Origin of the sequence: Pantoea sp. GCM10028869 (assembly GCF_042666835.1) — a bacterium.
Classification (GTDB): Bacteria; Pseudomonadota; Gammaproteobacteria; order Enterobacterales; family Enterobacteriaceae; genus Pantoea; species Pantoea leporis.
Window position 1 is genome coordinate 57672 of sequence record NZ_JBHTGO010000003.1, and the last position, 113420, is coordinate 171091.

109 protein-coding genes and 1 tRNA gene (2 of these 110 cut by a window edge) are annotated in these 113420 nt (G+C 56.7%); 58 read left to right on the forward strand and 52 right to left on the reverse strand.

Annotated elements, in window-relative coordinates; all coding sequences use genetic code 11:
- The 5 genes in view from tssF to ACFQW4_RS08135 are tightly spaced (at most 36 nt apart) and all read left to right on the forward strand, a layout consistent with a single transcriptional unit that may run on beyond the window.
- Window positions 1–573, forward strand: partial view of a type VI secretion system baseplate subunit TssF gene (gene tssF / locus ACFQW4_RS08115; RefSeq protein ID WP_350260805.1) — the 3' end only. It extends 1182 nt beyond the left edge of the window; the window shows 573 of its 1755 coding nt (coding positions 1183–1755); its start codon lies beyond the left edge, outside the window; the stop codon is at window positions 571–573.
- Complete coding sequence (gene tssG, locus ACFQW4_RS08120; protein ID WP_350260804.1) at window positions 537–1604, forward strand: type VI secretion system baseplate subunit TssG; 1068 nt, start codon at window positions 537–539, stop codon at window positions 1602–1604. The genes tssF and tssG overlap by 37 nt, the downstream gene beginning before the upstream one ends.
- Entirely contained in the window at window positions 1582–2118 is a 537-nt protein-coding gene (tssJ, locus tag ACFQW4_RS08125) for a type VI secretion system lipoprotein TssJ (RefSeq protein WP_350260803.1), read from the forward strand. The genes tssG and tssJ overlap by 23 nt, the downstream gene beginning before the upstream one ends.
- On the forward strand, window positions 2115–2570 hold the full coding sequence (tssE, locus tag ACFQW4_RS08130; RefSeq protein WP_101764085.1) for a type VI secretion system baseplate subunit TssE: 456 nt from the start codon (window positions 2115–2117) through the stop codon (window positions 2568–2570). Before tssJ ends, tssE begins: the two co-directional genes overlap by 4 nt.
- 36 nt (window positions 2571–2606) lie before the next feature.
- Complete coding sequence (locus ACFQW4_RS08135) at window positions 2607–3956, forward strand: VasL domain-containing protein (RefSeq protein WP_377724783.1); 1350 nt, start codon at window positions 2607–2609, stop codon at window positions 3954–3956.
- Between the two features lie 117 nt (window positions 3957–4073).
- On the opposite strand, the gene ACFQW4_RS08140 is transcribed toward ACFQW4_RS08135, so the two are convergent.
- Window positions 4074–4161 (reverse strand) — tRNA-Ser (locus ACFQW4_RS08140).
- A 244-nt stretch (window positions 4162–4405) separates the two neighbouring features.
- Between ACFQW4_RS08140 and phoA the strand changes: the two genes are divergently transcribed.
- Window positions 4406–5812 carry an alkaline phosphatase gene (gene phoA, locus ACFQW4_RS08145; protein WP_110866367.1) on the forward strand — a complete coding sequence of 469 codons (1407 nt, stop codon included), beginning with the start codon at window positions 4406–4408 and terminating at the stop codon, window positions 5810–5812.
- 38 nt (window positions 5813–5850) lie between these two features.
- Here the strand turns inward: phoA and gap are convergent, their stop codons facing one another.
- From gap to ACFQW4_RS08160, 3 genes are all read right to left on the reverse strand, one after another.
- Window positions 5851–6861 carry a type I glyceraldehyde-3-phosphate dehydrogenase gene (gene gap / locus ACFQW4_RS08150; protein ID WP_377724785.1) on the reverse strand — a complete coding sequence of 337 codons (1011 nt, stop codon included), beginning with the start codon at window positions 6859–6861 and terminating at the stop codon, window positions 5851–5853.
- 78 nt (window positions 6862–6939) lie between these two features.
- Window positions 6940–7920: a GlxA family transcriptional regulator gene (locus ACFQW4_RS08155; RefSeq protein WP_377724787.1), complete on the reverse strand. Its 981-nt coding sequence runs from the start codon at window positions 7918–7920 to the stop codon at window positions 6940–6942.
- Window positions 7921–8050: 130 nt separating this feature from the next.
- The gene (locus tag ACFQW4_RS08160) at window positions 8051–9286 is read right to left on the reverse strand and encodes an acyl-CoA dehydrogenase family protein (protein ID WP_377724789.1); all 1236 of its coding nucleotides are present in this window, start codon (window positions 9284–9286) and stop codon (window positions 8051–8053) included.
- A gap of 299 nt (window positions 9287–9585) precedes the next feature.
- Here ACFQW4_RS08160 and ACFQW4_RS08165 point away from each other — a divergent pair, with 299 nt between their 5' ends.
- From ACFQW4_RS08165 to ACFQW4_RS08195, 7 genes are all read left to right on the forward strand, one after another.
- Window positions 9586–11196 (forward strand): ABC transporter substrate-binding protein, encoded by a 1611-nt coding sequence (locus tag ACFQW4_RS08165; RefSeq protein ID WP_377724791.1) that lies wholly within the window; start codon window positions 9586–9588, stop codon window positions 11194–11196.
- A complete protein-coding gene (locus ACFQW4_RS08170) occupies window positions 11193–12215 on the forward strand; it encodes an ABC transporter permease (protein ID WP_377724793.1) in 1023 nt (340 codons plus the stop codon). The genes ACFQW4_RS08165 and ACFQW4_RS08170 overlap by 4 nt, the downstream gene beginning before the upstream one ends.
- Window positions 12212–13069, forward strand: a complete 858-nt coding sequence (locus tag ACFQW4_RS08175; protein ID WP_377724795.1) for an ABC transporter permease — start codon at window positions 12212–12214, stop codon at window positions 13067–13069. Before ACFQW4_RS08170 ends, ACFQW4_RS08175 begins: the two co-directional genes overlap by 4 nt.
- Complete coding sequence (locus ACFQW4_RS08180; RefSeq protein ID WP_377724797.1) at window positions 13069–14691, forward strand: dipeptide ABC transporter ATP-binding protein; 1623 nt, start codon at window positions 13069–13071, stop codon at window positions 14689–14691. The genes ACFQW4_RS08175 and ACFQW4_RS08180 overlap by 1 nt, the downstream gene beginning before the upstream one ends.
- 19 nt (window positions 14692–14710) lie before the next feature.
- A complete protein-coding gene (locus ACFQW4_RS08185) occupies window positions 14711–14890 on the forward strand; it encodes a hypothetical protein (RefSeq protein ID WP_377724799.1) in 180 nt (59 codons plus the stop codon).
- On the forward strand, window positions 14872–16089 hold the full coding sequence (locus tag ACFQW4_RS08190; RefSeq protein WP_377724801.1) for an NtaA/DmoA family FMN-dependent monooxygenase: 1218 nt from the start codon (window positions 14872–14874) through the stop codon (window positions 16087–16089). The genes ACFQW4_RS08185 and ACFQW4_RS08190 overlap by 19 nt, the downstream gene beginning before the upstream one ends.
- Window positions 16090–16410: 321 nt before the next feature.
- On the forward strand, window positions 16411–16689 hold the full coding sequence (locus tag ACFQW4_RS08195) for a hypothetical protein (RefSeq protein WP_101764090.1): 279 nt from the start codon (window positions 16411–16413) through the stop codon (window positions 16687–16689).
- A 43-nt stretch (window positions 16690–16732) separates the two neighbouring features.
- Here the strand turns inward: ACFQW4_RS08195 and ACFQW4_RS08200 are convergent, their stop codons facing one another.
- Window positions 16733–16942 (reverse strand): CsbD family protein, encoded by a 210-nt coding sequence (locus tag ACFQW4_RS08200; protein WP_007892931.1) that lies wholly within the window; start codon window positions 16940–16942, stop codon window positions 16733–16735.
- A gap of 308 nt (window positions 16943–17250) precedes the next feature.
- Here ACFQW4_RS08200 and ACFQW4_RS08205 point away from each other — a divergent pair, with 308 nt between their 5' ends.
- Window positions 17251–17868, forward strand: coding sequence for a TetR/AcrR family transcriptional regulator (locus ACFQW4_RS08205; protein WP_377724803.1), 618 nt, complete (start codon window positions 17251–17253; stop codon window positions 17866–17868).
- 61 nt (window positions 17869–17929) lie between these two features.
- The gene (locus ACFQW4_RS08210; protein WP_101764092.1) at window positions 17930–18133 is read left to right on the forward strand and encodes a hypothetical protein; all 204 of its coding nucleotides are present in this window, start codon (window positions 17930–17932) and stop codon (window positions 18131–18133) included.
- A gap of 74 nt (window positions 18134–18207) precedes the next feature.
- Here ACFQW4_RS08210 and ACFQW4_RS08215 read toward each other — a convergent pair whose 3' ends face one another.
- From ACFQW4_RS08215 to ACFQW4_RS08230, 4 genes are read right to left on the reverse strand one after another with little or no spacing between them, the layout of a single operon-like run.
- Window positions 18208–19521 carry an MFS transporter gene (locus ACFQW4_RS08215; protein WP_222233300.1) on the reverse strand — a complete coding sequence of 438 codons (1314 nt, stop codon included), beginning with the start codon at window positions 19519–19521 and terminating at the stop codon, window positions 18208–18210.
- Window positions 19514–20149 carry a DUF4286 family protein gene (locus tag ACFQW4_RS08220; RefSeq protein WP_222182649.1) on the reverse strand — a complete coding sequence of 212 codons (636 nt, stop codon included), beginning with the start codon at window positions 20147–20149 and terminating at the stop codon, window positions 19514–19516. The genes ACFQW4_RS08215 and ACFQW4_RS08220 overlap by 8 nt, the downstream gene beginning before the upstream one ends.
- A gap of 2 nt (window positions 20150–20151) precedes the next feature.
- Window positions 20152–21492 (reverse strand): amidase, encoded by a 1341-nt coding sequence (locus ACFQW4_RS08225; protein ID WP_377724806.1) that lies wholly within the window; start codon window positions 21490–21492, stop codon window positions 20152–20154.
- Between the two features lie 8 nt (window positions 21493–21500).
- A complete protein-coding gene (locus tag ACFQW4_RS08230; protein WP_377724808.1) occupies window positions 21501–22181 on the reverse strand; it encodes a DUF2848 domain-containing protein in 681 nt (226 codons plus the stop codon).
- 115 nt (window positions 22182–22296) lie between these two features.
- On the opposite strand from ACFQW4_RS08230, the gene ACFQW4_RS08235 reads away from it, so the two are divergent.
- Window positions 22297–22971: a GntR family transcriptional regulator gene (locus ACFQW4_RS08235; RefSeq protein ID WP_110866359.1), complete on the forward strand. Its 675-nt coding sequence runs from the start codon at window positions 22297–22299 to the stop codon at window positions 22969–22971.
- Here ACFQW4_RS08235 and ACFQW4_RS08240 read toward each other — a convergent pair.
- Together ACFQW4_RS08240 and ACFQW4_RS08245 are read right to left on the reverse strand one after the other, a co-directional pair.
- Complete coding sequence (locus tag ACFQW4_RS08240) at window positions 22968–23354, reverse strand: cupin domain-containing protein (RefSeq protein WP_167391207.1); 387 nt, start codon at window positions 23352–23354, stop codon at window positions 22968–22970. The genes ACFQW4_RS08235 and ACFQW4_RS08240 overlap by 4 nt on opposite strands.
- A 20-nt stretch (window positions 23355–23374) precedes the next feature.
- Window positions 23375–23650, reverse strand: a complete 276-nt coding sequence (locus ACFQW4_RS08245) for a hypothetical protein (protein ID WP_377725391.1) — start codon at window positions 23648–23650, stop codon at window positions 23375–23377.
- Here ACFQW4_RS08245 and ACFQW4_RS08250 point away from each other — a divergent pair.
- Genes ACFQW4_RS08250 through ACFQW4_RS08260 form a run of 3 tightly spaced genes read left to right on the forward strand, consistent with a single transcriptional unit; the run spans window position 23568 to window position 26934 of the window.
- A complete protein-coding gene (locus tag ACFQW4_RS08250) occupies window positions 23568–24806 on the forward strand; it encodes an MFS transporter (protein WP_377724811.1) in 1239 nt (412 codons plus the stop codon). The genes ACFQW4_RS08245 and ACFQW4_RS08250 overlap by 83 nt on opposite strands.
- A 16-nt stretch (window positions 24807–24822) precedes the next feature.
- On the forward strand, window positions 24823–25896 hold the full coding sequence (locus ACFQW4_RS08255) for a sugar phosphate isomerase/epimerase family protein (RefSeq protein ID WP_377724813.1): 1074 nt from the start codon (window positions 24823–24825) through the stop codon (window positions 25894–25896).
- Window positions 25897–25953: 57 nt separating this feature from the next.
- On the forward strand, window positions 25954–26934 hold the full coding sequence (locus tag ACFQW4_RS08260; protein ID WP_222182639.1) for a LacI family DNA-binding transcriptional regulator: 981 nt from the start codon (window positions 25954–25956) through the stop codon (window positions 26932–26934).
- Window positions 26935–27010: 76 nt separating this feature from the next.
- Here the strand turns inward: ACFQW4_RS08260 and ACFQW4_RS08265 are convergent, their stop codons facing one another.
- Window positions 27011–27943 carry a ribokinase gene (locus ACFQW4_RS08265; protein ID WP_377725349.1) on the reverse strand — a complete coding sequence of 311 codons (933 nt, stop codon included), beginning with the start codon at window positions 27941–27943 and terminating at the stop codon, window positions 27011–27013.
- A gap of 11 nt (window positions 27944–27954) precedes the next feature.
- On the reverse strand, window positions 27955–28836 hold the full coding sequence (locus tag ACFQW4_RS08270; protein WP_377724815.1) for an SIS domain-containing protein: 882 nt from the start codon (window positions 28834–28836) through the stop codon (window positions 27955–27957).
- 323 nt (window positions 28837–29159) lie between these two features.
- Between ACFQW4_RS08270 and ACFQW4_RS08275 the strand changes: the two genes are divergently transcribed.
- On the forward strand, window positions 29160–30113 hold the full coding sequence (locus tag ACFQW4_RS08275) for a sugar phosphate isomerase/epimerase (RefSeq protein WP_192411660.1): 954 nt from the start codon (window positions 29160–29162) through the stop codon (window positions 30111–30113).
- A gap of 62 nt (window positions 30114–30175) precedes the next feature.
- Window positions 30176–31411 (forward strand): MFS transporter, encoded by a 1236-nt coding sequence (locus ACFQW4_RS08280; RefSeq protein ID WP_110866351.1) that lies wholly within the window; start codon window positions 30176–30178, stop codon window positions 31409–31411.
- 67 nt (window positions 31412–31478) lie between these two features.
- Here the strand turns inward: ACFQW4_RS08280 and ychF are convergent, their stop codons facing one another.
- Entirely contained in the window at window positions 31479–32570 is a 1092-nt protein-coding gene (ychF, locus tag ACFQW4_RS08285) for a redox-regulated ATPase YchF (protein WP_008107633.1), read from the reverse strand.
- Window positions 32571–32681: 111 nt separating this feature from the next.
- Complete coding sequence (gene pth, locus ACFQW4_RS08290; RefSeq protein WP_377724818.1) at window positions 32682–33269, reverse strand: aminoacyl-tRNA hydrolase; 588 nt, start codon at window positions 33267–33269, stop codon at window positions 32682–32684.
- A 257-nt stretch (window positions 33270–33526) separates the two neighbouring features.
- Between pth and ychH the strand changes: the two genes are divergently transcribed.
- Window positions 33527–33802 (forward strand): stress-induced protein YchH, encoded by a 276-nt coding sequence (gene ychH, locus ACFQW4_RS08295; RefSeq protein ID WP_061723496.1) that lies wholly within the window; start codon window positions 33527–33529, stop codon window positions 33800–33802.
- Here ychH and ACFQW4_RS08300 read toward each other — a convergent pair.
- The 4 genes from ACFQW4_RS08300 to lolB form a co-directional block, all read right to left on the reverse strand.
- A complete protein-coding gene (locus tag ACFQW4_RS08300) occupies window positions 33799–34974 on the reverse strand; it encodes a GGDEF domain-containing protein (RefSeq protein WP_377724821.1) in 1176 nt (391 codons plus the stop codon). The genes ychH and ACFQW4_RS08300 overlap by 4 nt on opposite strands.
- A gap of 227 nt (window positions 34975–35201) precedes the next feature.
- Window positions 35202–36149, reverse strand: coding sequence for a ribose-phosphate diphosphokinase (gene prs / locus ACFQW4_RS08305; protein WP_006118899.1), 948 nt, complete (start codon window positions 36147–36149; stop codon window positions 35202–35204).
- A 124-nt stretch (window positions 36150–36273) separates the two neighbouring features.
- Complete coding sequence (gene ispE, locus ACFQW4_RS08310; protein WP_137385973.1) at window positions 36274–37143, reverse strand: 4-(cytidine 5'-diphospho)-2-C-methyl-D-erythritol kinase; 870 nt, start codon at window positions 37141–37143, stop codon at window positions 36274–36276.
- The gene (gene lolB / locus ACFQW4_RS08315) at window positions 37140–37763 is read right to left on the reverse strand and encodes a lipoprotein insertase outer membrane protein LolB (RefSeq protein WP_377725351.1); all 624 of its coding nucleotides are present in this window, start codon (window positions 37761–37763) and stop codon (window positions 37140–37142) included. Before lolB ends, ispE begins: the two co-directional genes overlap by 4 nt.
- Before the next feature lie 216 nt (window positions 37764–37979).
- Here lolB and hemA point away from each other — a divergent pair, with 216 nt between their 5' ends.
- Genes hemA through kdsA form a run of 6 tightly spaced genes read left to right on the forward strand, consistent with a single transcriptional unit; the run spans window position 37980 to window position 43292 of the window.
- A complete protein-coding gene (gene hemA / locus ACFQW4_RS08320) occupies window positions 37980–39236 on the forward strand; it encodes a glutamyl-tRNA reductase (RefSeq protein WP_061718543.1) in 1257 nt (418 codons plus the stop codon).
- Between the two features lie 41 nt (window positions 39237–39277).
- Window positions 39278–40360 (forward strand): peptide chain release factor 1, encoded by a 1083-nt coding sequence (gene prfA, locus ACFQW4_RS08325; protein WP_101764110.1) that lies wholly within the window; start codon window positions 39278–39280, stop codon window positions 40358–40360.
- Window positions 40360–41190 carry a peptide chain release factor N(5)-glutamine methyltransferase gene (gene prmC / locus ACFQW4_RS08330; RefSeq protein ID WP_377724824.1) on the forward strand — a complete coding sequence of 277 codons (831 nt, stop codon included), beginning with the start codon at window positions 40360–40362 and terminating at the stop codon, window positions 41188–41190. Before prfA ends, prmC begins: the two co-directional genes overlap by 1 nt.
- 12 nt (window positions 41191–41202) lie before the next feature.
- Window positions 41203–41601: a SirB2 family protein gene (locus ACFQW4_RS08335; RefSeq protein ID WP_101764112.1), complete on the forward strand. Its 399-nt coding sequence runs from the start codon at window positions 41203–41205 to the stop codon at window positions 41599–41601.
- Window positions 41598–42407, forward strand: coding sequence for an invasion regulator SirB1 (gene sirB1, locus ACFQW4_RS08340; protein ID WP_101764113.1), 810 nt, complete (start codon window positions 41598–41600; stop codon window positions 42405–42407). The genes ACFQW4_RS08335 and sirB1 overlap by 4 nt, the downstream gene beginning before the upstream one ends.
- Window positions 42408–42437: 30 nt before the next feature.
- The gene (gene kdsA, locus ACFQW4_RS08345; RefSeq protein WP_101764114.1) at window positions 42438–43292 is read left to right on the forward strand and encodes a 3-deoxy-8-phosphooctulonate synthase; all 855 of its coding nucleotides are present in this window, start codon (window positions 42438–42440) and stop codon (window positions 43290–43292) included.
- A gap of 119 nt (window positions 43293–43411) precedes the next feature.
- On the opposite strand, the gene chaA is transcribed toward kdsA, so the two are convergent.
- Window positions 43412–44497, reverse strand: a complete 1086-nt coding sequence (gene chaA, locus ACFQW4_RS08350; protein ID WP_110866345.1) for a sodium-potassium/proton antiporter ChaA — start codon at window positions 44495–44497, stop codon at window positions 43412–43414.
- Between the two features lie 367 nt (window positions 44498–44864).
- Here chaA and chaB point away from each other — a divergent pair, with 367 nt between their 5' ends.
- Together chaB and ACFQW4_RS08360 are read left to right on the forward strand one after the other, a co-directional pair.
- The gene (gene chaB, locus ACFQW4_RS08355; RefSeq protein WP_101764116.1) at window positions 44865–45095 is read left to right on the forward strand and encodes a putative cation transport regulator ChaB; all 231 of its coding nucleotides are present in this window, start codon (window positions 44865–44867) and stop codon (window positions 45093–45095) included.
- 237 nt (window positions 45096–45332) lie between these two features.
- Window positions 45333–46004 (forward strand): gamma-glutamylcyclotransferase, encoded by a 672-nt coding sequence (locus tag ACFQW4_RS08360; RefSeq protein ID WP_168197458.1) that lies wholly within the window; start codon window positions 45333–45335, stop codon window positions 46002–46004.
- Between the two features lie 6 nt (window positions 46005–46010).
- Here ACFQW4_RS08360 and ACFQW4_RS08365 read toward each other — a convergent pair whose 3' ends face one another.
- The 8 genes from ACFQW4_RS08365 to ACFQW4_RS08400 form a co-directional block, all read right to left on the reverse strand.
- On the reverse strand, window positions 46011–47429 hold the full coding sequence (locus ACFQW4_RS08365) for a serine/threonine-protein kinase (protein ID WP_217546373.1): 1419 nt from the start codon (window positions 47427–47429) through the stop codon (window positions 46011–46013).
- Window positions 47430–47495: 66 nt separating this feature from the next.
- A complete protein-coding gene (locus ACFQW4_RS08370) occupies window positions 47496–48446 on the reverse strand; it encodes a hypothetical protein (protein WP_110866342.1) in 951 nt (316 codons plus the stop codon).
- A gap of 13 nt (window positions 48447–48459) precedes the next feature.
- Window positions 48460–49236, reverse strand: a complete 777-nt coding sequence (locus ACFQW4_RS08375; protein WP_137385968.1) for a PP2C family serine/threonine-protein phosphatase — start codon at window positions 49234–49236, stop codon at window positions 48460–48462.
- Window positions 49233–50345, reverse strand: a complete 1113-nt coding sequence (tagH, locus tag ACFQW4_RS08380) for a type VI secretion system-associated FHA domain protein TagH (protein ID WP_137385967.1) — start codon at window positions 50343–50345, stop codon at window positions 49233–49235. Before tagH ends, ACFQW4_RS08375 begins: the two co-directional genes overlap by 4 nt.
- A 33-nt stretch (window positions 50346–50378) precedes the next feature.
- Window positions 50379–51077, reverse strand: a complete 699-nt coding sequence (gene tagF / locus ACFQW4_RS08385; RefSeq protein WP_110866339.1) for a type VI secretion system-associated protein TagF — start codon at window positions 51075–51077, stop codon at window positions 50379–50381.
- Window positions 51078–51090: 13 nt separating this feature from the next.
- Window positions 51091–53205 carry a type VI secretion system membrane subunit TssM gene (tssM, locus tag ACFQW4_RS08390; RefSeq protein WP_217547510.1) on the reverse strand — a complete coding sequence of 705 codons (2115 nt, stop codon included), beginning with the start codon at window positions 53203–53205 and terminating at the stop codon, window positions 51091–51093.
- Window positions 53205–54419 (reverse strand): type IVB secretion system protein IcmH/DotU, encoded by a 1215-nt coding sequence (gene icmH / locus ACFQW4_RS08395; protein WP_101764124.1) that lies wholly within the window; start codon window positions 54417–54419, stop codon window positions 53205–53207. Before icmH ends, tssM begins: the two co-directional genes overlap by 1 nt.
- Window positions 54420–54503: 84 nt before the next feature.
- Window positions 54504–54998, reverse strand: a complete 495-nt coding sequence (locus tag ACFQW4_RS08400) for an SH3 domain-containing protein (RefSeq protein WP_192234148.1) — start codon at window positions 54996–54998, stop codon at window positions 54504–54506.
- A 484-nt stretch (window positions 54999–55482) separates the two neighbouring features.
- Here ACFQW4_RS08400 and ACFQW4_RS08405 point away from each other — a divergent pair, with 484 nt between their 5' ends.
- The 10 genes from ACFQW4_RS08405 (at window position 55483) to ACFQW4_RS08450 (ending at window position 71183) form a co-directional block, all read left to right on the forward strand.
- Window positions 55483–56703 (forward strand): nitrate regulatory protein, encoded by a 1221-nt coding sequence (locus ACFQW4_RS08405; protein WP_101764125.1) that lies wholly within the window; start codon window positions 55483–55485, stop codon window positions 56701–56703.
- Window positions 56704–56967: 264 nt separating this feature from the next.
- Window positions 56968–58221, forward strand: a complete 1254-nt coding sequence (locus ACFQW4_RS08410) for a CmpA/NrtA family ABC transporter substrate-binding protein (RefSeq protein WP_110866338.1) — start codon at window positions 56968–56970, stop codon at window positions 58219–58221.
- Window positions 58222–58232: 11 nt separating this feature from the next.
- Window positions 58233–59105, forward strand: coding sequence for a nitrate ABC transporter permease (ntrB, locus tag ACFQW4_RS08415; protein WP_101764127.1), 873 nt, complete (start codon window positions 58233–58235; stop codon window positions 59103–59105).
- A 10-nt stretch (window positions 59106–59115) separates the two neighbouring features.
- The gene (locus ACFQW4_RS08420) at window positions 59116–59904 is read left to right on the forward strand and encodes an ABC transporter ATP-binding protein (RefSeq protein ID WP_377725355.1); all 789 of its coding nucleotides are present in this window, start codon (window positions 59116–59118) and stop codon (window positions 59902–59904) included.
- A 10-nt stretch (window positions 59905–59914) separates the two neighbouring features.
- Window positions 59915–63982: a nitrite reductase large subunit NirB gene (gene nirB / locus ACFQW4_RS08425; RefSeq protein ID WP_377724833.1), complete on the forward strand. Its 4068-nt coding sequence runs from the start codon at window positions 59915–59917 to the stop codon at window positions 63980–63982.
- Window positions 63979–66582: a molybdopterin-dependent oxidoreductase gene (locus tag ACFQW4_RS08430; protein WP_377724835.1), complete on the forward strand. Its 2604-nt coding sequence runs from the start codon at window positions 63979–63981 to the stop codon at window positions 66580–66582. Before nirB ends, ACFQW4_RS08430 begins: the two co-directional genes overlap by 4 nt.
- Before the next feature lie 11 nt (window positions 66583–66593).
- Window positions 66594–67457, forward strand: coding sequence for a uroporphyrinogen-III C-methyltransferase (gene cobA / locus ACFQW4_RS08435; protein ID WP_101764131.1), 864 nt, complete (start codon window positions 66594–66596; stop codon window positions 67455–67457).
- Between the two features lie 87 nt (window positions 67458–67544).
- Window positions 67545–68696 (forward strand): flagellar biosynthesis protein FlhB, encoded by a 1152-nt coding sequence (flhB, locus tag ACFQW4_RS08440; RefSeq protein ID WP_101764132.1) that lies wholly within the window; start codon window positions 67545–67547, stop codon window positions 68694–68696.
- Window positions 68689–70776 (forward strand): flagellar biosynthesis protein FlhA, encoded by a 2088-nt coding sequence (flhA, locus tag ACFQW4_RS08445; RefSeq protein WP_101764133.1) that lies wholly within the window; start codon window positions 68689–68691, stop codon window positions 70774–70776. The genes flhB and flhA overlap by 8 nt, the downstream gene beginning before the upstream one ends.
- On the forward strand, window positions 70776–71183 hold the full coding sequence (locus ACFQW4_RS08450; RefSeq protein WP_110866332.1) for a flagellar protein FlhE: 408 nt from the start codon (window positions 70776–70778) through the stop codon (window positions 71181–71183). Before flhA ends, ACFQW4_RS08450 begins: the two co-directional genes overlap by 1 nt.
- 45 nt (window positions 71184–71228) lie before the next feature.
- Here the strand turns inward: ACFQW4_RS08450 and ACFQW4_RS08455 are convergent, their stop codons facing one another.
- From ACFQW4_RS08455 to galB, 8 genes are all read right to left on the reverse strand, one after another.
- Entirely contained in the window at window positions 71229–72542 is a 1314-nt protein-coding gene (locus ACFQW4_RS08455) for a cytochrome c (protein ID WP_277973699.1), read from the reverse strand.
- Window positions 72543–72552: 10 nt separating this feature from the next.
- A complete protein-coding gene (locus ACFQW4_RS08460) occupies window positions 72553–74154 on the reverse strand; it encodes a GMC family oxidoreductase (RefSeq protein ID WP_192411670.1) in 1602 nt (533 codons plus the stop codon).
- A complete protein-coding gene (locus ACFQW4_RS08465) occupies window positions 74147–74674 on the reverse strand; it encodes a sugar dehydrogenase complex small subunit (protein WP_377724839.1) in 528 nt (175 codons plus the stop codon). The genes ACFQW4_RS08460 and ACFQW4_RS08465 overlap by 8 nt, the downstream gene beginning before the upstream one ends.
- Window positions 74675–74689: 15 nt before the next feature.
- Window positions 74690–75145, reverse strand: a complete 456-nt coding sequence (locus tag ACFQW4_RS08470) for a heme-binding protein (protein WP_101764138.1) — start codon at window positions 75143–75145, stop codon at window positions 74690–74692.
- A 116-nt stretch (window positions 75146–75261) separates the two neighbouring features.
- Entirely contained in the window at window positions 75262–76146 is an 885-nt protein-coding gene (locus ACFQW4_RS08475; RefSeq protein WP_377724841.1) for a DUF1932 domain-containing protein, read from the reverse strand.
- Window positions 76146–77237: a 4-oxalomesaconate tautomerase gene (locus ACFQW4_RS08480; protein ID WP_377724843.1), complete on the reverse strand. Its 1092-nt coding sequence runs from the start codon at window positions 77235–77237 to the stop codon at window positions 76146–76148. The genes ACFQW4_RS08475 and ACFQW4_RS08480 overlap by 1 nt, the downstream gene beginning before the upstream one ends.
- A 3-nt stretch (window positions 77238–77240) precedes the next feature.
- Window positions 77241–77954, reverse strand: a complete 714-nt coding sequence (locus tag ACFQW4_RS08485) for a 4-carboxy-4-hydroxy-2-oxoadipate aldolase/oxaloacetate decarboxylase (RefSeq protein WP_377724846.1) — start codon at window positions 77952–77954, stop codon at window positions 77241–77243.
- Entirely contained in the window at window positions 77951–78691 is a 741-nt protein-coding gene (gene galB / locus ACFQW4_RS08490; protein ID WP_101764142.1) for a 4-oxalmesaconate hydratase, read from the reverse strand. Before galB ends, ACFQW4_RS08485 begins: the two co-directional genes overlap by 4 nt.
- A gap of 130 nt (window positions 78692–78821) precedes the next feature.
- Here galB and ACFQW4_RS08495 point away from each other — a divergent pair, with 130 nt between their 5' ends.
- Window positions 78822–80048, forward strand: a complete 1227-nt coding sequence (locus ACFQW4_RS08495; protein ID WP_377724848.1) for a LysR family transcriptional regulator — start codon at window positions 78822–78824, stop codon at window positions 80046–80048.
- Here ACFQW4_RS08495 and aroQ read toward each other — a convergent pair whose 3' ends face one another.
- From aroQ to ACFQW4_RS08525, 6 genes are all read right to left on the reverse strand, one after another.
- Entirely contained in the window at window positions 80049–80480 is a 432-nt protein-coding gene (gene aroQ / locus ACFQW4_RS08500) for a type II 3-dehydroquinate dehydratase (RefSeq protein ID WP_110866322.1), read from the reverse strand.
- A complete protein-coding gene (locus tag ACFQW4_RS08505) occupies window positions 80477–81316 on the reverse strand; it encodes an amidohydrolase (protein WP_101764145.1) in 840 nt (279 codons plus the stop codon). Before ACFQW4_RS08505 ends, aroQ begins: the two co-directional genes overlap by 4 nt.
- Window positions 81316–82575: a gallate dioxygenase gene (locus ACFQW4_RS08510; RefSeq protein WP_192411680.1), complete on the reverse strand. Its 1260-nt coding sequence runs from the start codon at window positions 82573–82575 to the stop codon at window positions 81316–81318. The genes ACFQW4_RS08505 and ACFQW4_RS08510 overlap by 1 nt, the downstream gene beginning before the upstream one ends.
- Before the next feature lie 18 nt (window positions 82576–82593).
- A complete protein-coding gene (locus tag ACFQW4_RS08515; RefSeq protein WP_377724851.1) occupies window positions 82594–83973 on the reverse strand; it encodes an MFS transporter in 1380 nt (459 codons plus the stop codon).
- A 403-nt stretch (window positions 83974–84376) separates the two neighbouring features.
- Window positions 84377–86107 carry an arginine--tRNA ligase gene (argS, locus tag ACFQW4_RS08520; protein ID WP_377724853.1) on the reverse strand — a complete coding sequence of 577 codons (1731 nt, stop codon included), beginning with the start codon at window positions 86105–86107 and terminating at the stop codon, window positions 84377–84379.
- Between the two features lie 170 nt (window positions 86108–86277).
- Entirely contained in the window at window positions 86278–86400 is a 123-nt protein-coding gene (locus ACFQW4_RS08525; protein ID WP_007889544.1) for a hypothetical protein, read from the reverse strand.
- A gap of 311 nt (window positions 86401–86711) precedes the next feature.
- Here ACFQW4_RS08525 and ACFQW4_RS08530 point away from each other — a divergent pair, with 311 nt between their 5' ends.
- Window positions 86712–87272, forward strand: a complete 561-nt coding sequence (locus ACFQW4_RS08530) for a VOC family protein (RefSeq protein ID WP_222233321.1) — start codon at window positions 86712–86714, stop codon at window positions 87270–87272.
- On the opposite strand, the gene ACFQW4_RS08535 is transcribed toward ACFQW4_RS08530, so the two are convergent.
- The gene (locus ACFQW4_RS08535) at window positions 87269–88408 is read right to left on the reverse strand and encodes a MalY/PatB family protein (protein ID WP_377724854.1); all 1140 of its coding nucleotides are present in this window, start codon (window positions 88406–88408) and stop codon (window positions 87269–87271) included. The genes ACFQW4_RS08530 and ACFQW4_RS08535 overlap by 4 nt on opposite strands.
- 85 nt (window positions 88409–88493) lie before the next feature.
- Between ACFQW4_RS08535 and cutC the strand changes: the two genes are divergently transcribed.
- The 3 genes from cutC (at window position 88494) to ACFQW4_RS08550 (ending at window position 91076) form a co-directional block, all read left to right on the forward strand.
- Window positions 88494–89246, forward strand: coding sequence for a copper homeostasis protein CutC (gene cutC, locus ACFQW4_RS08540; protein ID WP_101764150.1), 753 nt, complete (start codon window positions 88494–88496; stop codon window positions 89244–89246).
- Window positions 89247–89414: 168 nt separating this feature from the next.
- Entirely contained in the window at window positions 89415–90272 is an 858-nt protein-coding gene (locus tag ACFQW4_RS08545; RefSeq protein WP_377724856.1) for a hypothetical protein, read from the forward strand.
- Between the two features lie 183 nt (window positions 90273–90455).
- On the forward strand, window positions 90456–91076 hold the full coding sequence (locus ACFQW4_RS08550) for a LysE family translocator (protein ID WP_192234118.1): 621 nt from the start codon (window positions 90456–90458) through the stop codon (window positions 91074–91076).
- A 3-nt stretch (window positions 91077–91079) separates the two neighbouring features.
- On the opposite strand, the gene cmoB is transcribed toward ACFQW4_RS08550, so the two are convergent.
- From cmoB to ACFQW4_RS08565, 3 genes are all read right to left on the reverse strand, one after another.
- Window positions 91080–92048, reverse strand: coding sequence for a tRNA 5-methoxyuridine(34)/uridine 5-oxyacetic acid(34) synthase CmoB (gene cmoB / locus ACFQW4_RS08555; protein WP_110866314.1), 969 nt, complete (start codon window positions 92046–92048; stop codon window positions 91080–91082).
- Complete coding sequence (gene cmoA / locus ACFQW4_RS08560; protein ID WP_097097065.1) at window positions 92045–92773, reverse strand: carboxy-S-adenosyl-L-methionine synthase CmoA; 729 nt, start codon at window positions 92771–92773, stop codon at window positions 92045–92047. Before cmoA ends, cmoB begins: the two co-directional genes overlap by 4 nt.
- Window positions 92774–92852: 79 nt before the next feature.
- Window positions 92853–93674, reverse strand: coding sequence for a DUF72 domain-containing protein (locus tag ACFQW4_RS08565; RefSeq protein ID WP_377724859.1), 822 nt, complete (start codon window positions 93672–93674; stop codon window positions 92853–92855).
- Window positions 93675–93905: 231 nt separating this feature from the next.
- Between ACFQW4_RS08565 and aspS the strand changes: the two genes are divergently transcribed.
- From aspS to ruvB, 6 genes are all read left to right on the forward strand, one after another.
- Window positions 93906–95687: an aspartate--tRNA ligase gene (gene aspS / locus ACFQW4_RS08570; RefSeq protein ID WP_377724861.1), complete on the forward strand. Its 1782-nt coding sequence runs from the start codon at window positions 93906–93908 to the stop codon at window positions 95685–95687.
- Window positions 95687–96118, forward strand: a complete 432-nt coding sequence (gene nudB, locus ACFQW4_RS08575; RefSeq protein WP_008110490.1) for a dihydroneopterin triphosphate diphosphatase — start codon at window positions 95687–95689, stop codon at window positions 96116–96118. The genes aspS and nudB overlap by 1 nt, the downstream gene beginning before the upstream one ends.
- 241 nt (window positions 96119–96359) lie before the next feature.
- Complete coding sequence (locus ACFQW4_RS08580) at window positions 96360–97103, forward strand: YebC/PmpR family DNA-binding transcriptional regulator (protein WP_007889557.1); 744 nt, start codon at window positions 96360–96362, stop codon at window positions 97101–97103.
- 37 nt (window positions 97104–97140) lie between these two features.
- Complete coding sequence (gene ruvC, locus ACFQW4_RS08585; RefSeq protein WP_008110486.1) at window positions 97141–97668, forward strand: crossover junction endodeoxyribonuclease RuvC; 528 nt, start codon at window positions 97141–97143, stop codon at window positions 97666–97668.
- Between the two features lie 92 nt (window positions 97669–97760).
- Window positions 97761–98375, forward strand: a complete 615-nt coding sequence (ruvA, locus tag ACFQW4_RS08590; protein WP_007889559.1) for a Holliday junction branch migration protein RuvA — start codon at window positions 97761–97763, stop codon at window positions 98373–98375.
- Between the two features lie 8 nt (window positions 98376–98383).
- Window positions 98384–99388: a Holliday junction branch migration DNA helicase RuvB gene (gene ruvB, locus ACFQW4_RS08595; protein ID WP_007889560.1), complete on the forward strand. Its 1005-nt coding sequence runs from the start codon at window positions 98384–98386 to the stop codon at window positions 99386–99388.
- 7 nt (window positions 99389–99395) lie between these two features.
- Here the strand turns inward: ruvB and znuB are convergent, their stop codons facing one another.
- The gene (znuB, locus tag ACFQW4_RS08600; RefSeq protein ID WP_101764158.1) at window positions 99396–100181 is read right to left on the reverse strand and encodes a zinc ABC transporter permease subunit ZnuB; all 786 of its coding nucleotides are present in this window, start codon (window positions 100179–100181) and stop codon (window positions 99396–99398) included.
- On the reverse strand, window positions 100178–100933 hold the full coding sequence (gene znuC / locus ACFQW4_RS08605) for a zinc ABC transporter ATP-binding protein ZnuC (RefSeq protein ID WP_277973687.1): 756 nt from the start codon (window positions 100931–100933) through the stop codon (window positions 100178–100180). Before znuC ends, znuB begins: the two co-directional genes overlap by 4 nt.
- Before the next feature lie 77 nt (window positions 100934–101010).
- Between znuC and znuA the strand changes: the two genes are divergently transcribed.
- From znuA to lpxM, 3 genes are all read left to right on the forward strand, one after another.
- Window positions 101011–101982, forward strand: a complete 972-nt coding sequence (gene znuA, locus ACFQW4_RS08610; RefSeq protein ID WP_137385939.1) for a zinc ABC transporter substrate-binding protein ZnuA — start codon at window positions 101011–101013, stop codon at window positions 101980–101982.
- Window positions 101983–101995: 13 nt separating this feature from the next.
- Window positions 101996–103324, forward strand: coding sequence for a murein DD-endopeptidase MepM (gene mepM, locus ACFQW4_RS08615; RefSeq protein WP_110866308.1), 1329 nt, complete (start codon window positions 101996–101998; stop codon window positions 103322–103324).
- Between the two features lie 125 nt (window positions 103325–103449).
- Window positions 103450–104427, forward strand: a complete 978-nt coding sequence (gene lpxM / locus ACFQW4_RS08620; RefSeq protein ID WP_336767674.1) for a lauroyl-Kdo(2)-lipid IV(A) myristoyltransferase — start codon at window positions 103450–103452, stop codon at window positions 104425–104427.
- Window positions 104428–104451: 24 nt separating this feature from the next.
- Here lpxM and ACFQW4_RS08625 read toward each other — a convergent pair whose 3' ends face one another.
- The 3 genes from ACFQW4_RS08625 to ACFQW4_RS08635 all read right to left on the reverse strand — a co-directional run bounded on the left by ACFQW4_RS08625 (window position 104452) and on the right by ACFQW4_RS08635 (window position 108178).
- Window positions 104452–105687 (reverse strand): MFS transporter, encoded by a 1236-nt coding sequence (locus ACFQW4_RS08625; protein ID WP_377724867.1) that lies wholly within the window; start codon window positions 105685–105687, stop codon window positions 104452–104454.
- Window positions 105688–105773: 86 nt separating this feature from the next.
- A complete protein-coding gene (pyk, locus tag ACFQW4_RS08630; protein ID WP_101764163.1) occupies window positions 105774–107216 on the reverse strand; it encodes a pyruvate kinase in 1443 nt (480 codons plus the stop codon).
- Window positions 107217–107323: 107 nt separating this feature from the next.
- Entirely contained in the window at window positions 107324–108178 is an 855-nt protein-coding gene (locus ACFQW4_RS08635) for a MurR/RpiR family transcriptional regulator (RefSeq protein ID WP_101764164.1), read from the reverse strand.
- A gap of 372 nt (window positions 108179–108550) precedes the next feature.
- Between ACFQW4_RS08635 and zwf the strand changes: the two genes are divergently transcribed.
- On the forward strand, window positions 108551–110026 hold the full coding sequence (zwf, locus tag ACFQW4_RS08640) for a glucose-6-phosphate dehydrogenase (RefSeq protein WP_064738913.1): 1476 nt from the start codon (window positions 108551–108553) through the stop codon (window positions 110024–110026).
- Window positions 110027–110213: 187 nt separating this feature from the next.
- Complete coding sequence (locus ACFQW4_RS08645; RefSeq protein ID WP_008110463.1) at window positions 110214–110855, forward strand: bifunctional 4-hydroxy-2-oxoglutarate aldolase/2-dehydro-3-deoxy-phosphogluconate aldolase; 642 nt, start codon at window positions 110214–110216, stop codon at window positions 110853–110855.
- A 43-nt stretch (window positions 110856–110898) separates the two neighbouring features.
- Here ACFQW4_RS08645 and purT read toward each other — a convergent pair whose 3' ends face one another.
- Window positions 110899–112077: a formate-dependent phosphoribosylglycinamide formyltransferase gene (gene purT, locus ACFQW4_RS08650; RefSeq protein ID WP_312463971.1), complete on the reverse strand. Its 1179-nt coding sequence runs from the start codon at window positions 112075–112077 to the stop codon at window positions 110899–110901.
- A gap of 161 nt (window positions 112078–112238) precedes the next feature.
- On the opposite strand from purT, the gene ACFQW4_RS08655 reads away from it, so the two are divergent.
- A complete protein-coding gene (locus ACFQW4_RS08655; RefSeq protein WP_377724871.1) occupies window positions 112239–112880 on the forward strand; it encodes a tellurite resistance TerB family protein in 642 nt (213 codons plus the stop codon).
- Window positions 112881–113019: 139 nt separating this feature from the next.
- On the forward strand, window positions 113020–113420 hold the 5' portion of the coding sequence (locus ACFQW4_RS08660) for a prolyl oligopeptidase family serine peptidase (RefSeq protein WP_377724873.1). It continues 1663 nt past the right edge of the window; the window shows 401 of its 2064 coding nt (coding positions 1–401); it begins with the start codon at window positions 113020–113022; the stop codon falls past the right edge of the window.

Sequence of the window (113420 nt, forward strand, 5' to 3'; positions counted from 1 at the left end):
GATAATCACAGCCTGCCGGAGAACGAAAGCCTGTCGGTGAGCGTCACCGGCACCAACGGCCAGCTGCCGCGTCGCGCGCTGCAGAGCACGCTGCTGGATACCGCCGTCAGCAGCACCGACGTGGCGATGCAGGTGCGCAACCTGTGCGCGCCAACGCTGCCGTGCTATCCGCCCAATCGTGATCGCTTTCACTGGCGCGTGCTGAGCCATCTCGGCTCGAGTTTTCTGTGGATGATGGATAACGCCGAGGTGCTGCGCGGCACGCTGGCGCTGTACGACTGGACACACAGCGAAATGAACCGCCGCCGTCTGGACGCCATCCTGCACGTCTGCCACAAAGAGACCGAACGCTTTGAGCAGGGTTATCTTCTACGCGGCGTGCAGATTGAAATCACCCTCGACAGCAGCGGCTTTGCCGGCAGCGGCGATATCTGCCTGTTTGGCGAAATGCTCAGCCGCTTCTTCGCGTTGTATACCGACATTCACCTGTTTAACCGTCTGATTTTAATCCTGCAGCCAACCGGAGAGCGCCTCGAATGGGAAGAGAAGCACAATCGCCGCATCTCCGGCTGACGCCACGACTGGAGCAGGAGCTGACGCGGCTGAACTTTTACCGTTTCTGTCAGCTGATAGAGCATCAGCATAAAGATAAGCCGCCGCTCGGCAGCACCAGCAAACCGCAGAACGACGCGGTGCGGCTACTGCCGCATCCCGGCATGGGGTTTCCGGCGGGTGAATTGAAGGCGTTTGAGTACAGTGAAACAGATGCCGTCGCGCCGCCGGTGGTGCGTACCACTTTTTTAGGTTTATACGGCGTGGATTCGCCGCTGCCGGGCAGCTACATAGATGATATTACCCAGCGCGATGAAGGGCATGAAGCGCTGCAGGGCTTTCTCGATATTTTTAACCACCGCATCCTGACGCAGTTTTATCGCATCTGGCGCAAATACTCGTATCCGGCGACCTTCGAAGCGGGCGGTGGCGACAGCACTTCGCAGTCGCTGCTCGGGCTGGTGGGATTGGGCATTCCCGGCACCGGCAAGCATATCGCCACGCCGGTTTCACGCTTTCTGGCGCTGCTCGGCGTCATGCGTCAGCCGGGCAGAACGGAAGAGGGCATTCGCGCGCTGGTGCGTTTGCTTGCGCCTAACACCTCGGTGACCGTGCAGCCACATTGCCTACGTCCGGTGCCGGTTAGTCATCCGCTGGAATGCGAGTTTGTACTGGACGGCAACGCACCGCTCGGCGATGAGGCGATGGATGCCAACAGCCAGCTGCTGATTGAGCTGCAAACCGCTTGCCCGAACGAAGCCGAACACTGGCTGCCGGACGGGCAGTTGTATCAGGATTTTCTGGTGATGCTGCGGGTGTATCTCGGCTGGCGCTATCGCGCGCGTATTCGATTGTGTCTTGATACCCAACTGCTGGCGCCGCCGGTTCTGGGCGATGCGCCGTTCTGGCTCGGCATGACCGGTGTGCTGGGCGCGGACGAGGCGTGCAGCGACATCCCCCAAACCTTTACCACTGAACTGGGCTGCTATGCAGGCATGCGCCCGGTCAAACCCTGCGAGGAGCAGCGACGTGTCAGTTACCACTTTGATTAAATTTATGATGTGCAGCGCACTGTTGCTGCTTGGCGGCTGCGGTTTGCAGCAGAAAGTCACCGATGGATCCGTCGCGGCGTTTGACGCGATTTTCTACAAGCAGATTAAAACCCTGCATCTGGATTTCAGCGCGCGTGAAAGCCTCAACAGCGACAGCCGCGAGCATAATCCGCTGTCGCAGCCGGTGATGGTGCGCGTGTTCCAGCTCAGCGAGCGCAAAGCTTTTGAAGGCGCGGTATATCAGCAACTGACCGGCGATGCGGCGGACGTGCTCAAAGCCGAACTCCTCGCCGACCGCGATGTGGTGCTGACGCCGGGCGGCGACGTTTCGCTGAATATGCCGATGGAAAAAGAAGCTAAATTTGTCGCGGTAGTCGCGTTGTTCCAGCAGCCGGATATGGCGAAAAACAGCTGGCGGCTGGTGCTGGAGCGCAACGATTTAGACCCGGATAAAGCGCGCGTGATTGAATTAAGCAGCAACAGCCTGCGCCTGATCACCGAGGCAAAACCATGAGTGGCGGCAATCATCAACCTTCGCTGTATGAGCTGCTAAAAGGCAGCTTCGCGGGTGGGCTGGAGCTGGACCGTGTGAAGGAACAGGATCAGGTGATCCTCTCCGTGCTCGATAACATGCAGCGCATCCTCAATACTCGCGCCGGATCGCTGTCGCATATCCCCGATTATGGCCTGCCCGATATGACGCGCATCCTGCAGGGCATGCCCGGCACCGCGCATCAGCTGCTGTATACGCTCTCTGAGGTGCTGCTGAAATACGAGCCGCGCCTGAAGCGCATTGACGTGGTGTTACTGGAACAGAGCATACCCGGCGAACTGCGTTATGCGATTGATGCTGAGCTAAATGAGATCGGATTAGTGCGCTTCGGCACCGAATTTATGCCGGAAGGGCGCGTGATGATCCGTCACATGAAACAGCAGCAATATCTGGATGCCAGGGCATCTGTTTAATTTTTTCGCCTGATTAGGGCTTTTCGGAACACAGCAATGACTTCATCTCAACCTCGCTTCGTCAAAACCGGCGGCGATCCACGCGCGTTCGCTGAATATGCCGCGCTGCGCCAGGAAATGCTGAAACTCACGCATCCGGCGCGTCCGGATGTCGATTGGCCGAACGTCTCCACGCTCTGTTTAACGCTGTTCGAAAAAAACGGTGTCGAGCTGCAAAGCGCGGTCTGGTACACGCTATCGCGCGCGAACACGGCAGGAACGGCAGGTATGACGGAAGGCCTGGCGGTGCTAGTAGCATTGATTACCCGCGATTGGCCGACGTTATGGCCGCAACCGGCACATTCACGTATCGAACTGCTGGCGGGACTGAGTCGTCGGTTGCAGCAATTCCTGCGTACTCAAACGATAACCGAAGCAGACTTGACGGCGCTGAGCCAGGCGGCGCGCTTGCTCAGCGAGGTTGGCGATCATCTGCAACGTCTTGAACTGCGTCAGCTTAGTCAGATTGATCCGCTGCTGGACCGCATTCGCAGTGCGGTGGTGATGCTGGAACACTGCGATGTTTCAACATCTGATGCTGTGACTAAGCTGCCTGAAGTCGTTCCGATTGAGAAGCCCGCACTGACGTTAGCAAGTGCAGAAGTCAGTGGCTGGGTGTACGTTCCATCTCCGGGTGCGCCGGCACCCGATTTGCGGCGGCTGCGCCGTCGGGCGTTTATCAGTGGCGTGGGCGCGACGCTGCTGAGCGTGTTACTCATCGCCGCTACAGGCTATTTGGTTGTGCAAAAAACTGAGCAGGAATCTCCGTTGCAGCAGGCATTACTGGCTTCAATATCACCACTTCCTGCGCCTCTCACACCGGAAATGATGGCTGAGCTGCAAGCGAATCCCGCCGAATGGCTAAACGAAGCGGCATGGCTGGAGCAAACGCAGCAGCAATTGAACCGGCTACAAAACGTATCGCCGGACTGGAATCTGCAGCTCGGTAATGCGCTGGTAATGCAGGCCAGCCTGTTGTGGCCTGATTCGGATGCGGTTAAAACGATGAGCGCACGCTGGAACAAGCAGCTTAACGCGGCAGCAATGCCAGCAGATAAAATGCAGGGATGGCAACAGGGCATGGAGCAGCTCAACGCGTTGTCGCAGCGCCTGAATGGACTTGACGAGAAGCGCGGCAAATATCTGACGGTGAGCGAACTGAAAACAGCGGTCTACAATATGACGCAGGCGTTCAACGTAACGGTGCCACTGGAAGAGGAACTGCGCGTGTTGCAGCAATCGGACGATGACGCTACACAGAATCAGTTAACACAAGCGGAAATGCACCTGAAGCAGCTTATCGCCAGTTACCAAACGATAGCTACATCGCCAAAAGAGCAGGACTAGCAAAATCCGCAGCCAACCGGTATTCGCAGCTATCAAACTCTGCGGGGGTTTGAATCCCCCTTGCAGAAAACAGGCAAAAAAAAGCCTGAACTTTCGTTCAGGCTCTTCTTTAGAATGTGGCGGTGAGAGGGGGATTCGAACCCCCGATACGTTGCCGTATACACACTTTCCAGGCGTGCTCCTTCAGCCACTCGGACACCTCACCACATTTTTTTGTCAACCGCGCTGGGTCAACGGGGCGCTACTATAGGGAGATCGCTGAAAAGGGTCAAGCGCTATTTTCTCCTTTTGTTCTATTCGCTTAAGCTCTGAGCGTATTGCCGTTAGCCTGTTCATCATGGCGATTCTGTCATCAAATCATTCCCTCTCTGTCACAAAAATGTCACCGCACTGTCGCAGACTTGTCCGCGGAAACATTTGGTTATATCTATGGAAAAGGATGCTTATAAATGAAACAGATACCTCTCTTTACGGTTACGCTGCTGGCTTCTCTGATCGCGACATCAGCAGTGGCAGACGATGCACACTATTCCCGCGCTGCTACCGGCGATGTCACCGAGCACGGCGGTGCGCGTCGTCTCACTGGCGACCAGACCGAAGCGCTAAGAGCGTCATTAAGCAATAGCACCGCGAAAAACGTGATTCTGCTGATTGGTGACGGCATGGGAGATTCGGAAATCACCGCCGCGCGTAATCAGGCGCGGGGTGCAGGCGGTTTCTTCCCCGGCCTTGATGCGTTGCCGCTCACCGGTCAATACACGCACTATTCACTGGATAAGAAAACCCACAAGCCGAATTACGTGACGGATTCCGCCGCGTCGGCCACCGCGTGGGCCACCGGCACCAAATCCTATAACGGTGCGATTGGCGTCGACGTGAACGGCAAAGATCAGGTCACGATTCTTGAGCTGGCGAAAGCCGCCGGTAAAGCCACCGGCAACGTTTCCACTGCTGAACTGCAGGATGCCACGCCAGCAGCGTTGATCGCCCACGTCACTTCGCGCAAATGCTACGGCCCGGAGAAAACCAGCGAATTGTGCCCGACTAACGCGCTGGAGCAGGGCGGTAAAGGATCGATTACCGAGCAGATGCTAAAAACCCGTGCGGACGTCACGCTGGGCGGCGGCGCAAAATCCTTCGGCGAAACCGCCAAAGCTGGCGAGTATCAGGGTAAAACCCTGCGCGAACAGGCACAGGCGCTGGGTTATCAGTGGGTTGATAATCTCGATGGCATGAACGCCATTCAGCAGGCCGACCAGAGTAAACCGGTGCTTGGCCTGTTTGCCGACGGCAATATGCCGGTGCGCTGGCAGGGACCGAAAGCCAGCTATCACGGCAACATTGATAAGCCGGTGGTGACCTGTGAAGTGAATAAAGAGCGTCCCGCTTCGGTACCGACGCTGGCGCAGATGACCAAAAAAGCCATCGATCTGCTAAGCACTAATGAGAAAGGCTTCTTCCTGCAGGTGGAAGGCGCGTCAATTGATAAGCAGGATCATGCGGCCAATCCATGCGGTCAAATTGGTGAAACCGTCGATCTGGATGAAGCGGTGCAGCAGGCGCTGGCCTTTGCGCGCGAACATGGCGACACGCTGGTGGTGGTGACCGCCGACCACGCGCACAGCAGCCAGATCGTGGAGAATGGCACCAAAGCGCCGGGTCTGACGCAGGCGGTGAATACCAAAGATGGCGCGGTGATGACCATCAGCTACGGCAATTCAGAAGAGGATTCGCAGGAACACACCGGTACGCAGGTGCGCATTGCGGCGTACGGCCCGCATGCGGCTAACGTAGTGGGCTTGACCGATCAGACCGATCTGTTCTTTACCCTGAAGGATGCGATGGGGTTGAAGTAGCCAGGATAACGGTCGCCATTAACGGCGACCGTTATACCTTACAATCCGCGTTTTGCCATCAACCGCGCTAAATCCACCAGACGATTGGAGAAGCCCCATTCGTTATCGTACCAGGCAAGGATCTTCACCAGATTGCCGCCAATCACCAGCGTAGAGAGACCATCAATAATCGATGAACGGGCATCGCCCTGATAATCGCTTGATACCAGCGGCTCGTCGCTGTATCCAAGAATCCCCTTCAGCGGACCTCCTGCCGCCGCGGCTTTAAACGCGTCATTCACCTCTTCTGCGGTCACGTCGCGTTTCAGCGTCACGGTCAAATCCACAATCGACACCACCGGCACCGGCACGCGCAGGGAATAGCCGGTCAATCGACCCTCCAGCTCCGGAATCACCCGACCTAACGCCTTCGCCGCCCCGCTTGAGTAAGGCACAATCGACAACGCCGCCGCCCGCGCACCGCGCAGATCTTTCTCCGGCTGATCGTGCAGCACCTGGCTGTTGGTATAAGCATGCGTGGTGTTCATTAAACCGTGCTCAATACCAAACGCCTGGTGCAGCACCGCCGCCGCTGGCGCTAGGCCGTTGGTGGTGCAGCTGCCGTTACTCACCACAAAGTGCTGCTGCGGATCGTAACGTTGATCGTTCACGCCCAGCACAATTGTCAGGTCATCGTTCTTGCCCGGCGCGGAGATAATCACGCGTTTCGCGCCACCGCTGGTGATGTGCACTGCGGCTTTGTCGCGTTCGGTGAAGAAGCCGGTGGCTTCAATCACGATATCCACGCCGACATCGCGCCAGCGAATATTCGCCGGATCGCGCTCCCTGAACACGCGCACCGCTTTGCCATCAATGCGTAATTCGCCTTCACCGGCTTCCACTTCCGCCGGTAGCCTGCCGAGCAGGGAGTCGTGTTTCAACAGATGCGCGAGGGTTTTACTGTCGGTGAGGTCGTTAATGGCGACGATTTCAATATCATCGCTGCCCAGCGCTGCACGAAAAACGTTACGTCCGATACGGCCAAAGCCGTTAATGCCGATCTTAGTCATGATTGACTCCTTTTCCGAAGATGCTGGAGTCACTCTAAGCCGATGGTGTGATGGCGTAAACGCCAAAAAAGGATCACTTTACGCCAATTTCCGACAGTGGAAGCGCTGGCGATATTCGCCCGGCGTGAGATGCAGCTGACGCTCAAAGCTGCGGCGTAAATTGATGCTGCTGCCAAAACCGGTCTGTTGCGCGATGCGATCCAGCGTGTCGTTGCTTTGTTCCAGTTGTTCACGCGCGGCGGCGAGGCGCGCTTCGGCCACATAGCGCGCGGGCGGCGCGCCGGTTTCACGGGTGAACACGCGGGTAAAGTTGCGCGGGCTCATGGCGACGCGCTCCGCCAGTTTCTCGACAGAGAGATCTTCGGCGAGGTTGGCGCGGATCCAGTGCTGCAGTTCACCGATCGGGCCAATGCCGCTCGGCGTTTGCAGATGAAAACGGCTGAACTGCATCTGTCCGCCGGGACGGCGCAGATACATCACCATGTCCTGCGCAATATCACGCGCCACGCTAAAGCCGAAATCCTCTTCCACCAGCGCTAATGTCAGGTCAAAGCCCGAGCTGACGCCGCCGGAGGTCCAGATCGGTCCGTCCTGAATAAACAGCGGACCGCCTTCCACCTGAATCGCTGGATAGCGCGATCGCAAGGTATCGAGCAAGCGCCAGTGCGTGGTGGCGCGGCGACCTGCCAGCAAGCCGGATTCCGCCAGCAGCATCGCGCCGCCACATACCGACACCACGCGGCGCGCCTGCGGAGCCGCCAGCTTGATGAAATCGACCACCATATTGCCTTCTTCCGCGCTGTCGCCGTGTCCGGTGATCATGATGGTGTCCCACGCAGTGCGCGGATCGAGATCGGCCAGCTTGAGATCGGCTAATAGATTGAGGCCGGATTGGCCGTGGATCACCTGATGCGATTGGGTAGTGGCGAGGCTGACGCGATAGCGCTGCTGATCGACGCCAACCGGCAGATGCTGATTGGCGCGCATCAGGATATCGGCGATACCTGCCGCTTCAAACAGCATGCCGCCGTCGGGCACAATAATCAGAAAGGTTTTCATGGCGTGAAATAGATATTTTGACGGAATAAGCCAGAGTGTCTCATGGCGGCAATATCATGCACAATCCGTAGCGGCGCAATTTAATGCGCAATAAATTGCGCCGTTACGGGAGGGTGCAATCATCCATCGACTAAACGGATGATTTATCCGCTATGCCGATGCGCCACTGCTCGGGTGGCAACGTGCCGTTCACCGCGAAATCACCGACGATGCGATCCTTGTAGATGCGCGGATTGTGCGAGGAAAGCGTGCGCACATTGCGCCAGAAGCGGTCCAGCGCCAGCGGTTTCAGCGTGGCCGACGCGCCCAGCGCATCAAACAGCGTCGAGCTGGCATTGAGCAGCAGATCGCTCACCACATTCAGCGACTGCGACACTTCCAACTCGGCGATCGCCACCGCATGGTTCTCCACCTCCTGATCGCCACTAAAGTGGGCGTCATACGCTCGCTGCACCGCGCTGGCGGCGTGCAGCACAATCGCGCCGCTGCTGTAGGCTGCGCCGCGCAGGCGTCCAACCACTTGCAAAATCTGCGCATCCTGCGCGGCACGCGGCGCATTGCCGTTGCTGTAAGTGCGGGTGCGCGATGCCACCTGCTGCGCCACTTCACCGCTCTGCGCGCGGCCAATGCCAGCCAGCGTCGCCAGATGAATCAGCTGATAAAACGCCGGTGAATACCTGAAATGAATCTCTTCGTTGATGTCATCGGCGGCGATCGCCACGTTGGCAAAAATCGCCGTGCCGCTGGCGGTCAGGGTTTGGCCGAAACCGTTCCAGTCGTCGAGCACCGTCACGCCCTCGGCGGTACGGGAAACCGTCACCGATACGCCTTTGCCGTTTTCATCGGTGATGCCGATATCAATCCAGTCAGAATAGAGCGAGCCGGTGGTGTAAAACTTGCGGCCATTAAGCCGCCAGGATTCGCCGCTGCGTGCAATGCGCGTGGAGAATTCAGATTGGCGCGCATCGCCGGTTTCACTCCACGCCGGCCCAACGATTTCACCGCGTCCAAGGCGCGTTAGCCACTTATCCGGAAACGGGCTGCTGCCGCTGTTCAGCACGTTCTCCACAAAGCCGAGATGACCGCGAATCGATTGCACCAGATTGGAATCCGCCTCGCCGAGCTCAATCAGCAGCGCGAACAGCTCAGGCAGCGTCGCGCCGAGTCCGCCATGGCTCTCCGGCACGCGCAGTGCGGTGAAACCGCTCTGTTTCAGCCACGCAATTTGTTCCAGCGGCAGTTGACGCTGCAGCTCTCGCTCAATCGCGCCCGCGCGTATGTTCCTGAACACAGGACGGAAACGCTCCGCCAGCTGTTCATAACGGGATGACGGGCCAGCTCCCCAACCTGATTCGATGTGCGACATGACGCTTCTCTCCAGCATAGAAATTTTCATTACTATGTCATCGCCATCGGGCGCGATTTAATGCTTTTTCTGCGTAAGCTATTTCGCCAAATAACTAAACTCAGCTTATTTCACTATATGGAACAGATGATTCATTTCTGCATATTGACTGCCACTATTGTTATTTGCCGCGCTTTATATCTGTGTTCTATTCAAATGCGACTCCGAAAATTACCCATTAATTTCCAGAAAATATAATTTCAAGCGGAATAGATCCACGCGAAATCTGTTATTAGCGTTTGACCGGGAAATAGTGAGAAATGAAATATCAGGTTCTTCAGCGCTTATTCATACCGATATGGGCGACGATAAGTGGTGCGTTGCCCTTTAGCGTCAGCGCGCAGACCGTGCCGCCCCATTATAGCGACGGCACGCTGGTTTATCTGCACGAGCAGGAGCCGCCATGCTTGTGGGGCGGCTGGGTGCAGCAAGCTTATTTATCGCGTCAGGTTTTTGATTATCTGGTGAGTTATGACAACGGAAAAATTCGTCCGTGGCTGGCTGCCAACTGGAGTGAATCCGCCGATCGTAAAACCATTACTTTCCATCTACGCCACGACGTTAAATTTACCGATGGCGATCTGTTTAATGCCGATGCGGTTATTGCGAATTATCCGGCGTGGCAAAAAGGCATAGGCTGGCACGGTTTTACTTATATGACCGGATTTACCAAGGTCGATGATTATACCGTAGCGCTACATTTATCTGAGCCGAATCCTGAAATCTATAACGTGCTGGCAAATGGTCATTATGGATTTCAATCACCCGATTCACTGGCGCATAACAGCAGCGAGCAGAAGTGCTTACGACCGGTCGGCACCGGACCGTGGAAAGTGGCGCGCTGGGTGCGCGGCGATGGCATCAGTTTTGTGCGCAATGACGACTATCGCTGGGCGCCGCCAAACGCGCACCACAAAGGGCCGGCATATATCAAGCATCTGGAGTGGAAGTTCGTGCCGGATGCCACCACGCGCTGGGGCGCGCTGGTGAGCGGCGGCGCGGATGTGATTTATCAGCCGCCGTCCGCGCAGTGGCAGGCGCTGCAGCGTCACTATCAAACGCTCTCTTATGTCGCCACCGGACGGCCGCAGGCGTTCTCCTTTAATGTGCAGCGCGGTCCGTTTACCGATCAGCGGGTGCGACAGGCGTTTGCTTACGCACTGGACCGCAAGCAGATCGTCAAAACCGTGTTCAAAGGTGCGATACCGTATGAGGGCAACGGCTCGCTGAGTAAAAGCACGCCGCTCTATCTCAATGTCGACGATCGCTATTCACTCAATATCGCCAAAGCCAACCAGCTGCTGGATGACGCCGGCTGGACCGGGCGCGATGCCGCCGGCTATCGCACCAAAGACGGCAAAACGCTGGATGCGCGCTTACCGTTTATTCAGGCGATTATCGACCAGGAGGGCGCGCTGATGCTGCAGGCGGTGCAGGATCAGGTCAAACGCGTTGGCATCAAGCTGGATCTGATCCCGCTAACGCAAACCGAAGGCTTTGCCGGCGCACGTTCGCGTCCGGCAGATAAAGAAATCAGCTTTGGTTACTGGGTTTGGCCGTCGCCCAACATCCTCGACATCGTCTACAACCATGCGCTTAACGGCGCGTTCAACGGCAACAACACCAGCTTTTTCAATAATCCCGAAGTTGAAGCGCAAATCCTTGATGCGCAGCGTGAGCCGAATGCGCAACGGCGCCAGCAAAAGTTCGACCTGCTGCAAAAGTGGTTTGACGATCAGGCGATTGCCATCGGCGGCTACAACTTCACCTACAACGTTGCCATTGCCAACAACATTCGCGGGCTTTGGCAGGATCAGGGCAACGGATTGCTGAACTTTAACGATGCTTACTTCGTGCAGGAGCAGCCATGAGTGAATTAACGTCACCGTCGCCGCAAAACAGCACCGCCGATGTGGCCAGCGTTGCCGTGACACGCAGCCGCACGGCGTCGCTGCTGCGGCGGATTTCACTGCGCATCGCCTCCGCGCTGTTCGTGCTGTGGGGCACCATCACCGTGACGTTTTTGGTGCTGTCGGTGCTGCCGGGCGATCGCGCCACCATCCTGCTGAATATCACTTCCGGGCAGGTGATTGAACGCACGCCAGCGGAGCTGGCACCGATCAACGCGCAGTACGGTTTCGATAAGCCGATTGTCGAGCAGTATCTGCACTATTTCTGGCGGCTGCTGCACGCCGATTTTGGTTTCTCCTTTGAGTTGCAGCGGCCGGTGGTGCACATCATCGCCGAGCAGCTGCTGCCGACCTTTACTCTGGCGATTGCCGCGCTGCTGCTGGCGTGGATTATTGCCATTCCGTGGACGCTGCTCACCGCCGGACGTAACCGTCGGCTGGCGGCATTCGGTTCGGCAGTGGAAACCATCATGGCCGGATTGCCGCAGTACTGGATTGGCATTCTGCTGCTGATCGTCTTCGCCATCGGCTTGCGCTGGTTCCCGGTGGTCGGCGGCACCAGCCTGCTCGGCACCGTGCTGCCCGCCATCACGCTGGCGATTCCGCTGGCGGGCTTTATGGGTCACGCCATTCGCGGCGAATTTGAACGCAGCATGCAGCAGCCGTTTGTGCTGTCGGCGCGGGCGCGCGGCATGAGTCTGGCGGGCGTGCGGCTGCGCCATGTATTACGCCACGCCCTGATTCCGGCCATCACGCTGAGCGGCTGGGCAATTGGCAATTTGCTCTCTGGCGCGGTGCTGGTGGAAGCGGTGTTTGCCCGGCCGGGCCTCGGCAATGTGCTGGTCAATGCGGTGAGCAACAAGGATTTTGCGCTGGTCTCCGGCATCGTGATTCTCATCAGTTTCCTCTACATCGTCATTAACCTGGTGGTTGACCTGATTTACCTGATCGTCGATCCCCGCCTGCGAGGTCGCCCATGACAACTCATCTCACGGATTACGCCGGACCGCGCATTACGCGCGTGAGCTGGCAATTGCCGCTCTCAGTGCTGCTTTCCGCCATTGTGGCGCTGTTCTTTATTGTCGCGGCCATCGCGCCTGGTGTGCTGGCGACGCACGATCCCTTCAGCACCGATCTCTATCGCGCGCTGCAAGCCCCTTCGTGGGCCAACTGGCTCGGCACCGATGACATTGGCCGCGATCTCTATAGCCGCATTATCTGGGGCACGCGTCAGTCGCTGCTGATTGGCATCGGCGCGATGGTGATTGCGCTGTTGGGTGCGGTGGTGCTCGGCTTTAGCGCCGCACTCGGACCGCGTTGGCTGGCGGAGCCGGTTAATCGTCTGCTGGAGATCTTGCTGGCGTTTCCCACCTTGCTGCTGGCGCTGCTGTTTGTCGCGCTGCTGGGTCCCTCCGCCAGCAGTTTGCTGATCTCGGTCGGCATTGGCACCGCGCCCGGCTATGCGCGATTGGTGCGTGCCCAGGCATTGCAGGTCAAACAATCCGGTTATGTCGAAGCGGCGCGTGCGCTCGGGCATCCGTGGCCGCGGCTGTTTACCCAGCACATCGCGCCCAACGTGTTTCGGCCGCTGTTCTCGCTGGTGGCGTTAGGCATCGGGCAATCGGTGGTGTGGGCATCCGGTCTGTCGTTTCTTGGATTAGGCGTGGTGCCGCCGTCGCCGGAGTGGGGCGCGCTGCTTGAAGCCGGAAAAATTAACGTCACCGTCGCCTGGTGGCTGGAAGTCTTGCCGGGCATTGCCATTGTGCTGGTGGCGCTGTCGTTTACGCAGATTGGCCGCTACATCCAGCAGCGAGCGGAAGGAGAGAAGCGCTAATGAGCAACAATGTGATTGATGTGCGCAGTCTGAATATCTGGGCCAGCAGCGAAAGCGGGCAACCGCGCCATATTGTGAAGAACGTCAGCTTCTCGCTGCAACGCGGGCAATGTCTGGCGCTGGTGGGTGAATCGGGATCGGGAAAAAGCGTCACCGCCCGTTCGCTGGTGGGATTAGCCGGAGACGGATTGCACGTGCAGGCTGACACGCTGAGCCTGCACGGTGAGACGCTGCAGCAGCGTAGCGACAGCTGGTGGCGCAAAGTGCGCGGCAGCAAAGTGGGTTTCATTTTGCAGGACGCGCTGGTGTCGCTGGATCCGCTGCGCCCGGTGGGCAAAGAGATCGCCGAAGCGCTGGCGCTGCATGGCTGGGGCAACGCCGCCAGCCGCCAGCAGAAAGTACAGGCCTTGCTGGAAGAGGTCGGCGTGCCGCAGGCGGCTTATCGCGCCAGCCAGCGGCCGGGAGAGCTGTCGGGCGGTTTGCGCCAGCGCGCATTGATCGCCTCGGCGATTGCGCTGCATCCGGATGTGCTGATCGCCGATGAGCCCACCACCGCGCTGGATGTCACGGTACAGGCGCAGGTGCTGGAAGTGCTGCGCCAGATGCTGGATCGCGGCACCAGCGTGATTTTAATTAGCCACGATCTGGCGGTGGTGGCAAAAATCGCCGATCAAATTCTGGTGATGCAGGGCGGATCGATTGTGGAGGCGGGCTCGGCGCAGCAGGTTCTGCAACAGCCGCAGCATGCGTATACCCAAGGTTTGATAAACGCGATTCCCAGCGAACACACCAAAGGACAACGCCTTTCCGGCAGCGCACCCAGCGTGCCAATCCCAACTGTAACGCCCTCGGATGAAGTGCTGCTGGAAGCGCGGCATATCATGAAGCGTTTTCGCGGGCACCGCGCCGTCGATGACGTTTCCTTTACCCTGAAGCGCGGCGAGACGCTGGGAATTGTCGGCGAGTCGGGTTCCGGTAAAACCACCTTGTCGCGCATCGCGCTGGCGCTGGAATCACCGGACAGCGGCGAGGTGCTGTTTGCCGGCCAGCCGTGGAGCCATGCGTCCGCCGCCGATCAGCGTGCCATTCGTCGCCAGATTGCCGTGGTATATCAGGATCCGCTCTCTTCGTTCGATCCGCGCTGGCGCGTGGCCGACATCCTGCTGGATGCGATTGCACTCGATCGGCATGCGCCGACGCAAACGCCGCGCGAGCGGGCGATTAGCCTGCTGCAAGCGGTTGGGCTCGGCGCGGAGCATCTCAACCAATGGCCGGCGCGCATGTCGGGCGGCCAGAGGCAGCGTGTGGCGATTGCCCGCGCGATTGCGACCCATCCCAAAGTGATTGTGCTCGACGAAGCGGTCTCGGCGCTGGACGTCACCATTCAGGCGCAGATTCTCGATCTGCTCAGCGATCTGCAGGCGCAGCTCGGCGTCAGCTATCTGTTTATCTCGCACGATCTTGGCGTGATCCATCACATGAGCGATCGCGTGCTGGTGATGCAGAACGGCCAGGCGGTCGAGCAGGGCGCCGCCGATGAGGTGTTCTACCGCCCGCGCCATCCCTATACCCAGACATTACTTGCCTCGCTGCCACGCCTGGCCGCGCTGGAAACTGCCTAACTTTGCTACTGGAGCGAACATGTCACGCGAACTGATTTATAACGGATTTTTGCATCTCACGCCGAATCATCACAGCCACGGTTACTGGCGCACGCCGGAAGGTCAGGTGCAGTACAACTACAACCAGCTTGAAGCCTATGTGCAGACGGTGAAACCCTGGAAAAAGGGCTGTTTGATACCTTGTTCATCGCCGATGTAGTGGGCGTGTATGACATCGAATATGGCGACGGCAAAACCACCATGCGCGCCGGCACCCAGTTCCCCGAGCCCGATCCGATCACCATTCTTTCGGCGCTGGGTTTAGCGACTGAAAATCTCGGTCTGGTGGTGACCAGCAACGTGATTCAGACTCATCCGTTCTCGTTTGCGCGCCAAATCTCCTCGCTGGATGAATTTACCCGCGGTCGCATCGGCTGGAATATCGTGACTTCGTATCTCTCCAACGGCTTCCGCAACTACGGTTATCAGGACATTGTGCCGCACGATGAGCGCTACGAATGGGCGCAGGAGTATCTCGATGTGGCATATAAGCTGTGGGAACTGTCGTGGGAAGAGGGCGCAGTGCTGCACGATCCCGCTACTAACCGCTTTTTCGATGCTGACAAGATCCACAAAATCAACCACGTCGGTAAGCGCTATCGGGTGGAAGGGCCGCACATTGTTGAGCCGTCACCGCAGCGCAGCCCGGTGTTCTTCCAGGCCGGCAACTCGGATGCCGGACGCCGCTTTGCCGCGCGTAACGCCGAAGTGACGTTCCTGCCATCGCAAACGCCAGACACCGCGCGCAAAGATATCGCCATCCTTAATCAGGATGTGGTCGATTACGGTCGCCAGCCGGAGGATTTGAAGAAGCTGGTGATGCTTTCCACCGTGATTGGATCGACCGAGGAAGAGGCGAAGCGTAAGCAGCAATATCTGTTCGATAACATTGATATCAATGCATTGCAGGGCTTCTACAGCGGCGGTTCGGGCATCGATCTGGCGAATATCGATCCCGATACGCCGCTGACCGAACTGAGCCGGCGCGAGGAGTTCAGCCAGCACATGCGCTCGAAATTCCGTATCGCGGTCGATGCCGATTATGGGCAAGGCCGCGTGCTGACCTGGCGCGAATACCTGATTCAACATGCGCTGCTACCGGGCCGTTTCGCCGGTACGCCAGAACAGATCGCCGACCGGGTGCAGCAGTTTTCTGATGCTGGCGTTGATGGTTTTAACGTGGTGCCGGTCACCACGCTCGGCTGGTGGGATGAGTGGGTTGAACACGTGGTGCCGGTGCTGCAAAAACGCGGCCTGGCGCAAACGGCGTACAAGCCAGGCACGCTGCGCGAGAAGATTTTCCGCAAGGAGAGCAAGCTGCCGGCGACGCATCCGCAACGGACGTTGACGCTGAGTTAATGCGGTTGCGCAATAAATTGCGTCGCTACGGAATCAGTGCACGTATTGGTAGCGGCGTGATTTATCGCGCAATAAATATTAATGAATCCTCATAGACCCAATACTTTTCAGGCCATTATCTTCACAATTCCTTCCGCTAACACCGCGATCCCGGAGTGGCTGACAGGCCGCAAACTCGACGTTTAACGCATAGCCTGCAATGTCGAAGCATTTTCGATTGCATCGACATTTTTTTGTATTTGACGTTTTTTTCTCAGTGGGTATGCTCAGCCACGTCAGGATCCCCCGGCCAGGGTTGGTTGAGACGATTACAGAGAGCCCATGAAAAACAGTAATGACAAACAGTTATGCGACATCGCGATTGGTGATGCGGTGATGGAATTATTTAACCAGGATGCGCCGGTTTCGCGTACCACGCTGCTCGCGCAATTAGAGAAGATGATACATGCGGGTGTGACGGCGGAAGAGGTACGGATCGCCAGACTGGCTTTAGAGCTGGTGACGAACAGCAGCACAGCCGACAAGGTTGAACAATCGGAAGAGAACGTGATGAGCTTTAGAGCGAAAAACGTCTCGGCAGATGACTCAACACAGCACTGATCGCTGTATGCCGGACAAAGTTGTCCGGCATAACGGCGCGGCGTTACCAGCGGTACTTATTCGAATCTTCCCACTCTTTAACTTCTTTCTCCGCACGGTCTTTTTCATAACCGTAGCGTTCCTGGATTTTGCCGACCAGCTGATCGCGTTTTCCTTCAACCACGGTCATGTCATCATCGGTCAGGTCGCCCCATTTTTCCTTCACTTTCCCTTTGAACTGCTTCCAGTTGCCGCTAATACGATCTTCGTTCATGTTGATCTCCCTATTTCGTGGTGACTGTGTGCTGCCCTTCGCTGGCCTGATGCCAGCGGGTGAATTAATCCTGGCACAGGATTTGCGCTTTGCTTGCCTGAGCTGTGAGCTGACTCATAAATTTGCGATTGTGTGAGCCAGCGTGGAGAAAAAAAACCGTTAATAGCCAAAAGTTATTCACTAACTCTTTGCTCTGTAAGGCATTATGTTCGCCCGGCTATACAGGCAAGGGTGGGTTGCGATATAGTAATCGTTGATAAGACATTTCCGTCAACTTTTGGAAACCCGCATTCCCTGATGCCATCCGTATGAGTAAAACGCAACCCACCGACATGAAAAGCAGAGAACGTGGCCGCCCCAGAGAGTTCGATATCGAACAGGCTCTGGACAAAGCCATGATTGTTTTTCGTCAGAAAGGGTTTCATGCGGCTTCACTTAACGATCTGGGCGAAGCGATGGGGTTGACAGCGGGCAGCATCTACAAGGCTTTTAAAGATAAGCGCAGTTTGTTTCTGCTGGTGTTTGAACGCTATCTTTCGGTGCGCAATGCCGATCTGCGCCAGCGTCTGACACAGTTCACCCGCGGCCGCGAAAAGCTCGGCGAGCTGCTGCAGTTTTACCTTGATTCCGCGCGGGCGGTGGAAGGTCGCACCGGCTGTTTAGTGGTGGGCAGCGCGGTAGAGCTGCAGGTGCTGGATGACGATCTTTCGCAACTGGTGAGTGAAGCGGTCATTCGTAATAAAAACTTTCTCGCCTCGCTGCTCAAACTGGGCCAGCAAGATGGCTCAGTGACGCCCAATCTGGATGTGGACACCGCCGCGGGATTGATCCTCTGCATCGCCTTTGGCATGCGCGTTGTGGGCAAGATCACCGATGTAAAAGATGAACCAGAAACCATCAAGTTAGTTATGAAGCTGCTGGACTAAAATTTGTCTAATTAGGAGTCGGATACTTCCTAAATAAGCGAAGCGTAAAGACGGAGGGCAAGTGAAAGACGAAGATTCAGATATTACGGAAGAGATTCGCGCATTGGTGGGCAGGGTAGTGACACGTATCCTGCGTCCTGATGAAGCGCTTACCGTTCAGGAACTCATAGGCGCGTTGTATCGCCTAAGTTTGCGCTCCACCGACAGCAAAACCAAAGTCGCCTGCGAGAAAGCCATTCGTATCCTGGCGAAAAAACTGCATTAATAGGGTCGCGCGTGCCGCGCCTTGTTGTTCTCCTCTGCTGAAGTCTGGCAATCCCTCGCCAAACACCTCTCTGATTAAAGCGGGCGATGCGCGGTCTCTTTCGCCTTCCACAGCGCAAACAGCGTGATCAGCAACGCCAGGCTGACATACAGCGATACCCACAGCGTGCTGCCCATCTCTTTATACAAGGTCGTGATGATCAGGGGCGCAAAGCCACCGCCAATGATTCCTGCCAGCGTGTAAGCCAGTGACGATCCGGCGTAGCGCACGTGGCTGGGGAACTGCTCGGTGACAAACGCCGCCTGCGGCCCGTACATCACCGCATGAATCAGCAAGCCGCCAATGACCGCCAGCACAATCAGCACCGGCTGCGAGCTATCCAGCAGCACAAAGAACACAAACGACCAAACGATTGCCAGCAGCGCACCGGCAATGTAGACCGGACGACGGCCGAGCTTGTCGGAGAGCGCACCAAACATCGGCACCGTAATCGCATTGCCAATTGCGCCGAGCATAGTGGCCATTAACGCCAGCGGACGCGGCAGTTGCAGCACGGTGGTGACGTAGGTGAGGGTAAACACCACCACCAACGCGTACAACACGTCGGAGCCGATACGTGAACCGCCAGCGATCAGTAGCTCACGCGGATAGCGAACAAACACCTCTTTCAGTGGCGTATGCGTGGTTTTCTCCGCCTGCTGCATCGCGACAAAGGTTGGCGTCTCTTCTACGCCGCGACGCAGCCATAAGCCAAACATCACCAGTAGCAGACTCAGCAGGAACGGAATGCGCCATCCCCACTCCTGAAACTGCTCGCCGCTCAACGCAACCGTTACCAGCGTAATAAATCCGGTGCCAATCAAGGTACCGCACGAGGGACCTACCTGCGCAAACGAGGCGTTACGGCCACGCTTGTTGGCATCGCCATGCTCCATCGACAGCAACACTGCACCGGCCCATTCGCCGCCTAATGCAATACCCTGAATAAAGCGCAAGGCCACCAACAGCACCGGACTCCAGATGCCCCACACCGCATAGCCAGGCAGCAGGCCCATCAGTGCGGTGGTGACGCCCATAATCACCAGGGTGGTGATCAATACTGCTTTACGCCCGGCGACATCGCCGAGATGACCAAAGATAAAGCCGCCCACCGGACGGGAAATGTAGCCGACCGCATAGGTGGAAAACGCCAGAATGGTACCGACCAGCGGATCAAAGCTGGGGAAAAAGACGTGGTTAAACACCAGCGCCGCCATGATGTTGTAGACCGTGAAGTCATACCACTCCAGCGCGGTACCGATGGAGCTAGCCGCCGCGAGGCGACCGGTTTTGCTGTGGCTGGCGCGCGCGCCTGACGCGTGCGGCAACGTTGAATCGGTATTAGCCATGAGCCATCTCCTGTTGGGTTAACTGCCAGCTGAGGGAGTAGAGCTGTACGTCCGCGTTGAGTGCCTGCGCGGCATCGGCGGCGAGGGTTTTACACACCTGGGCGTCGCGGCAGGTCAGCAGCAGCATCGGATGCATTGGTCGCGTTGCGCTGGTTTCCCGTGGCAGCGGCGAGCTCAGCGTGGTGTCAGGCGTCAGCAAACGTGAGGCGATATAGCCGGGCGTTTGCTGCACGCTGCTTTGCCAGCTGCCCAGCGATGCAACATCTGTACCCGCTTTTAAGGTCAGCACCGCCAGATGGCTACCGGTGCCTTGTCCATGCTGATGCGATATGGCGCAGACGCGGCGCATCGGATTGACCATTTTGCTGAGGTTCTTCACCGACCATTCGGTCTGGCGCGTGAAGGCGGCGTGATAATCCGCGCTGGTGAAGGCTTCCAGCGATACGGTTTCATACAGGCCGAGGTATTTGCGTTCGGCATCCACCGCCTGATAACGCGTGCCGCTAAGAAAGCCGCTGATGGCCACGCGCTCTTCAACGTGTTCGTGGTCGTACCATTGGTTGAAATCCGCTTCATCTGCAGCATCGATATTGGTGGCGACAAACAGCATGCCGTGGGGTTGAGTCATGATCAGCTACTCCGTTTCAGGGTGGTTTCAATCGCGGCAGCCCAGCTGAGTAACGCAGCATCGTTGCCATGGGTGGAAGAGAGCATCAGGCCAACCGGCGCAGCGCCGGGCTGATGACAAGGCAGAGAAATCGAACAGCCATCCAGCATGTTGATCACGCTGGTGTTGCGCAGCATCAGCAGGTTGACCTGCATGTAGCGCGCGGGATCGTCGAGCTCAGTCAGCGTCGGCGCGATCAACGGCACCGTCGGCATCAGGATGCCGTCGAAGGGCGCAACCGCCTGCTCGACGCGTTGTTTCCAGTCGGCGCGCAGTTGGTAAAGTTCGGCGGCATCCTCTTCGTTCAGTAAGCTGCCGCGATTAATGCGCGTCAGAACCTGCGGATCGTAGGCTTCTGGCTGGGATTGGGCGTAATGCTGATGCCATTGCCAGGCTTCCCACGCGGTAATGCCGCCACGCGCGTTAATGGAGTCCAGTTCTGCCAGCTCTTGCAGCGGCAGCTCGGTGATTTTCACGCCCTGCGCGCGCAGCACATCAAGCGCATGCAGCCAGGCGGCGCTGACGTGTTCGTCAAGGCCAGCCAGCACGCGCGTCTGCGGGATAACGAAATGCGCTTCTGACAGATTCCGCTCATCGATTGTGAGGGGCCGATCGGCGATCACGCTATCGAGCAACCAGCAGCTGCGCACGTCGTGAGCGATCACACCGATGCTGTCGAGCGATGCCGCCAGCGGCAGCGTTCCGCGTTGATCGATGCGGCTGGCGCTCGGTTTGAAGCCGGTTAAGCCGCACAGCGCCGCCGGAATGCGCACCGAACCGCCGGTATCGGTGCCAACCGCCGCCAGACACATGCCGTCGCTCACCGCGACTGCCGCACCGGAAGAGGAACCGCCCGGAATGCGCTGCTGCGCGCGCTGCCACGGATTGGCAGGTGTGCCGTAATGCGGATTGACGCCGAGGCCAGTGAAGGCGAACTCGCTCATATTGGTTTTGCCAACGATGACGGCACCGGCCTGCTGCAGCCGATCCACCATGCTGGCGTTCGCCGTGGCTGGGCTGGCGCTACTGAGCAAGCGGGAGCCGGCGGTGGTGACTTCTCCGGCGACATCAAACAGATCTTTAATGCTGATGGGCAGACCATCAATCGCGCTGCGCGGCTGTTGCTGCTGCCAGCGCGCGCCGGCTTGTGCGGCCTGCTGCGCAGCAGCGGTATATACCTTGGTGTAGACGCGTTTGCCTTCTCCGCTTTCCGCTGCAATGGCACGCAGCGCATCCTGGGTCGGGGTTTCAGGGCTGATTTGCCCGGCGAGCAGCTGCTGGCTCGCTTGCCATAACGTTGTCATAGATAACCTCAGGCTATAACCGGTAGCGAGCCAGTGATGTAGGTGTGTTCCAGCGTGCGGTTCAGCACCGGATCGTGCAGCGCCATACGGAATTCACTGGCAGGACGAATCCCGCCGATGGCGCTGAGCGTGCCGCACGACATGGCGAAACCTTCCTCAACCTGGCCCGCGGCAAAATAGCGGCTTAGCAGATCAAGTGGCATCAGCAGCGAGGAGAGGGCGCCTTGCTGATAAGTCACCCAATCACCGTTGACGTTGATCCAGGCGCGCAGCTCCAGTTGATCCCAGTGCGCTTTGACGTCCGCCATGCGCCACGCGTGACCGGCCACCGGTTTGATGCACGCCTGTTTAGATAGCGCCACGCTGAACGTTTCCAGATGACGATCGGTATGATCAGAAATCAGCGAAACCCAATATTCGCCGCGATGGAAAAACACGAAGGGTTCAGCTTCACCGGACGTCTGATCGCCGACCACCTCCAGCTGCGTTTCCTGAGTTAATTGATTGGTTGCGACGCGATAAAACAGCGGCACTGCACCAGGAGCGGGCACGCCCAGCGCTTCCAGCTCCCTGATATGGTGCAGCACCGCTTCCTGATCGCGTCCTACCCAGCCCGCGATAACAAGTTGATTAATCTCAACATCCAGTACTGCCGCATCGGCGTAATCTGTTGTAAACCGTAATTGCATGGGATCGATCTCCAGGTGAGAAATGCGTGTGAAATTTCACTGTGATTTCAATCTAGCCATTTTCATGCCAGGTTTTTGTGTAATATGTCTCAGTTACCTAATAAGGATTTGCGTGATGAGTAATGTGATGGCTGAAAATGTGAGCTCGCCGACGACCCCGAAAAGCATTTCGCTTAACGAGCGCGCCTATCTGGCGTTCAAGCACCGGCTGATCACGCTGCGCTACAAACCGGGCGACTATCTCAATATCGCGCAGGTGATGGATGATCTTGAGATGGGCAGAACGCCGGTGAATCAGGCGGTGCATCGACTGGAGACGGAAGGGCTGTTGCAGATCATCCCGCGCAAGGGCGTGATGGTGTCGCCGCTGTCAATTGATGATGCGCTGGAGTTAATTGAGGTGCGTCTGGTGAATGAGGCGCTTTGCTTGCGGCTGGCTTCGCAGCGGGTCAATGCGGCGCAGATCATCTATCTGCGGGAGATGAATCAGCGCATTGCCAATGCCAGCGCCTCACGCGATCGCGAACAGATGATGCTGCTGGACCGCGAATTTCATCAGGTACTGGCGGACATCGCCGCCAACGGTCGGCTGGCCGATATTCTCAGCATTATCCACGCGCAGGCGCAGCGCTTCTGGGCCACCACGCTTTCCAGCGCTGCGCACATGAACGAAGTCATCGCCGAACACGAAGCGATCATTGCGGCGCTGGAGCAGGGAAATGCCGAGCTAGCGGAAGAGGCGGCGCGGGTGCATATCTATTCGTTTAAACAGGCGCTGCTGAATAATTAATATTCGGCTTCTTCACCCGGCAGCGGAATAGAGAGTTCCATGCCCTCAACCCCGGCGTAGAAAATAATCAGCTCGGCACGCTGATCCGTGGTGAAACCACGATGGGCAATGTCGATGGATTCATTAAAGGCTTCGCCAGCGTTAAACGTTTTAGTCTCGCCGCTGGCTTTGTCTTCGATAGTCAGCGATCCCGATAAAATATACGCGGTATTCGGCATAGGATGCGTATGCCACGGCAGCTCGGAATGTGCAGGAATGGTCATCTTCATCACCGTGATCTCGGGCTTACCGGCTGGATAGTGTTCAATATGCTGGCCATTCCAGGCTTGCCCGCTTTGCAGTAGCGTTTCTGCACTGTTTTCATGTTCGTTATCGGCGCTCATCCCATTCCCCTGAATCGTCATTAACAATCTCTCCCGCACAGGATAGTGCAAATCAGCAAGGCTGCGCGTGCAATCACTGTCAGCCTAAACCGCTCGGTGATGCTCGGGTCACTTGTAAAAGAATTGTGATCGGTCACCAGGATCTGCTTAAAGTAATCGATTACTTTGTTTCTCAGTGGAATGTAATCGATTTCTTTTTGGCGCGAGGTCAGCATGGTTTCGACAACTACAGGTTCTGAGATCGCGGCGAGGCAGCAGCGTCTGCTGATTCCCCGCTTGTCATTAATGATGTTCATGCAGTTTTTCATTTGGGGAAGCTGGTCCGTTACGCTCGGGCTGGTGATGACGCAGCACAACATGTCATTGCTGATTGGTGATGCTTTCTCAGCAGGGCCGATCGCCTCAATTCTGTCGCCGTTTGTGCTGGGCATGTTGGTTGACCGCTTCTTTCCTTCGCAGAAAGTCATGGCGGTGATGAACCTGGCGGGCGCGGTGATTTTATGGTTTGTCCCGGGCGCGCTGGTGGCCGAAAACGGCGCGCTGCTGATTGGCTTGCTGTTTGGTTATACGCTGTGTTTTATGCCGACGCTGGCGCTCTCTAACAACATTGCCTTTCACAGCCTGGCCAGCAGTGACAAAAGTTTTCCGGTGGTGCGGGTGTTCGGCACCATTGGCTGGATTGTGGCGGGCATCTTTATTGGTGTTACCGGCATCGCCTCCAGTACCGCGATTTTCACCCTGGCCGCAATCTGCTCGTTGGCGTTGGCAATTTACAGTCTGACGCTGCCGCATACGCCTGCACCGGCGAAAGGCATGCCGCTAAAAGTGCGCGATCTGTTCTGCGCGGATGCCTTTGCGCTGCTGAAAATCCGTCACTTCTTCGTCTTTGCTCTCTGCGCCACCTTGATCTCCATCCCGCTCGGCACCTATTACGCCTACACCGCGTCCTGGCTGGCGGATGCGGGCGTGAGTAACGTCAGTACCGCGATGTCATTTGGTCAGATGTCGGAAATCTTCTTTATGCTGGTGATCCCGCTGCTGTTCCGCCGCCTTGGCGTCAAATACATGTTGCTGGTCGGCATGGTGGCGTGGTTTGTGCGCTACGCGCTGTTTGCCTTGGGCATGAACGATGAAAGCCGCGCACTGATTTACATGGGCATTCTGCTGCACGGTGTCTGTTACGACTTCTTTTTTGTGGTGGGCTTTATTTACACCGACCGCATCGCCGGCGAGAAAGTGAAAGGGCAGGCGCAGAGCATGGTGGTGATGTTCACCTACGGTATTGGCATGCTGCTGGGCTCGCAGATCTCGGGCGCGCTGTATAACCGCCTGATTGCCGGACAGGGCACGGCGCAAAACTGGGCAACATTCTGGTGGATCCCCGCGATTGCCGCGGCGGCGATCGCCGTTCTTTTCCTCTTCAGCTTTAAATACCGGGATGAAGCGGTTTGATTGACGGGAGGTGTAGGTGAAAACGTTAAAAGGACCGGGAATTTTTCTCGCGCAGTTTATTGGGCAGCAGCCACCGTTTAATTCGCTGGCAGGGCTGGCGCAATGGGCCTCTGCGCTCGGTTACAAGGCGCTACAGATGCCCTGTAATCACCCTCTAATTTTTGATCTGCCGTGCGCCGCAACCAGTCAAACCTATTGCGATGAAGTGACGGGTTTGCTGGCGAACTACGGCTTGCAGATCAGTGAATTATCGACGCACCTGGAGGGCCAGCTGATTGCCGTCCATCCGGCGCACGATCGCGCCTTCGACGGCTTCGCACCCGCCGCTTTGCGTGGCGACAAAGAAAAGCGCACCGCGTGGGCGATTCAGACGGTGAAGCTGGCAGCGGCCGCGTCAGCCAACCTGGGATTGCAGGCCCACGCGACGTTCTCCGGTTCGCTGGCCTGGCCGTATCTCTATCCGTGGCCGCCACACAATCCTCAGCTATTGAGTGAAGCTTTCTCAGAGCTAGCGCGGCGCTGGCTGCCGGTGCTGGACGAGTTTGAGCGCTACGGCATTGATGTCTGCTACGAGATCCATCCCGGTGAGGATTTGCATGATGGCGTGACGTTTGAACGCTTCCTGGCGTTAGTGAACAATCATGCGCGCTGCAACATCTTGTTCGATCCCAGCCACTTGCACTTGCAGCATATCGATTATCTGCAGTTCATCGATATCTACCATCAGCGCATTAAGGCCTTTCACGTTAAAGATGCCGAATATCTGCCGAACGGACGCAGCGGCGTGTATGGCGGTTATCAGCGCTGGATAGATCGTGCTGGTCGCTTCCGCTCACCCGGTGACGGACAGATCGATTTCCCGGCCATTTTCAGCAAGCTGGCGCAATACGATTATGCCGGTTGGGCGGTGCTGGAGTGGGAGTGTTGCCTGAAAGAGGCGGAAACCGGCGCGCGCGAGGGCGCCGACTTCATTCGTCGCCACATCATTCCGGTGGCCGAACGGGCATTTGATGACTTTGCCGCACAACCGCAGCAGGCAGCCAGCATCCGCGCCCAGTTGGGGTTAAATGCGGCAAAGTCGCATGATTAAGGCGGGCGCGAAATTATGCTAGCCTCCGTAGTATCTGACTGAGCAAGAGTTGTAAGCATGTCCATCCAAAAAATCGCCCGCTTAGCGGGCGTTTCTGTGGCAACAGTTTCACGGGTGCTGAATAACAGCGATACGGTAAAAGCGCTGAATCGTGAGAAAGTCCTGCACGCTATTAAAGCGAGTAATTACCAGCCAAATTTATTAGCGCGTCAGTTGCGAACTGCACGTAGCTCAATGATTCTCGTGATGGTGTCGGATATCTCCAATCCCTTTTGTGCCGAGTTGGTAAAAGGCATTGAGGAGCAGGCGGAGAAAAACAGTTATCGCATTCTGTTGTGCAATTCTGGCTCAGACATCGAGCGCTCCCGCTCCAGTTTGCAATTGCTGGCCGGGAAAATGGTGGATGGCATTATCACCATGGATGCGTTCAGTAAGTTGCCAGAACTGGCGCAGCTGATTGGCGAAACGCCGTGGGTGCAATGCGCGGAATACGCCGATGCCGGTGATGTCTCCTGCGTGGGCATTGATGATGTGCAGGCATCAAAGCACGTCGTGGCGTTTCTGGCGGGCAGGGGACGACAGCGTATTGCCTTAATCAACCACGATCTCAGCTATAAATATGCGCAGCTGCGGCAAGCGGGTTATCAGCAGCAACTTATCCATGAAGCGCGCAGCTGGCAGGCCATCACGTACGCCACCGAGCTGAGTTTTAATGCCGGCAAACAGGCGATGGAAGCCTTGCTGAGAGCGCCCGAGCGTCCAGATGCCGTGTTTGCCGTGTCGGATACCTTAGCGGCGGGCGCGCTGTCAGCCATTCATGCCGCCGGGCTGCGCGTGCCGCAGGATATAGCGGTGACGGGGTTTGATGGATCCGACCTCGCCGAAATGGTCACGCCGCCGCTGAGCACGCTGGCGCAGCCGTCGCGCGATATGGGGCGCAAGGCGTTTACCTTGCTGCTGAATAAGATCGATCAACCTGATTCACCGGCTCAACGCATTATGATGGACTGGCACTTTGTGGTGCGCGCCAGTACTTAATCGGCGTTTACGAAGGCTGCGAAGTATATGGTCTGATGTTGTAAAGGTGCCGTTCAGAGCTTCAGGTCCGTATTTTTCAACCAAACAGGCGCTGGCGATTTTGCGTCAGCGCGTGCGCCACATCAGGCAGCATCGGGAAAGAACTCTGACCGCCATATTTCTGGATTGAGCAGGAACTGATTTCAGCCGCGAAAGGAATCGCTTCTTCCAGATCGATGTTGTTCACCAGGCAATAAGCGATGCCGCCAATAAAGGAATCCCCTGCGCCGGTGGTATCCACCACATCCGGACAGAACACGGCGGGATAATGTCTGGCAGCTGCATCACCGGATAACACCGCGCCTTTCTCGCCCAGCGTGATAATCACCCGACCATTTACCTTCTGCTGTAGCGCTGCTGCACAGATCATCGCTTCCTTAACCGACGTGACGGCGGTTTTGCTCATAAAGCTGGCTTCGGTCTCATTCACCACCAGTAAATCGACCTGACTCAGCGCCTGCGGAGAGATTTCGCGCGCCGGCGCGTTGTTCAGCAAAATCTGGCAATCGTGGCGGCGTGCCACGCTGATGGCTCGTTCAACCACACGATCGGGAATTTCCGACTGCAGGATTAACAGAGGCCGATCGCTAAATAACCCATCGTGAATATCGGGTTCGCTAATAAGGTAGTTTGCGCCCTTAATAATGGTGCTGCAGTAATCACCGGATTCCAGAATCTGCACGATGCCAATGCCGGAGGTTTTTCCGCGCTGGCTAATGTTATCTACCGATACCCCATTTTCATTCAGCGATTTTATGAGTTCGCTGCCATAAATATCATTGCCCACACAGCCCACCATATTGACGTTCAGTCCCAGCTTGGCGCACTGAACCGCCTGGTTTGCCCCTTTTCCGCCCGGCATCAGCATTAATTCGTTGCCGGTAAACGTCTCCCCAATTTCCGGCAGGCGATCCTGCTGGACAAGAATGTCGTAGTTAAGACTGCCAATAACAACAATATTATGTTTCATCATTTCGGCCCTTAATTGGCGGTGCGCTTGGACGCAACCGCATTTCTGGTGTTGTGTAAACTGGTCTGACTTTTTTCGCTGGTCTTGCTGGCGATAAGGGTAAAGATGGCATCCAGAATATTCAGATGCACAATGCGCGTGGTGGCGTTCTCTCCGGTAATCGGATTGTTTTTAACCGACGAGATAATCGAGTGCCGGGCAATTAAACTCAGTGGGCTGTTGGGATAATTGGTCAGGCAGATGGTTTCTGCGCCGTTCTCATTCGCCGCTTTTACCATCTGAATAATGTCCGTGGTTTGGCCGGAGTGAGAAATCGCCAGCAGGATATCGCCGGGTTGCATCAATGAGGCGGTCATCAGCTGCTTGTGGCTATCACTAAACACCGACGAGAAGATGCCGATCTTCAGCAGCTTATGATTGAAGTCATCACAGATAGAACCTGAGCCACCGCACCCGGCAATAACTATGCGTGCGCTTTCTGGTTTATTAATAAACAGATACGCCACTGCTTTTATCACGGCACTGTTAATCACGCTCAGGGAATCCTGCAGTGCCAGCACCGAATTTAAAAAGGTGCTTTCAATCACCTGCTCGACATATTTTTCTGAATCGGGGATTACCGGAATATCGATGATATCTTCCTGCGTGCTGACTTGCCGGGCAATACTGATTTTCAGATCGTGAAAACCGGTAAAGCCTAGTTTCTTCGATACTTTAGTAATGCTCGATACGCTAACATTCAGATAATTCGCAATATCAGTGATGCACATTTTAGATAATGACTGTGGATTGTCGTCAATAAAACGTGCAATTGAACGTTCCTTTTTTCCCAGCTCAGGCGCAAGGGTGCGAGCCAGCAGGAATATCTCATTGCCTTTAAGTCGATTATGCATTTTGCGCGCTCATTAAAAATGTTGTCGCTAAGCTAGCATGGCAGTTAGGGGAAAAGTGTTAACTGGATCACACGCTGTAAAACGTTTTACTGATGCATTTTACTGGCAGTAAAACAAAACTATCCTTATTGCGATTGTTATTTCATTAACAGTAAAATAGCTATTTAAGCTATTGTATTACAATGATTTTACTCGCAGTAAAACTTTTACTATTATAAATCTACCGTTTATTTTATTAGCGGTAGTATTTAGCTGATCGCATTTACCTGATGAATATTCTCATTTATAAGAACATGGAAATCCCATTAAAGGTAATTTAAAAAATGAAATTCTCATCACGTATAAATTCATTTCGCTCCAGAGCCGATCTGTTTGCGGCGAAGAACAATATGGATACTTGCGATCTTATTACGCGTATGGGTAGCGTTGCGGGCTTAACGCATATCGAGCTGAATTATCCGGAACACTTTATTGGTCAGGATAAAGCGCTGATTAAACAGACCATCGCCGATAACAATTTGCAGGTGGGCGGCATCGCACTGCGTTATAACAAAGAGTTCATCGAGGGTGAATTCACCAATCCTGATGCCGCACTGCGTAAAAAAGCGATCGAAATTACCCTCGAAGCCGCAGAGATGTGCAAATACCTCGGCGGCAATACCGTCACGCTGTGGTTTGGCTATGATGGTTACGATTATCCGTTCCAGCAGGATTATTTCCGCGCCTATGAGTGGCTGGTCAACGCATTACAGACCGTGACCCAGGCACACGCGGATATGCAATTCAGTTTTGAATATAAGCCGTATGAACCGCGCACCTTCTCCTTTATTGGTGATGTCTCTTCAACGCTGATGCTGATTGATGATGTAGGCTCCGACAATCTTGGTATTACCCTCGATTTCTGTCACATGATCATGAAGAAAGAGAATCCCGCTTTCTCACTGTTCCAGTCGGCACGCAAAAACCGTCTGGTGGGCTTCCACCTGAATGATGGTTATGGCCATTTTGATGATGGATTGATGCTGGGTTCCGTGCACCTGATGCAGACGCTGGAATACATCTATTACGCAAAACGCGTTAACTTCAGCGGCCTGATCTATTTCGATACCTTCCCAAGCCGTGAAGATCCGGTTGCCGAATGCGCGCAAAACATTCGCATGTATAAAGCGCTCTCCAGCTTTATTGATCGCCTGAGCATTGATGAAATCGATCAGCTGATTAAAAGCCAGGATGCGCTGAAAGTGCAGGGCATGCTGATGAAAATCATCGCTGAATAAAAACAAAATCAAAACTTACCTCTATTAACTACCACCAGTCAGTGTCTGACACGGGGGAAACTATGTTCGACAAAATAGGTTTGCCTAAAAACTTGCTTTGGGGCTATATCGGCCTCGCGATATTCATGATCGGCGATGGTGTAGAACAAGCGTGGATTGCCATCTGGCTGGTGGATAAAGGGCTGTCTGTCGCGCAAGCCTCTTATCTGATCACCGCATACGGTGTCACCGTGACGCTGGCGGCCTGGGTGACCGGCGTACTGGTGCAAACCCTCGGCCCGCGCAAAGTGATGCTGTATGGGTTGATCACCTTTGTTATCGGCAGTATCGGGTTTATCGGCGTTGGCCTCAAGACCATGCACATGGCCTGGATGCTGCCGTTTTATGCCATTCGCGGCATCGGTTATCCACTGTTTGCCTACTCGTTTCTCATCTGGATTAACTACAGCACGCCGGTGGAGCGCCGTTCTACCGCAGTGGGTTGGTTCTGGTTTACCTTCTCGCTGGGTTTGAGCGTCATCGGTCCGTTCTTCTCCTCGCTGGCATTGCCGGTGATGGGCGAAATTCATGTGCTGTGGGTCGGCATGGTATTTGTGGTCGTCGGCTCCGTGTTAGGCATTTGGGTGAACCGCGACGTGGTACCGGCATCTGAAATTCATCCTTTCAGCGCGGCGGAGTTAATTAAAGGCATCACCATTCTGCAGCGTCCGGTGATTGCGATGGGATTGGTGGTGAAATCGGTAAACGGCATCGCCCAATATGGCCTGGCGACCTTCCTGCCGCTCTATCTGATCAGTTTCGGCTACAGCAAAACCGAATGGCTGCATATGTGGTCGGCGGTGTTCCTGGTGGCGATTTTCGCCAACCTGTTCTTTGGCTTCTTCGGCGATAAGTTTGGCTGGCGTACCACCATCATGTGGGTCGGTGGATTTGGCTATGCGGCGGTGCTGATTTTGGTCTGGGCCGTGCCGCAGCTGCTGGGTCACAACTTCTATGTGATGGCATTGGTGCTGTGCCTGTGCGGTATTACCATGGCCGGTTATGTGCCGCTGTCGGCGCTGTTCCCACTGCTGGCCCCGGACAGCAAAGGCGCGGCCATGTCGGTGCTGAATCTGGGCGCAGGTTTGGGCGCCTTTATCGCACCTGCCATCACCGCGCTGTTCTACTCATCGCTGGGTGCGGGCGGGGTGCTGGGAATTTATGCCGGGCTTTATGTTCTGAGCGGTGTATTGACGCCATTCCTGAAAACGCCTGAAGAGTTGGATGCGCGGGTGGCGATGACGGACAAAGCGGCCTGAAAGAAGTGAGATTTTGATAATAAAAAAGCCCAGTTAATTAACTGGGCTTTTTATTGCGATTAAGAGATTAGACGTTGAACAAGAAGTTCATCACGTCGCCATCTTTTACAATGTACTCTTTACCTTCTGAGCGCATTTTACCGGCTTCTTTTGCACCTTGTTCGCCTTTGAAGGCAACGAAATCTTCAAACGCGATGGTCTGAGCGCGGATAAAGCCTTTCTCGAAGTCAGTGTGGATTTTACCCGCCGCCTGTGGCGCGGTGGCGCCAACAGGAATGGTCCATGCACGCACTTCTTTCACGCCTGCGGTGAAGTAGGTTTGCAGGTTGAGCAGCGCATAACCGGCGCGGATCACGCGGTTCAGGCCCGGCTCTTCCAGACCCAGTTCAGCCATGAACTCGTCGCGCTCGTCATCTTCCAGCTCAGCGATATCAGATTCAACCGCAGCACACACCGGCACCACCACCGAACCTTCGGCTTCGGCAATTGCACGTACCTGATCGAGGTACGGATTGTTTTCGAAACCGTCTTCGTTGACGTTGGCGATGTACATGGTTGGCTTCAGCGTCAGGAAGCTGAGGTAGCGGATGGCCGCTTTCTCGTCAGCATCCAGATTCAGTGCGCGCAGCATGCCCGCTTCTGACAGATGCGGCAGGCACTTCTCCAGCGCAGCCAGCTCGGCTTTCGCATCTTTGTCGCCGCCTTTGGCTTTCTTCTGGCAACGCTGAATCGCACGTTCGCAGGTGTCGAGATCCGACAGCGCCAGCTCGGTGTTGATGACGTCAATATCTTCCGCTGGATTAACTTTGCCCGCAACGTGGATGATGTTGTCGTTTTCGAAGCAGCGCACCACGTGGCCGATGGCTTCGGTTTCACGGATGTTGGTCAGGAACTGGTTGCCCAGGCCTTCACCTTTGGACGCGCCTTTCACCAGACCGGCGATATCGACGAATTCCATGGTGGTTGGCACGACGCGCTGTGGCTTAACAATCTCGCTCAGCTGATCGAGGCGCAGATCGGGCATTGGCACCACACCGGTGTTTGGCTCGATGGTGCAGAACGGAAAGTTGGCTGCTTCGATACCCGCTTTAGTCAGCGCGTTGAACAGGGTGGATTTACCGACGTTCGGCAGGCCCACAATACCGCATTTAAATCCCATGGTCTGATTACCTTTCTCACTGAGTGCGCAGCGCTGTTTAACAGCGCCGACAGATTCAAAAAATTTCGCGCATTATACACAGAATTGCCTTCTGCGGCGCGGGAATTGGCCTTAGCCCGCCTTGAACGCGTGCAGGCGGTTCATCGCCTTAATCTTGTCTTCTTTCAGCCACAGCTCGGTGCAGCGCACCGCTTCGTCTACCGCATCATCAATCAGCTTTTGTTCGCTGGCTGGCGGCTTGCCGAGCACGAAACCGGTCACTTTATTGCGGTCGCCAGGATGGCCGATACCGACGCGTAAACGGTGAAAATTATTGTTGTTGCCCAGCTTGCTGATGATGTCTTTCAGGCCGTTATGGCCGCCGTGGCCGCCACCTTGCTTGAATTTCGCCACGCCCGGCGGCAAATCCAGCTCATCGTGCGCCACCAAAATCTCTTCTGGCGCAATGCGATAAAAGGTCGCCATCGCCGCCACCGCTTTGCCGCTGAGATTCATAAAAGTGGTGGGCACCAGCAGGCGCACATCTTCTCCCGCCAGCAACAGGCGCGCGGTGTAGCCATAAAATTTTGGCTCGTCTTTTAACGACTGATTGTTGCGGCTCGCCAGTAAATCGACATACCAGGCGCCCGCGTTATGGCGCGTTGCGGCGTATTCAGCGCCGGGATTGGCCAGCCCCACAATCAGTTTAATGCTGCTCACGATGTTTATCCTGTCTTGCTGCGGAAAGGGCGATAGTTTACTGCCTGGCGGCACGGATGACAAAGGCCACGCGCCACAGATAATGTCTCTGCGTGACTAATCATTTTCTATCGAAATCAAGGCGCTGGCGGTAAAGATTTGTCAAAGGTTGTGAAGGATATGTGATCCTGTACGCAACTTAAGCGGCAGGTATTGCCTAAGCTTATGGCTAGTTAACCATACGTGCTGTTTTGCTTTTATAAGGATGGAGGTGGATCATGAAACGTCAAAATTGCCGCTTTGTAGGTAATGGTTTGATGTGTTTGGGTTTACTGACGATGGTGTTGGGCGTTGGCTATTCCATTATCAATCAGCTTCCTTCACTCAACCTGCCGCAATTCCTCGCGCACGGTGCGATGTTCAGCATCTTCGTTGGCGCTTTACTGTGGCTGGTGGGCGCGCGCGTCAGCGGACGTGAGCGCGTGGAAGATCGCTATTACTGGTTGCGTCATTACGGCGATAAGCGTTGCCGTCGCAATCACTCATCACATTAAGTAAGTACGGTTTGCTGCAGCGGCGGTAACTGCGCGAGATAACGTTCGATGCGGTTACGGCCGCTGGCTTTTGCGCGGTACAACGCTTCATCGGCCAGCGCCAGCAGCGGCGGGAAAGGTTCGCCAGGCTGCAGCGCGGTGGCATAACCGATGCTGACGGTATAGCGCACGTCGTTAGGTTGCGACAGCTGTGTCGCCAAACGGATACGTTCACATACCCGCTGCGCCTGCTCGGCATCGCCGGGAATGATCGCCGCAAACTCCTCGCCACCCAAACGGGCAAAATGGCCACTCTCCGGCATCAACGCCTGCACCACCTGACAAAAATCGATTAATACTTGATCGCCTCGTTGATGGCCGAAACGGTCATTGATGCTTTTAAAATGGTCCAGATCGAACAGCACCGCGCTGTAGACAAAGTGTTGTGATTGTCGCGCGCTGCGTAAAATCATTTTATCGGCCTGCTCGAATAGCGCGCGGCGGTTCCACACGCTGGTGAGCGGATCGTGCATTGATGCCAGCTTGTGGGCGATTTGCGTGCGCTCGTTGACCATCGCCAGAATGGTGAAACTCAGACCAATAACAAACAGGATCGATTCAAGAATCACATACACCGAGAAGCTGGAACCGCCAACCGCACCGCGCACCGGCGTCGCCACCGCATCATCCAGAAAGATCCGCGCCACGTGAAACAGCAAATGGATCCACAGCAGGATTTGCGCCGGCCAGAAGGTGACGGTTAACGATGCGCGCACGCGCCACAGTAAGCGGATTAGCGCGCCGGTAAAGATGATGCACAGCAGGCAAACCACCAGCACGCGCTTCGGCTGGCTGGAGTAAAATTCGGGGAACAGGCACAGAATCGCCCACAATAAGCCGCCGCCTAACCAGCTGAGGCCAATCGCGTTACCGCAGAAGATGCGGAAGGCATTGAGCAGATTGCCATAAGCCAGCAACAGCATGACGTTGCCGACCGCGACCGGTAAAAAATGGAATCCCGCACTGCGTAAGCTGCTGAAGAACACCGCCGCCAGGGTTAAAACCAGCGCCAGCGTGGTGCAGCCCAATACGCGATCGTACTGCGCGCCAACCCAGGCAAAAACCAAAATGATACTCAAAAACCCCAGCACAAAGAGCTCGCAAACAAACAGCGTGTAGAGGTCGAGAGTCATAGTGGTCGGAGCTCGGGGAAAAAGTGGGAAGAAAATAGCATTAAACATTGGACCGCTAAAGGGCGGCAATGCGAGTCACCAGAAAAGAGTGGATGGCAGCGAGAATAGCGAGATTTAACGAAATTTATCGCGCAAATATCAATGGGGAAAGTGGCTTAATCGGTGAGTCAGATTGAGGGCAGGGTGCAAAGAAAAACCGGGCACGAGGCCCGGTTTCACGCGATGAATTAATGCTCAAACATCGCGGAGATTGATTCTTCGTTGCTGATACGACGAATCGCTTCGGCCAACATGCCAGACAGCGTCAGAGTACGCACGTTTGGCAGAGATTTCATCTCTTCAGACAGCGGAATGGTATCGCAGACAATCACCTGGTCAATCACCGACTTACGCAGGTTTTCCACCGCGTTGCCGGAGAAGATTGGGTGAGTGGCGTAAGCGAAGACACGTTTCGCGCCGCGCTCTTTCAACGCTTCAGCCGCTTTGCACAGCGTACCGCCGGTGTCGATCATATCGTCGACCAGTACACAGTCACGACCCGCAACGTCACCAATAATGTGCATCACCTGAGAAACGTTCGCGCGCGGGCGGCGTTTGTCGATGATAGCCATATCGGTATCGTTGAGCAGTTTGGCGATGGCGCGGGCACGCACTACGCCACCGATGTCTGGGGAAACTACAATGGGATTTTCCAGGCCAATTTGCAGCATATCTTCCAGCAGGATTGGGCTGCCGAAGACGTTATCCACCGGGACATCAAAGAAGCCCTGAATCTGTTCAGCATGCAGGTCAACGGTGAGAACACGGTCAACGCCCACGCTAGAAAGGAAATCGGCAACCACTTTGGCAGTGATCGGTACACGAGCAGAACGCACACGGCGGTCCTGACGCGCATAGCCAAAGTAAGGAATGACAGCAGTAATACGACCAGCAGAAGCCCGACGCAAGGCGTCGACCATCACAACCAGCTCCATCAGATTATCGTTGGTGGGGGCACAGGTGGACTGGATGATGAAAATATCACCACCGCGTACATTTTCGTTAATCTGTACACTTACTTCACCATCACTGAAACGGCCAACAGCGGCGTCTCCGAGGCTAGTGTAAAGGCGGTTGGCAATACGTTGTGCTAGTTCCGGGGTGGCGTTACCAGCAAATAGCTTCATATCAGGCACGAGAAGAACCTCAGGCTTGGCGTCCAGAGAATGAACGGCTCTAGAGTAACCGGCGAATACCAAAGAGCATGTTCATACGGGTGTGTTAATGCGCAACATGCAGTGTCTGGAACGGGTGACACTGTCACGTAGACGCTTTTAGCCCAGAAAGTGTGCGCTGCAACGGCGAGAGGTTAAGCCCGCGCGCCACAAATCCGCAAATCCATTTCGGGGCAAGCTCCAGCACCTGACGTGCGTCGGATTCGGTGTCAAATTCAGCAAACACACAAGCTCCGGTCCCAGTCAGGCGCGACGGCGCGTATTCTAGCAGCCAGGAAAGCAGCTCATCAACCTTACGAAAACGTTTTCTTGCCACAGCCTCACAATCATTGTGAAAAGGACGCTGTAACAGTTCATCTAATGTGCGGATTGGTGAATCGCGCGTCAGTTCGGGATCGCGGAACAGATCAGGCGTCGCGATGCTCACGCCTGGATGCGCCACCAGATACCATTTTTCTGCCGGTTCAGCCGGCTGCAATAGTTCGCCCACGCCTTCTGCAAAGGCCGCGTGACCTCCAATAAACACTGGCACATCCGCGCCCAGTTTGATGCCAATCGTCGACAGCTCGGTAACGCTTAATCCGGTTTGCCACAGATGATTCAGCGCCACTAACACCGTTGCCGCATCTGAAGAGCCGCCGCCAAGCCCGCCGCCCATCGGCAAAACCTTCTCCAGCGCGATGCTGGCACCGGCCTGCGCGGGCAAGGTGCCACGCGCAGCGGCAACGGTTTTTAACGCCTGCGCAGCACGCACAATCAGGTTCTCGTCATCCGGCACGCCAGTCAGCGGCGTCAGCAGCGTTATCTTGCCGCTGCTATCCGGTGTGATTTCCAGCGTGTCACCGTAATCGAGGAACTGAAACAGCGTTTGCAGATTGTGGTAGCCGTCAGCACGACGGCCAGTGATATACAGGAACAGATTCAGTTTTGCTGGCGCGGGCCACGTGGTGATCATTGAGTGGTCCAGCTATCCATGCGTAATTTAATGCGCTGACCGCCTTCAGACAGCTCCAGATTCGCCGGCAGCGGCGGATTCACTTTGCTATCGTAATCAGAAATGTTCACTTTCCACTGCTGACCGTTGCGGCTGTAGTTGAGGCTTTGCAGCTGGTAATTGTTATTCAGCTGATAATCGCTGGCATCGCCCGGCAAGCCCATCATCCACTGACGCAGATTGGCGAGCGGGATATCCATGCCGGTAAGCTGTGAAATCATCTTCTCGGCATCGTTACTCACGTAGCGCTTGCCTTTGTTATCCACGATCTGCACCACGGAACCTTGCGCATCCAACTGCAATTCGGTGCTGCCGAGCGGATTGGTCAGCAGCAGGCGATAGCGATCCGCAGCGGTTTGCTGCCAGTTAAAGCGTGCATACACTTTTTGCTTATCCGACAGGTAAGCGAACGCACCGCGCGCCTGATACTGGCTGATTTTCGCCACGGCTTGCTGATGCTGCTGCCATTGCGGTGATGTGGTGCTTGGGCCCGGACCTTGTGGTTTGTTAATGGTACATGCAGCCAGTAACACGCTGGCAAGGGGTAAAAGGCGCAGTAACTTGCGCGGGGGCAAATGCATCACGTGGTCATCTCCTCAGACACGTTTTTACTTCGTAACCGGTAACGCTAACCATACGCATGTAAGCCGTCAATGCTGTTATGGCAATAATTGCGCACGATCAGTTTAATCTTATTACTGTCATAGGCTTTGTATGGCTTTTCTTGACCTGTGGCATCTTGTAGAATGCGCTGCACAAAACCCTGACAACACTTGGGATATCCCAACCCGAATCACATGACGCTGCTTGCACTCGGAATCAACCACAAAACTGCACCTGTTGCGCTACGCGAACGCGTTGCGTTTACACCAGACACGCTGGAACTGGCGCTGAATAGCCTGCTGTCCCAGCCGATGGTGCAGAGCGGTGTGGTCCTTTCGACCTGCAACCGTACGGAACTCTACCTCAGTGTAGAGCAGCAAGCCGACCTGCAGGAGAAGCTGGTGCGTTGGCTGTGTGACTATCACGATCTGCGTGAAGAGGATGTGCGCAACAGCCTCTACTGGCATCAGGATAACGCGGCGGTCAGCCATCTGATGCGCGTGGCCAGCGGGCTGGATTCATTGGTGTTGGGTGAACCACAGATTTTAGGTCAGGTTAAAAAAGCTTTTGTTGATTCGTCACGCGACCACGCGCTGAGCAGTGAACTGGAGCGCATGTTCCAGAAAACCTTCTCGGTGGCCAAGCGTGTGCGCACCGAAACCGAGATTGGCGCCAGCGCCGTATCGGTCGCCTTCGCTGCCTGTTCACTGGCGCGTCAAATTTTTGAATCGCTCAGCACCGTTAACGTGCTGCTGGTCGGCGCTGGTGAAACCATCGAGTTAGTGGCGCGTCATCTGCGCGAACACTCCGTCAAGAAGCTGATGATCGCCAACCGCACCCGCGAACGCGCACAGCTGCTGGCCGATGAAGTCGGGGCAGAAGTGATTGGCCTCGGCGATATCGAAACCCGTCTGGCCGATGCCGACATCATTATCTCTTCCACCGCCAGCCCGCTGCCGATTATCGGTAAAGGGATGGTGGAGCGCGCGCTGAAAGCGCGTCGCAATCAGCCGATGCTGCTGGTGGATATCGCCGTACCGCGCGATGTCGAGCCGGAAGTGGGCAAGCTGGCGAACGCCTATCTCTACAGCGTTGATGATCTGCAAGCGATCATCGAGCAGAACATGGCGCAGCGCAAAGCCGCCGCCGTGCAGGCTGAAAGCATTGTGGTGCAGGAGAGCGGCGAATTTATGGCCTGGCTGCGTGCGCAAAGCGCGGTTGAAACCATCCGTGAATACCGTTCGCAGGCCGATCAGGTGCGCGCCGAGTTACAGGAACGCGCGCTGGCCGCGCTGCAGCAGGGCGCTGACGCCGAAAAAGTGCTGCAGGAACTGGCACACAAGCTGACTAACCGATTAATTCATGCACCAACCAAATCACTGCAGCAGGCCGCGCGCGACGGCGACAGCGAACGCCTGCAGATCTTACGTGACAGCCTCGGTTTAGAGTAATCTGGTCAGTCACGACCTATCACTGGGATACCCGCTATTACATGAAGAGCTCTATTGTTGCCAAGCTGGAAGCGCTCCAGGAACGCCACGAGGAAGTGGAAGCGTTGCTGGGCGATGCCGGCGTGATTGCCGATCAGGATCGTTTCCGTGCGTTATCACGCGAATATGCCCAGCTTAGCGACGTCACCCGTTGTTTCCGCGAATGGCAGCAGGTGCAGGAAGACGTTGAAACTGCCGAAATGATGCTGGAAGACCCGGAAATGCGCGAGATGGCGCAGGAAGAATTAAAGCTGTCACGCGAGAAGCGTGAAGCGCTGGAACAACAGCTGCAAGTGCTGCTGCTGCCGAAAGATCCCGACGATGAACGTTCGTGCTTTGTCGAAGTGCGCGCCGGTACCGGCGGTGATGAAGCGGCGATTTTTGCCGGCGATCTGTTCCGTATGTACAGCCGTTACGCCGAAGCGCGTCGCTGGCAGGTTGAGATCATCAGCGCCAACGAAGGTGAGCACGGCGGCTATAAAGAAGTGATCGCCCGCATCATCGGCGATGGCGCGTATGGCCGCTTTAAGTTTGAATCGGGCGGCCATCGCGTACAGCGCGTGCCAGAAACCGAATCGCAGGGCCGTATTCACACCTCGGCTTGTACCGTTGCGGTCATGCCGGAACTGCCCGAAGCGGAAATGCCGGAAATCAACGCCGGCGATTTGAAAATCGACACCTTCCGTTCTTCCGGTGCCGGTGGTCAGCACGTTAACACCACCGATTCCGCGATTCGTATCACCCACTTGCCAACTGGCATTGTGGTGGAGTGTCAGGACGAACGTTCACAGCACAAAAACAAAGCCAAAGCGTTGGCGGTGTTGGGTGCGCGTATTCACGCGGCGGAAACGGCAAAGCGTAATGCCGCTGAAGCTTCGACGCGTCGTAACCTGCTCGGCAGCGGCGACCGTTCGGATCGTAACCGCACCTACAACTTCCCGCAGGGCCGCGTCACCGATCACCGCATCAACCTCACGGTTTACCGTCTCGATGAGGTGATGGAAGGCAAGCTGGATGCGCTGATAGAGCCGATTGTGCAGGAGTATCAAGCCGATCAGCTGGCCGCGCTGGCTGGACAGGATTAATGATCATCCGTCGCTGGCTACAGCAGGCTGTGGTAGCGCTCTGTGGCGGCGACAGCCCGAAGCGCGATGCGGAAATATTGCTGGGTTTTGTGACGGGCAAAGCGCGCAGTTGGCTGATTGCCTTTGACGATGCGGAACTGGACGCGCAGCAGCTGGAACAACTGAATGCGCTGCTGGCGCGCCGCGTCAACGGCGAGCCGATTGCGCATCTGGTCGGCGAGCGTGAATTCTGGTCGCTGCCGTTGCGCGTCAGTGATGCCACGCTGATCCCGCGTCCGGACACCGAAGTGCTGGTGGAGCAAGCGCTGGCGCATCTGCCTGCCGCCGCGACTTCACTGCTGGATTTAGGCACCGGCACCGGCGCGATTGCGCTGGCGCTGGCCAGCGAGCGGCCAGGCTGCCAGGTTATCGGCTGCGATCGCATCGCGGCGGCGGTGGAACTGGCGCAGGATAATGCGCAGCGTCTGCACATTGATAACGCCCGCTTCATCCTCAGCAACTGGTTTAACGATCTTCCCGCCCAACGTTTTGATCTGATTGTCAGTAATCCCCCCTATATTGATGCCGCCGATGAACATCTGCAGCAGGGCGACGTGCGCTTTGAACCGCGCAGCGCGTTAGTGGCGGACGATCAGGGTTTGGCCGATTTACGTTTTATCATTCACACCGCACCGCGCTGGCTGCACGCTGGCGGCTGGCTGTTGCTGGAACATGGCTGGCAGCAAGGTGATGCCGTGCGCGCCATCATGACGCAGCACGGTTATCAGGCGGTGAGCACCGTTGACGATTACGGCGGTAATCCGCGCGTCACACTAGGACAATTTTTTTAATAAGGAATAACGATGGCGAGCTGGTATCCCCTGATTAAACATTTTCACTTGCTGACCGTCGCGCTGACGATTTGTCTGTTTTTGCTGCGCTTCTACTGGCAAACCACCGGCTCAGCGATGCTGCAACGCCGCTGGGTGCGCATTGCGCCGCACGTAAACGACACCTTTTTGCTGTTAAGCGGTGCGCTGCTGGTGATGATTACGCATTTTTATCCTTTCACACCACAAGGAAGCTGGCTGACGGAGAAGCTGTTAGCGGTTATTATCTACATCGCCTTAGGTTCCGTGGCATTGAGCCGTCGCCCACGTAAAATGGGGACACGTTGGATCGCCTTCCTGATTGCAATCGTAGCGTTGCTGTTTGTGATTAAGCTGGCGATGACCAAAATGCCGTTATTGGGGATTGTATGACCTCGCCAGAGCAACTCGATTACAGTAAAACACCGTTGAGTGAAGCGGTGATTGGTGCCACATGCGCCATACGCAATGATTTTTCCGCGCCTTCTGTGCAACAACAGTTGGCGGCGCTGGTAGATGAAGCCCGTGAGTTTGTCAGTAGCGAACAGGACGCCGATTTGCAGCTGGGTAAGCTGCTGGAGCTGTTCTATCGTCAGTGGGGATTTGGCGGCGCCAGCGGCGTCTACAATCTCTCCGACGCGCTGTGGATCGACAAAGTCTTGAAGAGCCGTCAGGGCACGGCGGTGTCGCTGGGCGTGATCCTGCTGCACATCGCCGATGAGCTGGAATTGCCGCTGATGCCGGTGATTTTCCCGACACAGCTGATTCTGCGTGCCGACTGGTTAGATGGCGAAATGTGGCTGATCAACCCGTTCAACGGCGAAACGCTGGATACGCATACGCTGGAAGTGTGGCTGAAAGGCAACATCAGCCCAACCGCCAAGCTGTATAACGACGATCTCGACGAAGCCAAGACCATCAACGTGATGCGCAAGATGCTCGACACCTTGAAATCCGCGCTGATGGAAGAGAAGCAGATGGAGCTGGCGCTGAACGTCAGCAAAGTGCTGCTGCAGATCGATCCTGACGATCCTTACGAGATTCGCGACCGTGGTTTGATTTACGCGCAATTAGAGTGTGAACACATCGCGCTGAATGATTTGACCTATTTCGTTGAACAGTGTCCTGAAGATCCGGTCAGCGAGATGATTAAAGTGCAGATTCACGCAATTGAACAGAAACAGGTAACGCTGCACTAAGCGTTACCCGATAAAAGGAAAGGAAAGGGCATGACACAGAAAGTAGTGAATATCGGCGATATCAAGGTCGCAAACGATCTGCCATTCGTTCTCTTCGGCGGCATGAACGTGCTGGAATCGCGCGATCTCGCCATGCGCATCTGCGAACACTACGTTGAGGTCACCGACAAACTCGGGATCCCTTACGTATTCAAAGCCTCTTTTGATAAAGCGAACCGCTCTTCAATCAAATCTTATCGTGGTCCTGGCCTGGAAGAGGGTATGAAGATTTTCCAGGAGCTGAAGCAGGCTTTCGGCGTGAAAATCATCACCGATGTGCATGAAGCATCGCAGGCGCAGCCGGTGGCTGACGTGGTTGATGTGATTCAGCTGCCGGCTTTCCTCGCTCGTCAGACCGATTTGGTGGAAGCGATGGCGAAAACCGGCGCGGTAATCAACGTCAAGAAGCCCCAGTTTGTTAGCCCAGGCCAGATGGGTAACATCTACGACAAATTCGTCGAAGGCGGCAACGATCAGGTTATCCTGTGCGATCGCGGCAGCAACTTCGGCTATGACAACCTGGTTGTCGATATGCTCGGCTTCAACGTGATGAAGAACGTTACCCAAAATAGCCCAGTGATCTTCGACGTTACTCACGCGCTGCAAACGCGCGATCCGTTCGGCGCTGCGTCTGGCGGTCGTCGTGCGCAGGTCGCCGAGCTGGCGCGTGCCGGCATGGCGGTTGGCATTGCGGGCCTGTTCATCGAAGCGCACCCAGAGCCAAACAGCGCCAAATGCGACGGTCCATCCGCGCTGCCGCTGGATAAGCTGGAACCCTTCCTGGTGCAGATGAAAGCAATCGACGATCTGGTGAAGAGCTTCCCAGAGCTGGATACCAGCAACTGATTGTTTTGAAATGTGAAAAAGGCGCCGATGGCGCCTTTTTTATTGGCTGGTCGCCATAAATGGCGATCCTACAACATGCACGATTTCCGTAAAGTTGGCATTTATGCCGACCGCTAGTCTCACAGCATAATCGTCAACAAATAGCCGGCAAACAGTGCCAGATGCGCGGCACCGTTCAACACGTTGGTGCGGCCCGTTGAGAACGAGATGTGGCAAAGGATCAGCACGGCGCTCATGATCACCATCTGCGGTGGCTCAAGGCCGAACACCAATTGCTGGTCGGTCAGGGTAGCGATGATGGTCACTGCAGGCACCGTCAGTGAAATGGTCGCCAGCACCGAACCGAAGAACAGATTCATAGCACGCTGAACTTGATTCATCAGTACCGCTTTGATTGCACCTAAACCTTCCGGCGACAGGATCAACAGCGCCACCAGGAAGCCGGTGAACTGCGCCGGGGCGTTCAGTTCTGTCAGCAGACTTTCCAGCGGATTGGCGTTCATCTTGGTCACGGTAATCACCGCAATCAGATGCACGATCAGCCATGCGGTGTGCCACAACGAGCTGTGCGCAGAAGGCTTACCGTGGTGCGGATCGTCGCCATCATCTTCATGCTCATAAACGAACAGGCTTTGGTGGGTTTTGGTTTGAATCAGCAGGAATACGCCGTACATGGCCGCAGAAATCGCCGCGATGATCAGCGCCTGCGTAGTCGTGAAGTTACCGCCAGGTAACGCATTGGGGAACACCAGTACCAGAATCGCCAGCGGGAAAATGGCGATCATGTACTGTTTTACGCCCGCCAGATTAACGTACTGCGTGGCAAACTTGCGTCCGCCCAGCAGCAGGGCAAAGCCGACTAAACCGGCGGTCACAATCATGATGATCGAGTAGAGCGTGTCGCGCATTAGCGCGGGCGCGGCATCGCCGGTGGCCATCAGCGCGGAGATCAGACTCACTTCAAGTATGACGACGGAAAGACTGAGAATCAGCGAGCCATAAGGTTCGCCTAAACGGTGTGCCAGAACGTCGGCGTGACGCACCACGCTGAAGGCGCTAAACAGAATGGCAACTAATGCCAACAGGTTGATGCCGATAACCGGCAGAAGCGCTGTCTGGTTGCCGAAGAAGCTCAGCACCGCCAGCGCAGCAACGGGGAAAATCAGTGAGTACTCGGTATGGCGGGTTTTCTCATGTCCAGGCATTTACCATCCTCTCCGGAAAAAGTACAAAGCAGGCAATCATTGCCTGATAAATATAATGAGTTTTCTGACGTAACGCAGTGTAACTTTTCATCAGCTGTGCTGCTGTGACTTTACGCGATTTTACCAAAAGCGTTTATTATGCATAACACGGCAAAAGAGTGTGTTATCGCTGGATTAACGCCTGTATTCATTATGTTGCATGAGTCGCTCACCCAATTAAAGATGAGATTGGTCTGGTTAATCGTCGTATAGGGTGAAGTTTATAGAGGTTTAAACCTGTTTTACGCCATCTTTCAGTGAAAGTACCAGTTTGCGTTTTAACCCAGATGATCCAGACTTAAACTCTGAGTATAAATCCGGAGGAAATATGCCTTATTCATCAAACAAAGAACTGCCAGACAGCGTGCGTCATGTCCTGCCGGCTCACGCACAAACCATCTATCAAAAGGCCTTTAACAGCGCCTGGGACCAATACAAAGATCCCGACGACCGGCGTGGCGATGAGTCGCGCGAAGAGGTGGCACACAAAGTCGCCTGGGCAGCAGTCAAGCATGAGTACTCAAAAGGTGACGATGACAAGTGGCACCCTAAAAACTAGTTTGTTTTGCGGGCCGGTGCGGCCCGCCTCGCACTTTTCCCTTCGCCATTCAAGTTCCTCATCAGGCAGCCGATGCTATTTACACAGAATTTCCCTTTTGTGATCGGGGTCAATCTTGAATGTTTTGTTAAAAATGAATTAATGTCTTCTCTTAAGACGATGCAATGAGCGTCGCCTGTAGACATCAGTTTTGAGGAACCACACCGGCAAGATGTCAGCGTAGTAGAGGAGACCACAGTGTTAACGCGGGAATTTTTGTTAAAAGCAGATTGTAAAACATCGTTTGGCGATATTGATGAAGCGCTGTTCTGGAGCTGTGAAAAGCGTGCGGCATCGCTGTCCGCGACGCTGGCCTGTCGTCCTGACCAAAGCCCGGTGTGGATTTTTGGCTACGGCTCGCTGATGTGGAATCCCATTTTTGAAGCGGCCGAAGTGGCACCGGGTCGTTTAGAGGGCTGGCACCGTGCGTTTTGCCTGCGTCTGATTGCCGGTCGCGGCACCGTAACCGCGCCTGGCCGCATGCTGGCGCTGAAAGAGGGCGGTTCCACCAGCGGACTGGCGTTCCGCTTACCGGAATCGCGTTTGCATGATGAGCTGGAGCTGCTGTGGAAGCGTGAAATGATCACCGGCTGCTATCTGCCAACCTGGTGTGAACTGGAGCTGGAGGATGGACGCAACGTTACCGCGCTGGTGTTTATCATGGATCCGCGTCATCCGCTTTATGAAACCGATTCCTGCCGCAGCACCATTGCGCCGTTGATTGCTCAGGCCAGCGGTCCGCTCGGCACCAACGCACAATACCTCTACGCGCTGGAGCAGGAGCTAGGCAAACGTGGCATGCAGGAAGCGGCATTGACGCGCCTGGCAGCAGATGTCAGAGCGCTGCAGAGTCATTCGGCAGCGCGCTGATACGGATTACTGCGCCGGATTAATCAGCCAGGTTCCCGGCTTATCGATGGTCAGCGATTGGCTATGCACCTGGTTGCCGTTACGCACCTCAATGCGATAGTTCCCCGCCGCCAGATTCAGTGAAGCGAATCCGCTGGAGGAGGGCTTCACATCGCGGGCTTCGCCATTCAGCATCACATTCTCACCCGCCTGCAAACGCAGATAAACCGTCGCCACCGTCGGTGCGCTGCTCGCTACACTGTTGCCTGCTGCGGCAGCAGGCGCAGCGGGCGCGGTGCTGGCGGCAACCGGCGGTGCTTCGCTGTGATGATTCGCTTTCCAAACCACCACCACAACCGCCAGCACCGCAATCGCAGCGGCCACCACTAAACCTGGCGACAAACGACGCACGTTGCGCGGCGTCAAAGGTTCAACGGCGGCAGCGGCATGATTGACGGCCAACACTTGCGGTTCCGGCGTTGCAACACTCGGCTCCACCGGCACAACCGGCTCAGCCACGAGCGGAATAGTGGTGGAGAGCGCTTCGACATCGCTGACCGGCAGATCGATCAAGCTGGCAAAGGCATCAATGCTTTGCGGACGATCTGCTGGCTTCATGGCTAACGCGCAGTCAATAGCGTGCAGCAGCGGCAGCGAATAGCCTTCCGGCTTGCGCTCCACCAGCGGCTGATAGTTATCCTCAATGCAGCGCACCACGCTCACCGGCGGTGCATGGCCGGTGATCAGGTTGTGCAGCACTGCGCCAAGCGCATAGATATCGGTCCACGGACCTTGCTCTATTTCGCCTTCTTCGCTGTACTGCTCAATCGGCGCAAAGCCGGGCTTCAGCATGATCTCGGTTTCATCCGAGAGGTTGCCGATCTCTTTGCGCGCCGAGCCAAAATCAAGCAGCACCGGCAGCTGGTTTTCCTGAATCTGGATGTTATCCAGCGAGATATCGCGATGCAGATAACCGGCGGCGTGGATAGTATCAATGGCGCCAAACAGCGGCGGTAGCAGACGACGGATCCAGTTCTCGTCAATGCTGTCCGGACTGGTGATCTGCCACTCTTTCAGCGTCATGCCGCTGTAATAAAGCGTGCCCATGTAGGCGGTGCCGTTCTCTTCCCAGAAGCGCAACACGTGTAGCAAGCCGGGATGATTGAAGCGTGCCAGCAGGCGCGCCTCCTGAATAAAGCTATTACGACCGGCGGTAAACAGCTTATGGAAACGCTCTCCGCGCAGTTCCAGCGACATATCCGCCGCACGCACCGCCAACGAGACGGGCATGTACTCTTTGATCGCGATGGTGCGTTCCAGCTGATGGTCCCAGGCACGATAAACAATGCCGAAGCCGCCGCCGCCAATCACTTCCTTGATTTCAAATTCATTAAACCGGTAGCCCGCAGGGAGGGCGTTAGGTGTATGGTTTTCGTTTGCCGACATAGTGAACTCTCTGAACACGTCCTGTAGCGCCCCGTCATCACGATGACGGCAGGCAACGACCGCTAATTAATTAATGTTACGCCAGGCACCAATCGCCGGATCGGCGAGATCCGCATGCAGGGTGTCAATCAGTAACACAGTCACTTTTTGCTGTGGCATAAATTGCGGCGACCAAACGCCGCGTAACGTCTCAACCCGCTTTTTCAGCACATCGCTGCCCTGATCGGCAGTTTTGTCCATCTTCACCAGTAGTGTGCCGCTAAAACGCCACACATGCTGTTGTGCATCAAACGGCAGCACTAACCAGCTATCATCGGCATCCGGACGCGTAACAATCATGCGCTGGTTATTCACCGAGACCACTTCCAGCGGCGGACCGCTCATTTTCAAATCTGCAATCGGGTAGCCCTGATAGAAGTTCAGCGCCAGATTATGGGTTTTGCCAGCGCTCATCAGCGTCATTTCGCTCGGGCCTTCCAGCCAGCCTTCGGTGGAGCAGTGCTGATTCGGGTTATCCGGGATAAACAGCGATTCGCCTTTGTCATCCCACCAGGTACGGAAATGGCAGCCGCCCGGCAAGGCAAAGTGCTGCAGCGGCGTGCTATCCGCCGGGCGTGACAAATCGAGCGGCGCGGCGTTGCTGGTGGTGGCGCTGGCGGTGGCATCGTTCAGCACGATCGGGCGCCAGTTCTGTAATTTGGCTGCGCTGCCGTTAGCCAGCACGCTGCCCTCTTTATTGGTCATCTGCCACGGCAGTTCATCCAGCAGGCCGCACTGATTCGCCAGCAGCGTACCGACGCGCGGCAGGAAGCTGGTTAGGATGCTGGAGTCAGTGCTTTTGCCCGAAACGATGCGCAGCGGCAGCGTCTCTTTGCACCAGTCGTTGGGCGCTTTGCTCGCCACGTCATCAATGTAGACTTCTAATGACAGGCTCGGGGAATACACCACGCGGTAATCTTCTGCCTGCGCATTTACGGCCAGCAACAGGGTTGCGAAGCCCGTCAACCACACTTTCATAAGCATCCTTGGATCAATAACGTGACGGCAGAAAACGTGCCGCATCAGCCTGGGAATAAAGCAGCGTCGCTTCCTGCGGTTCGCCAATCCAGACGGCTAGAGCGCTGAGATTGTCGCTTTTAACACTGCGGTTAACGGCTTGTTCCATCAAAGTCAGCCACTCTTCGCAGGCATTCACCATGCGCAGGGCCAGTTCCATTTCGTGGGTGGTGAGATTGAGCCAGAATCCATCGCTGCAAACCAGAAACGCATCGCCATCGGCCAGCGTAATCACCTCGCTAAAAGTGGCCGGACGGGCAGGCTCAACACCGAGCGCATTATAGAGTAAATTACTGTTAATGCCGGTATTTTCATAGCCCGCCTCGCGTAACTGCTGGGCCAGACTGTGGTCACGCGTCACCTGATTTAGCACCCCATGACGGAAGTGATAAACCCGGCTGTCGCCAGCGTGCGCCCACCATGCGCGCTGTTTTTCGCGGTCGATAAACAGCGCGGCGAGCGTGGTGCTCATACGTGAAAAATTCGGATTGTTTCCCTGTGCCTCAATCAGCACCTGCTGGCAGTGTTCAATGGCGGCGCGCGTGCTTTCAGGGGTGAACGTCGCGCTGTGCTGCAGCTGCGTTAGCAGCGTATCGCGCACCAGCTGCGCGGCGATATCACCGCCAGGCAAACCGGCGACGCCGTCACACACCAGAAAACAGGCTTTATGATCGTCCAGCTCGGCGCCGGTACGATCCTGATTTTCGTCGCGCATGCCTTGCTGGCAGCGGCTGGCAAACATCATCTTCATGCGTCTTCGGTCCGCGTTTGAGAATCTTTGTATTGATTCACTTCCATATCATAGGCATGCAGGAAGGCTTCGCCGAACAGCGTATGGAAGTCATCCTCAATTTCGCCAGCGGTACGTTGATAGTGGCGTGAGAAGTAATCCCACAGCGCCGCTTTGCGTCCGGTGCTGAACGCCATTTTGGGCAGCACGCCATCTTTGCGTGCTTCTTCTTCTAAGCGCTGCGGGTTAAATGATTGCAGCATGGCGGCAATAATGGCGCGGATACCGGCAATCATGCCGAGCTGATGCGCCTGCAAATCCACCAGCGCATCGCGCACCGCCGGTTCCGGCGGCATAAAGCCCGGCATCTGGCTTTGATACATCTGCATCAATACGGTTTTACCGGACGGCAGAATTTTGAACGGGTTATTCGCCTCATTGAGGATCATCGTCATGTCGGCTTTCACGCCGCGCTTGAGGATCGAGCGCGAGGAGAGCAGGGCGACGGTACCTTGCGAAAACAGGCTCAGCATGCGACCGGTTACGCGCATCTGCTCTTCGGTGATGGTGGTTTGATGGCCGTTGTTCAGCCCCATCCCTTCCAGCAGCGCGGCAATCAGTTTGTCCTGAGAGACGCCCGGCAACGTGGCGGGCAGCGTCGGCGCATCGCTTTGCGGATCAATCGCCAGACGCGGATCGTTGCGGCGCTCCTGACGCGCAACCGGCTCGGGAATCACCTCCGACTCCTGCATCATACCGAGCGGGTCGTCGCTGCTGTCGGCAAAGAACGCCAGCGGATCGTCCTGGCGGGCTTTCAGGTTGTTAGGATCGCGGACTTCGAGCCCATACTCACCGATTTGCAGCGTGTCGCCATCCTGCAACGCCACTTGCGAGCCGCGTTGCAACGCGACGCCGTTCAATACCACCGACGTGACGCTGCCCTGATTGGTCAGGCGGCACTCGCCCTCCGGCGAAAGATGCACCAGCGCCTGCAGACGCGATATGGCGCGCGATTCGTCAGGCAGCACCAGATCGTTATCCTGACTGCGGCCGATGGTGCCGCCGGGCGGTTTAAAGGCTACCGTCTTGGCGGGCACATCCGTATTGCACTGCACAATGGTAAATTGCATGAGTCATCCCGTTAACAAGGCAAACGCCACGGCCTATTCAAACATCGGTGGATAGAGGCCGTTGCGGCCCGGCTGTGCACCAGACGCCGGGTTAAACAATAATGAAAAAAGTTGCGCAGTCAGCGGGCCACTGTGTTTATGGGTGGCATGGCTAAAACCGTCACTGCGATTACTCCACCAGTAGCTCATGTGCTGCTGCGGATCGAATCTGTCAGCCACTTCACGCCAGCTCAGCGTGCAGGGTAAATCATCAAAACCAATCACATCCATGATGTCGCTGCGCTGCGTATCCGGCACCAGCAGCGGTGACAGGCGCTGCATCTGCTGCTCCAGCGCATCGGGATTGAGCCGATCGCGCACCGCGTGCAGCAGCAGCGCGCCCAGTTCCTGGAACCAGTCACCGGACATCGCCAGCTGCGCGCTGTGCCAGTGGCTCAGCGGGAAGCTGCGCAGCGCCAGTAGCGGCCAGCTGCGGCCCACGCGATCGCAAGACGGCAGCAGGCAGCCCATCTGCACCTGCTGACGCAGCGGCGAAAGCGGTAACACAAAATTCCACACCGGCGCACGTAAAAACTGTGCGGTGCTGGCATCGGCTTGCTGATGCCAGTGCAGTAATCCTTGCTGAAACCAGTGGCTCCACGGCGTCACGGTATTTTCGCTCAGACGCTGGCGCAAAAAATCGCCGGTGGCCGGTAACTTGCCGTACCAGCCCGGCGCAGTGTGTGTCGGCATGATTACCTCACCATTACTCACTGTGTCTGGTCAATCGCTGCGAAACAACGTGCGGTGCAATCGCCAGCGTGTTGCTGCTGTCACCGGCATTTTTCAGATTCTCCGCAAGCTTGCGCATCATCAACGCATTGTCACGCGCATACGGCGAAGACTGAATTTGCTGATCCAGCAGCTGGCTCAGATGCCAGTCGAGCTGCTGCAAATCGCGCGCGCTGACATCATCCGGCAGCGTGCGCTGCAGGTTTTGCATCAGCCAGCCACGCAGAAACTCGCCGTCATAATTGCGCGGCTGATAGAGCATCTGATAGGCCCGCAGCGCATTGCGACTGTACTCGTTATCGGTGCCCGGATCGTCACGCAGCAAATTGGTGATCTGCTGCGCCACGCGCGGCAGCAGTAAAGACTTAAGCGCATTTTGATAAAGCGCCCACGCCGCATCGCTGACCTGATTGCCGCGATACAGCCCAACGCGCATGGTAAGCGGTGGATTGTCGAGGGAAAAACGCTCGGAGAGCGGCAGTTTCACCAGGCTATTTAAGAAGGGTAGCAGATCAAAAATATTATCGGCGGGCTGATGGATCACCTGCTGACTCTGGGTGGTGATCGGCGCGAGGCGTTCGGCAACCTGGTCCAGATAACGCTGATTCTGAATATAGCTGGTGAGCCACAAACAGGAGAGCAGCAGCAGTGCGCCGGTCAGCACGCCATAACCGATCCAGTGGAACAAGCGGTTGCGGTATTCCCAATGGCGATTGCTGCCCGCCAGGCCGCTCTCGCGGAACACTAAATCGCTCAGCAAATCGCGGATAAAGAAACTCTGTCCTTTGTTGCCGGGGATCGGACTGCTGCGATCGACGCTATTCCACGCCGCGAGGCTGCTTTCACCGGTATGCGGCAGCTGCAGCTTGCGGTTCAGCTCGCCCATGATGCGGTCAAACGGTAAACCTTCCTGCGTGCCGCTGGTGAAGAACAGGCCGCGCGCCGACCAGGCGATCGGCTCCTGATGGCTGGAAAACACCACATCGAGATACTCATTCAGCAGCGGACGCAACGAACTGAACTCTTGCGGGAACAGGAAGCTGTCGGCGCGCTGGGTGAGATCGCGCTCGCCGGCCATGACGTCGGCCAGCTGCTGCTGTAAACGCTGTTCTAAGTGCTGATATTGCTGGCTGAAGCTGCGGTGCCAGTCGTCTTTATGCGGTTTGCCCGGTTCCCACGGGAAAGTGAAGCCCCAAATCGCATCGCGCTGCGGCTTGCTGAGCGTGCCGTAAAAACTCATAAACCCTTTCAGCAGGTCGGTTTTGGTCACCATCACATACACCGGGAAGTGAATGCCGGTGTGCTGATGCAGCTCCGCCATGCGTTCACGTAGCGCGCTGGCCTGCGCATGGCGCGCTTCGGCTGAATCGGTCAGCAGATCGGAGACGCTGATGGTCATGATCACGCCGTTGATCGGCTGACGGGTGCGATAGCGCTTTAGCAGATTGATAAAACTGTGCCACTCCGCGCCATCGCGCGCGCGTTGGCTCTCCTGCAGCGCGTAACGTCCGGCGGTATCGATCAGCACTGCACTGTCGGTGAACCACCAATCGCAGTGGCGCGTGCCGCCCACGCCGCGAATTGCCGCTTTGCCGAGGCTGTCGGTGAGCGGGAATTGCAGGCCAGCGTTAAGTAGCGCGGTAGTTTTACCGGCGCCCGGCGCGCCAATCATCACGTACCACGGCAGCTGATAAAGGTAGTGACTTTGAAAACGTGCCAGCCAGCTCTGCTGATGACGACGACCAAACTGGGTGCGCTTTAAACGCAGCGCTGCTTCACTGAAGCGCTGCGCCAGCAGGGTTTCGGTGGCCTGACGATCGGATAACTCTTCCTGGCTCATCTGCTGCAGACGGTTGAGCAACTTGCTATTAAACCAGCCGCGCCACAGTGCAGGAATAAACTGGAACAGCAGCCAGAGCAGATAGAGCAGACCCACCGCTAACTGGCGCGGCAATACCGGCTCGAGCGGGCGCGTATCGCCCCAGCTCCACAGCGGTCCGAGCATCCACAGCACGCAGCTCAATGCCGTGACGCCAATCAGGCTCCACAGCAGGCGATGGGTTAACAGATGTTGCAGTGATGCGCGCATCATTGGCCTCCCTGATGATTGCCGAGGGTTTCCGGTGTCACAAACAGGGTGATTTCCACCCGACGATTGCGGGCGCGGTTTTCATTACTGTCGTTCGGCAGCAGCGGATTGCTGTCGCCGCGACCTTCCGCTTTCACGCTGTGACCTTCCGCGAGCTGCGGATTAAGCAGCTGCATGATGGCGCGTGCGCGCGCAGAGGAGAATTCGTAGCTGGAGGCGAAACGGCCATCGACCGGGCTGTTATCGGTATACACCGACACCAACACCGTGCCTTTAACGGTTTTCATTGCGCTGGCGACATGCGCCAGCAGCGCCCGTCCCACCTGATTCACCACCGTGCCGTCGCTGGAGAACAGTTTGTCAGCGGGGATGATCACTTTGCTGCCGAACGCGCCGTCGCTCACTTCCAGCTGTCCGGCGGCAATCACATCATTCAGACGTTGATGCAGATCGAGCAGCGCTTGAGGGGACGTGGGGCGACGTCCTGGCGTGATTTGTGGCAGCGGGGTTTGATAGATGGTGCGCAGCAGCGGTTCGGCGGCGTTGCCGAGTCGCCAGTTCAGCCCGCTGTAAATCAGGCTCGCCACCAGAGTGGCCAGGGTAACGCAGGCCCAAAGCGGCACCATCGGACGCGTCAGGGTGCTGACCAGCGGATGCACTTCCACCAGCGGCACCGCCGGATTGGCGCTTGCCGGGCGATGTTCCGTAATGAGTTGTGCCAGGCGTTTGCGGATGGCTTCACACTGCGCGCGGCCGCTGTCACTGCCGCGATAACGGCCTTCATAACCAAGCAGCAGGCAATAGTGGATCAGTTCCAGCAGCCACAGATGCTGCTGCGGGCTTTGCGATACGCGCGACAACAGCTGGAAAACTTTCTCTCCGCCCCAGCTTTCATTGTGAAAGGTGACCAGCATGCCGTTGCCGGACCACACGCCGCGCGTGCCCCACGGCGTTTGCGCTGCGGCTTCATCCAGTACGCTGCACAGGCAGTAGCGCGCGCCGATAATCATCTCAAAAGGTAAGCCCGCTTGTTTACAGCGTTGTTCGAATTGGCGGATCTCTTCGATCAGTAACTGGCGCAATCCGGCAGGATCGTCATGTGTCGCGGCCTGCCGTATACGTACCACGGCATTCAGGATGGGTGCTGCGGCATTAAGCAAAAGGTTATCATTGCCCGCGACAATGCCATCGCGAGCAAGGGAATCCTGAGTCATTAAATCTTGGTTATCCAGGCAAGGGCGAAAATCACAGCCCGCAGAGCAAACGCTTCTGCGGGCATTGTGCGCCGGATTGCATTATCAGTCTAAAATCCAGGTCGCGGTATCGTTAGTGCGACAAGCCTTGCTGGCGCCGCCAACGGCCACACAAACCTGTTTGCTGTTGCGGCGGGGGCGCGGACGATCGCTTCGAATGGTCGCGTCGTAACGGCTGCTCTCCACGCCCGCTTTCGGCGGAATATAGCCAATTAACTGGCCGTTAGGCTCATCAGCCACTGCCAGCCAGCTGTGTTCAACACGGCCGAGCACTTCAAACGGTTTGGCGTTATCAAGATAGCGCACTACTTTGCCACCATAATCAGGCGTGGTCATTACCGAGGCAGCATACAGCGCGCGATAACTCTCATTGACCGGCGTGAATTCGCCAGGTGCTGCCACCGCATGACGATGGACCAGTTGGACGCCATTCACTTCACTGGTTACCAGCGTGTCATCTGTAACGGGTGGCGGTGGCGCTTTGCAAGCAGCCAGACTTAATACCGCCAGCAACACAAGCACGAGACTCTTATTCACCATGATCCTCAAATTCCATCAGATTAGCTGCAGAGTAATCTGCGGCACGGGCCGTTAAGGCAGGCAGATTAAGCAGCGAGAAAGCCATCAAAAAAACAGACAGATTACAGAAAGATAGTGCTGAACTAAGTCTACCTAAGACTTTTGAGAATTCAAACCATTGCACCATGAGAAATCCCGTGCTAGCGGGCGAAAAAGCAGCGCAGGCCGATGATATAAAACACATAGTCACGGTGATAGATAAGCTGAGTTAATTTATTCGCTGCAGTTAACGATGCGAGGCAGCGCAACGGCATTTGGTCGCTGTTAGTACCAAACGAAAATGGTAAATAAGATTAATCTATTTGTATGAAGCAAAAAAGATTGCCTTGCGAAACAATTTTCTCAATTTCGGAATTTCCGGGCCCAATTCTGCCACGTTTAAACGCAGCACGGCATGGCTTTTGCTTGACCCTCTGTTTACACCGCTAAACCGCTGGAGAAAGCAATGAATCGGGCTTTGAACTATCTACGTGCTAGCCGCGCCAGCGAGATTGCGAGCCTGCAACGGTTGCTGCGGACCGGCGAACAGATTACCGCCATCAGTGAATTGATCCATGTGCTGCAGCGTGAACGTGGAGCCAGCAATATCTGGCTGTGCTCGGCTGGTCGACTGTTTGGTGAAGAGCTAGCACAGCGCGCTGCGGAGGTAGAACTGCGCGAACAGCGTGCAATGGCGGTGCTGCCGGAAGCAGAGGCGCAGCCCGGCTATAGCCGATTTTGCATGCTGATCGCGACTGCGCTTCAGGCGCTGGACAGTCTGCCGGCGCTGCGTCAGCAAGTACACAGCCGCACCGTGACGCAGGCGCAGGCGATGGATGCGTTTAATCACATCATCTGCACCTTACTCAATCTGGTATTTGAAGCGGCGGATACCGCCAGTGAGCCGGACATCTCGCGTGCGTTAATCGCGCTATTTAGCTTTATGCAAGGCAAAGAGCTGGCCGGACAGGAGCGCGCCACCGGTTCGGCGGGATTCGCTGCCGGTGAATTTACCGAGACGCAACGGCAGCGCATTCAGGTGTTGATCGCTGCGCAGGAGCAAAGCTTTGCGACTTTCAGCCAATTTTCTGATGCGGAAAATCTACAACGCTGGCAGGCGATAGCCGATGCCGGCAGCCAAATTGAGCGGCTAAGACGCATCGCCTGCACCGGCGCACAGTGCGGTGAAAATGGCGTGTTGCAGTGGTTTAGTCTGCTCAGTTCGCGTCTCGATCAGATGAAACAGATTGAAGATACGCTGTGCGCCACGCTGATGAATCGCTGTCAGTGTGCGATTGCGGCTGCCCAGCACAGTGAATCTCCGCCGATAGCCATCGGAGAAGAGGCCAGTTTCTCGCTTTATATCGCGGGTGCCAGCTGGCTGTCAGGCGTTGAAACCACGCTGGACAGCAATGGCCTCGCGCCCCAGCTCGGGCGTTCGGTGCTGGCGTTGATCCGTGAGCAGTCGCAGCGTCTGCAGACGCAGGCCGATGAACTCGCCTCGATGCGCGCGTCACTGGATGAACGCAAAATTATCGATCAGGCGAAAAGCTGGTTGATGCAGCAGCACGGTTTCAGCGAGCAGGATGCGTGGCAGGCGCTGCGTAAGAGCGCCATGAACCAGAACAAACGGGTGCTGGAAATAGCCCTGGCGGTGCTGGCGGTTGCCGCCACGCTCAAGGCATAACTCGAAGGAGGTAGCTGCACAAACCCTGTGCGTAGAGTGCGTCAGCGCAGTGCAAAAACGACGCATCATCAGCGCATTTATAGCGCCAGCCTTGATAAAACGGCCTGATATTTTTGGCACAGGTTTTGCAATACCTTACAGACATTGCGCATTTGTTTCGCCAACGGCGGTGAAGCGAGTGCTTTGGATAAAGGCGTCCGGCCCCATGTTTTTGCGACATGCGGGAGGACGCCTTTTTTTATTCTTTTTTTCAGGATGCGCATGATGAGCAAAACGCGGTTCACATTGTCACGACGTCAATTTCTCCTGGGTAGCGCGGCGGTCGGTGGCAGCTATCTACTGCCGGGATTACGCAATGCGGTATGGGCTGCCGGTTCCGATGCGCCCGAAAAGAGCAACATTCGCGTCGGCTTTATTCCGCTCACCGACTGCGCGCCGGTGGTGATGGCGTCAGTAAAAGGCTTCGATAAAAAATACGGTCTGACGCTGCAACCGAGTAAAGAAGCCAGCTGGGCGGCGGTGCGCGACAAGCTCACCGCTGGCGAATTGGATGCCGCGCACGCGTTGTACGGCATGATTTATGGTCTGCAGTTGGGCATTGCCGGGCCTCAGCATGAGATGGCTAACCTGATGACGCTCAACAACAACGGGCAGGCCATCACCCTGGCGAATCAGCTTAAAGATCAGAAAGTTACTGATGCGGCCAGCCTGCAAAAATTAATCGCCAGCCAAGCCAAAGGCAGCTTTACCTTCGCGCATACCTTCCCAACCAGTACACACGCCATGTGGCTCTATTACTGGCTGGCCAACGCCGGTATCGACCCGTTTGAGGATGTGCGCACCGTGGTGGTCCCGCCACCGCAAATGGTGATGAACATGAAGATGGGCAACATGAGTGGCTTCTGCGTTGGCGAGCCGTGGAACCAGCGTGCTATCAGCGACAACATCGGTTTTACCGCCACCACCACACAGCAAATTTGGCCGGATCATCCGGAAAAAATTCTCGCCACGCGCGCCGCCTGGGTGCAAGAGAACCCCAATACCGCCCGTGCGCTGACCGCCGCAGTGCTGGAAGCCGCGCGCTGGATCGATGCCTCCGACGCTAACCGCAAAGAGACCGCGCAGGTGCTGGCCGGACGCGCGTGGATCAACACCAAAGTGGAAACGCTGGAAGGGCGCATGCTCGGTCAGTACGAAAATGGCCTCGGTCAGCGCTGGCAGGACGCGCACGGTATGCGCTTCTTCCGCGACGGTGAAGTGAGCTTCCCGTGGATTTCCGACGGCATGTGGTTCCTGACGCAGATGAAGCGCTGGGGCATGGTGCAAACCGCGCCTGATTATGCAGCAGTGGCGCGTCAGATCAACCGTATTGATATCTACAAACAGGCCGCCAGCGCGGTGGGCGGCATTAGCGTCCCAGCCGGCGAGATGCGCAGCAGCACACTGTTCGACGGCAAAGTATGGGACGGCAGCAATCCCGCCGCTTATGCCGACAGTTTTGCCCTTAAACGCCGTTAAGTGAGGTCATGATGAAATCTGAAGCACGCTCGCTCAATACCGCGCCGATCGCCGCGCCACCGGCGCAGGTGATTGCACTCAAGGTAACGCCCGCACCGCGTCGGGGTCAACGCTGGCTCCGTCCCCTGCTGCAGCGGCTAATCCCCGCCAGTTGCGGCCTGATTCTGCTGCTGTTTGTCTGGCAACTGGCTTCAATGTCCAGTAAAGGCTTCCCCACGCCATATGCCACCTGGCAAGCCGCCGTCACGCTGTTTGCCGATCCGTTTTACAACAACGGGCCCAACGATCAGGGCATCGGCTGGAACGTGGTCGCCTCGCTGCAGCGGGTGGCAATCGGCTTTGGTCTGGCGGCGCTGGTGGGCGTTCCCGCCGGATTCCTGATTGGCCGTTTTACCTTTATCGCGCACATGCTCAACCCGATCATCGCGTTGCTGCGTCCGGTCAGTCCACTTGCCTGGTTGCCGATTGGCCTGCTGCTGTTCCAGCGCGCTGAACCGGCATCAAGCTGGACCATTTTCATCTGCTCCATCTGGCCGATGGTGATCAACACCGCCGAAGGCGTACAGCGAATTCCGCAGGATTATCTCAATGTGGCGCGCGTGCTGCGGCTCAATGAGTGGACAGTGATGCGCCGCATTCTGTTCCCGGCGGTGCTGCCTGCAGTGTTAACCGGTATGCGTTTATCGATGGGCATCGCATGGCTGGTGATTGTCGCTGCGGAAATGCTAACCGGTGGGCTCGGTATCGGTTTCTGGATTTGGAACGAGTGGAACAACCTCAATGTGGAAAACATCCTGATTGCCATCGTGGTGATTGGCGTGGTCGGTTTACTGCTCGAACAGGCGCTGATGTTACTGGCACGCCGCTTTAGCTGGGAAAAATAAGGAGCCGATGATGAATCCAATTATTCGCGTACAGCAGGTCAGCCAGCGCTTCAATACCGCAGGCGGCGAGTTCCTCGCCCTCGATAACGTCAGTTTTGATATCCACGAAGGTGAAACCCTCAGCCTGATTGGTCACTCCGGCTGCGGAAAGTCCACGCTTCTCAATTTGATAGCCGGGCTGACGCAGCCGAGTAGCGGCGTGTTGCTGTGTGACAACCGCGAAATCAGCGGTCCCGGTCCGGAGCGTGCGGTGGTGTTCCAGAACCATTCGTTGCTGCCGTGGCTGACCGCCTACCAAAACGTGGAGCTGGCGGTGCAGCAAGTGTTCAAAGGAAAAATGAGCAAAAGAGAGATGAGCGAGTGGATCGAACACAACCTCAATCGCGTGCAGATGAGTCACGCGCTGCATAAGCGTCCGTCGGAGATCTCCGGCGGCATGAAGCAGCGTGTCGGGATTGCGCGTGCGCTGGCCATGCAGCCGCGTGTGCTGCTGCTGGATGAACCGTTCGGTGCGCTGGATGCGCTAACGCGCGCTCATCTGCAAGACAGCGTGATGCGCATCCAGCAGGAGCTCAATACCACCATTGTGCTGATTACGCACGATGTCGATGAGGCGGTGTTGCTGTCAGATCGCGTGTTGATGATGACCAACGGCCCCGCCGCGCAGGTCGGTGGCATTCTCAACATCGACCTGCCGCGTCCACGTTCACGGGTAGCGTTAGCCGACGAGCCGCGCTATCACCAGCTGCGTCAGCGGATTCTGCATTTCCTGTATGAAAAGCAAACGGCTGTGGCGTAAGGGGACAACCATGGTGCAGCGACTGGTAGTGATCGGAAACGGCATGGCGGCGATGCGCATGGTGGAAACCTTGCTGCAACGTGCGCCGGGTCGCTACGCCATCACGGTGATTGGCCGTGAGCCGCACGGCAATTACAACCGGGTGCTGCTGTCGCCGGTGCTGGCGGGCGAAAAAGCCTTTGCTGACACGGTGCTCCACGAACCCGCATGGTATGCGGCACATCAGGTGCAGTTGCTGATGGGGGAAGAGGCGCTGCAGGTAGATATCCCTACGCGCACAGTACAAACCGACCAGCGCACACTGCACTGGGACAAGCTGGTGTTCGCCTGCGGTTCGAGGCCGCGCATGCCGGATCTGCCCGGCATCCATCGCCCACAGGTGCAGGGTTTCCGCACGGTACGAGACGTGGAGGCCATGCTCGCGCAGCAAGGTCCGGTGGTGCTGCTGGGCGGCGGATTGATTGGCGTGGAAGCCGCAGCGGCGCTGCGTCAGCGTGGACGTGACGTCACGCTGCTGCATCATCGTCCGTGGCTGCTTGATCGCCAGCTGGATGCCAAAGCGGGTGCGCTGTTGCAGCAGCATCTGGCACAGCGCGGTATTCGCTGTCGGCTCGGCGTCACTTTGCAGGCCATTGACGCCGAAAGCGTCACGCTCGGCGATGGGGCGGTTATCGCAGCGGAACAGGTGGTGATCGCCATCGGCGTGCTGCCGGAGATCGCGCTGGCGCAGGCGGCGGGCGTGCCTTGCCAGCGCGGCATTCTGGTTAACCGTCAACTGCAAACCGCGCTTCCGCATGTGTATGCGCTGGGTGAGTGCTGCGAAATCAGCGGCGAAACCTTTGGCTTGATTGCGCCTTGTCTGACGCAGGCCGCCGTGCTGGCAGCACAACTGGCGGGTGAACCCGTGGCCGACTTTCACTATCAGGAAAACGGTACGCGGCTGAAAGTCAGCGGCATTGAGATGTTCAGTGCGGGCGATATCAGCGAAGGCGACGCCATCAGCAGCTTTGACCCGCTGCACCAGCACTATCGCCGACTGTTTTTGCGCAATGGCGCACTGCGCGGCGTGCTGCTGTTTGGCGACAGCCAGGCGGCAGGCACGCTGCTACCACAACTTCAACAGGCCGCGCAGGTGGGCATTAACGCACTGTTCGGTCTTGACGACAACACAACGCAGCCAAGCGCTGCAGGAAGCCAGATGATGAGCAAACCTCTTCTCGCCGTGGTTGGACATGGCATGGTCAGCCACCATTTTCTCGAACAGCTGGTGAGTCGTGAACTGCATCAGCACTATCACATCGTGGTATACGGCGATGAGCCGCAGATGGCCTACGATCGCGTGCATCTTACCGAATACTTCAACGGTAAAAGCGCGGATGATTTGTCACTGGTCTGCGATAACTTCTTTCAGCAACACGGCATCGAACTGCGCAGCGGTTGTGAAGTGGTGGCAATTGACAGTGCAAAACGCAGCCTGCGTGATGCCAGCGGCGCGGAATTGACCTGGGATAAACTGGTGCTGGCGACCGGCTCGGTGCCGTTTGTACCGCCGGTTCCCGGCCACGATCACGCGCGTTGTTTTGTATACCGCACACTGGCCGATCTGGATGCGATTGCTGACTGTGCCCGTAATGCGACGCGCGGGGTGGTGATTGGAGGCGGGCTGCTCGGACTGGAAGCCGCCAACGCATTGAAACAGCTCGGTCTGGAAACCCATGTGGTGGAGTTCGCGCCGCGTCTGATGGCGGTGCAATTGGATGACGGCGGCGCGCAGATGCTGCGCGGCAAAATCAGCGCGCTGGGCGTTCAAGTTCATACCAGCAAGCAAACTGAAGCGATTGAGAGTCTGCCGGATGGCAGCCTGCAGCTGCGTTTTGCCGATGGCAGCCTGCTGGCAACGGACCTGCTGGTATTTTCAGCGGGTATTCGTCCGCGTGATGCACTGGCGCGCGCCGCCGGTCTGCAACTGGGTGAACGCGGCGGCATTCTGATCAACGACGCTTGCGCCACCAGCGCCGCAGATGTCTATGCGATTGGTGAATGCGCGCTGTGGCAAGGGCAAATTTTCGGTTTGGTTGCGCCGGGATATCAAATGGCGCGCGTACTGGCGGCGCAGCTGGCGCAGGAAGAACTGGCGTTCAGCGGTGCCGACATGAGCACGAAACTGAAACTGCTCGGCGTGGAAGTGGCGTCATTTGGCGATGCGCACGGGCGCACCGCTGACAGCCAAAGTTATCAGTGGATCGATAATCCAAAGGGCATCTACAAAAAACTGGTGGTGTGCAAAGATCGCAAAACGCTGCTTGGCGGCGTGCTGGTGGGCGACAGCGCAGATTACGCCAGCCTGCTGCAGATGATGCTGAATCAGTTACCGTTACCAGAAGAGCCGGAAAGCCTGATTTTGCCCCAGTTAGCGGGTGCGCCGGCTAAAGCGCTGGGTGTCGCGGCGTTGCCAGACAGCGCGCAAATCTGCTCGTGCCATAACGTCAGCAAGGCGGACATTTGCGGGGCAGTGCAGGGCGGCTGCGGTGACATGGCGGCGATCAAAAGCTGCACCAAAGCGGCAACCGGCTGCGGTGGGTGTAGCGCATTAGTCAAACAGGTGATGGAGTTCCAGCTCGCCAGTCAGGGCGTGGAAGTGAAGAAGGATATCTGCGAACACTTTGCCTACTCGCGTCAGGAGCTTTATCACCTGATCAGCGTCGGCAACATCAGCACCTTCGAGCAGCTATTACAGCTCAACGGGCGCGGACAGGGCTGTGAAGTGTGCAAGCCGCTGGTGGGATCATTGCTGGCATCATGCTGGAATGACTACTTACTGAAGCCCGAACATCTGCCGCTGCAGGATACCAACGATCGCTACTTCGCCAACATCCAGAAAGATGGCACCTATTCGGTGGTACCGCGTGTGCCAGCCGGTGAAATTACGCCGCAAGGGCTAATTGCGATTGGTGAAGTAGCCGCTCGTTACGATCTCTACACCAAAATCACCGGCGGTCAGCGCATCGATCTGTTCGGTGCGCGGCTCGATCAGTTACCGGATATCTGGGAACACTTAATCGCGGCGGGTTTTGAAACCGGTCACGCTTATGGCAAATCGCTGCGCACGGTAAAATCCTGCGTGGGGTCAACCTGGTGCCGTTACGGCGTGCAGGATTCTACCGCCTTCGCCATCGCATTAGAGAATCGCTACAAAGGGCTGCGCGCCCCGCACAAAATTAAAATGGCGGTTTCCGGCTGCACGCGTGAATGCGCTGAAGCGCAGAGCAAGGACATTGGCGTAATCGCCACGGAAAAAGGCTGGAACCTGTATGTCTGCGGCAACGGCGGGATGAAACCGCGTCATGCCGATTTGTTCGCCAGCGATCTCGATGATGAAACGCTGCTGCGCTACGTTGACCGCATCTTGATGTTCTATGTGCGCACCGCCGATCGTCTGCAGCGCACCAGCGTGTGGATGGATAACATGGAAGGCGGACTCGACTACCTGCGTCAGGTGGTGATCGAAGATTCACTCGGTATAGCCGTGCAACTGGAGCAGGAGATGCAGCGCGTGGTGGAGCGCTATCAGTGCGAATGGCACAGCACGCTGCAGGATCCTTCGCGTCGCGCCTTGTTTACCGCCACCGTCAACAGCGAGCAGCCTGACGAGACGCTCAACTATGTGCAGGTGCGCGGTCAGCGTCAGCCCGCGACGGCGGACAGCATTCCCGTTACCACGTTGCCGGCAGAACCCTGGAGTGCCATTTGCCTTGTCGACGCTATCCCGCCGTCTGCGGGCATGGGTGCGCGGTTAGGCGGTCAGCGTGTGGCCTTGTTCCGCTTGGGCGAGGCGATTTATGCGCTGGAAGATATTGAGCCCGGCACGCAAGCCAGCGTGCTGTCGCGTGGCATTCTCGGCGACGTAGCGGGCGAGCCGGTGGTGATATCACCGCTCTACAAGCAGCGCGTGCGGCTGCGCGACGGACAAAGTCTCGATAACGCCGAGCATCAGCTGCGCTGCTGGCCGGTGCGCGTGGAGGGCGGCAAAGTGTGGCTCGGGCATCAGCCGATTATTGCGCTGGCGGCGGCCTCATGAAAACCACCTGTCCGTACTGCGGCGTGGGCTGTGGCGTGGAGGTGAAAGCCCTCGATGCGCCGGTGAGCGGCGACCGCCAGCATCCGGCTAATTTCGGTCGGCTGTGCGTCAAAGGTTCAGCGCTGGGCGAGACCCTGATGCATGACGGTCGTTTGCTCTGGCCGCAGATTGATGGTCAGCGCGTCAGTATCGATGCCGCACTGGACCATGTGGCGGCGAGTTTCCGGCGCATCATCGATCAACATGGCCCGCAGGCGGTGGCCTTTTACGGCTCCGGTCAACTGCTAACGGAGGATTATTACACCGCCAATAAGCTGATGAAGGGCTTTATTGGCTCTGCCAACATCGATACCAATTCACGGCTGTGTATGGCTTCGGCGGTGGTGGGTTACAAACGCGCTTTCGGTGCCGATGCGGTGCCGTGCTGCTATGACGATCTTGAACAAGCCGATGTTGTGGTGTTAGTCGGCTCCAACGCGGCATGGGCGCATCCAGTGGCGTGGCAGCGGCTGGTGCAGGCCAAAGCCGAACGCCCTGAGATGCAGCTGGTGGTGATCGATCCGCGTCGTACTGCCAGCTGTGACCTTGCTGATGTTCATCTGGCGCTGCAACCGGGATCTGATAGCGCGCTGTTTGCCGGGCTGCTGAACTGGCTGGCGCACCATGCGGGTATCGATGCCAGTATGTTGCCGCATCTGGCCAATGTGGAAGCGACCTTAGCCGCCTGTGAGGCGTGGGATGTGGCGACGGTCGCCGCTGCCTGCCAGCTGAGTGAGCATGACATTGTGGCATTTTGGCAGCTGTTCGCAGCGCAGCCGCGCGTGCTGACGCTGTGGTGCATGGGCATCAATCAGTCACAAACCGGCAGCGATAACAACAACGCCATCCTCAATGCGCATCTGCTCAGCGGCAAAATCGGCCGTGCGGGCTGCGGACCGTTTTCGCTGACCGGACAGCCCAACGCCATGGGCGGCCGTGAAGTGGGCGGCTTAGCCAATCAGCTGGCGGCGCACATGGGCTTTAGCGCAGCAGAGGTTGATCGTGTTGCGCGCTTTTGGCGGAGCGATCGTGTTGCGCAGCAGCCGGGACTGACGGCAGTTTATCTGTTCAATGCCATCGAACGCGGCGACGTCAAGGCAGTGTGGATCATGGGTACCAATCCTGCCGTTTCGATGCCGGAAGGTAACCGCGTGGCGCACGCGCTGGCGAAATGCGAGCTGGTGGTGGTGTCGGAAGTCAGCGCCCACAGCGACACGGCACAATTTGCTGATGTGCTACTGCCGGCGCAGGCATGGGGCGAGAAAAACGGCACCGTGACCAATTCGGAGCGGCGTATCTCACGCCAGCGCAGTTTTATTGCGCCAGCCGGTGAGGCCAAAGCGGATTGGTGGCTGCTGGCGCAGGTGGCGCAGCGACTCGGTTTTGGCGCGGCCTTTGCCTGGCAGCATCCAGGCGAGATTTTCGCCGAGCATGCCGCGCTGTCTGGTTTTGAGAATCGCGGCACGCGCGCCTTTGATATCAGCGCGCTGGCAACCATCACGCGTGAGCAATATGACCAGTTAGCCCCGGTGCAGTGGCCGATCACTGCCGCGTCACCCAACGGCACCGCGCGGCTGTTTGCCGATCGCCGCTTTTACCATGCCGATGGAAAAGCGCGTCTGCTGCCGCCCGCGATACCGGTTAAAACCCTCATGACCACTGATTATCCGCTGCTGATGAATACCGGCCGCATCCGCGATCAGTGGCACACCATGACGCGCACCGGCAACGTGCCGCGACTGATGCAGCATTACGATGAACCCTTTGTCGCGCTAAATCCGCTGGATGCGGCGGCGTACGGCTTGAGCCACGGCGATGTGACGCGCGTGCAGTCGGCGCTGGGCTGGTGCAGCGGACGCGTCACCCTCGACAGCGGCCTGCAGCGTGGGCAAATCTTTGTGCCGATGCACTGGACAAGACAGTTCAGCGGGCAGGCCAACGTCGATGGATTAGTCGCGGCCAGCTGTTGTCCCGATTCCGCTCAGCCAGCGTTAAAACAAACGGCGGTGCGCTTGCAACTACTGCGTCCAGCGTGGCAAGGCTGGCTGTGGCTGCCGGACATCATCACGCCGCCTGCACTACTCTACTGGTCGCGAGCCCCACAGCCCGGCGTGCAGCGCTATGTGCTGGCGGGCAGCGCTCATGCTGGCGAATGGCTGATGCAACTGCCGGGCATGTCCGCATTGCAATGGCAGCAGGCGCAGGCGGGACAGCAATTGCACTGGCTTGGCTGGCGCGAGGGCAAGTTGGCATGCGCCTTTTATGCCGCGCCCTGGCTACCAGACATCGATCACCCATTTATCGCGCGGGCCTTCAGCCAGCCGCCCGATTTGCCGCAGCAGCGACATGCGCTGTTGGGCGGGCGACCGGCGCAGGGCGGCAGCCACGGACGTACCCTTTGCAGCTGCTTTGGCGTCGGTGAAGTGGCGATTCGCCGGGCCATCGCTGAGGGCTGTGATTCCCCGGCAGCGCTCGGCGCGGTGTTGAAATGCGGCACCAACTGTGGCTCCTGTATCCCGGAGCTCAAACAACTGCTCTCATCTCTGCGCGTGGCGCAGTAACGGAAAACATCATGACGCAAGCCAGTGAATCCCTCGACAAGCTGTTTAATCCGCGTGACGGCGAACACGCGCAAGGTGGCGTCTGGCTGGTTGGGGCTGGGCCGGGAGACGTAGAACTGCTCACCTTAAAAGCATGGAGGCTGATCAACAGCGCCGACGTTGTGGTGTATGACCGGTTGGTGAGCGAGGCGATCATGGCGGAAGTGCCGCCGGAGACGCTGGCGATTGATGTCGGCAAGAAGCCCGGCAGCCACGGGTTAAAGCAGGTGCAAACTAATCAGCTGCTGGTGGATTTAGCCCGCAGCGGGCGGCAAGTGGTGCGGCTCAAAGGCGGCGATCCCTTTATTTTCGGGCGCGGCGGTGAAGAGATGCTCTATCTGCAACAGGCGGGAATAGCCTGCCAGATCGTGCCGGGTATTACCGCCGCCGCCGGATGCGCGGCAGCCAGCGGCATTCCGCTAACGCACCGTGATTGCGCACAGTCGCTGCGGTTAATTACCGGTCACGGCAAAAGCGGTGAACCGCAGCTGGATGATGCCAGCCTCGCCGCCAATAACCAGACGCTGGTGTTTTATATGGGGCTGAAGTGGAGCGCCAGCATCAGCGCACAGCTGCAGGCGCAGGGCCGCAACGCGCAGACGCCGGTGGCAATCATTGAGAATGGCACGCGTGCCGATCAGCGGGTGATGATCACTACGCTGGCTGAGCTGGCACACACTGTTGAGGTGCAACAAGCCCAATCGCCGGCGTTATTGTTGGTGGGTGACGTGGTGCACTTTTATCGCCAACCGGTCAGGATTAATGCACATTCGAGCAATGTAGCGGCGCCATTTATGGCGACCAATCAGCCCGCAATTTCACTTATGGCTAAATAAGCTCACATTTCCCCCCTTTAATCCGCGCTTTAGCCTGTCAGGGTTTTGGCATTCTATGCTCAGAATTCCTGCCAACTGAGGTAAGTCGTGGCTGAAGAGAGTAACGAGGACAAAACAGAATCGCCCACGCCCCACCGACTTGAAAAAGCGCGTGAGGAGGGGCAGATTCCGCGTTCGCGCGAGCTGACTTCAGTGATGATGCTGTTGATTGGATTGCTGATCCTGTGGGTCGGCGGCAACAGCATGGCGGAGCGTCTGGCCAGCATGGTCGCCACCGGATTTCGTTTTGATCACGGCATGGTGAACGATGACAAAGTGATCATTGGTCATATCGGCAGCCTGATTAAGCAGGCGGTGATCGCGCTGCTACCGCTGATGGGCGGCTTAGTGGTGGTGGCGATTGCCGGGCCGATGGCGCTGGGCGGCCTTAACTTCAGCGGCAAATCCATTAAGTTCGATCTCAAAAAGCTCAACCCGCTCACCGGTATTGGCCGCATGTTCTCCGGCCAAACCGCTGCAGAGCTGGTGAAATCGATCATGAAAGCGGTGCTGGTTGGGCTGGTGGCCGGTTGGTACATCTGGAGCCATTGGGAAGAGATGCTGCGTTTGATGAGCGAATCGCCGATCAACGCGCTACATCATGGTTTGTCGATGATCGCCGCCTGCTGTGGGCTGATCATGCTGGGCCTGTTCCCGATGGTGGGCTTTGATGTGTTCTGGCAGCTCTACAGCTACTTCAAAAAGCTGAAGATGACGCGCCAGGAGATCCGCGACGAACATAAACAGAACGAAGGCGACCCGCACGTTAAAGGGCGTATTCGCCAGGCGATGCGCGCGGCGGCACGCCGTCGCATGATGGCTGATGTACCGAAAGCCGACGTTATCGTCACTAACCCGACGCACTACTCGGTGGCGCTGAAGTATCAGGAAGGCAAGATGAGCGCGCCCAAAGTGGTGGCCAAAGGTGCTGGCGATATCGCCCTGAAGATTCGTGAGCTCGCCAAAGAGCACCGCATCCCGATTCTCGAAGCACCGCCGCTGGCGCGTGCGTTGTATCGACACACTGAAATTGGTCAGTTCATCCCCGGCGCGCTGTATGGCGCGGTAGCGGAAGTGCTGGCCTGGGTTTGGCAGCTGCGACGCTGGAAGCGCGAAGGCGGCCTGATTCCAAACAAACCAAAAAACCTGCCGGTTCCGGCAGACATGGACTTTGCAGGAGAGAACACTAACGATGGCTAATTTAGCCGAGAAGCTGCGTTTACCGGGCAACTTTAAAGACACGCAATGGCAGGTGCTGGCGGGCCCGGTACTGATCATGTTGATCTTGTCGATGATGGTGCTGCCGTTACCCGCATTCATTCTTGACCTGCTGTTCACCTTTAACATTGCGCTGTCGATCATGGTGCTGCTGGTGGCGATGTTCACCCAGCGCACGCTAGAGTTCGCCGCCTTCCCGACCATTCTGCTGTTCTCGACGCTGCTGCGTCTGGCGCTGAACGTTGCGTCAACCCGTATCATTCTGCTGGAGGGCCACACTGGCGCCGATGCGGCCGGACGCGTGGTGGAAGCCTTCGGTCACTTCCTCGTTGGCGGTAACTTCGCCATCGGTATCGTGGTGTTCATCATCCTCGTTATCATCAACTTCATGGTTATCACCAAGGGTGCGGGACGTATCGCCGAAGTCGGCGCGCGTTTTGTGCTGGATGGGATGCCCGGTAAGCAGATGGCGATTGATGCTGACCTCAACGCCGGCTTGATTGGCGAACAGGAAGCCAAGCAACGCCGTACCGAAGTGACGCAGGAAGCCGATTTCTACGGCTCAATGGACGGTGCGAGTAAGTTCGTTCGTGGTGACGCCATCGCCGGCATCCTGATCATGGTGATCAACATCATCGGCGGCCTGTTGGTCGGCGTGGTGCAGCACGGCATGGATCTCGGTCACGCCGGTGAAACTTACACGCTGTTGACCATCGGTGACGGCCTGGTAGCACAGATTCCGGCGCTGGTGATCTCCACCGCCGCCGGTGTCATCGTAACGCGCGTGGGCACCGATCAGGACGTCGGCGAGCAGATGGTAACGCAGCTATTCAAGAACCCGCGCGTGCTGATGCTGAGCGGCGGCGTGATTGGTTTGCTCGGCCTGGTGCCGGGCATGCCAAACCTGGTGTTCCTGCTGTTTACCGCTGCGCTATTAGGACTTGCCTGGTGGTTACGTGGTCGCGAAATGCAGCCGAAGAAACCGGCGGAAGCTTCCAGTCTGGTGAAAACCCAGGAAACGCCGGCCACGGTGGAAGCGTCGTGGACCGATGTGCAGCTGGAAGATTCGCTCGGTATGGAAGTGGGTTATCGCCTGATTCCGATGGTCGATCACCTGCAAAACGGCGAACTTTTGGGGCGTATCCGCAGTATTCGTAAGAAGGTGGCACAAGAGGTGGGCTTCCTGCCGCCGGTGGTGCATATCCGTGACAACATGGAGCTGCCACCCGCGCGTTACCGCATCCTGATGAAAGGCGTAGAAATTGGCAGCGGCGACGCTTATCCGGGCCGCTGGATGGCGATCAACCCTGGCACGGCTGCTGGTTCGCTGCCGGGCGAGCCAACCGTCGATCCGGCCTTTGGTCTGGCGGCGATCTGGATCGACAGCGCCCTGAAAGAGCAGGCGCAGATTCAGGGCTTTACCGTGGTGGAAGCCAGCACCGTGGTGGCGACGCACCTCAATCACCTGATTGGCCAATACGCCAGCGAGCTGTTTGGCCGTCAGGAAGCGCAGCAGCTGTTGGATCGCGTCACGCAAGAGATGCCGAAGCTGACCGAAGATCTGGTGCCGGGTGTCATCACGCTGACGACGCTGCACAAAGTGCTGCAAAACCTGCTGACCGAGCGCGTCTCGATTCGCGATATGCGCACCATTATTGAAACGCTGGCGGAACATGCGCCGGTGCAGAACGATCCGCAAGAGCTCACCAGCGTTGTGCGTGTGGCGCTGGGACGGGCGATTACCCAACAGTGGTTCCCGGGCAACGGCGAAGTGCAGGTGATCGGCCTCGATGCCACGCTGGAACGCCTGCTGCTGCAGGCGCTGCAAGGCGGCGGTGGACTCGAGCCAGGTCTGGCAGATCGCTTACTGGTGCAGGCGCAAGGCGCACTGCAGCAGCAAGAGATGGCAGGCGCGCCGCCGGTGCTGCTGGTCAATCATCCGCTGCGTGCGTTGCTGGCACGCTTCCTGCGGCGCAATCTGCCGCAGCTGATTGTGCTGTCGAATATGGAGCTGACCGATAACCGTCAAATCCGCATGACCGCCACCATTGGAGGCAAGTAATGCGTCGCTGGTGCTGGGCAGTAATGATGATGCCGTTGATGGCGCTGCCGCTGGCTGTTGATGCGTCCAGCGGTGCCTGGACAGCCAACGCCAGCGGCCCAAGCCTTGGCGTGCGCGGTAACTGGCTGATGACGCCTGCGCTGCGTGCGCCTTCCAGCGCGCCGGGCAATATTTCGCTGGTGTACTGGCGTTATCAGCTCAGCCGTCCTGCGCCCTCGGGTTTGGTGGTGCGCTTATGTGCGGGCGATCGTTGTGTCGAGATTGAAGGCGCCAGCGGCAGTACGCGCGGCTTAGCCAACGTGGCGGCGGAAGAGACGCTGCATCTTGCATTTGGCTTTAAGGGGAAGGGCGCATTGCCGCCCGGCTTACGCGTGGTGAGCAGTGAAGTGACGGTGAATTATCAGTAACGCGTGTTACCTCGGCGACGCGCCCCGCGCCGCCGAGTGCAGTAATTAAGGCTTATCTCCCTGACCGTAAATCGGGGGTGAAGCCAGTTTTGCATCCTCTCTTAACCCTTTTACCTGCTTCGCATCCACTTTGGCCGCCGCCGGATTACCAAACTGCTGGGTAACAAAGTTACTGACGTCAGCCACCTGCTGGTCACTCAGCTCAGGCGCAAAAGGCGGCATAAAGACTTCTCCCTCGCGCATATGGCGATGCACACCGTTGAGGACCACCGATACCACGTTCAGCGCATCTGCCGCGCCGGTGCTGGTGTGGTGGAACAGCGATGGATAGGCATGGAAACCGCTGCCCGATCCCGCACCTTCCGCGCCGTGACAGCTGGCACAGTTACCGGCAAACACCACCGCGCCGGGCTGAGCATGGCGGGTCGCATCATCGGCGCCGCGCAGTGCAATCAGCGCGGTGGAAGGTTGTCCCCAGCTGTCGCGCGCACGGGTTTGCTGCGCGTCCGGCTGCGGCTTAACGCTGCGCAGATAGGTGGCGATGTCCTGCAGATCACTCTCGGGCAGATATTGCAGGCTGTGCTCAATCGCTTCGGCCATCGGCCCGGAGGCGCTGGCTTTGTTGGCGACAAAGCCGGTTTTCAGGTAGGTCACCAGCTGCTGCTGGCTCCAGTCACCGATGCCTGCCTGCTTATCGGGTGTGATGTTGTAAGCCATCCAGCCGCCGAGATCGCCGCCGGCCAATGCTTTATCGTTGTCCATGCCCATGGTCAGATTACGCGGCGTATGGCAGGTGCCGCAGTGCGCCAGCGCTTCAACCAGATAGCGGCCGTTATTCCACTGCGCGCTCTGCTGCGTATCGTTCTGCAATTCGCCTTTATCGAAGTTAAACCACTTCCAGAAGCGCATGCCCCAGCGTTGGTTGAATGGGAACGGCAGGTCGGTTTGCGGTGAAGCCTGATGCACCGGCGGCATCGACATGAGATAGGCTTTGATTGCCAACACATCGTCGCGCTTCATTTTGGTAAAGGAGTCATACGGCATCGCCGGATAGAGCTGCTCGCCGTTTTTGCCAATGCCGTCGCGCACCGCAGCAACGAACTGATCGTCACTCCAGCTGCCGATACCGTACTGCTTATCGGAGGAGATATTGCTGCCCCAGATCTGGCCGAAAGGCGTACTGACCGCAAAGCCGCCGCCAAACAGCGGGCCGTTGGTGGCGGTATGACAGGCGGTACAGTCACCGGCGCGCGCCAGATATTCGCCGCGCTTAATCTGAGCGGCATTGTCTGCCGCCTGCGCCACGGCGCACTGCATCAGGACCACCGCGATAGCGGCCTGAATCAATACAGGTTTCATCGGGTGCTCCTTACAAGCTTGCCAGAACGCTATCGGCCATACGCAGCGCCAGCGCGGTTCCGGTCAGCGTTGAGTTGACCGTCGAGGCCGACGGCATAATGCCGGTGCCGGCGATAAACAGGTTCGGGTGATCGTGGGTGCGGCAGTGACCATCCACCACCGAATCCTGCGGATTGCTGCCCATGATCATGGTACCGGTGATATGTTGGTTGTTGTCGTAGACGCCGCGTTTGCTGTAGACCGCCTCGGTGCCGCCCATCTCTTTCACCATGCGCTGGAAGTCGATCATCGACTGGTCATAGCCGCGATGCACATATTCCGGGAAGCGGTAGTAAACCTCGAGGCGGGGAATACCCCAGGCATCCTTCTCGGTTTTGCTCAGCGTGACGCGGTTCTGCGGCTCCGGCAGCATCTCCAGCAGGCACTTGAGCTGAACAAAACGCTCGGCCTGGAAGGCCAGCTTGTCGTTGAGCGCCTTGCCGTAATAGCCCTGACGCACCAGACGTTCGGTGAGATAACGCACCGGCGAGGTGTTGGCGAGGTCGATACGCAGCGCCGAGCGCTCACCACGGAAATCGCCGTCGCGCATATTGTTGATGCTGCCAGGACGCATCGGCCCACGGCCAAACCACACCGGCTCATCGGCGTAGAACTCTACCGACGATCCCGGATGGTCCATCAGGTTGCGGCCCACCATGCCGGAACTGTTGGCGATGCCGTTCGGGTAGCGATCGCTGGTGGAGAGCAGCAGGATTTTCGGGCTTTCGATGCCGTTGGCGGTCAGGACAAACTGTTTACCGGTAACGCGATGGCGCGCTTTGTTCTGATCGAGATAGTGCACTGCCTGAATGGTGCCTTTGTCGTCAGCCTCAATGCGGAACACCACCGCATTAGTGACGATTTTGACACCGGCATCCAGCGCCTTACGCGCGGCGATGCCGCCGTGGTACTGCGCATCGATCGGACAAACCGGCATGCAGTTGTTGTTGCCGCAGCAGGCCGGACGACCGTCATAGGCGATGCTGTTACGCGCCTGCGGACCAATGCCCACCTCATAACCCAGCGGACCGAGTCGCTGCTTCAGACGATCAAAGCCATACGGCAGCGGAATGCCCGGCAGCGGATAAGGACGCGAACGCGGCGAAGCCAGATCGCTGTCACCGGACACGCCCATCTGGTATTCGGCGTCGCAGTAATAGGGTTCCAGCTCGTCATAGCTGATCGGCCAGTCGCGGCCAATGCCGTACAGCGACTGAATGCGCATATCGTTCGGCAACAGGCGGAACGCTTGTCCAGCCCAGTGCCATGTGGTGCCGCCGGTGCCGCGCAGATATTGGGCGCGATAGGGATCCGGGCCTTTTTGAATCAGGTAATTGTTATCGCTGGGAATGAATTTTGGCTGCGGTGCCCACGGCTGCGGCGGATACGGTTCGGTGAAGTCACCCTTAAACGGCGAGTTGCGGAAATACTCCACCGCCTGATCGCGCTTAATCTCCGGGCCGGACTCCAGCATCAATACCGAAGCGCCGGCTTTGGCCATCTTCAGCGCCGCCAGTGAACCGGCAATGCCGGCGCCAATCACCACCACATCGGCGCTTAATGAATCAGACATGTGCTCTCCTTGCAGGCGGCTGCGTCCAGAAGTTAGGTTGCCCCGGCGCGTAGCTCGGTGGTAACAGGGAATCACGCACCAACTGATAGCTGACGATATTCTCAAAAGCGATACATTGCGGGCGCGGCAGCGGGCCGACAACGCCGAGATACCAGCCGGAAACCAGCGCCTGATAAAGATCGTCGAGGGCTTTGGGTTGGGTACTCAGCAGCGTCAGCAGGCTGCTGCCGTTGGCGGTGGGTTGCTGCTGCAGCAGCGCGCTGAGCGTATCGAGCTGGCTATCCAGCTGCGGAAAATGTGCGTGCAGCCAGCTGTAGAGGCGCTGCGCCAGCAGGGCATCCGGCTGGTCCAGTCCGGTTAATCGGACGGAAATCGCAGTAAAACTGGCGGACGGTGCCACTGCGGCGGCCAGCGGTGGCGAGGCGAAAGCCAGGCTGCCGGGGAGCGCCTGCGTCAGGACGCCAGCCACCAACAGGCCCGCCGTGCCGGTCAGCAACCGGCGGCGTGAAAGAGTCATCATGGAAATCCCCGAAAGTTATTTCAGCGCCTGAGCGGCTGCCTCTGAAGCCTGATTATCCAGATCCTGTTTGGGCGTGCTGACGCCAACCGCGCCGACCACTTCATTCTGCAGCGTGAGCGGGAAACCGCCGCCGAGCGCCACCGCGTGCGGGATGGCGAGAACCGTGGTTTCGCCGCTCTGCAGACGCTGCATAAATTTCAGGGAAGGGGCGTGATACAGCGCCGAGGTGCGCGCTTTACCAATGGCGGCATCGACGCAGCCCGGCGATGCGCCGTCAAGGCGCTGGAAGGCCAGCAGCGTACCGCTGGCATCAACCACCGCTACACAGCCGGTGCTGTGCTGCGCGCTGATGCTGTTTTTGACACTGGTCATTACCTGGTTGGTGTGGCTGGCGTCCAGCGCGGCGGCGCTGGCCTGGCCAATACCCGCTGCCAGCAGCAGGGAAAGGGCGACAGATGCTCTAATCTTCATGTTTTGCTTCCGATAGTTATTGTTTTAAAATCTGCTTCTCGTCTCGCTTACGCTACGCTGTTACAAAAATGTAAACAATTGCCGATAAACAAAACGCATACCTCTATTCATATAACTCATTGAGGTGGATAGATCTTATCCAGCGTCTGTTGCCAGACGAACGGCGTCAGTTGTTGATAGCGCAGAGAGCGGGCGTTTAACGCATCAATCAGCCCTTGCTGCGTGGCAACAATCGCTGCGCTCATGGCGGCTGGTACCTTGACGTCCTGCAGCGTTTTCACCACTTCCTGCATCTCTTCGGCGCGTCGCTGGCCGTGCTCCGCCACGCGGCTAATCAGGTAGTGCGGCAGCTGATCGTTCCAGCCCAGCGACGGGAAACTGGCGTGCAGCGAGTCGAGCACCGCTTGCTCTACGCCATACTGGCGCGCCGCGCTCAGGCATTCGGTGGTCAGCGCCTCGAGGCCTTTGATCATCACGCTGCGGCACATCTTAATCGCTGAAGCTTCACCCACTTCGCCACCCAGCAGGCGGCTGTTGAGGCCCAGCTGTTGCAGCAGCGGCTGCACCTGTGCAGCCTGAGCGCCACCAATCAGCAGCGGCGTCGCCAGCCGCTTAGGCGGCACCGGCGCCATCACCGCTACGTCGATATAGCTGGCACCCGCAGCGTGAATCACTTCAGCCGCGGCGCGTTTGGTGTGCGGTGCCACCGAGTTGAGATCGAGAAAGTGCTGTCCGGCCTGTAACCGCGCTGCCGCCTGCTGCGCCACGTTGAGAGCCTGCGACGCGGTAACGGTGGAGAACACCAGCGCGGCGTCCTGTAATGCATCCGCCAGCGAAGCGGCCAGCCGCACGCCGCTCTGCTGCGCTTTTTGCTGCAGCGCGGGCAGGGTTTCTGCCGCGAGCGCTTTGCGATCCCATACCGTCACCGCATTGCCCTGCGCTTTTAAATCATGGGCAAGAATGCCGCCCGCTTCGCCAAAACCGATAAAGGTGATGTTCATCAATTACTCCTTGTTGAAGGCCAGACCGCCGCCGGAATCATGACTTCACCGGCGAAAATGGCACGCGCGGTGCGCAACAGACCGCAGCCCGCCAGCGGGTTATCGCCTTCGCGCTGCAGCAGCACGCTAAATTCACCGCTGGGATGTTCCACGCTCAGGCGCTGTTGAGGTTGCTGGCTGGTGCGTGCCAGTCCGTCTGCGACGCTGCCGGGGATCAGGCAGGCGCTGGCAACGCTGACCGCGCCAAGCACGCCAATCGAGGCGTGGCAGCGTTGTGGAATAAAGGTGCGTGAGCTGATGGCGCCACCGTGACGTGCTTCGGCCAGCAGCGTGACTTTGGGCACCGTACGCTGGCTGACATCCCCTAAATTCATCCGCGGCCCGGCCTGCAGGCGGATCGACTCCAGCCGCTGCTTGAGCTCGCTGTCGTTATCTAACGCGTCGCGGCTTTCATAGCCACTGCGATTGACATCCTCTGCACGCACCAGGATCACCGGCATGCCGTTGTCGATGCAGGTGACATCGATGCCATCAAAACGATCGCGCGGCTGACCGGTTGGCAGTAGCGCGCCACAGCTCGAACCGGCAATGTCTTTGAAGGTGAGGGCGATTTCGCCTGCGCTGCCCGGTACGCCATCAATGCGTAAGTCGCCGTCATAGTCGACTTCACCGTCGGGCGTGGCGAACACCGCCTCGGCAATCTGCCCGGTGTTCTGCATGAAAATGCGCACACGGGTGCGTTCGCTGCCTGCCTTGACCAGCCCGCGTTCGACGGCGAAAGGCCCGACGGCGGCGAGGATATTGCCGCAGTTTTGCCCGTAATCGACGCGGGCTTGATCGACGTTGACCTGGGCAAACAGGTAATCGACATCGGCATCGTCACGGTGTGAAGCGCTGACGATCGCCACTTTGCTGGTGAGCGGATCGGCCCCGCCGAGGCCGTCAATTTGACGGATATCGGGCGAACCCATCACCGCCAGCAGTACCCGATCGCGGGCCGCCGGTTCGGCTGGCAGATCCTGTGCCAGAAAGCAGGCGGCTTTGGAGGTACCGCCGCGCATCAGTAAGCAGGGAATGCGACGCTGGCGCATGGTTTATTCCTCCAGTTGATCGAGCGTGTCGAGATAGCGCAGTCCTTTTTCCGCCAGGCGCGGGCGCATCTGATAGATATCCAGGCCCAGCTCACCGGCCGCTAAATGCAGGCGTTTGCTCTCTTCCAGCTCTTCACGCTGACGCGCTTTGGCCGCCACGCTGGCAGCTTCATCGCGTGCCACCACCACCACGCCGTCGTCATCGGCGACGATAACGTCACCCGGCCAGATCAGCTGCCCGGCACACACCAGCGGCACATTCACCGAGCCGAGCGTCTCTTTCACCGTGCCCTGCGCATACACCGCACGCGACCAGACGGCAAAACCCATTTCGCGTAACGTGCGGCTATCGCGCACACCGACATCCGCCACCAGCCCGCGCACGCCGCGCGCCTGCAGCGAGGTCGCCAGTAGATCGCCGAAGAAGCCGTCGCTGCACGGCGAGGTTGGCGCAACCACCAGCACATCGCCCGGCTGACAGAGCTCCACCGCGACGTGAAACATCCAGTTATCGCCGGGTGCGACCAGCACGGTGACCGCGCTGCCCGCGATGGCACAATCCTGTTGAATCGGGCGAAGGGCGGGATCGAGCAAGCCTTTACGCCCCTGCGCTTCATGCACAGTGGCGACGCCAAAGCGCGCCAGCGCGTCGATATCCGTGGCTGCCGCACGCGGGATGTGGCGCACCGCGACGCCTTTTTTCGCGATGATGCTCATGCCAGATCCTCCGTCACGCGCGGGAAGATGCTCTGATAACCTTCGCCATAAATGATGTCGCGGCTGGTGGTAATGCCGACGTTACGCTTGGCCTGCACACCGCGCTGCTGCGCCACGCGCGTGTAGTATTCCCACAGATGTTCCTGCCCGGCCATGCACTGAATCGCCTGATATTTTTTGTCCCACACCGAGGTGATATCCAGCAGCACATCCGGCTTCCAGTTGCACTGCTCAGGCTGGTGCGGCTCGAAGCAGTACACCGGTGGTGCACCGACAATTTTTTCGCCCGGACGGTAGCCTTCGGCCTGGGCGATAATGCGCGCCTCCTGCGCCAGATGCGTGGCCATTGGGTGATCGTAGTTGTAGGGATCCTGCAAGGAATGGGTCAGAACAAAGTGCGGTTGCACCCGGCGATAGACGTCCGCGAGGCGGAACAGGGTTTCTTTATCGGCACGCAGCGGATAATCGCCGAGATCAAAAAATTCAATGCTGGCACCGAGGATGTCGGCGGCGGCCTGCGCCTCGCTGCGGCGGGCGGCTTTGACTTTCGCCTCGCTCATCTCCCCCTTGCGCCACAGCTTGGCCGATTCGCCGCGCTCACCAAATGAGAGGCAGACAACGTGAACGTCATAGCCCTGCGCATGGTGCAGCGCGATGGCACCGCCGGCGCGCCAGACAAAATCCGCTGAGTGAGCGCTGACCACCAGCGCGGTTTTTTTTGGGGTGTTGTTAGTCATGGCATACTCCTCCGCTGTTTTTTTCCATGCTGTCACTGCCCACCTGGCGGCGATAATTCATTTCATTGCAGCGGGTATGCGTTTTATTTATATTGCGACATCGATCGGTGGTGAAAATAGGCAGGGGAAAATGGCGGAAAAGGGCACGCAGGAGCTGACAAATCTGATGCAAATCAGGGCATTTAGTCAGGTGGTAGCACAAGGCAGTGTCTCACGGGCAGCGGATGAATTATTTCGCACCCAGTCGGCCATTACCCGCGCTATTCGCGACCTGGAACTCACGTTAGGCGTCACGCTATTTGAACGTCACGCCGGCGGCATGATGCTGACTGACTTCGGTAAATGTGTGCTGCCGCGTGCGCTGCGGGCGATTGAGGAACTGCATCAGGTGCCGCAGCGGCTGGCTAAATTGCAGGGACGCGGTGCGCAGCGTAGCGATGCGGAACCGCTGTGGCTGTTTAACGTGCGTCGGCTGCAAATTTTTATCGCCCTGTGTCAGACGCGGCATATGCAGACGGTGGCAGCGCGTCTCGGGCTGAGCCAGCCGGCGGTGAGCGCCGCGCTGCGCGTGCTGGAAAACGGCGCGGGCATCGCGCTGCTGGAGCGCACGCCGCACGGCATGATGCCTTCGCTGGCCGGACGTGAAATTGAAGCCAACGTGCGGCGTGCGCTGAATGAATTGCGCCATATTCCGGCCGATATTGCTGCCCGCAGCGGAATACTTGAGGGAACGGTGCGCGTGGGCGCATTGCCGCTGGGACGCACGCGTATCCTGCCGCAGGCGATCGTGATGCTGACGGCGCGTTATCCGGGCGTACGCGTGGTCACCAGTGAAAGCGCCTTTGGCGTGCTGGCCTCGGAAATGCGCGCGGGCGATATCGATTTTATTTTTGGCGCGCTGCGCCGCGATGAAGATGCGCTGGACGTCACGCGCGAGACGCTGTTCTCCGAACGCATGGTGCTGCTGGCGCGTCACGATCATCCGCTGGTGGGACGTGAGCTCTCTACCGAAGATCTGCGCGCGGCGCGTTGGGTGCTGCCGCGTTCGGCCACGCCGGCGCGTTATCTACTAAATAACAGTTTTCAGGCGATGGGCATTCCGGCACCCGATCCGGTGGTGGAGACCGGCGATCTGGCGTTGGTGCGCGGCTTGCTGATGCAGTCGGATATGCTGGCGGCGGTCTCCGCGCACCAGCTGGAAGTGGAACTGGCGTCCGGCGCGCTGGTGGCGTTGCCGGTGCCTTTGCCGGATACCGATCGCGCTATCGGGCTGACGGTGCGTGCGGGCTGTCTGCACTCACCGGCAGCGGATGCGTTGATCCGCTGCCTGCGTGAAGTGTGCGGACAGGACCAATAATCAACCTGCGCGCGCCGCTTCCATCAACGCATAGCGGTAACCGCGAATGCCGTAGCCGCAGATCACGCCTTGTGCGACGTCGGAAAAATAGGAGTGATGACGGAACGGCTCACGCTTGTGCACGTTGGTGATGTGCACTTCCCACAGCGGCAACGCCACGCCGGTGACCGCATCGCGGATCGCCACCGAGGTGTGCGTCCACGCCGCCGGGTTGATCACCAGCGCCTGCGCTTCGAGACGCGCCTGCTGAATCCACTCAATCATTTCCCCTTCGTGGTTGGTCTGGCGAAACTCAATCGCCACACCCAGCTCTTCCGCCGTTGCGCGGCACAGCGCTTCGACGCTTTGCAGCGTGTCGGAACCGTAGGTTTCTGGCTCGCGGGTGCCCAGTAGATTGAGGTTCGGGCCGTTCAGTACATAGATGGTTCTCATCGTGACTCCTGTAATTCAGTAAAACCAAAGAGCCGCTGTGGCGTGTGCCAAAGCACCTGACGGCGGCTCTTTTCATCGGGGATCAGCTGTTCGATCAGCAGCAGTTGCGTGCCCATATCCATGCGTTCACTGGCGCGCAGGAAAGGCCAGTCCGATCCCCACATGCAGTTTTCCGCGCCGAAAGCGTCCAGCAATGCCAGCAAATAAGGATGTCCATCGCTGAAGGGATAGGGCTGCCGGGAGAATTTCGCCAGCCCGGAGAGCTTGACGCTGGTGCGCTGCTGGCCGGCCAGCGACAGCAGCGCCTGAAAGGCTGGTTGTGCTACGCCCGCGCTGACGTCTGGCCGACCGGAGTGATCGATCAGCAAACGCGTGCGGGTGCGTGACAGCAGCGGCATCAGCGCCAGTAGCTGATCGTTTTGCACCTGAATCTGGGCAAAGAGATCCAACTCCGCCAGCCTGCCCATCAGGGCATCAAGCTGAATAAATGGCTCGGTGCCCAGCATCGCCACATTAAGCGCAATGCCGACGATGCCTTGATCTTTCAGGCTGGCGAGCGTGTCGCTCTCCACGTCACGCGGCGTGACGGCAATGCCCTTGAAACGGCCCTCACCGCGCTTGATGGTATCCAGCAGGCAGCGGTTATCGGTGTTATAGCCCGACGTCGGGCCAACAATCAGCGAGTGGCGAATGTTGTAGGCCTGCATCACAGCACGATAGTAATCCGGCGTCGCCAGCTCGTGTCCGTCCGGGTTATAGGCGCTCTCGGGCGCCCAGGGAAAGTGTACTGGATCAAAAACGTGGTGATGGCAGTCGATGACCGGTTGCGTAAACATCAGTCTGCTTTCCCCGCCACCGAGTAAAGTACCTGCTGATTGCGCGTCTGCTGGAACTGTTCCAGCGTTTCACCACGCATCGCTGAGTAGATATGCAGGTTAGAGACGCCTACCACCGCACCCAGTTTTTCCAGCAGGAAGAAGCTGACGCCGTAATGGATCATGCCGCGCCAGTCGAGCTGGGTAATCAGCGTTTGCTCTTCAGCGCTCAGCCCGGCTTCCTGATACAGCGCCTGCGGAGCTTCGCGGAATCGCTTGCGCCACTCTGGCTGAATCATGCGGTGCAGGAAGCGGTTGATGCGCAGCGCTTTCAGGCTGCGCGCCTGGGTGAACGGATAGGTGCCGGGCAGTTTTTCCACGCCGCTGAGTTGCAGATTGATCTTATCGCGCTGACGCTGGTGCACATCGACCGGCGCTTCGCGTGACTGATTTTCGAGGATCAGCGTGGCGATCCCGGTCATCGAAGGCAGATAGTAATCCTGATGTAGTTTCTCGACGTTGGCCGACAGCGCACCGCGCATGATCAGCCACATAATCACTTCCGCACCTTCCAGGCCGCCGAGCGTGGCGTATTCAGCCAGCGTTATTTCGGTCAGGCGCTCAGGATCGTTGATTAACAGATCGATAAACTGCGCATCCCATTCGGGATTGTTGAAGCCGCAGCGCTCGCCGTGTACCTGATGTGAAACGCCGCCGGTCGCGACCACCGCAACGTTCAGATCCTCCGGGAAACTTTCTACCGCGCGCTTCAGCGCCTGGCCGAGTTTATAGCAGCGACGCGCCGTCGGGATCGGGAACTGCAACACGCCAACCGCCAGCGGAACCACCTGCATCGGCCAGCCGCCTTGCCACGGTGCCAGCGCCGACAGCGGCGAAAACAGGCCGTGATCCAGCGCTTTGTCCTGGAAGAATGACATATCGAACTCATCCGCCATCAGGCTGGCACCAATATGTTGTGACAGCGCCGCATGGCCTTTTACCGGCGGCAGATCGCGCGGGCCGCCGCCTTCATCCGCAACGGCATATTCGTCATCAATGCCCAGCACAAACGCCGAGTAGTGATCAAAAAAGAAGGAGGTGACGTGATCGTTAAACACATACAGCAGCACATCCGGTTTTTTCTCCTCCAGCCAGCGCTGCATCGGCGCAAAGCCATCGAAAATCGGGGCCCATGCGCCTTCCTGCTGCTTGTTGTGATCAACCGCAAAACCAATGGTGGGAGTATGGGAAACCGCTAAACCGCCTATGATTTTAGCCATAATTTTTTGACCTCTACTTCATCGATTATTGAGGGTACGCGACAGGGACGGCAGGTCGTTAAGGTCGATGCCTTTAACCTGACGGGCCACCTGTGCAGGGTGATGTCGGGTGATGGAAAGTGCCGCCAAAACTGCCGGGAGCGACAAAACGATAAAAATGGCTGTTTGCCCAGGGAACACGCCGAGCAGCACGCCGCCCAGCGACGAGCTGATAATGGCGCCGCTGCGACCAATGCCGTGCATCCAGCACACGCCGGTGGCGCGCATTTCGGTGGGATAAAAGGCCGGGGAGAAGGCCTGCAATCCGGTTTGTGCACCGTTGATGCAGACGCCGGCGAAGAACACCAGCAGCGCCAGTACATTCGAGCCAAAGCTCCAGATGCCCTGCGACACCAGGCAGAAGCTGCCCAGCAGATAGAACAGGGCGATAACATATTTCGCTTTGAAACGGTCCATCAGCCCACCAACCATTAAGCCGCCAAAGGTGCCGCCCAGCTGGAATAAGCCCGCCACAATCGCCGCACGCTCCAGCGTCACGCCGCCTGAACGCAGGATGGTTGGCAGCCAGCCGTTAAGCAGGTAGATGACGAATAGCCCCATGAAGTAGGTGAGCCATAACACCACCGTGCCGCCTGCATAGCCGCGGCTGAACAGCTGCAGCACCTGCGCCTTTTTCGGGATGATTGGCGCATTGAGCACAAAGGCGGTGCCAGCAGAGAATTCGCCGCCCAGACGTTTGAGCACGGCGGCAATCTTGTCGCGACTGACTTTGCGCACCACCATATACATCGCCGATTCCGGCAGCAGCCACAGCAGCAGCGGCAACATCATCAGCGGCAGCAAGCCCCCTAAACCCAGCACCGCTTGCCAGCCAAAGTGTGGCAGCATGCCGGCGGCAATGAATCCGCCCAATCCGGAACCGATATTAAACCCGCTGTACATCACGGTGATCATCAGGCTGCGACGGCGTTCCGGCATATATTCCGACACCAGCGTGACGCAGTTGGGCATCACCGCACCGAGACCGAGACCGGTGAGAAAACGTAACACACCCATTTCCAGCGGCGTGCGCGCGAAGGCGCTCATCAGGCTGAAGCAGGCGAAGACGGCAATCGACAGCAGCAGCACGCGTTTGCGGCCAAATTTGTCGGACCACGGACCGGCAATCAGCGCGCCAATCGCCACGCCAAACATCGCGGCACCGAGAATCGGCCCCATTTCCGCATGGCTGATACCCCAGTCTTCAATCAACGCGGGCGCAATGAAGCCCATCGCTGCCGCGTCGTAGCCATCAAACATGATGATGATGAAACACAGGCTGAGGGTCAGCCACTGGTATCCGGTGATCGGGCGGGCGTCGATCCAGCCTTTTACATCGATAATGTCGTGATTGCTCATAGGATACGCTCTGATTTTTTTATTAATAACGTTATCGGGTTGAGATTTTATTCTGCCCTGACATTGGTCGGGGGCATCACTTTAACCCGATTGCAGGGAATAAGTTTTATAGTTTTTAGCTGTTAAAACAGCTTGTTGCATGTTTTTGTGTTCTTGATTCCATAACCAAATTAGGGATGGCGTGCGAGTTTGTCTGCCATAAAATGGTTATGAAGGTATGAGTTTTGTTTATTTGGTGAGCTGTGTCGGAAAAATGAGAAGGCGTATCGAGGCTGAGGAATGGCGGGTATTGGGCACGGCAGCAGCGCTATTCAGAGCGGGCTGAAGAGCAGAATTTTGTCAGAGGGGGAAAAAGGGGGGAAAGCAAGCGGAGAGCCGTTTGCGGCGCTCTCCGCCAGAGGTATTACATGCGTTCGACGGTTTTAATGCCCAGCGTATCCAGACCTTGCTTCAGCGTTTTCGCGGTTAACGCGGCCAGCTGCAGGCGGCTCTGACGGATGTTCTCGTCCTCGGCGGAGAGAATTGGGCAGTGTTCATAGAAGCCAGAGAACTGACCGGCCAGATCGTACAGATAAGCACACATCACATGTGGCGTACCGTCACGCGCGACCTGCGTTATCACTTCTTCGAACTGCAGCAGACGCGTAGCCAACTGCGCTTCACGCTCTTCAGTCAGCACGATGTCACCGCTCAGGCTATCGGCATCAATGCCGGCTTTACGGAACACCGACAGCACGCGCGTGTAGGCGTATTGCATGTAAGGCGCCGTGTTGCCTTCGAAGGCCAGCATGTTGTCCCAGTCGAAGATGTAATCGGTGGTGCGGCTTTTTGACAGGTCAGCGTATTTCACTGCGCCGATGCCGACCACTTCCGACAGATCCTTCAGCTCTTGCGCGGACATCTCTGGATTCTTTTCGCTGACCAACGCATGCGCGCGTTCAACCGCTTCATCCAGCAAATCGGCGAGACGAATAGTGCCGCCGCTGCGGGTTTTAAATGGACGACCATCTTTACCCAGCATCATGCCGAAGGCGTGATGCTCAAGCGGTACCGATTCCGGCACGTAACCGGCTTTACGCACGATGGTCCACGCCTGCTGCAGATGCTGATGCTGACGGGAATCGATGTAATAGAGCACGCGATCGGCATGCAGGGTTTCGAAACGGTATTTGGCGCAGGCGATGTCGGTGGTGGTGTAGAGATAGCCGCCATCTTTCTTCTGAATGATCACGCCCATCGGTTCGCCTTCCTTGTTTTTGAACTCATCAAGGAAAACCACCGTGGCGCCTTCGCTGGTCACCGCCAGGCCTTTTTCGCGCAGATCGGCGACGATGCCTGGCAGCATGTCGTTGTACAGGCTTTCACCCATCACATCTTTGCGCGTCAGCGTCACGTTCAGGCGGTAATACACCTGCTGGTTCTGGCTCATGGTGATATCAACCAGCTTCTTCCACATGCTGCGGCAATATTCGTCGCCACCCTGTAGCTTCACCACGTAATTACGCGCGCGCTCGGCGAAGGCTTCGTCGGCATCGTAGGTCACTTTGGCTTCGCGGTAGAAAGCTTCCAGGTCAGCCAGTGCGATCTCTTCGTGATGTTCGTTCTGCTGCTTTTCCAGATAGGCAATCAGCATACCGAACTGCGTGCCCCAGTCGCCGACGTGGTTGGCGCGGATCACGTTATGGCCAAGGAACTCCAGCGTACGCACTGCGGCATCACCAATGATGGTGGAGCGGACGTGACCGACGTGCATCTGCTTCGCTACGTTAGGCGCGGAGTAATCCACCACGACAGTTTGTGGCGCAACCGCACTCACGCCAAGACGCGGCAGCTGCAGCGCCTGCGCGGTTTGCGCCGCCAGCCATGCACGATCGAGGAAGATATTGATAAAACCGGGACCGGCGATTTCGACTTTGCTGGCGATGCCGTTAAGATCCAGATGCTGAATCACCTGCTCAGCCAGTTGTCGCGGTGCCTGACCGAGCTTTTTCGCTACGGCCATCATACCGTTGGCCTGGTAATCACCGAACTGTACCTTCGCAGACTGGCGAACCTGAGGTTCGCAATCGGCAGGCGCACCCGCCGCAATCATTGCCTGACTGACTTTGTCGGAAAGAAGAGCCTGAATATTCACCGCGTTACCTTCATATGCTGAAAAGGCCCGCCTGTAGGCGGCGAGCCGATGTCGTCATCCCGCAACTGCGCGGCGGGACGGAAAAATAAGAGGGGAAGTATACGTGAAATGTTAAAGTGAGTCAGCTATTCGGTATCTGATGACAGGCAACATCGGGCCCCCAGCGCCGATTAACGGCGCCGCGGGTGACGACGAGGATTTTTAACGCTTTTGTCTTCACGCACCTTCCAATGGCGGGAAATTGCAAATCCCATTAATGCAATCAGGACTGCGACAACAATGAGCATAGACATAAGGCCGTTCCTTGTAGTTGTGAAACCCAAATTTATAAGAAAGGGTTTCAAGCTGCAATTGTTTGCAATTTAAATAAGATTTATCTCATTGTATTAACTATTATGATTAAAAACATATACTTAGCCTACTTTCATAAAGTAACTGCTGGACCTGATTAGGTGATAAATCTGAAATGAATGGTCTATTCATGCGGTTTTTAGCCTTTTTGGCGCCTAAATCGGATGAATCCGACAATTTTGTCACGCGGAATCAACGGTTAGCAAATTTCATATTGATTAGTAAACCTGAACTGAATTAGAGGTAAGGCATGATGCAGACCCACTTTCCTGTGGAATTGGATGATTTAAAACAAGACATGGCGCGTTTTGAACAATCGCTGATGAATTTTTCTGAGCGTTTAGGCATTAACCTGGCTGAACATGAAGCCGATCACGTCGCGGTGCGCTGCCACCAGTTTGCAACAGCAGAACGCTGGAAATCTGGCTTATTGCAGATCGGCACACAGTTTTCCGAGGCAATGATCAATGGTCGCCCTATTTGTCTGTTCAAACTGCATCAGCCACTGAACCTGGCGGGCTGGCAAATTGATGTGATTGAATTGCCGTGGCCAGGCGAAAAGCTGTATCGCCACGAAGGGTGGGAACATGTAGAGATTGTACTGCGTGGAGAACCGGAAACGCTGGGCATGCGGGCGATGGCGCTGCTTTCTGATGATGCGCTGACACAGCCGGGCATCTCGTTTAAAACCAGCGCGCCCAAAGGCGAGAACGAGCGGTTGCCCAATCCGACGCTGGCGGTGACGGACGGGCAAACCACCATTAAGTTTCATCCATGGCGACTGGAAGAGATTGTCGCCAGTGAGCAGGCTTAACGCCGCGCCGCGACCGCTTTTTGCAAACGCGTGACCGCCTGTTCCAGCGTGGCGCGCGTACAGCCAAAGTTGAAGCGCACGAAATTATCATCGCCAAAATCGTGGCCCGGCGAAAAACCGAGGCCGTGCTGCTCGAAATACGCCATCGGGTTGGCAACATCCAGTTTGCTGGCGTCGATCCACCCCAAATAGGTCGCTTCCGGCGCGGCCATCTGCAATTCTGGCAGTGCATTCACCTGCGCCACCAGCCAGTCGCGATTGGCGCGCAGATAATCCAGCTGCGCTGCCAGCCATGCATCGCCATCGCGCCACGCCGCTTCGGCTGCCACCAGCGCCAGAATATCCACGCCAGGCACGATACCTTCACGCACGCGTTTGAACCGCGCACGCAACTCCGGATTGGGAATGATCGCCAGCGACGCGCCCAATCCGGCAATATTGAAGGTTTTCGATGGCGACAGCAGCGTGATGCTCCGCTGTGCGGCATCTTCACTTAACGCCGCAAAGGGAATGTGCTGTGCGCCGGGTGACAGCAATAAATCGCAGTGGATTTCATCGGAGCAGACGATCAAATCATGCTGCTGCGCAAACGCCAGCTGCGCTTCCAGCTCGTCACGACGATAAACCGTGCCGCCCGGATTCTGCGGATTACACAGCATCAGCAGGCGTTCATTGCCCTGCATCGCGCTATTATCCAGATTCATCACCCAGCGATCGTCTTGTAAACGCAGCGGTAAATTTACCTGTGCGCGGTCGGCCAGCTTTGCTGCACCGCGAAACGGCGGATAGATCGGCGTGGGGGAAACGGTGGATTCGCCAGACTCCGTGAATGCGCGGACCGAAAGATTCAAACCGCACACTACGCCGGGCAATAACACAATCCAGTCCGGCTCAATCTGCCAGTTGTAGCGCTGCGCTAAACGCGAAAGGGTGATATCAATCAATCCGGTTGGCGTTGCGCCATAGCCAAATACACCGTGCTCAGCGCGCTGTTTAATGGCCTCAATCACACTCGGCGGTGAACGAAAGTCGCTGTCTGCGACCCAGAGCGGCAGCACATCGCGATCACCATATTTGTGCCATTTCAAACTATCGCTGTGACGACGGTCTATCCATTGATTAAAATCGAATGCCATAGTGCGAGTTCCACGTAAACTGTCCAATTAAGTAGACTAACTGAAGCATTCATCCCGAGCCAGAAGTCATGAGAAGGAGCATGGTATGACGAAACTGGAAATTTGTTGCTACGGCATCGACTGCGCAATGACTGCGCAGCTGTCCGGTGCCGATCGCGTGGAGCTGTGCAGTGCACCGCGCGAAGGTGGGTTGACGCCTTCAGCCGGCGTGCTGGAAGCGGCACGACGTGAAATTTCGATCCCGGTACATCCTATCGTCCGTCCGCGCGGCGGCGATTTTTGCTACACCCACTTTGAGTTTGAGTCGATGAAATCGGACGTTGCGCTAATGCGTGAACTCGGTTTTCCCGGCTTAGTGATTGGCATGCTGGATGAAGATGCGCATGTCGATATTGCTCGTATGCAGCAGATTATGAAGCTGTGTGATGGCATGGACGTCACCTTCCATCGCGCCTTTGATTTATGCCACAGCCCGAAACGCTCACTTGAGGTGCTGGCTGATTTAGGCATCGCGCGGATCCTGACGTCTGGTCAGCAACAGAGTGCCGAAGCAGGAATTGCATTATTAAGGGAACTAAATGAACACAGCACAGGTCCGATTATTATGGCCGGTGCGGGCGTACGTTTGAGCAACATCCAGAAGTTCATCGACAGTGGATTGCAGGAAGTCCACAGCTCCGCCAGCCGTTTAGTCGCTTCGCCGATGCGCTACCGTAAAGCCGGTGTTTCCATGTGCTCCGAAGCGGAAACCGATGAATTCAGTCGCTATTGCGTTGATGGTGATGTGGTTGAAGCCATGAAAAGCATGACGCAGTTGAGCGCCGTCCGGGTAGCCTGAATTCCCCCGATTTTGCCGCGCAGCACGCCAGCTCAAATGACGTGATGTTTGCAAGTACCAACCCCAGTTCTTCTAACTGGGGTTCTTTTTATCTGCAATTCCCGCGGAGATAGCGTGATCGCGTAAATGATGCTTTGATTACTCTATGGCTTCGTACGGATAACCTTCATGAAATCCATCCCTTATACCGTTTTAATGCTGCTACTCCCGTACTGCGGCGTCGCGCTGGCGGTCAGCACCGCGTGTCCGCCGATGAGCAAAAACATCACCAGCAGCAACAACTGGATCATGCTGGGTGGCGATGCCAAAGGCGCGGTGCGTCAGGTGGTGGCGGGCGAATTTGGCAAAGATGTGAACTCGCAAAAGCGCGTACTCGGCCAGTTTGATCAGTGTGGCGATTTGATGGTGGCCGATATCTCCTACGACAAAAATGAAGGCAATGTTCTATTGACGATGGAACAGCATATCGCCCGCGTTCAACGCGGCTGGGTGGCGGAATATGCCTACATGGTTAAAGTGATCAAAGCTGGGCAAGAGGAAGTGGTCGACAACCGCCAGGGCACCATCAGCTGGCAAATCGGCCAGCATGGCAACATCATCAGCTCATCCGATAAATTCACCAGCATGGGCAAAGATGGCTTTACCGATACCACTTATCGCTATGACAAACAGTTCAGAGTGGAAAACAGCGTGGCGCGCGGCAGCGATAGCATGACCAACGGCGAAAGCAGCTGGCGCTGGAATCCACAAGGATTGGTAACCTTATCCACCAGCGCGCGCAGCAAAGATACTTATAGCTATGATAACCAGTGGCGAGAACTGCGTTTGAACAGCACCGCGACCACGCCAGTCAGCACGCTGCGCTCGGTGGATGAGTGTCAGCTGTGGGATGAAGTGGGCAACTGCACGCTCAGTTATCTGCATGAAACCGAAGTGTTCGCCAAAGGCACCATTGAACGCCATCTCAGCTCCGCTTATAAATACCAATACTGGAACGCACCCAACGAAACCGCCGCACAAGATTAAAGCAAAACGAACAAAACCCACAAAACCCACAAAACCCACATAAAGGCTGGAAACAAGGGCCGCGAAGTAAAGCTTCCGCCGCATGGATGCGGCGGCAGAGTCCACAGGGATGTGTCCACGACGCCTTTACGCAGCGGCCCTTGTTTTCAGCCTGAAACGCACCGGAGCAATTGAGAACATCGCATGACACTAATTTTATCTTTCCTCTTCGCCATCACCATCCTCACACTCACGCCCGGTTTTGATACTGCATTAGTGCTGCGTTCCGCCGCCGCGCAAGGCTGGAAACGTGCCTGGGCTACGGCATTTGGCGTTACGCTGGGTTGTCTGGTGTGGGGCGTTGCGGTGGGTTTAGGCTTGGGCGCGCTGCTGCTGGCCTCGGAAATGGCGTATAACCTGCTGAAATGGATCGGTGCGGCCTATCTGCTCTATCTCGGTGTCAAATTACTCATCAACCCACGCACCCAAGCGGAAGAAGGGCAGCACGCGCAGAGTAAAGAGCAAAGTTATGTTGCCTGCTTCACGCGCGGACTCTTTGGTAACCTGTTAAATCCTAAAGTCGGCGTATTCTACGTAACCTTTCTGCCGCAGTTTATTCCGGCGGGCGCGTCGGTGCCGCTGTGGTGTACGCTGATGGCGCTCACGCACATGGTGATAGGTTTGGTATGGAATGCGGTGCTAATTGGCAGCAGCCAGTATTTTGCGGCGCATCTGCGTCGCCCAGCGGTGCTGAAAGTGATGGATCGCCTGACGGGCTGCGTGTTTATTGGCTTCGCCGCGAAGCTGGCGCTATCGCGGCGTTAAACATTACGGCTTGCGCGCGACTAGCACGGCGCGCAGCGGGGCGGGATAACCTTCCACGGTTTTGCTGCTGTCATGCGGATCAAGAAACTCGGCCAGCGACTCGCTGGTCATCCAACTGGTGCGACGCTGCTCTTCCACGGACGTCACCGCGTAATCCGCGATGCGCACATCGACAAATCCGCACTTCTCCAGCCAGCTCTTCAGCGCCGCCGCAGAAGGGATAAAGTAGACGTTACGCATCTGCGCATAACGCTCACCCGGCACCAACACCGCGTTTTCATCACCTTCAATCACCAGCGTCTCCAGTACCAGCTCGCCATCACTGACTAACTGATTTTTCAGCTGCATCAAGTGGTCGAGCGGCGAACGGCGGTGATAAAGCACGCCCATGGAAAACACGGTATCAAACGCTTGTAACGCCGGCAGTTGCTCAATGCCCAGCGGCAGCAAATGCGCACGACGATCGTCACCCAGCAGCTTACGCACCGCTTCGAACTGACACAAAAACAGCTGCATTGGATCGATGCCGACCACCAGTTTGGCGCCCGCGCCTATCATGCGCCACATGTGATAGCCGCTACCGCAGCCAACATCCAACACCGTACGATGCTGCAACGGCGAAATGTGCGGCAACACGCGATCCCATTTCCAGTCGGAACGCCATTCGGTATCGATCTCGGTACCGTAAAGCGAATAAGGACCTTTGCGCCACGGCATCAAATTGCGTAACAGATTCTCAATGCCCAGACGCTGACGATCGGTCAGATCCTCAACATCGGCGCTCACGCTATGCAACAAATCCAGCTTCTGCGGCGTCAGCAGCGGCAGATAATCAACTGACTTCTCCCAGTCGCGGAATTTACCGTGCAAATTTTCACGCTGCCATGCGGCGACTTGCGCCGGTAACACTTCCAGCCAACTGGCGAGCGGGCCGGTGGCAATCTGCTGATAAAAACGGCCAAACTCAATCATTTCAACGCCACCAACGAACCAAAGTTAAAGCACTGGAACCACAACTCCGCATGTTTGAAACCGGCGGTTTTCAGGCGCGCTTTGTGCGCTTCAACGCTATCGGTCAGCATCACATTCTCCAGCATGCTGCGTTTCTGGCTGATCTCCAGCTCGCTGTAACCGTTAGCGCGTTTGAAATCGTGATGCATGTTAAACAGCAACTCGCCGACATCGGCATCTTCAAAACTGAACTTCTCCGACAACACCAGCGCGCCGCCCGGATTCAATCCGTTAACAATCTTCTTCAGCAGCTCGAGACGTGCCGGTGGCTCAAGGAATTGCAGGGTAAAGTTCAGCACCACCAACGAGGCGTTCTCAATGTGGATATCCTGAATATCTGCTTCGATCACCTGCACCGGCGTATCCGCGCGGAAGGCGTCGATATGGCGACGGCAGCGCTCCACCATCGCCGGTGAATTATCCACGGCAATAATCTGGCAACCGGGCACATGAATATTGCGGCGCACCGACAGCGTGGCGGCACCCAGTGAACAGCCGAGATCGTAAACCTGGCTATTCGGCTGAACGAAGCGTTCTGCCAGCATGCCAATCATCGAAATGATGTTGGAATAACCCGGCACCGAGCGCTGAATCATATCGGGAAAAACTTCAGCTACGCGCTCGTCAAAGGTCCAGTCGCCCAGCTTATCGATGGGCGCGGAAAATAGCGTATCGCGATCAGACATAATGAAAAGGTCCGGAGAGAAAACGGAAAGGGCGCTATTTTGGCAGAAACGCGGGCAGGCTGCACCCTTTGCGTTGCGTCTAGAACAGGCTCGATTGCTGCGGCCAGTCGGGCAGATCGCGTAAGGTTGGCTCCAGCTGCTGCAACTGTGGCCACAACGCCTGAAGCAGCGGAAACACCTCGCCCATATCCGGCGTATGGATAAACAGCAGCGGATCGCTATCCCGCTGCCACGCTTGCAGCTTGCTGTGCCACGGCTGAAACAGCGGCACGCTCTCCGCCACGCTATCACTGCCAATGAAACGCACCATCGGTTGCGCACCGGTACGCACCACATGCAGCGGCACACGCGGCTTTTGCGATCGAGCGTGCACCGCTGCGGCCGACTGTGAGGTGGAGGCATGCACCGGACGACTATCCAGCATCACCCGATTAATTTGACGCTCCAGCAAACCGCGATTCAGCGCGCGTTCAGCATCTCCTTTGGCGAAAAATGCCTGATGCCGCACCTCGACGCCATAGTGGAAATTGCGCGGCAAACTATCGAGAAAAGACCACAAATCGCCGAGCTGAGCCGGTGAAAACGCCGCCGGCAGCTGCAGCCAGTATTGACCAATGCGCGTGCTGAGCGGATCGAGCAGGCGGAAAAACTCATTCAGCAACTCATCACAGTCGCGCAGCGCCGCTTTATGGCTGATGCTCTCGGGAAACTTGAAGCAGAAACGGAAATCGTCGTGCGTCATGTCGCGCCAGCGCAGCACCACTTCCGGCTTTGGCAGCGCATACAACGTGGTATTACCTTCCACACAACCAAACAGCTGCGCGTAATCGGCTAAGGTCTCAATACCGAACTGTTTCCATTGCGCGTGCTGCCATTGCGGTAATCCAATACGAAGTGTCAACGCGAACTCCTGAATCCTTTAGGGCGGGAAAGGGCGGCTTAATGTAACCTGTTTTGATGTCGGCAGGTAAAACAGCGCGATAAAGCATAATGTTTTGTCCGCTTTGATCGGGCTCCACTTATCCTGCCTGGGTTTTTCCATTATAATAGCCGCCTTTTTTGCGACAGCATCTCATAAGGTTACGCGGCCTGATGCTGTCTGGCAGCAGCGGCGAAGTTAAAAGGATACGTTATGCGTACAGAATATTGCGGACAGCTCAATCTGTCTCACGTGGGTCAGCAAGTCACTCTCTGCGGCTGGGTAAATCGCCGTCGCGATCTGGGTAGCCTGATTTTTATCGATATGCGTGACCGTGAAGGTATCGCACAGGTGTTCTTTGATGCCGATCGTCAGGACGCTTTCCAGCTGGCATCTGAGCTGCGTAACGAATTCTGTATCCAGATCACCGGCACCGTGCGTGCACGTGACGAAAAGAACAAAAACAGCGATATGGCGACCGGCGAAGTGGAAGTGTTTGCCCACGAGCTGAATATCATCAACCGCGCTGAACCGCTGCCGCTGGACTCTAACCAAGTCAACAGCGAAGAAGCGCGCCTGACCTATCGTTACCTGGACCTGCGTCGTCCGGAAATGGCGCAGCGTTTGAAAACCCGCGCTAAAATTACCAGCTTCGTGCGTCGCTTTATGGACGACCAGGGTTTCCTCGATATCGAAACGCCGATGCTGACCAAAGCCACGCCTGAAGGCGCGCGTGACTATCTGGTGCCAAGCCGCGTGCATAAAGGCAAGTTCTACGCGCTGCCGCAGTCGCCACAGCTGTTCAAACAGCTGCTGATGATGTCGGGTTTTGACCGCTACTATCAGATCGTTAAGTGTTTCCGAGACGAAGATCTGCGTGCCGATCGTCAGCCTGAATTCACCCAGATCGACGTGGAAACCTCTTTCATGACCGCCGAGCAGGTGCGTGAAAAGATGGAACGTCTGATTCGTGAACTGTGGATCAACATCAAAGGTGTGGATCTCGGTGAATTCCCGCAGATGACCTTTGCGGAAGCGATGAACCGTTACGGTTCAGATAAGCCAGACCTGCGTAACCCAATGGAGCTGGTGGACGTTGCCGATCTGCTGAAAAACGTAGAATTCCAGGTGTTTGCTGGCCCAGCCAATGATGCCAAAGGCCGCGTGGCTGCCCTGCGCGTACCGGGCGGTGCAGCGCTGACGCGTAAGCAAATCGATGAGTACGGTGAATTTGTCAAAATCTATGGCGCCAAAGGTTTGGCGTGGATGAAAATCAACGAACGTGCGAAAGGCTTCGAAGGTGTACAAAGCCCGGTTGCCAAGTTCCTCAGCGCAGAAATCGTTGAAGACATTCTCAACCGTACTGGCGCCCAAGATGGCGACCTGATCTTCTTCGGTGCGGACCGCGCCAAAGTGGTGGCGGATGCGCTGGGTGCGCTGCGTCTGAAAGTGGGCCGCGATCTGCAGATTACTGATGACAAAGCTTGGGCGCCGCTATGGGTGATCGACTTCCCAATGTTTGAGGAAGATGATGAGGGCGGCCTGGCAGCGATGCACCATCCGTTCACGTCGCCGAAAGACCTGAGCGCAGAACAGCTGGCAACCGATCCGGTACAAGCGGTAGCGAATGCTTACGATATGGTGATTAACGGCTACGAAGTGGGTGGCGGTTCCGTACGTATTCATAATGGTAAAATGCAGCAGACGGTATTCAGCATCCTCGGTATTACCGAAGAAGAGCAGCGTGAGAAGTTTGGCTTCCTGCTCGACGCACTGAAATACGGTACGCCGCCGCACGCCGGCCTGGCGTTCGGCCTGGATCGTCTGACCATGCTGTTGACCGGCACCGATAACATCCGTGATGTGATCGCGTTCCCGAAAACGACCGCCGCCGCGTGCATGATGACCGAAGCCCCAAGCGAAGCGAATCCCGCTGCGTTGCTGGACCTCGGCATTCTGGTGGCGCCGAAAAAAGAAAAAACAGAGAACAAATAATGGGCTTTAAACATCCGGTTTCGGTGCTGGTGGTGATTTTTGCCCGCGATACCGGCCGGGTGTTAATGCTGCAGCGACGTGATGACGACAGCTTCTGGCAATCGGTCACTGGCAGCCTGGAAGCGGGCGAAACCCCGCGCCAGGCAGCTCAGCGCGAAGTGTTAGAAGAACTCGCCATCGATATTGCGCACGAAAAGCTAGTGCTGGACGATTGCCACAAGCAAATCGAGTTTGAGATCTTCCCGCACTATCGTCATCGTTACGCACCGGGCACCACGCACAATCGCGAACACTGGTTCAGGTTGGCTATACCCGCAGAACGCGACCTGCTGCTCACCGAGCATCTCGCCGCGCGCTGGCTCGAACCCGCCGCTGCCGCAGCCCTCACCAAGTCCTGGAGTAACCGCCAGGCGATTGAAGAATTTATCTGAATGCTTGCCGCCGCGCGTTTTTCCGGTGGCGAATGCATTAAGTTTTATGAATCTGGTGAGTTTTCAATGAACGCACCTAACAATATCGAACAGTCAGGCGTAATCGGCGCCGCGAGGTTGTTCACCGCCAGCGCACAGCAACCGGAGCGTACTTATGTACGTGAGGATTGCGAGCACTGCCGGGGGACAAGATCGCAAGTAAGATAGCCTGCACCCAGTAAAAGATCGGAGATAAAGTAAGATGGCTGGACACAGTAAATGGGCGAACACCAAGCATCGTAAAGCTGCTCAGGATGCTAAGCGCGGTAAAATCTTCACCAAAATCATTCGTGAGCTGGTCACCGCCGCGAAACTGGGCGGTGGCGATGCGGGTTCCAACCCTCGTCTGCGCGCAGCGATGGACAAAGCGCTGTCTAACAACATGACGCGCGACACCATGAACCGTGCCATCGCACGCGGCGTGGGCGGTGAAGATGATTCCAACATGGAAACCATCATTTATGAAGGTTACGGCCCGGGCGGCTCAGCAGTGATGATTGAGTGCCTGAGCGACAACCGCAACCGTACCGTGGGCGAAGTGCGTCATGCCTTCACCAAAACCGGCGGCAACCTCGGTACCGATGGTTCGGTTTCTTACCTGTTCAGCAAGAAGGGCGTAATCTCCTTCGCGCCAGGTCAGGACGAAGATGCGGTGATGGAAGCGGCGCTGGAAGCAGGTGCAGAAGACGTTGTGGCCTATGACGACGGCGCGATTGATGTCTTTACCGCGTGGGAAGAGATGGGTGCGGTGCGTGATGCGCTGGAAGCGGGCGGTCTGAAAGCCGACTCGGCTGAAGTCTCGATGATCCCTTCCACTAAAGCCGAAATGGATGCCGAAACCGCGCCGAAACTGCTGCGCCTGATCGACATGCTGGAAGACTGTGACGACGTGCAGGAAGTTTACCATAACGGTGAAATCTCTGATGAGATCGCAGAAACGCTGTAATGGCGTTGCTTAAAACCCCACTCACCGGAGACGCGCCGTGGCGATAATTCTTGGGATCGATCCCGGCTCGCGCGTCACCGGTTACGGTGTTATTCGCCAAACCGGCCGCCAGCTTACCTATTTGGGCAGCGGCTGTATCCGCACCAGCGTCACCGATCTGCCGACGCGCCTCAAACTGATCTACGCGGGCGTCAGCGAAATTATCACCCAGTTCTCACCCGACTATTTCGCCATCGAGCAGGTATTTATGGCCAAGAATGCGGACTCAGCGCTGAAACTGGGCCAGGCGCGCGGTGCGGCGATTGTCGCGGCGGTAAATCATGATTTGCCGGTGTTTGAATACGCGGCGCGCCAGGTGAAGCAAACCGTTACCGGTACCGGCGGCGCTGAGAAAAGTCAGGTGCAGCATATGGTACGAACCTTGCTAAAACTGCCGGCCAATCCGCAGGCGGATGCCGCCGATGCGCTGGCCATCGCCATTACGCATTGCCATATGAGCCAAAACGCGGCGCGTATCAGCGATACGAAACTGGTGATGACGCGCGGGCGTATGCGATCCGGTTAGCGGAAACGAAACGCGGTATGAGGCTGGATATTCATCCAGCCTTTTTTATGGTATATAAACAGGCTTACTTATCAGATTAAGGAATTGCTCAGGTGATTGGTCGTTTACGAGGCAACATTCTGGAAAAACAGCCGCCGCTGGTGTTGATTGAGGCGCACGGTGTCGGTTATGAAGTGCACATGCCAATGACCTGCTTTTACGAGCTGCCGGAGATCAATCAGGAAGCGATTATCTTTACGCAGTTTGTGGTACGCGAAGATGCGCAGCTGCTGTTCGGTTTCAATAACAAGCAGGAACGCACGCTGTTCCGCGAGCTGGTGAAGGTGAATGGCGTTGGGCCAAAACTGGCGCTGGCAATTCTGTCTGGCATGTCGGCCCAGCAGTTCGTGACCGCCGTTGAGCGACAAGAGATTGCCTCGCTGATCAAACTGCCGGGCGTGGGTAAAAAAACCGCCGAGCGTTTGATTGTGGAGATGAAAGACCGCTTTATCGGCATGCACGGCGATCTGTTTGGTGGTGATTCAACCTTTACGTTGACCACGCCATCCGCTGCACAAGACAATAACGATGCTGAAGCCGAAGCGGTTTCAGCGCTGGTGGCTCTGGGCTATAAACCGCAGGAAGCCAGCCGTATGATCAGCAAAGTCGGTAAACCGGATGCGGATTGCGAAACCCTGATTCGTGAAGCCCTGCGCGCTGCTATTTGAGGTAAAGCATGATTGAAGCCGATCGTCTGGTCTCGGGCAGTTCCTTTAATGAAGAAGAAACGCTCGACCGTGCCATTCGTCCCAAGCTGCTCACGGAATATGTTGGCCAGCCGCAGGTGCGCGAGCAAATGGAGATTTTCATCCAGGCTGCGAAACTGCGTGGCGATGCACTCGATCATCTGCTGATTTTCGGCCCGCCGGGACTGGGTAAAACCACGCTGGCTAACATCGTCGCTAACGAAATGGGCGTCAACCTGCGCACCACGTCCGGCCCGGTGCTGGAAAAAGCCGGCGATCTGGCGGCGATGCTCACTAACCTCGAACCGCATGATGTGCTGTTTATTGATGAGATCCATCGACTGTCGCCAGTGGTGGAAGAAGTGCTGTATCCAGCGATGGAAGATTATCAGCTGGATATCATGATTGGTGAAGGTCCGGCAGCGCGTTCGATTAAGCTCGATCTGCCGCCGTTTACCCTGATTGGTGCCACGACGCGTGCCGGTTCTTTAACTTCGCCGCTGCGCGACCGTTTCGGCATCGTGCAGCGCCTTGAGTTCTATAACGTGCCCGATCTGCAGCATATCGTGGGTCGTAGCGCGGCCTGTCTTGGCCTGGCGCTGAGCGAAGAGGGCGCGCTGGAGATAGCGCGTCGTGCACGCGGAACGCCGCGTATCGCTAACCGCCTGCTGCGCCGCGTGCGTGACTTTGCGGAAGTGCGCGCCAACGGCAATCTGAGCGGCGAAGTATCAGCCAGCGCGCTGGATATGCTTAACGTCGACAGCCAAGGTTTCGATTACATGGATCGCAAACTGCTGCTGGCGATTATCGATAAGTTCTCGGGTGGTCCGGTTGGCTTAGATAACCTGGCAGCGGCGATTGGCGAAGAGCGGGAAACTATTGAGGATGTGATTGAACCCTTCCTGATCCAGCAAGGATTCATTCAACGCACGCCGCGTGGCCGGATGGCCACGCAGCATGCTTACAAACACTTTGGTATCAGTCGCGAAGAGTAAACCGGCGTTATGCCGCCGGTTTTTTTGCCATGCTAATGATGAACAATACTGCCGCGCATAACACCACTGAAGGACCGGCTGGCGTATCGTAGCTGGCGGAGAAGGTCAGTCCACCGGTCACTGCGATAATACCGGCAATTACCGCAAAACCGGCCATCTGTTCCGGCGAGCGCGAGAAGCGACGTGCCGTCGCCGCCGGGATAATCAGCAACGACGTAATAATCAAAGCACCGACAAACTTCATCGCTACGCCGATGGTTAATGCGGTGACCAGCATCAACATCAAACGCGTGCGCTGAATGTTAACGCCATCCACCTGCGCCAGCTCCGGGCTGATGGTCATCGACAACAACGAATTCCACTGCCACGCCATCACCGCCAGTACAATCGCCACGCCGCCGCCCATCATCCACAAATCATCGGGCGTCACCGCCAGCAGATCGCCAAACAGGTAAGCCATCAGATCGACACGCACGCCTTGCATCAGACTGACGACCACTAAACCCAGCGACAGCGCACTGTGCGCCATAATGCCGAGCAGCGTATCAATAGCCAGATGCGGGCGTCGCTCCAGCCACACCAATCCCAACGCCAGACACACGGTCACCAAAATCACCGCATAGTAAGGATTCACGTTGAGCAGCAAACCAAAGGCCACGCCCAGTAAGGACGCATGCGCGAGCGTATCGCCGAAGTAAGACATGCGGCGCCAAACCACAAACGAGCCAAGTGGACCGGCCGCCAGCGCCAGCAACACGCCGCCCAGCCAGCCAGGTAATAACAGTTCAATCATGACGGGCCATTTCCTTTGCGCAGAACAATGCGTCCCTGTAAATCGTGACGGTGATTATGATGATGACGATAAATTGCTAGCTGCTGCGCGCCGCGTGGGCCAAACATCGCAATAAACTCGGGATGTTGTGACACCGCTTCCGGCGTGCCGGAACAGCAGATGTGATGGTTGAGACACAGCACTTCGTCGGTTTTCGCCATCACCAGATGCAGGTCGTGTGAAACCATCAGCACACCGCAGTTCAGTTCGCGGCGCAGCTGATCGATCAAATCGTACAGCGCGACCTGGCCGTTGACATCAACGCCTTGTGTCGGCTCATCCAGTACCAAAAGCTGCGGTTCATTGAGTAATGCACGCGCCAGCAAAACACGTTGTGTCTCACCGCCGGAAAGTTTTTGCAGCGTTGCATGCAGCAGATGCCCGGCCTGCACGCGCTTGAGCGCCGGCAAAATGGCATCGCGTTTGGTGCCGCGCGACAGGCGCATAAAGCGTTCCACGGTGATCGGCAACGTGGGGTCGATGTGCAGTTTTTGCGGCACGTAGCCGATACGCAAATCAGCGGCGCGCGTGACGCTGCCGCTGGTGGGTTTCAGTAGCCCCAACACCGCGCGAACCAGCGTGGATTTACCGGCGCCGTTCGGGCCGAGCAGGGTGAGAATTTTCCCCGGCTCAAGTGCGAGGCTAATACCTGCAAGCACCGGACGCTGGGAGAACTTCACAGAAATGTTTTCAAGGGTAACAAGTGGCGACATGTTATTTACGGGTTGCATAGAATTTCGAATGTTATAATATCACATTCCATCAACGGTTCACGATGGAATGACGTATTATGTTACACAATAAAAAGCGCCTGATTTTCACCCTTACTGCTGCGGCAATTGGCGCGGCAAGCGCATTACCCGCGCACTCCGCAGTTGTCGCTTCAATCAAACCTATCGGATTTATCGCAGCGGCTATCGCAGAGGGTATTACGCCGGTTGAAGTATTGCTGCCTGATGGCGCCTCAGAGCATGATTATGCCTTGCGTCCCTCTGATGTAAAACGTATTAAAAACGCAGACTTAGTAGTATGGACAGGCCCAGAGATGGAAGCCTTTCTTACTAAGTCAGCGGCCGAATTACCTGCCAGTAAAAACCTCGAAATTGCCGCATTGCCGGGCATTAAACCGCTATTGATTAGCGGCGATGATGAAGATGAGGAACATGAGCATGGTCACGATCACGATCACGACTCAGAAAATTCCGAAGACCAGGACGGGTCTCATGCGCATCACCACCACGGACAGTTTAATATGCACCTGTGGATGTCCCCTGACATGGCCTTACAATCTGCGGTTGCAATCCATGGAAAATTATTGGAACTTATGCCGCAAAGCAAAGCCAAACTTGACGCTAATCTGCAGGAATTTAAGGCAGAATTAGCCGATGCAGACAAACACATCGGCGCGCAACTCGCGCCTGTGCGGAACAAGGGTTATTTCGTTTTTCACGATGCTTACAGCTACTTTGAAAAACATTACGGTTTGTCACCTTTAGGTCATTTTACCGTCAATCCTGAAATCCAGCCGGGCGCCCAGCGTTTACATCAAATACGAACACAGTTGGTTGAGCAGAAAGCCGTTTGCGTTTTCGCTGAACCACAATTCAGACCGGCCGTCATCGATGCCGTGTCCCGTGGAACTTCCGTACGTAAAGGCACGTTAGATCCGTTGGGTATGGACATCAGCTTATCCAAAGACAGCTACGTGAAATTTCTTTCACAACTGTCGAGCCAGTATGCGAGCTGCCTGAATGGAGCATGAGGAATAGGTAAAAGTGCAGCAGATAGCCCGCTCTGTCGCCCTCGCATTTAACAATTTGCCGCGCCCCCACCGCGTTATGCTGGGTTCATTAACCGTTGTCACGTTGGCCGTCGCAGTATGGCGGCCTTACGTTTACCATCCGCGTGATGTTGCCCCCATCGTGAAAACCATTACGTTGGATAAAGACGAACTGCGCACGCTGTTGCCCGAAGCCAGCGAGCCGATTGACCAGACAACGGAAGAACCGTCCGACGATATTCCTGCTGACGACATTGATAATGACGTTCCGGACAATCCCAACGTACATGAGTACACCGTCTCTTCGGGTGATACGCTGAGCAGCGCGTTAAATCAGTACGGTATTGAGATGGGCGATATCAACGCATTAGTCAGTAGCGATAAAGATCTGCGTAACATGCGCGTTGGTCAGCAACTGAGCTGGACGCTGGATGCCGATGGACAACTGCAAACCTTCAGCTGGGAAATCGATCGTCGTGAAACCCGTACTTATCAGCGCGCCGACAACGGCAGCTTTAAGATGCAGCAGGAGCTGCAAAAGGGTGAGTGGCAAAACAACGTACTGAAAGGTGAAGTGCGCGGCAGTTTTGCTGCCAGTGCCCAGCGTGCAGGCTTGACCAGCGCAGAAACCAGTAACGTCATCAAAGCGATGCAGTGGCAGATGGATTTCCGCAAACTACGCGCCGGTGATGACTTCAGTGTGCTGATGTCTCGTGAAATGCTCGATGGCAAAAGTGCCCAAAGCCAATTACTTGGCGTGCGTTTACGCACCGGCGGTAAAGACTATTACGCGTTCCGTGCGGAAGACGGCAAGTTCTACGATCGCAACGCCTCTGGTTTAGCGCGTGGCTTTATGCGTTTCCCTACGGTTAAGCAGTATCGTGTCTCTTCCAACTTCAATCCGCGTCGCCTTAATCCGGTAACCGGCCGTATTGCACCGCATAAAGGTGTCGATTTCGCGCTGCCTATTGGTACGCCTGTGTTAGCCGTGGGCGATGGTGAAGTGGTGATGGCGAAAAACGGCGGTGCTGCCGGGAATTACGTGGCAATTCGTCACGGTCGTCAGTACATGACGCGTTATATGCACCTGAGTAAAGCGTTGGTGAAACCGGGGCAAAAAGTGAAACGCGGCGATCGTATTGCGTTGTCGGGTAACACCGGACGTTCGACCGGTCCGCATTTGCATTATGAAGTATGGATCAACAATCAGGCGGTGAATCCATTGACGGCAAAACTGCCGCGCATGGAGGGTCTGACGGGTAAAGATCGCAGCACTTACATGGCGCAAGTCAAAACCTGGTTGCCGCAGTTGACGCTGAAATAGCGCATTATTGCGCGTAACACTAAAAACCGACGGATTCTTCGTCGGTTTTTTGCTATCTGGCGCATGAAGATTGCAAAATTAACCACCGTCACTATTATTGACCGGTCATTGTCAGAGGCGAGTGCATGGAAACCCGAAAGAAAAATAACAGCGAGTTTATTCCCGTTTTTCAACGTTCTTTTTTAAAGCCGAAATACTGGGGAAGTTGGCTGGCGGTGGGCGCGCTGGCCGGCATGGCATTGCTTCCCGCTAAAGTGCGCGATCCGATTCTGGGCGGATTGGGCAAGTTCGCCGGTAAGCTGGCGAAAAGTGCGCGCCGCCGTGCGCTGATCAATCTCTATTATTGCCTGCCGGAATTGAGTGAAGCGCAGCGCGAAGAGATTGCTGATCGTATGTTTGCCACCGCACCGCAGGCGATGGCGATGATGGCCGAATTGGGCATACGTAATCCCGAGCATGTTCGCAAACGTGTTGACTGGCACGGACGGGAAATCATTGAGCAACTGCAGGCCAACAAAGAAAACGTCATATTTTTAGTGCCGCATGGCTGGGGCGTGGATATTCCAGCGATGCTGCTGGCGTCTGAAGGTCAGATGATGGCGGCGATGTTCCACAATCAAAGCGATCCGTTAATGGATTATCTGTGGAATACCGTGCGACGCCGTTTTGGTGGCCGTATGCATGCGCGGAATGACGGCATTAAGCCGTTTATCGCGTCGGTGCGTCAGGGTTATTACGGCTATTATCTGCCGGACCAGGATCACGGCCCGGAACACAGCGAATTTGTGGATTTCTTTGCTACTTACAAAGCCACACTGCCCGCAGTGGGCCGCCTGATGAAAGTATGCCGCGCACGCGTTGTGCCGCTGTTCCCGGTGTATAACAGTGAAACCCATCGTCTGGAAATCTATGTGCGTCCGCCAATGGATGACTTGCTGGATGCCGATGACAATACGCTTGCGCGTCGCATGAATGAAGAAGTTGAAGTGTTCGTGCGCCCGCATCCGGAACAGTACACCTGGATTCTGAAGCTGCTGAAAACGCGTAAGGAAGGGGATATCGAACCTTATGCGCGCAAAGATCTTTATCCTCGTAGGAAATAAACATGGGGCCGTCTGGCCCCTTTATCATTCTATTGCCGCCACATGACTGCGACGTTTACGTTCGCGCAGGAACAGGGTCACCAGACCAAACCACAGCACGCCAGCGGCGAAGTTAACCCCGCTAAACCACGGAGTGCCGCCGCTGAAGTAGCTACTTTTCGCCAGCTCAATGCCTACCGCTAAGGTCAGAATACTGATCATACCGAGCATCGCCGCCACGCTGCCTTTGCCTTCGTTGCTGGAGTAAAGCGTCAAACGGTACAGACCGGCATTCACCATGCCTGCGCCGAAAGCGTACAAGCTTAACCCGGCTGTCAGCAGCAGATAGGTGTGACTATCGAGCAAATTAGCCAGCAGCGAAATACTCAAACCAATCAGAATCGGCCAGGCGGCAAACTTCACCGGCTGCTCAATCGGCACGCGTCCAGCCAGTTTGCCGAGCGTGATGTTGCCGGCAATCATCGCCAGAAACACCGGTAGCTGCAGCAGCGCATACTGCATGCGTGACAATCCTTCATCGTGCATCAGAATCACTGGCGATAGCGCTACCCACGTCAGGATCGGAATAAACACTAAACCAATGGCAAAAGATCCGTACATCACCTGACGATCGCGCGCCAAACGCGCATAGCCGCGCGCCAGCGTTGGCAGGGCGATAGAGTGACTGCGATCGCCAGCGGTTTCCGGCATGACGCGCCACAGCAGGGCAAACGCAATCACGCTGCAGATGGCAAACAGCCAGAACATGCTGCGCCACTCGCCAACGGTGAGCCACGCGGCTCCGGCCAGCGGACCAGCGAGCGGTGCCAGCAGCGCGACGTTGGCCATCAGCGCCATCATGCGTACTGCCAGCGCCTCGTCAAAGGCTTCCTGCACCGCTGCGTAGCTGACGGCGCCAATAAAGCACAGGCTAATACCCTGCACAAAGCGCAGCGCGACAAACTCCTCAATGCTGCTCACCCACGTTGTCAGAATACAGGCGGCGGCAAAGAACAGGATGCCAAACAGCAGCACCGGCCGGCGGCCATATTTGTCAGAGAGCGGACCGAGCAGCCATTGCAGTACCACGCCGCCCATCAGATACGCGGTCAGCGAGGTCGAAACCCATTCCGGGCCGACGCTGAATTCAGACGTCACCAGCAGCATGCCGGGCTGAATCATGTCATGCGCGATATAGGTGGCGAACTCAAACAGTACCAGCGCGAGCGGGAACAGCAGCACGCGCCCAGTGAGTTGAGTAATAGGTTGATAGCGGGCCATCTGGCCTCCTTGTCAAAAAAATAAAAACGCGACTGCCAGGCAGTCGCGTTTGTCCATGTTGTTACAGCCGCTGTCGGTGGTGCGTATTAATCTACGCGCAGTACACGGCTGGTATTGGTGGTACCGGTGGTCGACATCACGTCGCCCTGGGTGACAATCACCAGGTCGCCTGAAACCAGGAAACCTTTTTCGCGCAGCAAATTCACTGCATCGTGCGCGGCAGCAACACCATCGTTGTTGCTGTCGAAGAACACTGGCGTAACACCACGGTACAGCGCCGTCAGGTTCAGCGTACGTTCGTGACGTGACATGGCGAAGATCGGCAAACCGGACGTGATACGTGAGGTCATCAGCGCGGTACGGCCCGATTCGGTCATGGTGATGATCGCTGAAACCCCTTGCAGATGGTTGGCAGCATACATCGCCGACATGGCAATCGCTTCTTCGACGTTATCGAACTGTACTTCCAGGCGGTGCTTAGAAACGTTAACGCTCGGGATTTTCTCTGCGCCGAGGCACACTTTCGCCATCGCTGAGACGGTTTCAGCCGGATACTGGCCAGCAGCGGTTTCCGCCGACAGCATCACCGCATCGGTACCATCCAGCACGGCGTTCGCCACGTCCATGACTTCGGCACGCGTTGGCATTGGATTAGTAATCATCGACTCCATCATCTGCGTGGCGGTGATGATGGTGCGGTTCAGCTGGCGAGCGCGACGGATCAACGCTTTCTGAATACCCACCAGCTCAGGATCGCCAATCTCCACACCCAAATCGCCACGTGCAACCATCACCACGTCAGAAGCGAGGATGATGTCATCCATCGCTTCCTGTGAGGCAACGGCTTCAGCACGTTCCACTTTCGCCACCAGTTTGGCGTCGCAGCCAGCGTCGCGCGCCAGACGGCGGGCATAATTCATATCTTCGCCGTTACGCGGGAAGGAGACTGCCAGATAATCCACGCCGATTTTCGCGGCTGTAACGATATCAACTTTGTCTTTTTCGGTCAGCGCATCGGCAGAGAGACCGCCGCCGAGTTTGTTGATGCCTTTATTGTTGGAGAGCGGGCCGCCGACGGTGACTTCGGTGAACACTTTTACCCCCTGAACTTCCAGCACTTTCAGCTGCACGCGACCGTCGTCCAGCAGCAGGATATCGCCGGGCACTACATCTTCTGGCAGGCCTTTATAGTCGATACCGACTTTTTCTTTATCGCCTTCGCCTTTGGTTAAATCAGCATCCAGCAGGAAACGATCGCCGACGTTGAGGAACACTTTGCCTTCTTTGAAGGTCGATACGCGAATTTTTGGGCCTTGCAGGTCGCCCAGGATCGCTACGTGACGACCCAGTTTCGCCGCGATTTCACGGACTTTATTGGCGCGCTGCTGATGATCTTCCGGTGTGCCGTGGGAGAAGTTGAGTCGTACAACGTTAGCACCCGCCGCGATGATTTTTTCGAGGTTGTTGTCGCGATCGGTGGCTGGACCGAGGGTTGTAACGATCTTGGTTCTTCTGAGACGTCTGGACATGAAGGACTCCGTTAGCAAAGTATCGTGTCGCTCTCAAGTGACACGTAGTGTTCATCTATTCTATATGATCGATGGGCTGTGATTCGACTCACATTGTGAATGTGATGTTAATTATTTTCCTGCGCCTGTTTCTCCAGGCGTGAATCTTTCAGCGCTTCTTTCACCCGTTTTAAATTTTCACGGAAAGCAGCGCCGCGCTCAAGGGTAAACCCTGTCGCCAGAACATCAATCACGGTTAATTGTGCGAGGCGGGAAACCATTGGCAGGTAGATATCGGTATCTTCGGGTACGTCGAGCGTCAAAGCCAGCGTGGCTTCCGCCGCCAGCGGGGAACCCGGAGAAGTGATAGCCAGCACAGTGGAAGCGTTTACACGCGCCAGGCGAGCCAGTTCTACCATATTTTTGGTGCGACCAGTATGTGAGATGAGAACAAACACATCGTTTGGACCACTATTTATGCAACTCATGCGCTGGATCACAATATCCTCTGACCAGATGACCGGCAGATTAAATCGCAAAAATTTGTTGGTGGCGTCATGTGCCACCACGGCGGAGGCACCAAGGCCAAAAAAAGCAATTTTATGCGCCTTTGACAGCGCCTGAACCGCCTGACGAATCACCTGAGAGTCAAGTTGCTGGCGGACGCGGCTGAGGCCGGCTAACGCGGAATCAAAAATTTTGTGGCTATAGCTTTCCACACTGTCATTTTCTTCCACATCGCGACTCACCCAGTTCGGGCTTTTGACCAGGCTCTGCGCGAGCTGCAATTTGAAGTCAGGGAAGCCGCGCGTGCCCATACGATGGCAGAAGCGATTCACCGTCGGTTCGCTGACGTCAGCGGCGCGTGCCAGCGTGGCGATGCTGGAGTGCATCGCCTGTTGCGGCGCGGCAAGAATCTGCTCTGCGACTTTACGTTCTGATTTGCTTAACGCATCGAGTTGCGCCTGAATCTGTTCCAGCATGGTTTAACCTAATGAGCGTCAATCACTTTTTCGCGTTCATCAATCAATGAAATCGCTGCCAATTCACAAGAATATACCGTGTAATAGCCCCTCGCACGCAGCGGAGGACAAATGTAAACGCGATTTTTTTGCGATACTTTGATCGCTGACGTGTTTTGCCACGACAAATATCGAAACAGAAAATGTGCTCAAATGGCACGCTACAACACACTTAACACCTTTATTACGTTCACAGTTAACGCCAGCAAAACACTGCGTTCGGGTTGTCCTAAACCCGCTAAAAACGTACATTGTGCTGTAAGAAAATTACAATAAGGACCTGGCGTGATGAGAACGCTCAAGCCGGGTATATCCTGCAACGAGGAGAGGAAAATGGCGGTTACACAAACAGCCCAGGCATGCGATCTGGTGATTTTCGGTGCCAAAGGCGATCTCGCGCGCCGTAAACTGTTGCCATCACTGTATCAGCTGGAAAAAGCCGGTCAGATTCATGAAACCACTCGCATTATTGGCGTGGGTCGCGCGGATTGGGATAAAGCCGCGTATACCAAAGTGGTACGTGAAGCGCTGGAAACCTTCATGAAAGAGAAGATCGATGAAGCGCTGTGGGATACCCTCAGCAGCCGTCTCGACTTCTGTAACCTCGACGTAAATGACACCTCGCATTTCACCAAACTGGGCAAAATGCTTGACCAGAAAAACCGCGTCACCATTAACTACTTCGCCATGCCGCCAAGCACCTTTGGCGCGATTTGCGACGGTCTGGGCGCCGCCAAGCTGAACGCCAAACCGGCACGCGTAGTAATGGAAAAGCCGCTCGGCACCTCATTGGAAACCTCACAAGAGATCAATGACAGCGTCGGCAAATACTTCGAAGAAGGCCAGGTTTTCCGTATTGACCACTATCTCGGTAAAGAGACGGTGCTCAACCTGCTGGCGCTGCGTTTTGCCAACTCCATCTTCGTCAACAACTGGGACAATCGCACCATCGATCACGTGCAGATCACCGTGGCAGAAGAGGTGGGCATCGAAGGCCGTTGGGGTTACTTCGACAAAGCCGGCCAGATGCGTGACATGATTCAGAACCACCTGTTGCAGATCCTCACCATGATTGCCATGTCGCCGCCGTCCGATCTGAGCGCGGATGCGATTCGTGATGAGAAAGTGAAAGTGCTGCGCTCACTGCGTCGTATCGATCAAACCAACGTGCGCGAGAAAACCGTACGCGGTCAGTACACCGCCGGCTTTGTGCAGGGCAAGAAAGTGCCAGGTTATCTGGAAGAAGAGGGCGCTAACAAGCAGAGCGCCACGGAAAGCTTTGTTGCTATTCGCGTGGATATCGATAACTGGCGTTGGGCTGGCGTGCCGTTCTATCTGCGTACCGGCAAGCGCTTGCCAACCAAATGCTCTGAAGTGGTGGTGTATTTCAAGAATCCTGAGATGAACCTGTTTAAGGATTCGTACGCTGAACTGCCGCAGAACAAGCTGACCATTCGTCTGCAGCCGGACGAAGGCGTGGATATTGAAATTCTGAACAAAGTGCCGGGACTCGACCACAAGCATAAACTGCAGACCACCAAGCTGGATCTGAGCTACTCCGAAACCTTCAACCAGTCGCATCTGGCCGATGCTTACGAGCGTCTGCTGCTGGAAACCATGCGCGGTATTCAGGCGCTGTTTGTGCGTCGTGATGAAGTTGAAGCAGCGTGGGGCTGGGTGGATTCGATCATTGATGCCTGGAGCGCCGATGCCGAAGCGCCGAAGCCGTATCAGGCGGGAACATGGGGACCGGTTGCCTCTGTCGCGATGATTACTCGCGATGGCCGTTCCTGGAACGAGTTCGAATAGAAACCTAATATTGAGCCCGCCAAATGTGCGGGCTTTTTTACGTCCAGAATTCATTTTTCTGAAAAGTGAACCAGAGTTTCAAAAAATTCTGATATCCAATGGACGCCGCTCCAGCCGATCTTGTATGGTAGAGCCCAATAATTGACAGCGTGGCCAAACGCCGGGCTGATGCAACCAAGGAAACGTGATGAAGAACTGGAAAACAAGTGCTGAACAGATCCTGAAAACTGGCCCGGTCGTGCCGGTCATCGTGGTGAACAAGCTGGAACACGCGGTGCCGATGGCGAAAGCGCTGGTGGCTGGCGGTGTGCGCGTGCTGGAAGTCACGCTGCGTACCCCGGTGGCGATGGACGCGCTGCGTGCCATGATTAAAGAAGTACCGGAAGCGATTGTCGGTGCGGGCACGGTGATCAACACCCAGCAACTGAAAGAAGTCACTGACGCCGGTGCGCAGTTTGTCATCAGCCCAGGATTGACGGAATCGCTGCTGAAAGCCGCGGTTGAAGGTCCGGTGCCATTGATTCCAGGTATCAGCACGGTTTCAGAACTTATGACTGGCATGGATTACGGCCTGCGGGAGTTCAAATTCTTCCCGGCGGAAGCCAATGGTGGCGTGAAAGCATTATCCGCGATTGGCGGTCCGTTCCCGCAGGTGCGTTTCTGTCCAACTGGCGGCATCTCGCCAGCCAACTATCGAGACTATCTGGCGCTGAAAAGCGTGCTGTGCATTGGCGGTTCGTGGCTGGTACCGAATGATGCGTTGGAAAGCGGTGACTGGGATCGTATTACGCGTCTGGCGCGTGAAGCGGTTGAAGGGGCACGCGCATAAGTTTATGAATTGGTCGCCATTGATGGCGACCACTTAATCTTACTTAACCTTCGACTTGTACCGCGGCCGCACTCGCCACGGCGCGCGCGATAGCGTCATCGGTGTTTTCACCGGTTGCCAAAGCCACGCCTAAACGTCGCTGACCGGCGATTTCCGGCTTACCAAACAGGCGCAGCTGCAATCCGGCACCCAGCGCGGCTTCGATATTCCCGAACACAACGTTCTGGCTGTTCAGCTCAGGTAAAATCACTGCCGACGCAGCGGGACCGTATTGACGAATGCCGCCAATCGGCAGGCCGAGGAAAGCGCGCACATGTAGGGCGAATTCGGACAGATCCTGCGAAATCAGCGTGACCATGCCGGTATCATGCGGACGCGGTGACACTTCGCTGAACACCACTTCATCACCGCACACGAACAGCTCCACGCCAAACAGGCCGTATCCACCGAGCGCTTTTACCACGTTAGCGGCGATATCCTGCGCGCGTTGCAGCGCCAGTTCACTCATTTGCTGCGGCTGCCATGATTCACGATAATCGCCATCTTCCTGACGATGACCAATCGGCGCGCAGAAGTGAATGCCGTCTACGGCGCTGATGGTCAGCAGGGTGATTTCAAAATCAAACTTCACCACGCCTTCAACGATCACGCGGCCCGCACCGGCACGTCCGCCTTGCTGCGCATAATCCCAGGCTTTATCTAGCTGGCTGGCTTCGCGAATAAAGCTCTGGCCTTTACCGGATGAGCTCATCACCGGCTTAACGATGCACGGGAATCCAATCGCCTCAGCCGCGGCCACAAAATTCTCTTTGCTGTCAGCAAACTGGTAAGTCGAGGTCGGTAAGGACAACTCTTCCGCCGCCAGACGGCGAATGCCTTCGCGGTTCATGGTCAGACGTGCGGCGCGTGCGGTCGGCACCACTTTCTGACCTTGCGCTTCCAGCTCCAGCAGTTTTTCGGTGGCAATGGCTTCAATTTCTGGTACCACGAAGTGCGGCTTTTCCTCGGCAATCAGCGCGGCCAGCGCGTCGCCGTCCAGCATGTTGATCACATAGCTGCGATGCGCAACGTGCATCGCCGGAGCATCGGCGTAACGATCCACCGCGATCACTTCCACACCAAGACGCTGGCACTCAAGTGCCACTTCTTTGCCTAATTCGCCTGAACCTAACAGCATGACACGCGTAGCGGCAGGGCGCAGCGCGGTTCCGAGAGTCGTCATAATTTCACCTTAGCAGTCAAAATGCGCGCGCAGTATAAACGAAAACGTTTGCGTACTCACGCTTTCGCCGCGATGAGGTTTGCCATACTTTTCCCGCTCTGACGTTAACTGACACAGCCTGCGGCAGCATGGAGAACGGAAAAGTAAACAGGAGTTAAACGATGAGCAATTGGCTGCAGCAAATTCAATCGGTGCTGGCGAAAAAGGGTGGAGACGGAAAGTCGGGCGGTTTAAGTGACATGCTGGCCCCGGGCGCATTGGGCGGGCTGGCGGGATTGCTGGTAGGCAGCAAATCCACGCGTAAGCTGCTGACCAAATATGGCGGCAAAGCCTTGCTGTTGGGCGGTGGCGCGGCGGCGGGCGCGCTGTTATGGAACAAATACAAACAGCGCATACGTGAAACCCATCAGGACGATGCGGGCTTTGGCCAGCTGCAAACGCCGATGGATCAACGCGCAGAGCGTTTAGTCACGGCGCTGGTGTTCGCGGCGAAAAGTGATGGTCACATTGACGATCAAGAGCGTGCCGCCATTGAGCAAAATATCCAGCAGGCCGGCTACGGCGCACAAGCCGAAGCGCTGATTAAGCAGGCGATGAATCGCCCGCTCGATCCCAACTGGCTGGCCGCTGACGTAAAAAATGAAGAAGAGGCGCTGGAACTCTATTTCCTCAGCTGTGCAGCCATTGATGTCGACCACTTTATGGAGCGTAGCTATCTCTCCGCGCTCGGCGATGCGCTGAAAATTCCCCAGGATGTGCGCGACGGTATTCAGCGCGATATCGACGCGGAAAAAGCTGCTTAATTCCGTGCGAAGGTTGCATCCGCAGCCTTCGCTTTTCATCTTTTGCTTACCCTGCGTAAAGTGATGCTGCGTGTAGCTTGGCATCGTGCGTGATTAGTGCCACGCTTGCTGAATGTTGTCCTTCAGGGAGAAGAGCCTAATGAATCAGCCACACGCGAAAAAAATTCCCCATGTCATGAAGCTGCACGGTGAAACGCGCATCGATAATTATCACTGGTTACGTGATGACGACCGCGAGAATCCAGAGGTGCTGGCCCATCTGCACGCCGAAAATGATTACGGCCGTGCGATGATGGCGTCGCAGAATCCGCTGCAGGAACGGGTGCTGAAAGAGATCGTTGACCGCATTCCACCGCAGGATCACTCGGTGCCCTATGTTAAAAACGGTTATCGCTATCAAAGCCGCTATGAAGTGGGCAACGAGTATCCGGCTTATTTCCGGCAGCCCGTTGACGCGCCAGCTGATGAGCCCTGGCAGCTATTGCTGGATGGAAACCAGCGGGCTGCGCACAGTAATTTTTACACCATGGGCGCGCTGGC

What these genes read in the sequence shown, in the direction of transcription:
- tssG (WP_350260804.1), top strand. Translation starts at nt 537, where the DNA reads ATGGGAAGAGAAGCACAATCGCCGCATCTCCGGCTGACGCCACGACTG.
- tssE (WP_101764085.1), top strand. Translation starts at nt 2,115, where the DNA reads ATGAGTGGCGGCAATCATCAACCTTCGCTGTATGAGCTGCTAAAAGGC.
- ACFQW4_RS08135 (WP_377724783.1), top strand. Translation starts at nt 2,607, where the DNA reads ATGACTTCATCTCAACCTCGCTTCGTCAAAACCGGCGGCGATCCACGC.
- phoA (WP_110866367.1), top strand. Translation starts at nt 4,406, where the DNA reads ATGAAACAGATACCTCTCTTTACGGTTACGCTGCTGGCTTCTCTGATC.
- gap (WP_377724785.1), bottom strand. Translation starts at nt 6,861, where the DNA reads ATGACTAAGATCGGCATTAACGGCTTTGGCCGTATCGGACGTAACGTT.
- ACFQW4_RS08155 (WP_377724787.1), bottom strand. Translation starts at nt 7,920, where the DNA reads ATGAAAACCTTTCTGATTATTGTGCCCGACGGCGGCATGCTGTTTGAA.
- ACFQW4_RS08160 (WP_377724789.1), bottom strand. Translation starts at nt 9,286, where the DNA reads ATGTCGCACATCGAATCAGGTTGGGGAGCTGGCCCGTCATCCCGTTAT.
- ACFQW4_RS08165 (WP_377724791.1), top strand. Translation starts at nt 9,586, where the DNA reads ATGAAATATCAGGTTCTTCAGCGCTTATTCATACCGATATGGGCGACG.
- ACFQW4_RS08170 (WP_377724793.1), top strand. Translation starts at nt 11,193, where the DNA reads ATGAGTGAATTAACGTCACCGTCGCCGCAAAACAGCACCGCCGATGTG.
- ACFQW4_RS08175 (WP_377724795.1), top strand. Translation starts at nt 12,212, where the DNA reads ATGACAACTCATCTCACGGATTACGCCGGACCGCGCATTACGCGCGTG.
- ACFQW4_RS08180 (WP_377724797.1), top strand. Translation starts at nt 13,069, where the DNA reads ATGAGCAACAATGTGATTGATGTGCGCAGTCTGAATATCTGGGCCAGC.
- ACFQW4_RS08185 (WP_377724799.1), top strand. Translation starts at nt 14,711, where the DNA reads ATGTCACGCGAACTGATTTATAACGGATTTTTGCATCTCACGCCGAAT.
- ACFQW4_RS08195 (WP_101764090.1), top strand. Translation starts at nt 16,411, where the DNA reads ATGAAAAACAGTAATGACAAACAGTTATGCGACATCGCGATTGGTGAT.
- ACFQW4_RS08200 (WP_007892931.1), bottom strand. Translation starts at nt 16,942, where the DNA reads ATGAACGAAGATCGTATTAGCGGCAACTGGAAGCAGTTCAAAGGGAAA.
- ACFQW4_RS08205 (WP_377724803.1), top strand. Translation starts at nt 17,251, where the DNA reads ATGAGTAAAACGCAACCCACCGACATGAAAAGCAGAGAACGTGGCCGC.
- ACFQW4_RS08215 (WP_222233300.1), bottom strand. Translation starts at nt 19,521, where the DNA reads ATGGCTAATACCGATTCAACGTTGCCGCACGCGTCAGGCGCGCGCGCC.
- ACFQW4_RS08220 (WP_222182649.1), bottom strand. Translation starts at nt 20,149, where the DNA reads ATGACTCAACCCCACGGCATGCTGTTTGTCGCCACCAATATCGATGCT.
- ACFQW4_RS08225 (WP_377724806.1), bottom strand. Translation starts at nt 21,492, where the DNA reads ATGACAACGTTATGGCAAGCGAGCCAGCAGCTGCTCGCCGGGCAAATC.
- ACFQW4_RS08230 (WP_377724808.1), bottom strand. Translation starts at nt 22,181, where the DNA reads ATGCAATTACGGTTTACAACAGATTACGCCGATGCGGCAGTACTGGAT.
- ACFQW4_RS08235 (WP_110866359.1), top strand. Translation starts at nt 22,297, where the DNA reads ATGAGTAATGTGATGGCTGAAAATGTGAGCTCGCCGACGACCCCGAAA.
- ACFQW4_RS08240 (WP_167391207.1), bottom strand. Translation starts at nt 23,354, where the DNA reads ATGAGCGCCGATAACGAACATGAAAACAGTGCAGAAACGCTACTGCAA.
- ACFQW4_RS08250 (WP_377724811.1), top strand. Translation starts at nt 23,568, where the DNA reads ATGGTTTCGACAACTACAGGTTCTGAGATCGCGGCGAGGCAGCAGCGT.
- ACFQW4_RS08245 (WP_377725391.1), bottom strand. Translation starts at nt 23,650, where the DNA reads ATGAACATCATTAATGACAAGCGGGGAATCAGCAGACGCTGCTGCCTC.
- ACFQW4_RS08260 (WP_222182639.1), top strand. Translation starts at nt 25,954, where the DNA reads ATGTCCATCCAAAAAATCGCCCGCTTAGCGGGCGTTTCTGTGGCAACA.
- ACFQW4_RS08265 (WP_377725349.1), bottom strand. Translation starts at nt 27,943, where the DNA reads ATGAAACATAATATTGTTGTTATTGGCAGTCTTAACTACGACATTCTT.
- ACFQW4_RS08270 (WP_377724815.1), bottom strand. Translation starts at nt 28,836, where the DNA reads ATGCATAATCGACTTAAAGGCAATGAGATATTCCTGCTGGCTCGCACC.
- ACFQW4_RS08275 (WP_192411660.1), top strand. Translation starts at nt 29,160, where the DNA reads ATGAAATTCTCATCACGTATAAATTCATTTCGCTCCAGAGCCGATCTG.
- ACFQW4_RS08280 (WP_110866351.1), top strand. Translation starts at nt 30,176, where the DNA reads ATGTTCGACAAAATAGGTTTGCCTAAAAACTTGCTTTGGGGCTATATC.
- ychF (WP_008107633.1), bottom strand. Translation starts at nt 32,570, where the DNA reads ATGGGATTTAAATGCGGTATTGTGGGCCTGCCGAACGTCGGTAAATCC.
- ychH (WP_061723496.1), top strand. Translation starts at nt 33,527, where the DNA reads ATGAAACGTCAAAATTGCCGCTTTGTAGGTAATGGTTTGATGTGTTTG.
- ACFQW4_RS08300 (WP_377724821.1), bottom strand. Translation starts at nt 34,974, where the DNA reads ATGACTCTCGACCTCTACACGCTGTTTGTTTGCGAGCTCTTTGTGCTG.
- ispE (WP_137385973.1), bottom strand. Translation starts at nt 37,143, where the DNA reads ATGATCACCACGTGGCCCGCGCCAGCAAAACTGAATCTGTTCCTGTAT.
- lolB (WP_377725351.1), bottom strand. Translation starts at nt 37,763, where the DNA reads ATGCATTTGCCCCCGCGCAAGTTACTGCGCCTTTTACCCCTTGCCAGC.
- hemA (WP_061718543.1), top strand. Translation starts at nt 37,980, where the DNA reads ATGACGCTGCTTGCACTCGGAATCAACCACAAAACTGCACCTGTTGCG.
- prfA (WP_101764110.1), top strand. Translation starts at nt 39,278, where the DNA reads ATGAAGAGCTCTATTGTTGCCAAGCTGGAAGCGCTCCAGGAACGCCAC.
- prmC (WP_377724824.1), top strand. Translation starts at nt 40,360, where the DNA reads ATGATCATCCGTCGCTGGCTACAGCAGGCTGTGGTAGCGCTCTGTGGC.
- ACFQW4_RS08335 (WP_101764112.1), top strand. Translation starts at nt 41,203, where the DNA reads ATGGCGAGCTGGTATCCCCTGATTAAACATTTTCACTTGCTGACCGTC.
- sirB1 (WP_101764113.1), top strand. Translation starts at nt 41,598, where the DNA reads ATGACCTCGCCAGAGCAACTCGATTACAGTAAAACACCGTTGAGTGAA.
- kdsA (WP_101764114.1), top strand. Translation starts at nt 42,438, where the DNA reads ATGACACAGAAAGTAGTGAATATCGGCGATATCAAGGTCGCAAACGAT.
- chaA (WP_110866345.1), bottom strand. Translation starts at nt 44,497, where the DNA reads ATGCCTGGACATGAGAAAACCCGCCATACCGAGTACTCACTGATTTTC.
- chaB (WP_101764116.1), top strand. Translation starts at nt 44,865, where the DNA reads ATGCCTTATTCATCAAACAAAGAACTGCCAGACAGCGTGCGTCATGTC.
- ACFQW4_RS08365 (WP_217546373.1), bottom strand. Translation starts at nt 47,429, where the DNA reads ATGTCGGCAAACGAAAACCATACACCTAACGCCCTCCCTGCGGGCTAC.
- ACFQW4_RS08370 (WP_110866342.1), bottom strand. Translation starts at nt 48,446, where the DNA reads ATGAAAGTGTGGTTGACGGGCTTCGCAACCCTGTTGCTGGCCGTAAAT.
- ACFQW4_RS08375 (WP_137385968.1), bottom strand. Translation starts at nt 49,236, where the DNA reads ATGAAGATGATGTTTGCCAGCCGCTGCCAGCAAGGCATGCGCGACGAA.
- tagH (WP_137385967.1), bottom strand. Translation starts at nt 50,345, where the DNA reads ATGCAATTTACCATTGTGCAGTGCAATACGGATGTGCCCGCCAAGACG.
- tagF (WP_110866339.1), bottom strand. Translation starts at nt 51,077, where the DNA reads ATGCCGACACACACTGCGCCGGGCTGGTACGGCAAGTTACCGGCCACC.
- tssM (WP_217547510.1), bottom strand. Translation starts at nt 53,205, where the DNA reads ATGCGCGCATCACTGCAACATCTGTTAACCCATCGCCTGCTGTGGAGC.
- icmH (WP_101764124.1), bottom strand. Translation starts at nt 54,419, where the DNA reads ATGACTCAGGATTCCCTTGCTCGCGATGGCATTGTCGCGGGCAATGAT.
- ACFQW4_RS08400 (WP_192234148.1), bottom strand. Translation starts at nt 54,998, where the DNA reads ATGGTGAATAAGAGTCTCGTGCTTGTGTTGCTGGCGGTATTAAGTCTG.
- ACFQW4_RS08405 (WP_101764125.1), top strand. Translation starts at nt 55,483, where the DNA reads ATGAATCGGGCTTTGAACTATCTACGTGCTAGCCGCGCCAGCGAGATT.
- ACFQW4_RS08410 (WP_110866338.1), top strand. Translation starts at nt 56,968, where the DNA reads ATGAGCAAAACGCGGTTCACATTGTCACGACGTCAATTTCTCCTGGGT.
- ntrB (WP_101764127.1), top strand. Translation starts at nt 58,233, where the DNA reads ATGAAATCTGAAGCACGCTCGCTCAATACCGCGCCGATCGCCGCGCCA.
- ACFQW4_RS08420 (WP_377725355.1), top strand. Translation starts at nt 59,116, where the DNA reads ATGAATCCAATTATTCGCGTACAGCAGGTCAGCCAGCGCTTCAATACC.
- nirB (WP_377724833.1), top strand. Translation starts at nt 59,915, where the DNA reads ATGGTGCAGCGACTGGTAGTGATCGGAAACGGCATGGCGGCGATGCGC.
- ACFQW4_RS08430 (WP_377724835.1), top strand. Translation starts at nt 63,979, where the DNA reads ATGAAAACCACCTGTCCGTACTGCGGCGTGGGCTGTGGCGTGGAGGTG.
- cobA (WP_101764131.1), top strand. Translation starts at nt 66,594, where the DNA reads ATGACGCAAGCCAGTGAATCCCTCGACAAGCTGTTTAATCCGCGTGAC.
- flhA (WP_101764133.1), top strand. Translation starts at nt 68,689, where the DNA reads ATGGCTAATTTAGCCGAGAAGCTGCGTTTACCGGGCAACTTTAAAGAC.
- ACFQW4_RS08450 (WP_110866332.1), top strand. Translation starts at nt 70,776, where the DNA reads ATGCGTCGCTGGTGCTGGGCAGTAATGATGATGCCGTTGATGGCGCTG.
- ACFQW4_RS08455 (WP_277973699.1), bottom strand. Translation starts at nt 72,542, where the DNA reads ATGAAACCTGTATTGATTCAGGCCGCTATCGCGGTGGTCCTGATGCAG.
- ACFQW4_RS08460 (WP_192411670.1), bottom strand. Translation starts at nt 74,154, where the DNA reads ATGTCTGATTCATTAAGCGCCGATGTGGTGGTGATTGGCGCCGGCATT.
- ACFQW4_RS08465 (WP_377724839.1), bottom strand. Translation starts at nt 74,674, where the DNA reads ATGATGACTCTTTCACGCCGCCGGTTGCTGACCGGCACGGCGGGCCTG.
- ACFQW4_RS08470 (WP_101764138.1), bottom strand. Translation starts at nt 75,145, where the DNA reads ATGAAGATTAGAGCATCTGTCGCCCTTTCCCTGCTGCTGGCAGCGGGT.
- ACFQW4_RS08475 (WP_377724841.1), bottom strand. Translation starts at nt 76,146, where the DNA reads ATGAACATCACCTTTATCGGTTTTGGCGAAGCGGGCGGCATTCTTGCC.
- ACFQW4_RS08480 (WP_377724843.1), bottom strand. Translation starts at nt 77,237, where the DNA reads ATGCGCCAGCGTCGCATTCCCTGCTTACTGATGCGCGGCGGTACCTCC.
- ACFQW4_RS08485 (WP_377724846.1), bottom strand. Translation starts at nt 77,954, where the DNA reads ATGAGCATCATCGCGAAAAAAGGCGTCGCGGTGCGCCACATCCCGCGT.
- galB (WP_101764142.1), bottom strand. Translation starts at nt 78,691, where the DNA reads ATGACTAACAACACCCCAAAAAAAACCGCGCTGGTGGTCAGCGCTCAC.
- ACFQW4_RS08495 (WP_377724848.1), top strand. Translation starts at nt 78,822, where the DNA reads ATGGCGGAAAAGGGCACGCAGGAGCTGACAAATCTGATGCAAATCAGG.
- aroQ (WP_110866322.1), bottom strand. Translation starts at nt 80,480, where the DNA reads ATGAGAACCATCTATGTACTGAACGGCCCGAACCTCAATCTACTGGGC.
- ACFQW4_RS08505 (WP_101764145.1), bottom strand. Translation starts at nt 81,316, where the DNA reads ATGTTTACGCAACCGGTCATCGACTGCCATCACCACGTTTTTGATCCA.
- ACFQW4_RS08510 (WP_192411680.1), bottom strand. Translation starts at nt 82,575, where the DNA reads ATGGCTAAAATCATAGGCGGTTTAGCGGTTTCCCATACTCCCACCATT.
- ACFQW4_RS08515 (WP_377724851.1), bottom strand. Translation starts at nt 83,973, where the DNA reads ATGAGCAATCACGACATTATCGATGTAAAAGGCTGGATCGACGCCCGC.
- ACFQW4_RS08525 (WP_007889544.1), bottom strand. Translation starts at nt 86,400, where the DNA reads ATGTCTATGCTCATTGTTGTCGCAGTCCTGATTGCATTAATGGGATTT.
- ACFQW4_RS08530 (WP_222233321.1), top strand. Translation starts at nt 86,712, where the DNA reads ATGCAGACCCACTTTCCTGTGGAATTGGATGATTTAAAACAAGACATG.
- ACFQW4_RS08535 (WP_377724854.1), bottom strand. Translation starts at nt 88,408, where the DNA reads ATGGCATTCGATTTTAATCAATGGATAGACCGTCGTCACAGCGATAGT.
- cutC (WP_101764150.1), top strand. Translation starts at nt 88,494, where the DNA reads ATGACGAAACTGGAAATTTGTTGCTACGGCATCGACTGCGCAATGACT.
- ACFQW4_RS08545 (WP_377724856.1), top strand. Translation starts at nt 89,415, where the DNA reads ATGAAATCCATCCCTTATACCGTTTTAATGCTGCTACTCCCGTACTGC.
- ACFQW4_RS08550 (WP_192234118.1), top strand. Translation starts at nt 90,456, where the DNA reads ATGACACTAATTTTATCTTTCCTCTTCGCCATCACCATCCTCACACTC.
- cmoB (WP_110866314.1), bottom strand. Translation starts at nt 92,048, where the DNA reads ATGATTGAGTTTGGCCGTTTTTATCAGCAGATTGCCACCGGCCCGCTC.
- cmoA (WP_097097065.1), bottom strand. Translation starts at nt 92,773, where the DNA reads ATGTCTGATCGCGATACGCTATTTTCCGCGCCCATCGATAAGCTGGGC.
- aspS (WP_377724861.1), top strand. Translation starts at nt 93,906, where the DNA reads ATGCGTACAGAATATTGCGGACAGCTCAATCTGTCTCACGTGGGTCAG.
- nudB (WP_008110490.1), top strand. Translation starts at nt 95,687, where the DNA reads ATGGGCTTTAAACATCCGGTTTCGGTGCTGGTGGTGATTTTTGCCCGC.
- ACFQW4_RS08580 (WP_007889557.1), top strand. Translation starts at nt 96,360, where the DNA reads ATGGCTGGACACAGTAAATGGGCGAACACCAAGCATCGTAAAGCTGCT.
- ruvB (WP_007889560.1), top strand. Translation starts at nt 98,384, where the DNA reads ATGATTGAAGCCGATCGTCTGGTCTCGGGCAGTTCCTTTAATGAAGAA.
- znuB (WP_101764158.1), bottom strand. Translation starts at nt 100,181, where the DNA reads ATGATTGAACTGTTATTACCTGGCTGGCTGGGCGGCGTGTTGCTGGCG.
- znuC (WP_277973687.1), bottom strand. Translation starts at nt 100,933, where the DNA reads ATGTCGCCACTTGTTACCCTTGAAAACATTTCTGTGAAGTTCTCCCAG.
- znuA (WP_137385939.1), top strand. Translation starts at nt 101,011, where the DNA reads ATGTTACACAATAAAAAGCGCCTGATTTTCACCCTTACTGCTGCGGCA.
- lpxM (WP_336767674.1), top strand. Translation starts at nt 103,450, where the DNA reads ATGGAAACCCGAAAGAAAAATAACAGCGAGTTTATTCCCGTTTTTCAA.
- ACFQW4_RS08625 (WP_377724867.1), bottom strand. Translation starts at nt 105,687, where the DNA reads ATGGCCCGCTATCAACCTATTACTCAACTCACTGGGCGCGTGCTGCTG.
- pyk (WP_101764163.1), bottom strand. Translation starts at nt 107,216, where the DNA reads ATGTCCAGACGTCTCAGAAGAACCAAGATCGTTACAACCCTCGGTCCA.
- ACFQW4_RS08635 (WP_101764164.1), bottom strand. Translation starts at nt 108,178, where the DNA reads ATGCTGGAACAGATTCAGGCGCAACTCGATGCGTTAAGCAAATCAGAA.
- zwf (WP_064738913.1), top strand. Translation starts at nt 108,551, where the DNA reads ATGGCGGTTACACAAACAGCCCAGGCATGCGATCTGGTGATTTTCGGT.
- ACFQW4_RS08645 (WP_008110463.1), top strand. Translation starts at nt 110,214, where the DNA reads ATGAAGAACTGGAAAACAAGTGCTGAACAGATCCTGAAAACTGGCCCG.
- purT (WP_312463971.1), bottom strand. Translation starts at nt 112,077, where the DNA reads ATGACGACTCTCGGAACCGCGCTGCGCCCTGCCGCTACGCGTGTCATG.
- ACFQW4_RS08655 (WP_377724871.1), top strand. Translation starts at nt 112,239, where the DNA reads ATGAGCAATTGGCTGCAGCAAATTCAATCGGTGCTGGCGAAAAAGGGT.